Origin of the sequence: Mesorhizobium sp. M2E.F.Ca.ET.209.01.1.1, assembly GCF_004010375.2 — a bacterium.
GTDB lineage: Bacteria > Pseudomonadota > Alphaproteobacteria > Rhizobiales > Rhizobiaceae > Mesorhizobium.
Window position 1 is genome coordinate 1 of record NZ_SADP02000008.1, and the last position, 111787, is coordinate 111787.

113 protein-coding genes, 1 other RNA gene and 1 riboswitch (1 of these 115 cut by a window edge) are annotated in these 111787 nt (G+C 64.2%); of the genes, 38 read left to right on the forward strand and 76 right to left on the reverse strand.

The window, feature by feature from the left end; all coding sequences use genetic code 11:
* Window positions 1-336: 336 nt before the first annotated feature.
* The 4 genes from EN852_RS16230 to thiB form a co-directional block, all read right to left on the reverse strand.
* Complete coding sequence (locus EN852_RS16230; protein WP_127876121.1) at window positions 337-1803, reverse strand: M48 family metalloprotease; 1467 nt, start codon at window positions 1801-1803, stop codon at window positions 337-339.
* Between the two features lie 153 nt (window positions 1804-1956).
* The gene (gene thiQ, locus EN852_RS16235) at window positions 1957-2745 is read right to left on the reverse strand and encodes a thiamine ABC transporter ATP-binding protein (protein WP_127876122.1); all 789 of its coding nucleotides are present in this window, start codon (window positions 2743-2745) and stop codon (window positions 1957-1959) included.
* A complete protein-coding gene (thiP, locus tag EN852_RS16240; protein WP_127876123.1) occupies window positions 2742-4364 on the reverse strand; it encodes a thiamine/thiamine pyrophosphate ABC transporter permease in 1623 nt (540 codons plus the stop codon). The genes thiQ and thiP overlap by 4 nt, the downstream gene beginning before the upstream one ends.
* Window positions 4365-4590: 226 nt before the next feature.
* The gene (gene thiB, locus EN852_RS16250) at window positions 4591-5601 is read right to left on the reverse strand and encodes a thiamine ABC transporter substrate binding subunit (protein WP_127876125.1); all 1011 of its coding nucleotides are present in this window, start codon (window positions 5599-5601) and stop codon (window positions 4591-4593) included.
* Window positions 5602-5644: 43 nt separating this feature from the next.
* Window positions 5645-5750, reverse strand: a riboswitch (TPP riboswitch).
* Window positions 5751-5875: 125 nt separating this feature from the next.
* On the opposite strand from thiB, the gene EN852_RS16255 reads away from it, so the two are divergent.
* Genes EN852_RS16255 through EN852_RS16270 form a run of 4 tightly spaced genes read left to right on the forward strand, consistent with a single transcriptional unit; the run spans window position 5876 to window position 8942 of the window.
* Window positions 5876-6520, forward strand: coding sequence for a thiamine diphosphokinase (locus EN852_RS16255; protein ID WP_127876126.1), 645 nt, complete (start codon window positions 5876-5878; stop codon window positions 6518-6520).
* A gap of 10 nt (window positions 6521-6530) precedes the next feature.
* Window positions 6531-8345 carry an ABC-F family ATP-binding cassette domain-containing protein gene (locus EN852_RS16260; RefSeq protein WP_127876127.1) on the forward strand — a complete coding sequence of 605 codons (1815 nt, stop codon included), beginning with the start codon at window positions 6531-6533 and terminating at the stop codon, window positions 8343-8345.
* A gap of 55 nt (window positions 8346-8400) precedes the next feature.
* Window positions 8401-8643, forward strand: a complete 243-nt coding sequence (locus EN852_RS16265; RefSeq protein ID WP_112129671.1) for a type II toxin-antitoxin system CcdA family antitoxin — start codon at window positions 8401-8403, stop codon at window positions 8641-8643.
* Window positions 8643-8942 (forward strand): CcdB family protein, encoded by a 300-nt coding sequence (locus EN852_RS16270; protein ID WP_127876128.1) that lies wholly within the window; start codon window positions 8643-8645, stop codon window positions 8940-8942. The genes EN852_RS16265 and EN852_RS16270 overlap by 1 nt, the downstream gene beginning before the upstream one ends.
* Window positions 8943-8956: 14 nt before the next feature.
* On the opposite strand, the gene EN852_RS16275 is transcribed toward EN852_RS16270, so the two are convergent.
* Window positions 8957-10789: a hypothetical protein gene (locus EN852_RS16275; RefSeq protein WP_127876129.1), complete on the reverse strand. Its 1833-nt coding sequence runs from the start codon at window positions 10787-10789 to the stop codon at window positions 8957-8959.
* Between the two features lie 69 nt (window positions 10790-10858).
* A complete protein-coding gene (locus EN852_RS16280; protein WP_126080764.1) occupies window positions 10859-12157 on the reverse strand; it encodes an adenylosuccinate synthase in 1299 nt (432 codons plus the stop codon).
* A gap of 298 nt (window positions 12158-12455) precedes the next feature.
* Between EN852_RS16280 and EN852_RS16285 the strand changes: the two genes are divergently transcribed.
* The gene (locus EN852_RS16285) at window positions 12456-13355 is read left to right on the forward strand and encodes a DMT family transporter (RefSeq protein WP_127876130.1); all 900 of its coding nucleotides are present in this window, start codon (window positions 12456-12458) and stop codon (window positions 13353-13355) included.
* Between the two features lie 95 nt (window positions 13356-13450).
* Here EN852_RS16285 and serA read toward each other — a convergent pair whose 3' ends face one another.
* The 5 genes from serA to glmM form a co-directional block, all read right to left on the reverse strand.
* Window positions 13451-15052: a phosphoglycerate dehydrogenase gene (gene serA, locus EN852_RS16290; RefSeq protein ID WP_127865593.1), complete on the reverse strand. Its 1602-nt coding sequence runs from the start codon at window positions 15050-15052 to the stop codon at window positions 13451-13453.
* 66 nt (window positions 15053-15118) lie between these two features.
* Entirely contained in the window at window positions 15119-16294 is a 1176-nt protein-coding gene (locus EN852_RS16295; protein WP_127876131.1) for a phosphoserine transaminase, read from the reverse strand.
* Window positions 16295-16488: 194 nt separating this feature from the next.
* Window positions 16489-17268 carry an outer membrane protein gene (locus tag EN852_RS16300; protein WP_127876132.1) on the reverse strand — a complete coding sequence of 260 codons (780 nt, stop codon included), beginning with the start codon at window positions 17266-17268 and terminating at the stop codon, window positions 16489-16491.
* Window positions 17269-17472: 204 nt separating this feature from the next.
* Entirely contained in the window at window positions 17473-18285 is an 813-nt protein-coding gene (locus EN852_RS16305) for an outer membrane protein (RefSeq protein WP_127876133.1), read from the reverse strand.
* 218 nt (window positions 18286-18503) lie between these two features.
* The gene (gene glmM, locus EN852_RS16310) at window positions 18504-19856 is read right to left on the reverse strand and encodes a phosphoglucosamine mutase (RefSeq protein ID WP_127876134.1); all 1353 of its coding nucleotides are present in this window, start codon (window positions 19854-19856) and stop codon (window positions 18504-18506) included.
* A 367-nt stretch (window positions 19857-20223) separates the two neighbouring features.
* Between glmM and EN852_RS16315 the strand changes: the two genes are divergently transcribed.
* Both EN852_RS16315 and EN852_RS16320 read left to right on the forward strand, forming a co-directional pair.
* Entirely contained in the window at window positions 20224-21102 is an 879-nt protein-coding gene (locus EN852_RS16315) for a hypothetical protein (protein WP_127876135.1), read from the forward strand.
* 240 nt (window positions 21103-21342) lie between these two features.
* Window positions 21343-21801 carry a hypothetical protein gene (locus tag EN852_RS16320; protein WP_127876136.1) on the forward strand — a complete coding sequence of 153 codons (459 nt, stop codon included), beginning with the start codon at window positions 21343-21345 and terminating at the stop codon, window positions 21799-21801.
* Between the two features lie 161 nt (window positions 21802-21962).
* Here the strand turns inward: EN852_RS16320 and ftsH are convergent, their stop codons facing one another.
* The 9 genes from ftsH to ybgC all read right to left on the reverse strand — a co-directional run bounded on the left by ftsH (window position 21963) and on the right by ybgC (window position 32021).
* A complete protein-coding gene (gene ftsH, locus EN852_RS16325) occupies window positions 21963-23897 on the reverse strand; it encodes an ATP-dependent zinc metalloprotease FtsH (protein WP_127876137.1) in 1935 nt (644 codons plus the stop codon).
* Between the two features lie 103 nt (window positions 23898-24000).
* Window positions 24001-25389, reverse strand: a complete 1389-nt coding sequence (tilS, locus tag EN852_RS16330; RefSeq protein WP_127876138.1) for a tRNA lysidine(34) synthetase TilS — start codon at window positions 25387-25389, stop codon at window positions 24001-24003.
* Window positions 25383-26543 (reverse strand): tol-pal system protein YbgF, encoded by a 1161-nt coding sequence (ybgF, locus tag EN852_RS16335; protein ID WP_127876139.1) that lies wholly within the window; start codon window positions 26541-26543, stop codon window positions 25383-25385. Before ybgF ends, tilS begins: the two co-directional genes overlap by 7 nt.
* 216 nt (window positions 26544-26759) lie before the next feature.
* On the reverse strand, window positions 26760-27266 hold the full coding sequence (gene pal, locus EN852_RS16340; protein WP_042645746.1) for a peptidoglycan-associated lipoprotein Pal: 507 nt from the start codon (window positions 27264-27266) through the stop codon (window positions 26760-26762).
* Window positions 27267-27541: 275 nt separating this feature from the next.
* The gene (gene tolB, locus EN852_RS16345; protein ID WP_127876140.1) at window positions 27542-28855 is read right to left on the reverse strand and encodes a Tol-Pal system beta propeller repeat protein TolB; all 1314 of its coding nucleotides are present in this window, start codon (window positions 28853-28855) and stop codon (window positions 27542-27544) included.
* Window positions 28856-28896: 41 nt separating this feature from the next.
* On the reverse strand, window positions 28897-30048 hold the full coding sequence (locus tag EN852_RS16350) for a cell envelope integrity protein TolA (protein ID WP_127876141.1): 1152 nt from the start codon (window positions 30046-30048) through the stop codon (window positions 28897-28899).
* Window positions 30049-30055: 7 nt separating this feature from the next.
* Window positions 30056-30511, reverse strand: a complete 456-nt coding sequence (tolR, locus tag EN852_RS16355; protein WP_112101581.1) for a protein TolR — start codon at window positions 30509-30511, stop codon at window positions 30056-30058.
* 15 nt (window positions 30512-30526) lie between these two features.
* Window positions 30527-31237, reverse strand: a complete 711-nt coding sequence (gene tolQ, locus EN852_RS16360) for a protein TolQ (RefSeq protein WP_127865581.1) — start codon at window positions 31235-31237, stop codon at window positions 30527-30529.
* 310 nt (window positions 31238-31547) lie between these two features.
* Complete coding sequence (ybgC, locus tag EN852_RS16365) at window positions 31548-32021, reverse strand: tol-pal system-associated acyl-CoA thioesterase (RefSeq protein WP_127876142.1); 474 nt, start codon at window positions 32019-32021, stop codon at window positions 31548-31550.
* A gap of 53 nt (window positions 32022-32074) precedes the next feature.
* Here ybgC and EN852_RS16370 point away from each other — a divergent pair, with 53 nt between their 5' ends.
* Together EN852_RS16370 and EN852_RS16375 are read left to right on the forward strand one after the other, a co-directional pair.
* Entirely contained in the window at window positions 32075-33328 is a 1254-nt protein-coding gene (locus EN852_RS16370; RefSeq protein WP_127876143.1) for a cellulase family glycosylhydrolase, read from the forward strand.
* 46 nt (window positions 33329-33374) lie between these two features.
* A complete protein-coding gene (locus EN852_RS16375) occupies window positions 33375-34064 on the forward strand; it encodes a glutathione S-transferase family protein (protein WP_127876144.1) in 690 nt (229 codons plus the stop codon).
* An 8-nt stretch (window positions 34065-34072) separates the two neighbouring features.
* On the opposite strand, the gene EN852_RS16380 is transcribed toward EN852_RS16375, so the two are convergent.
* From EN852_RS16380 to EN852_RS16405, 6 genes are all read right to left on the reverse strand, one after another.
* A complete protein-coding gene (locus tag EN852_RS16380) occupies window positions 34073-34975 on the reverse strand; it encodes a metallophosphoesterase (protein WP_127876145.1) in 903 nt (300 codons plus the stop codon).
* Window positions 34976-35110: 135 nt separating this feature from the next.
* Window positions 35111-36148 carry a Holliday junction branch migration DNA helicase RuvB gene (gene ruvB, locus EN852_RS16385; protein WP_040991683.1) on the reverse strand — a complete coding sequence of 346 codons (1038 nt, stop codon included), beginning with the start codon at window positions 36146-36148 and terminating at the stop codon, window positions 35111-35113.
* A gap of 43 nt (window positions 36149-36191) precedes the next feature.
* The gene (gene ruvA, locus EN852_RS16390) at window positions 36192-36812 is read right to left on the reverse strand and encodes a Holliday junction branch migration protein RuvA (protein ID WP_127876146.1); all 621 of its coding nucleotides are present in this window, start codon (window positions 36810-36812) and stop codon (window positions 36192-36194) included.
* Between the two features lie 10 nt (window positions 36813-36822).
* Window positions 36823-37332: a crossover junction endodeoxyribonuclease RuvC gene (gene ruvC / locus EN852_RS16395; RefSeq protein WP_127865574.1), complete on the reverse strand. Its 510-nt coding sequence runs from the start codon at window positions 37330-37332 to the stop codon at window positions 36823-36825.
* Window positions 37333-37457: 125 nt separating this feature from the next.
* Window positions 37458-38522: a glycosyltransferase family 2 protein gene (locus EN852_RS16400; protein ID WP_127876147.1), complete on the reverse strand. Its 1065-nt coding sequence runs from the start codon at window positions 38520-38522 to the stop codon at window positions 37458-37460.
* Between the two features lie 299 nt (window positions 38523-38821).
* Complete coding sequence (locus EN852_RS16405) at window positions 38822-39352, reverse strand: DUF1465 family protein (RefSeq protein ID WP_042645727.1); 531 nt, start codon at window positions 39350-39352, stop codon at window positions 38822-38824.
* 557 nt (window positions 39353-39909) lie between these two features.
* Here EN852_RS16405 and EN852_RS16410 point away from each other — a divergent pair.
* Window positions 39910-40461 (forward strand): DUF2269 family protein, encoded by a 552-nt coding sequence (locus tag EN852_RS16410; protein ID WP_127876148.1) that lies wholly within the window; start codon window positions 39910-39912, stop codon window positions 40459-40461.
* Window positions 40462-40506: 45 nt separating this feature from the next.
* Here EN852_RS16410 and EN852_RS16415 read toward each other — a convergent pair whose 3' ends face one another.
* Window positions 40507-41268 (reverse strand): sulfite exporter TauE/SafE family protein, encoded by a 762-nt coding sequence (locus EN852_RS16415; protein WP_127876202.1) that lies wholly within the window; start codon window positions 41266-41268, stop codon window positions 40507-40509.
* A 160-nt stretch (window positions 41269-41428) separates the two neighbouring features.
* On the opposite strand from EN852_RS16415, the gene EN852_RS16420 reads away from it, so the two are divergent.
* Window positions 41429-41917: a GNAT family N-acetyltransferase gene (locus tag EN852_RS16420; RefSeq protein WP_127876149.1), complete on the forward strand. Its 489-nt coding sequence runs from the start codon at window positions 41429-41431 to the stop codon at window positions 41915-41917.
* A 125-nt stretch (window positions 41918-42042) separates the two neighbouring features.
* Here the strand turns inward: EN852_RS16420 and EN852_RS16425 are convergent, their stop codons facing one another.
* Complete coding sequence (locus EN852_RS16425; protein WP_127865570.1) at window positions 42043-42477, reverse strand: SRPBCC domain-containing protein; 435 nt, start codon at window positions 42475-42477, stop codon at window positions 42043-42045.
* 160 nt (window positions 42478-42637) lie between these two features.
* On the opposite strand from EN852_RS16425, the gene EN852_RS16430 reads away from it, so the two are divergent.
* From EN852_RS16430 to EN852_RS16475, 10 genes are all read left to right on the forward strand, one after another.
* On the forward strand, window positions 42638-43762 hold the full coding sequence (locus tag EN852_RS16430; RefSeq protein ID WP_127876203.1) for an adenylate/guanylate cyclase domain-containing protein: 1125 nt from the start codon (window positions 42638-42640) through the stop codon (window positions 43760-43762).
* 207 nt (window positions 43763-43969) lie between these two features.
* Entirely contained in the window at window positions 43970-44557 is a 588-nt protein-coding gene (locus tag EN852_RS16435; protein ID WP_127876150.1) for a PH domain-containing protein, read from the forward strand.
* Between the two features lie 109 nt (window positions 44558-44666).
* Entirely contained in the window at window positions 44667-45314 is a 648-nt protein-coding gene (locus tag EN852_RS16440) for a thiamine phosphate synthase (protein ID WP_127876151.1), read from the forward strand.
* A 1-nt stretch (window position 45315) separates the two neighbouring features.
* The gene (locus EN852_RS16445) at window positions 45316-46497 is read left to right on the forward strand and encodes a tetratricopeptide repeat protein (RefSeq protein ID WP_246694311.1); all 1182 of its coding nucleotides are present in this window, start codon (window positions 45316-45318) and stop codon (window positions 46495-46497) included.
* A gap of 118 nt (window positions 46498-46615) precedes the next feature.
* Window positions 46616-47182 (forward strand): elongation factor P, encoded by a 567-nt coding sequence (gene efp / locus EN852_RS16450; protein WP_042645720.1) that lies wholly within the window; start codon window positions 46616-46618, stop codon window positions 47180-47182.
* Window positions 47183-47219: 37 nt separating this feature from the next.
* A complete protein-coding gene (locus tag EN852_RS16455; RefSeq protein WP_127876152.1) occupies window positions 47220-48020 on the forward strand; it encodes an inositol monophosphatase family protein in 801 nt (266 codons plus the stop codon).
* A 178-nt stretch (window positions 48021-48198) separates the two neighbouring features.
* Complete coding sequence (locus tag EN852_RS16460; RefSeq protein ID WP_127876153.1) at window positions 48199-48891, forward strand: hemolysin III family protein; 693 nt, start codon at window positions 48199-48201, stop codon at window positions 48889-48891.
* A gap of 160 nt (window positions 48892-49051) precedes the next feature.
* Entirely contained in the window at window positions 49052-50071 is a 1020-nt protein-coding gene (locus tag EN852_RS16465) for a MotA/TolQ/ExbB proton channel family protein (protein WP_127865565.1), read from the forward strand.
* A 1-nt stretch (window position 50072) separates the two neighbouring features.
* Entirely contained in the window at window positions 50073-51101 is a 1029-nt protein-coding gene (locus EN852_RS16470) for a peptidoglycan -binding protein (RefSeq protein ID WP_127876154.1), read from the forward strand.
* Window positions 51102-51351: 250 nt separating this feature from the next.
* Window positions 51352-51777, forward strand: coding sequence for a hypothetical protein (locus tag EN852_RS16475; protein ID WP_127865563.1), 426 nt, complete (start codon window positions 51352-51354; stop codon window positions 51775-51777).
* Window positions 51778-51857: 80 nt separating this feature from the next.
* Here the strand turns inward: EN852_RS16475 and EN852_RS16480 are convergent, their stop codons facing one another.
* The gene (locus EN852_RS16480) at window positions 51858-52211 is read right to left on the reverse strand and encodes a DUF1304 domain-containing protein (RefSeq protein WP_127865562.1); all 354 of its coding nucleotides are present in this window, start codon (window positions 52209-52211) and stop codon (window positions 51858-51860) included.
* Window positions 52212-52358: 147 nt separating this feature from the next.
* On the opposite strand from EN852_RS16480, the gene EN852_RS16485 reads away from it, so the two are divergent.
* Window positions 52359-53843 carry a carboxypeptidase M32 gene (locus tag EN852_RS16485; RefSeq protein ID WP_127876155.1) on the forward strand — a complete coding sequence of 495 codons (1485 nt, stop codon included), beginning with the start codon at window positions 52359-52361 and terminating at the stop codon, window positions 53841-53843.
* A 36-nt stretch (window positions 53844-53879) separates the two neighbouring features.
* On the opposite strand, the gene EN852_RS16490 is transcribed toward EN852_RS16485, so the two are convergent.
* Window positions 53880-55682, reverse strand: coding sequence for an ABC transporter transmembrane domain-containing protein (locus tag EN852_RS16490; RefSeq protein WP_127876156.1), 1803 nt, complete (start codon window positions 55680-55682; stop codon window positions 53880-53882).
* A 206-nt stretch (window positions 55683-55888) separates the two neighbouring features.
* Between EN852_RS16490 and rpmE the strand changes: the two genes are divergently transcribed.
* Complete coding sequence (gene rpmE / locus EN852_RS16495; protein ID WP_095816661.1) at window positions 55889-56110, forward strand: 50S ribosomal protein L31; 222 nt, start codon at window positions 55889-55891, stop codon at window positions 56108-56110.
* A gap of 380 nt (window positions 56111-56490) precedes the next feature.
* On the opposite strand, the gene EN852_RS16500 is transcribed toward rpmE, so the two are convergent.
* On the reverse strand, window positions 56491-57132 hold the full coding sequence (locus EN852_RS16500) for a TetR/AcrR family transcriptional regulator (protein WP_127876157.1): 642 nt from the start codon (window positions 57130-57132) through the stop codon (window positions 56491-56493).
* 122 nt (window positions 57133-57254) lie between these two features.
* On the opposite strand from EN852_RS16500, the gene EN852_RS16505 reads away from it, so the two are divergent.
* A complete protein-coding gene (locus tag EN852_RS16505; protein WP_127876158.1) occupies window positions 57255-57731 on the forward strand; it encodes a DUF1772 domain-containing protein in 477 nt (158 codons plus the stop codon).
* 98 nt (window positions 57732-57829) lie between these two features.
* On the opposite strand, the gene EN852_RS16510 is transcribed toward EN852_RS16505, so the two are convergent.
* From EN852_RS16510 to EN852_RS16520, 3 genes are all read right to left on the reverse strand, one after another.
* The gene (locus EN852_RS16510; RefSeq protein ID WP_127876159.1) at window positions 57830-58141 is read right to left on the reverse strand and encodes a SelT/SelW/SelH family protein; all 312 of its coding nucleotides are present in this window, start codon (window positions 58139-58141) and stop codon (window positions 57830-57832) included.
* Window positions 58142-58159: 18 nt separating this feature from the next.
* Window positions 58160-58909: a YebC/PmpR family DNA-binding transcriptional regulator gene (locus tag EN852_RS16515; protein WP_042645708.1), complete on the reverse strand. Its 750-nt coding sequence runs from the start codon at window positions 58907-58909 to the stop codon at window positions 58160-58162.
* Between the two features lie 203 nt (window positions 58910-59112).
* Complete coding sequence (locus EN852_RS16520; protein ID WP_127876160.1) at window positions 59113-59436, reverse strand: helix-turn-helix domain-containing protein; 324 nt, start codon at window positions 59434-59436, stop codon at window positions 59113-59115.
* Window positions 59437-59487: 51 nt separating this feature from the next.
* Between EN852_RS16520 and EN852_RS16525 the strand changes: the two genes are divergently transcribed.
* Complete coding sequence (locus tag EN852_RS16525) at window positions 59488-59970, forward strand: SRPBCC domain-containing protein (RefSeq protein WP_127876161.1); 483 nt, start codon at window positions 59488-59490, stop codon at window positions 59968-59970.
* 48 nt (window positions 59971-60018) lie between these two features.
* Here EN852_RS16525 and EN852_RS16530 read toward each other — a convergent pair whose 3' ends face one another.
* From EN852_RS16530 to ssrS, 5 genes are all read right to left on the reverse strand, one after another.
* A complete protein-coding gene (locus EN852_RS16530; protein WP_127303065.1) occupies window positions 60019-60783 on the reverse strand; it encodes a TerC family protein in 765 nt (254 codons plus the stop codon).
* 70 nt (window positions 60784-60853) lie between these two features.
* Window positions 60854-61678 carry a YmdB family metallophosphoesterase gene (locus tag EN852_RS16535; RefSeq protein ID WP_112129722.1) on the reverse strand — a complete coding sequence of 275 codons (825 nt, stop codon included), beginning with the start codon at window positions 61676-61678 and terminating at the stop codon, window positions 60854-60856.
* 50 nt (window positions 61679-61728) lie between these two features.
* Window positions 61729-62247 (reverse strand): DUF3592 domain-containing protein, encoded by a 519-nt coding sequence (locus EN852_RS16540; RefSeq protein ID WP_127876162.1) that lies wholly within the window; start codon window positions 62245-62247, stop codon window positions 61729-61731.
* Window positions 62248-62328: 81 nt separating this feature from the next.
* Window positions 62329-62913, reverse strand: coding sequence for a 5-formyltetrahydrofolate cyclo-ligase (locus EN852_RS16545; protein ID WP_127876163.1), 585 nt, complete (start codon window positions 62911-62913; stop codon window positions 62329-62331).
* 82 nt (window positions 62914-62995) lie between these two features.
* Window positions 62996-63151, reverse strand: a non-coding RNA gene (ssrS, locus tag EN852_RS16550) — 6S RNA.
* A gap of 164 nt (window positions 63152-63315) precedes the next feature.
* Between ssrS and EN852_RS16555 the strand changes: the two genes are divergently transcribed.
* From EN852_RS16555 to msrB, 4 genes are all read left to right on the forward strand, one after another.
* Complete coding sequence (locus EN852_RS16555; RefSeq protein WP_127876164.1) at window positions 63316-64155, forward strand: MoxR family ATPase; 840 nt, start codon at window positions 63316-63318, stop codon at window positions 64153-64155.
* A gap of 89 nt (window positions 64156-64244) precedes the next feature.
* Window positions 64245-64691: a GNAT family N-acetyltransferase gene (locus EN852_RS16560; protein WP_127876165.1), complete on the forward strand. Its 447-nt coding sequence runs from the start codon at window positions 64245-64247 to the stop codon at window positions 64689-64691.
* A 7-nt stretch (window positions 64692-64698) separates the two neighbouring features.
* Window positions 64699-65889, forward strand: coding sequence for a VWA domain-containing protein (locus tag EN852_RS16565; protein ID WP_127876166.1), 1191 nt, complete (start codon window positions 64699-64701; stop codon window positions 65887-65889).
* Between the two features lie 93 nt (window positions 65890-65982).
* Complete coding sequence (msrB, locus tag EN852_RS16570) at window positions 65983-66387, forward strand: peptide-methionine (R)-S-oxide reductase MsrB (RefSeq protein ID WP_127876167.1); 405 nt, start codon at window positions 65983-65985, stop codon at window positions 66385-66387.
* A gap of 54 nt (window positions 66388-66441) precedes the next feature.
* Here msrB and EN852_RS16575 read toward each other — a convergent pair whose 3' ends face one another.
* From EN852_RS16575 to EN852_RS16635, 13 genes are all read right to left on the reverse strand, one after another.
* Window positions 66442-66738 (reverse strand): hypothetical protein, encoded by a 297-nt coding sequence (locus tag EN852_RS16575; RefSeq protein ID WP_127876168.1) that lies wholly within the window; start codon window positions 66736-66738, stop codon window positions 66442-66444.
* Window positions 66739-66747: 9 nt separating this feature from the next.
* Window positions 66748-67188, reverse strand: coding sequence for a hypothetical protein (locus EN852_RS16580; RefSeq protein WP_127876169.1), 441 nt, complete (start codon window positions 67186-67188; stop codon window positions 66748-66750).
* Window positions 67189-67354: 166 nt separating this feature from the next.
* A complete protein-coding gene (locus EN852_RS16585) occupies window positions 67355-68098 on the reverse strand; it encodes a haloacid dehalogenase type II (RefSeq protein ID WP_246694312.1) in 744 nt (247 codons plus the stop codon).
* Window positions 68099-68163: 65 nt separating this feature from the next.
* Window positions 68164-68916: an AraC family transcriptional regulator gene (locus EN852_RS16590; RefSeq protein WP_127876170.1), complete on the reverse strand. Its 753-nt coding sequence runs from the start codon at window positions 68914-68916 to the stop codon at window positions 68164-68166.
* Window positions 68917-68982: 66 nt separating this feature from the next.
* Window positions 68983-69243 carry a DUF2312 domain-containing protein gene (locus tag EN852_RS16595; protein ID WP_040991643.1) on the reverse strand — a complete coding sequence of 87 codons (261 nt, stop codon included), beginning with the start codon at window positions 69241-69243 and terminating at the stop codon, window positions 68983-68985.
* A gap of 152 nt (window positions 69244-69395) precedes the next feature.
* Window positions 69396-72854 (reverse strand): pyruvate carboxylase, encoded by a 3459-nt coding sequence (gene pyc, locus EN852_RS16600; protein WP_127876171.1) that lies wholly within the window; start codon window positions 72852-72854, stop codon window positions 69396-69398.
* A 270-nt stretch (window positions 72855-73124) separates the two neighbouring features.
* Entirely contained in the window at window positions 73125-74243 is a 1119-nt protein-coding gene (locus tag EN852_RS16605) for a branched-chain amino acid ABC transporter substrate-binding protein (RefSeq protein WP_127876172.1), read from the reverse strand.
* A gap of 136 nt (window positions 74244-74379) precedes the next feature.
* A complete protein-coding gene (locus EN852_RS16610) occupies window positions 74380-74724 on the reverse strand; it encodes a DUF6867 family protein (RefSeq protein ID WP_112129733.1) in 345 nt (114 codons plus the stop codon).
* A 14-nt stretch (window positions 74725-74738) separates the two neighbouring features.
* On the reverse strand, window positions 74739-75467 hold the full coding sequence (locus tag EN852_RS16615) for an ABC transporter ATP-binding protein (protein WP_127876173.1): 729 nt from the start codon (window positions 75465-75467) through the stop codon (window positions 74739-74741).
* The gene (locus tag EN852_RS16620; protein ID WP_127876174.1) at window positions 75467-76642 is read right to left on the reverse strand and encodes an ABC transporter ATP-binding protein; all 1176 of its coding nucleotides are present in this window, start codon (window positions 76640-76642) and stop codon (window positions 75467-75469) included. Before EN852_RS16620 ends, EN852_RS16615 begins: the two co-directional genes overlap by 1 nt.
* On the reverse strand, window positions 76642-78033 hold the full coding sequence (livM, locus tag EN852_RS16625) for a high-affinity branched-chain amino acid ABC transporter permease LivM (protein WP_127876175.1): 1392 nt from the start codon (window positions 78031-78033) through the stop codon (window positions 76642-76644). The genes EN852_RS16620 and livM overlap by 1 nt, the downstream gene beginning before the upstream one ends.
* A gap of 5 nt (window positions 78034-78038) precedes the next feature.
* Window positions 78039-78941, reverse strand: coding sequence for a branched-chain amino acid ABC transporter permease LivH (locus tag EN852_RS16630; protein ID WP_127876176.1), 903 nt, complete (start codon window positions 78939-78941; stop codon window positions 78039-78041).
* A 419-nt stretch (window positions 78942-79360) separates the two neighbouring features.
* The gene (locus tag EN852_RS16635) at window positions 79361-79747 is read right to left on the reverse strand and encodes an ectoine synthase (RefSeq protein WP_127876177.1); all 387 of its coding nucleotides are present in this window, start codon (window positions 79745-79747) and stop codon (window positions 79361-79363) included.
* Window positions 79748-79925: 178 nt separating this feature from the next.
* On the opposite strand from EN852_RS16635, the gene EN852_RS16640 reads away from it, so the two are divergent.
* Complete coding sequence (locus EN852_RS16640; protein WP_127876178.1) at window positions 79926-80807, forward strand: LysR substrate-binding domain-containing protein; 882 nt, start codon at window positions 79926-79928, stop codon at window positions 80805-80807.
* Between the two features lie 31 nt (window positions 80808-80838).
* Here EN852_RS16640 and EN852_RS16645 read toward each other — a convergent pair whose 3' ends face one another.
* From EN852_RS16645 to EN852_RS16655, 3 genes are read right to left on the reverse strand one after another with little or no spacing between them, the layout of a single operon-like run.
* The gene (locus EN852_RS16645) at window positions 80839-81840 is read right to left on the reverse strand and encodes a 4-hydroxyproline epimerase (protein WP_127876179.1); all 1002 of its coding nucleotides are present in this window, start codon (window positions 81838-81840) and stop codon (window positions 80839-80841) included.
* 16 nt (window positions 81841-81856) lie between these two features.
* Entirely contained in the window at window positions 81857-83164 is a 1308-nt protein-coding gene (locus EN852_RS16650) for an FAD-binding oxidoreductase (RefSeq protein ID WP_189546017.1), read from the reverse strand.
* Between the two features lie 14 nt (window positions 83165-83178).
* Window positions 83179-84114 (reverse strand): dihydrodipicolinate synthase family protein, encoded by a 936-nt coding sequence (locus EN852_RS16655; RefSeq protein WP_127876180.1) that lies wholly within the window; start codon window positions 84112-84114, stop codon window positions 83179-83181.
* 69 nt (window positions 84115-84183) lie between these two features.
* On the opposite strand from EN852_RS16655, the gene EN852_RS16660 reads away from it, so the two are divergent.
* Window positions 84184-84888: a GntR family transcriptional regulator gene (locus tag EN852_RS16660; protein WP_246694313.1), complete on the forward strand. Its 705-nt coding sequence runs from the start codon at window positions 84184-84186 to the stop codon at window positions 84886-84888.
* Window positions 84889-84910: 22 nt separating this feature from the next.
* On the opposite strand, the gene EN852_RS16665 is transcribed toward EN852_RS16660, so the two are convergent.
* A complete protein-coding gene (locus EN852_RS16665) occupies window positions 84911-85228 on the reverse strand; it encodes a hypothetical protein (RefSeq protein ID WP_127876181.1) in 318 nt (105 codons plus the stop codon).
* A 256-nt stretch (window positions 85229-85484) separates the two neighbouring features.
* Window positions 85485-85862, reverse strand: a complete 378-nt coding sequence (locus EN852_RS16670) for a winged helix-turn-helix transcriptional regulator (protein ID WP_127876182.1) — start codon at window positions 85860-85862, stop codon at window positions 85485-85487.
* Between the two features lie 80 nt (window positions 85863-85942).
* Between EN852_RS16670 and EN852_RS16675 the strand changes: the two genes are divergently transcribed.
* The gene (locus EN852_RS16675) at window positions 85943-86272 is read left to right on the forward strand and encodes a nuclear transport factor 2 family protein (protein ID WP_127865528.1); all 330 of its coding nucleotides are present in this window, start codon (window positions 85943-85945) and stop codon (window positions 86270-86272) included.
* The gene (locus EN852_RS16680; RefSeq protein ID WP_127876183.1) at window positions 86269-87063 is read left to right on the forward strand and encodes an SDR family oxidoreductase; all 795 of its coding nucleotides are present in this window, start codon (window positions 86269-86271) and stop codon (window positions 87061-87063) included. Before EN852_RS16675 ends, EN852_RS16680 begins: the two co-directional genes overlap by 4 nt.
* A 41-nt stretch (window positions 87064-87104) precedes the next feature.
* Here EN852_RS16680 and EN852_RS16685 read toward each other — a convergent pair whose 3' ends face one another.
* Together EN852_RS16685 and EN852_RS16690 are read right to left on the reverse strand one after the other, a co-directional pair.
* Window positions 87105-87407, reverse strand: a complete 303-nt coding sequence (locus EN852_RS16685) for a hypothetical protein (protein WP_095816627.1) — start codon at window positions 87405-87407, stop codon at window positions 87105-87107.
* A 399-nt stretch (window positions 87408-87806) separates the two neighbouring features.
* Complete coding sequence (locus tag EN852_RS16690; protein ID WP_127876184.1) at window positions 87807-89303, reverse strand: CoA-acylating methylmalonate-semialdehyde dehydrogenase; 1497 nt, start codon at window positions 89301-89303, stop codon at window positions 87807-87809.
* Window positions 89304-89680: 377 nt separating this feature from the next.
* Between EN852_RS16690 and EN852_RS16700 the strand changes: the two genes are divergently transcribed.
* A complete protein-coding gene (locus tag EN852_RS16700) occupies window positions 89681-90562 on the forward strand; it encodes a LysR family transcriptional regulator (RefSeq protein ID WP_127876185.1) in 882 nt (293 codons plus the stop codon).
* On the opposite strand, the gene EN852_RS16705 is transcribed toward EN852_RS16700, so the two are convergent.
* Entirely contained in the window at window positions 90559-91131 is a 573-nt protein-coding gene (locus EN852_RS16705) for a hypothetical protein (RefSeq protein WP_127876186.1), read from the reverse strand. The two genes, EN852_RS16700 and EN852_RS16705, sit on opposite strands and share 4 nt — an antisense overlap.
* Before the next feature lie 218 nt (window positions 91132-91349).
* On the opposite strand from EN852_RS16705, the gene EN852_RS16710 reads away from it, so the two are divergent.
* Both EN852_RS16710 and EN852_RS16715 read left to right on the forward strand, forming a co-directional pair.
* Window positions 91350-91790 (forward strand): hypothetical protein, encoded by a 441-nt coding sequence (locus EN852_RS16710; RefSeq protein WP_127865523.1) that lies wholly within the window; start codon window positions 91350-91352, stop codon window positions 91788-91790.
* Window positions 91787-93949, forward strand: coding sequence for a phosphatidylserine/phosphatidylglycerophosphate/cardiolipin synthase family protein (locus EN852_RS16715; protein ID WP_127876187.1), 2163 nt, complete (start codon window positions 91787-91789; stop codon window positions 93947-93949). Before EN852_RS16710 ends, EN852_RS16715 begins: the two co-directional genes overlap by 4 nt.
* A 65-nt stretch (window positions 93950-94014) precedes the next feature.
* Here EN852_RS16715 and EN852_RS16720 read toward each other — a convergent pair whose 3' ends face one another.
* The 8 genes from EN852_RS16720 to rsfS all read right to left on the reverse strand — a co-directional run bounded on the left by EN852_RS16720 (window position 94015) and on the right by rsfS (window position 102412).
* Complete coding sequence (locus EN852_RS16720; protein ID WP_127876188.1) at window positions 94015-95277, reverse strand: D-amino acid dehydrogenase; 1263 nt, start codon at window positions 95275-95277, stop codon at window positions 94015-94017.
* Window positions 95278-95365: 88 nt separating this feature from the next.
* On the reverse strand, window positions 95366-96511 hold the full coding sequence (alr, locus tag EN852_RS16725) for an alanine racemase (RefSeq protein ID WP_127876189.1): 1146 nt from the start codon (window positions 96509-96511) through the stop codon (window positions 95366-95368).
* A gap of 202 nt (window positions 96512-96713) precedes the next feature.
* On the reverse strand, window positions 96714-97229 hold the full coding sequence (locus EN852_RS16730; protein ID WP_127876190.1) for an RNA pyrophosphohydrolase: 516 nt from the start codon (window positions 97227-97229) through the stop codon (window positions 96714-96716).
* Window positions 97230-97280: 51 nt separating this feature from the next.
* Window positions 97281-98471 carry a divergent polysaccharide deacetylase family protein gene (locus EN852_RS16735; RefSeq protein WP_127876191.1) on the reverse strand — a complete coding sequence of 397 codons (1191 nt, stop codon included), beginning with the start codon at window positions 98469-98471 and terminating at the stop codon, window positions 97281-97283.
* A 206-nt stretch (window positions 98472-98677) separates the two neighbouring features.
* Window positions 98678-100009 (reverse strand): S41 family peptidase, encoded by a 1332-nt coding sequence (locus EN852_RS16740; RefSeq protein ID WP_189546019.1) that lies wholly within the window; start codon window positions 100007-100009, stop codon window positions 98678-98680.
* Between the two features lies 1 nt (window position 100010).
* On the reverse strand, window positions 100011-101345 hold the full coding sequence (locus tag EN852_RS16745; protein ID WP_127876192.1) for a murein hydrolase activator EnvC: 1335 nt from the start codon (window positions 101343-101345) through the stop codon (window positions 100011-100013).
* A 144-nt stretch (window positions 101346-101489) separates the two neighbouring features.
* Entirely contained in the window at window positions 101490-101972 is a 483-nt protein-coding gene (gene rlmH / locus EN852_RS16750; protein WP_127876193.1) for a 23S rRNA (pseudouridine(1915)-N(3))-methyltransferase RlmH, read from the reverse strand.
* A gap of 62 nt (window positions 101973-102034) precedes the next feature.
* On the reverse strand, window positions 102035-102412 hold the full coding sequence (gene rsfS, locus EN852_RS16755; protein WP_127865515.1) for a ribosome silencing factor: 378 nt from the start codon (window positions 102410-102412) through the stop codon (window positions 102035-102037).
* Window positions 102413-102656: 244 nt separating this feature from the next.
* Between rsfS and EN852_RS16760 the strand changes: the two genes are divergently transcribed.
* The gene (locus tag EN852_RS16760) at window positions 102657-103508 is read left to right on the forward strand and encodes a mechanosensitive ion channel family protein (protein ID WP_127876194.1); all 852 of its coding nucleotides are present in this window, start codon (window positions 102657-102659) and stop codon (window positions 103506-103508) included.
* Window positions 103509-103513: 5 nt separating this feature from the next.
* Here the strand turns inward: EN852_RS16760 and EN852_RS16765 are convergent, their stop codons facing one another.
* From EN852_RS16765 to obgE, 5 genes are all read right to left on the reverse strand, one after another.
* Window positions 103514-104800, reverse strand: a complete 1287-nt coding sequence (locus EN852_RS16765; protein WP_127876195.1) for an MFS transporter — start codon at window positions 104798-104800, stop codon at window positions 103514-103516.
* Between the two features lie 92 nt (window positions 104801-104892).
* On the reverse strand, window positions 104893-105480 hold the full coding sequence (locus EN852_RS16770) for a nicotinate-nucleotide adenylyltransferase (protein ID WP_127876209.1): 588 nt from the start codon (window positions 105478-105480) through the stop codon (window positions 104893-104895).
* A gap of 330 nt (window positions 105481-105810) precedes the next feature.
* Window positions 105811-107097, reverse strand: coding sequence for a glutamate-5-semialdehyde dehydrogenase (locus EN852_RS16775; protein ID WP_127876210.1), 1287 nt, complete (start codon window positions 107095-107097; stop codon window positions 105811-105813).
* A 31-nt stretch (window positions 107098-107128) separates the two neighbouring features.
* A complete protein-coding gene (gene proB / locus EN852_RS16780) occupies window positions 107129-108268 on the reverse strand; it encodes a glutamate 5-kinase (protein ID WP_127876196.1) in 1140 nt (379 codons plus the stop codon).
* 2 nt (window positions 108269-108270) lie between these two features.
* Entirely contained in the window at window positions 108271-109302 is a 1032-nt protein-coding gene (obgE, locus tag EN852_RS16785; RefSeq protein ID WP_127876197.1) for a GTPase ObgE, read from the reverse strand.
* Window positions 109303-109451: 149 nt separating this feature from the next.
* Here obgE and EN852_RS16790 point away from each other — a divergent pair, with 149 nt between their 5' ends.
* A complete protein-coding gene (locus EN852_RS16790; RefSeq protein ID WP_127876198.1) occupies window positions 109452-110315 on the forward strand; it encodes an endonuclease/exonuclease/phosphatase family protein in 864 nt (287 codons plus the stop codon).
* A 183-nt stretch (window positions 110316-110498) separates the two neighbouring features.
* Here EN852_RS16790 and EN852_RS16795 read toward each other — a convergent pair whose 3' ends face one another.
* From EN852_RS16795 to EN852_RS16805, 3 genes are all read right to left on the reverse strand, one after another.
* Window positions 110499-111086 (reverse strand): GNAT family protein, encoded by a 588-nt coding sequence (locus EN852_RS16795; protein WP_127876199.1) that lies wholly within the window; start codon window positions 111084-111086, stop codon window positions 110499-110501.
* Between the two features lie 126 nt (window positions 111087-111212).
* On the reverse strand, window positions 111213-111482 hold the full coding sequence (rpmA, locus tag EN852_RS16800; protein WP_040991608.1) for a 50S ribosomal protein L27: 270 nt from the start codon (window positions 111480-111482) through the stop codon (window positions 111213-111215).
* Window positions 111483-111581: 99 nt separating this feature from the next.
* Window positions 111582-111787, reverse strand: the 3' portion of a protein-coding gene (locus EN852_RS16805) for a 50S ribosomal protein L21 (RefSeq protein ID WP_127876200.1). The gene runs 490 nt beyond the window's last position; the window shows 206 of its 696 coding nt (coding positions 491-696); its start codon lies off the right edge, out of view; it ends in the stop codon at window positions 111582-111584.

A 111787-nucleotide genomic window follows, 5' to 3' on the forward strand; every position in this document is an offset into this window, starting at 1 on the left:
TGCCCGGATGGCTCGAAGCGGATGATCCGATGGAACCCGAGCCTCGCAGCTCACATAGGAAAAAAGCCCTTCCGTCCCATCATCTCCACCGCGCATCTCATCCTCCAATCTCTCCGGCGGAATCGAATCACGGACTGGCCCCAGACGAAAGAGTTTTTCCGCAGCCTGTTAAAGCATGTCTCGCGAAAGTGGTTACCGGTTTCGGGGTAAAGGCATGCGCAAAATCAAAAACCTAAAACGCATGGAGCGGATCTGAAAAATCGCGACGCGCTTTAGGGATCGCGCATCGCGGCAAGCTCTCAAAGCGCCGGGCCGGGCGAACGCGAATGCGGAGCCCTACTTGTCGGTGACGATCTTGACTTTGTCGCCGGCCGATACGCTGGCGCCCGGCGACATGGCGTTGAGCACCCTGAACAGATCGAGCTTGCGGTCGACGCCGACCATCTGCGCGGCGAGCGAGCCCATGGTCTGGCCGGCCTGAACGGTGACGACCCGGATATGCAGGGGCTTCAGCGCCGCCTTCTCGGCCGGGCTCAGCACGCGGAAGGAGCCGCTGACCGAGCGCGCTACCGGATCCAGCGACGCGCTGGCCGATGGCGCGGCCGTCAGCAGCCGGTAAACCTGCCCGCCGGCGCGGATCACCGCGATGTCGAACTGCCAGCCCTGCGCGGTGGCATGCGCCATCGCCGCCTCGTTGCCGTTGATCGTGTCCTGCCGCACGCTGGCGTCTTCGAGCCCCGCCACCCAGCCGCTGCGGATGTAATCCGTGAGCGACACCGACTTGTCGATCGCCACGCCGTCGAAACGGATGGCGATGTCGCCCGGCCCGGTCGCGGTGACGGCGGCCGCCGAATTGTCAATGACGAAACCGTCCGGCACGGTGAAGGAGACACCGAGATTAGGGTGCATGAAGGTCTGGCCGCGCACATAGCCCTCTTCCGGTGTGTCGCCGTAAAGCAGGCCGTCTATGCCGGCCAGAAATGCGTCGCGGTCGCGCGTGCCGACGCCGGGGGGGCCGAAATTGCGCGCAAGGCGCTGCGCCAGTTCAATGCGCTGCGGCGTGTTGGGGTGCGTCGCCAGGAAGTCGAGGCTGGCGTCGGTGGCGCCGCTGACCGAGCGGAAATCGGTATAGGCCGACATCGACTGCAGGAAGCGGCCTGCCGCGTAAGGATCGTAGCCCGCCTCGCCGATCGACTTGATGCCGATGGCGTCGGCCTGCAGTTCCTGGTTGCGCGAGAACTGCGCGAGCCTCAGCTTGCCGCGGATCAGTGCGGCCTTGGCGGTCGGGCTGTCGCCGAGCACATCGGAAACGACCTTGGTCGCCAACCCTTCCTCGGCCTCGAGCTGCTGCCGCTGCAGCCCGTGATTCGCCGTGACGTGGCCCATCTCATGGGCGATGACGGCGGCAAGCTCGGAGGAATCATTGGCCAGCGCCAGCAGCCCGCGCGTCACATAGAGATAGCCGCCCGGCAGCGCGAAGGCGTTGACGTTGGGCGAGTTGAGGATTGTGATGCGGTAGGTCTGGGTCGGGTTGGCCGACACCACCGTCAGATTGCCGACGACCTTGGCCACCATGCGTTCGAGCTTCGGGTCGGAATATTCACCGCCATAGGTGGCGAGAATGCGCGGATGCTGCGCCTTGGCCATCTCGGCGAGCTTGGCGTTGGCGACGACATTGTCGACGGTGATCGGCTTGTCGGAAGGCTGGAAGCCGCTCTCCTGCACGTCCGGCGGCGTGAACATCTGGCAACTTGCCAGCACGGCCACGCCTGCCAGCGCGAAAAATCGTGCAAGCGGCCTCATCCACACTTTCTCAGCGCCGGTCGACAGATCGGCTTCCTTTCGAAATCTTTCGGCAAATCACGGCCCCGCCGGACCAGCATGGCCGGACCTAGCCACACTCCCCCGGACAAGGCAAGCAAACGCCGGATCACCCGCTACCGGTTTGGCCGCAAATTATGTCCGCTTCCGGGCAATATGTTGTGATCCGGCAACGGTGCCGCCTCGATCGCCGATATAGCGCCTGAACGCATCCGGTCCAGGTCGATCGAAGAAATCGCCGGCCGCGCCAGTCGCCGCGATCGCGCCTTCATCGAGAAATGCGACGTCCTGGCCGATGCGCCGCGCATCCTCCGGCTGATGCGTGACGAAGAGCACCGTCATTTTGCGCTCGGCATGGATGCCGACGAGAAGGTCGAGCATGTCCTCGCGCAGCGCCGGGCCGAGCGACGCGAAAGGTTCGTCGAGCAGCAAGACGGGCCGGTCGCGCAGCAGCACCCGCGCCAGCGCCACGCGCTGCCGCTCCCCGCCGGAGAGCTCGCGCGGCAGCCGCTTTTCCTTGCCGGCAAGGCCGACACGCGCAAGCGCCCCGGCGACGGCGGCGCGATCGACAGCGCCGAGCTTCAGCGACGGCGAGCGACCGAGCCCGACATTGGCCTCGACCGTAAGATGCGCGAACAGGTTGTTTTCCTGGAACACCATCGACACCGGTCGCGCCGAGGGCGGCAGGTTGCCAAGATCGATGCCGCCGATCAGCACCTTGCCGGCAACGGGTGATTCGAAGCCGGCTATCAGATTGAGCAGTGTCGACTTGCCGGAACCGCTCGGCCCCATGATCGCGGTGATCCTGCCGGCCGCGAACTCGGCATTGAAGCGGAAGCAAGATTCGCCATAGCTGAACGACACGTCTTCGAGTGTGACGGTCAGCGCCTTCCCTGCTGCGATGCCGTTGTCCGTCGATATCATGCTTTTGCTTCCCGCCCCAGCCAATCGGCGACAACGACCAGCATCAGGCAAACGAAGCCGAGCAGCAAGGCAAGTCCCGCGGCGTCCGCCGTCCGGTAGCTGCCCATCCGCGCGAGCAGAAGATAGGGCAACGTCTGCACGGAATCGCTGCCGAAGAGCGCTATCACGCCGAGATCGCCGAGCGACAGCGCCATGGCGAAGGCGAAGCCGGTGGCGAGCGGCCGCCTGAGCGACGGCCAGTCGATCAGGCTGAGCCGGGTCCAGCCGGATATGCCGAGCGCCAGGCAAAGCCGTTCATGGCGTTCGCTTGCCGCGTCATAGGCCGGGCGAATGGCCCGGACGGCGAAGGGCATTGCCATCACCGCGTTGACGGCGACGACCATGACCGGCGCGACGGCAAAGACATCGGTGATTTTGCGCAGCGCCAGGAACCAGCCGGCGCCAAGCACGATCGGCGGCACGACGAGCACGAAGCCGGCGCCGGTGTCGGCGGCATGTTCGAGCAGCGACATGGCGCCGCCGGGACGCCGACGCAAAGCCAATGCCCGCCGCGCCGCGATCAATGCCAGCGACAGCGACACGCTGAGCAGTGCCGCAAGCAAGGCGAGGCCGGCGCTGGTGAGCGTCGCGCGGCGCACCGCTTCCTCGCCCGCCAATCGGCTGAGATCGACCTTCAGGCCTGAAAACACCGTCGCCACCATCGGCCCGGCGACGAACAGCAGGGCAAGCGCGATGAGGCCGGCATTCATAACGCTCTCCACCCGGCCCGCTGAAAGATAGCGGCGCGGCGCCACCGGCAGATTGGCATCGCCGACCGTGTTGGCGCCGAGCCGCGTGAGTGCTGCGACCACTACGAAGGTGAGCGCGATCTGCAGCAGCGTCAGCACGACAGCGCGCGCGGGATCGAAGTCGAAACGCAGCGCCTGATAGATGGCGACCTCGAGCGTCGTGGCGGCCGGACCGCCGCCCAGCGTCAGCACGATGGTGAAGGAGGTGATGCAGAGCATGAACACCAGTCCGGCGACGCCCGGCAAGGCCGCACGCAGCACCGGCCATTCGATCAGCCGGAAGGCTGGCCGGGCGCCCATGCCGAGCTGGCTCGCCAGCCGCCACTGGTCGGCGGGAATCGTGCCCAGTGCCTCGAGGAACAGGCGCGTCGCCAGAGGCAGGTTGAAGAAGACATGCGCGACGAGGATGCCGGAGAGGCCGTAGATGCCGGGCCACTCTCCGCTGCCAAGCCTGGCGACGACGCCGGCAAAGTAGCCGGCCCGGCCGTAGAGCGCCAATATGCCGAGCGCCGCGACGATGGCCGGCAATGCCAGCGGCACGGTGAACAGCTGCAGGATCAGGCGGCGACCGGGAAAGCTTGGGTGCCTAGAAAGCGCGCGTGCCACCAGAAGCGCTGGCGCGACTGACAAGAGCGTCGACAGCAGCGCCTGCCAGAGCGTGAAGCGGGCGACGCGGAAGAGGTAGCCGTCGAAGGCCGCGGCAGCGCCGGAGAGGTCGTGCGCCCCTTCGAAGGCGAGGCCGGCGAAGGCGCCGCCGATGAGCAGCGCGACGGCTGCGAGCGCGATGGCACCAGCGGTAATGCGAGGATCGCTAGGATGGGGTGCTGCCATTCCGCCTAGCCAAACACCTTGAATGGCTTGGGTAGGGCGGAAGCATTATCCGCGTCGAGTTCCCGCCCACCCCCCTCCCCCGCAAGGGGGGAGATTGGCAGCTTCGATCGCCGTGCCAGTCTTGCAACGTTGGCGATTGGCGAAAGTGGTCGAGCGCTTGATCTCCCCCCTTGCGGGGGAGATGGCCGGCAGGCCAGAGGGGGGTGTTCAAGCGCCATCCTGAAGCCTACTTGCTCATCACCGCCAGCCACTCGTCTACCCACGCCTTGCGGTTGGCCGCGACTTCCTCCGGGCTGAACAGCAAGGTCTTGGTCGGCTTCACCAGTTTGTCGAAGGCCGGGTTGAGCGGCTTGTCGGTCTTGCCGGCCGGGAACATCCAGTTGGTCTCCGGAATGACGTCCTGGAATTTCGGTCCGGTCATGAAGGCGATGAATTTCTGCGCCAGCGGGTTCTTCGCGCCGGTGGCGGTAACGCCGGCAACCTCGATCTGCAGGTATTCGCCTTCCTCGAAAGAGGCCGCCTGGTAGCGTTCGGTGTTCTCGGCCACCATGTGGTAGGCCGGCGAGGTGGTGTAGGAGAGCACCATCGGCGCCTCGCCCTTGGTGAACAGGCCATAGGCCTCGCTCCAGCCCGGCGTCACCGTCAGCACTTTCGCCTTGAGCTTGGCCCAGGCCTCCGGCGCCTTATCGCCATAGACCGACTTCACCCACAAGAGCAGGCCGAGGCCGGGCGTCGAGGTGCGCGGATCCTGGATGACGATCTTGTCGGTGCCGCTGCCTTCCACCAGGTCTTTCAGGCTCTTCGGCGGGACTTTAAGCTTCTGCGTGTCATAGACGACGGCGAAATAGCCATAGTCGAAGGGCACGAACGTGTCGTCGGTCCAGCCGCCTGGCACGTTGATGCCGGAGACTTCGCCATGCGGCGCGAACAGGCCGCTCGCCTTGGCGTCCGCGGTCAGATTGGTGTCGAGGCCGAGCACGATATCGGCCTTGGTGCCGGCGCCTTCGAGCTTGACGCGGTTGAGCAGGGCGACGCCGTCGGCCACCGAGACGAATTCGAGATCGCAACCGCATTCGGCTTCGAATTCTTTCTTCACCGCCGGCCCAGTCCCCCAATCGGCGGTGAAGCTTTCATAGGTGTAGACGGTGAGCTTGTCCTTCGCCTCGGCGGGCGCAACGCCGGCCAGAAGCGAGACAAGACCGGCTGCGAGAACAAGCTTGGACAACATCGCGCGCATCAGCGCCTCCTTCGTTCGAGTGACAAGGAATTGAGGCGCCGGATGGTCCGAAACGTCTAATCCCTCCGCCGGTACAAACCGGATCAGGTTCAGCGGGTTGGCTTGATCGCCTCTCAGCCGGATCGCGTCCGGCACCCCGTTAGAGCGCCTCGACAGATAGGCCCGGCCGAAGCGGCGCGCAAGCGGAAGTTTGCCGGGCAGCTAATGTTCGGGGCAACCGAAGCTCGGGCCGTGCGGCTTCCGTTTCGCTTGGAGGGCTGGTAAGGCGACGGCCATGGGCACATTCACCATCCTGCTTGGCGGCGAGCTTATCCGCACGCCCCGCCTTGAACGCCAGATCGAAGGCTCGCGCGTCATTGCCGCCGATGCCGGCATCGGTCATGCCCGCTTGCTCGGCCTGCTGCCGGAACTCTGGGTCGGCGATTTCGATTCGGTGCCGGCGAACCTGCCGAAAGACCTGGCCGCCGTGCCGCGTAAAGTATTTCCGGCCGAGAAGGACATGACCGATGGCGAGCTCGCCATCGCGGAAGCGCTCGCACTCGGCGCCACCAGCCTTGTGCTGGCCGGCGCCTTCGGCGGCAAGCGCGCCGACCACGCCATCCTGCATCTGGCCCTCGCCGTGCGGCTGGCCGAGGCAGGCACGACCGTGCTGCTGACGAGCGGCGCGCAGGAAGGCGTTCCCGTTTTGCCGGGCAGCGCCGCCTTCGACTATGCGGACGGCACCTTGTTTTCGGTGCTCGGCTTCTCCGATCTGTCGGGTCTGACGGTCACTGGCGCCAAATGGCCGCTCGACAGCGTCGAGGTGGCGTTCGGCTCCTCGCTCACTATATCAAACGAGGTCAAAGGGCGGCTCGGCATCGCGCTGGAGCGCGGCCGGGCGCTGCTTCTGGCCCACCCCTATCCTCTTCCCGAAAGCTGACATTCCAGACATGGCGCCGCCACTTCTCAACCTCGACGGCATTAAACTGACCTTCGGCGGCACCCCGCTGCTCGACGGCGCGGCGCTCAGCGCGTCCGCCGGCGAGAAGATCGCATTGGTCGGACGCAACGGCTCGGGCAAGTCGACCCTGCTCAAGATCGCCGCCGGCATGATCGAGCCGCAGGACGGCGAAGTGTTCCGCCAACCCTCGGCGACCGTGCGCTATCTGCCGCAGATGCCGGATATGGACGGCTTCGCCACCGTGCGCGCTTATGTCGAGGCCGGCCTCGGCCCGGCCGACGATCCGCATCGTGCCACCTGTCTGATGGAGCATCTCGGCCTCACCGGCGAGGAGCGGCCGAACGACCTTTCCGGCGGGGAGGCGCGGCGCGCCGCGCTTGCCCGCGTCATGGCGCCGGAGCCCGATATCCTTCTGCTCGACGAGCCGACCAACCATCTCGACCTTTCCGTGATCGAATGGCTGGAAGAAGAGCTTGCCCGCACCTCTTCCGCCGTGATCCTGATTTCCCACGACCGGCGCTTTCTCGAGCGCGTCACCCGCGCCACCGTCTGGCTCGATCGCGGCCAGACACGGCGGCTGGACAAGGGCTTTGCCCATTTCGAGGAATGGCGCGACCAGGTGCTGGAGGAGGAAGAGCGCGAGCAGCACAAGCTCGGCCGCCAGATCGTGCGCGAGGAGCATTGGCTGCGCTACGGCGTGACCGCCAGGCGCAAGCGCAACATGCGCCGCCTCGGCGAATTGCAGACGATGCGCCAGCGTTTCCGCAGCCACCGCGGCGCCGAAGGCACCGCCACCATGGTGGCGAGCGACGCCGCCGAATCCGGCAAGCTGGTGATCGAGGCCAAAGGCATCGACAAGAGTTTCGGCGACTTGACCGTGGTCAAGGGTTTCTCGACCCGCATCCAGCGCGGCGACCGCGTCGGCCTGGTCGGCCCGAACGGCGCCGGCAAGACGACATTGCTGAAGATGCTGACCGGGGAGCTGGCGCCGGATGCCGGAACCGTGCGTCTCGGCGTCAACCTGGAGATCGCGACGCTCGACCAGAAGCGCGAAGCGGTCGACCCCCTAGAGACGCTGGCCCATTACCTCACCGACGGGCGCGGCGAGAACCTGCTGGTCAATGGCGAGCAGCGCCACGTCGTCTCCTACATGAAGGATTTCCTGTTCAAGCCGGAGCAGGCGCGCACGCCGGTGCGCGAGCTTTCCGGCGGCGAGCGCGCGCGCCTGCTGCTGGCCCGCGTGCTGGCGCGGCCGGCGAACCTTCTGGTGCTCGACGAGCCGACCAACGATCTCGACATGGAGACGCTGGAGCTGCTGCAGGAACTGGTCGCGGGCTTTGCCGGAACGGTGATCCTGGTCAGCCACGACCGCGACTTCCTCGACCGCACCGTCACCAGCGTGATCGCGCCGGATGGCAACGGCCGCTGGGTCGAATATGCCGGCGGCTATTCCGACATGCTGGCGCAGCGTGGCGGCTCGAACCTGGAAGACCGCAAGACAAGGTCGAAAGCCGAGACCGCCGAAGCTTCGCCGAAAGCCGAACAGGCCGCGCCCAAGGGCCCGGCGAAAAAGCTCTCTTTCAAGCAGAAGTTCGCGCTGGATTCCCTGCCGAAGAAGATCGAAGCGGTGACAGCCTCGATCGCCCGGCTGGAGAACAACATCGCCGACCCCGCCTTCTATGAGCGCGATCCCGCCTCGTTCCAGAAGACCATCGCCGCGCTCGACAAGGAGCGCACGACGCTCGCCGCGCTCGAGGAAGAATGGCTGGAGCTGGAGATGCTGCGGGAGGAGATGGAGGGGTAGCTGGCTTGCTTGCACGCAGACATGCGCTTATTCTATGCGCATAAAGAGGTAGGCTATGCTTCAATCAACTGCAAAACCACAACGCAAGTCGGTCAACACTTCGATTGATTCCAGATTGATCGAGGAGGCCAAGGCGCTGGGCATCAACATGTCTCGTGCCGCCGAGCAAGGGATCGCCAAGGCAATTTCTGCCGAGAAGACGCGTCGCTGGCAAGAGGAGAACAAGGAAGCGCTCGAAAGCTCCAACGAATACGTCAGGCGCAACGGTTTGCCTTTAGCCAAGTACCGGCTGTTTTGATGGCCCGCTATGATTTCTATCGGAGCGCAGGAAGCGACGGCTATCTCCTTGATATCCAGTCCGACATACTGGAGCACCTCGATACCAACGTCGTCGTTCCGCTTCTGCCGCCCAATATCGCACCGTTGCCTGCACGAAGGCTGAACCCGATCTTCAGGATCGACGGCAAAGACCATGTGATGGTCACTCAGTTCATTTCCGCTGTAACGGCTTCGGAACTCCAGGCGGCAGAAGGAAACCTTGCAAGACACCACGACGAGATCGTCGCGGCGCTCGATATGCTCTTTCAAGGGTTTTAGGGCGCGCCTCTGGCTTAGCCCGACGTCTTCGCCGCCCAGGCCTTCAGCGCCTCGTCGAAGACCTTCTCGCCGGGGATGCCCTTTTCCATGGTCAGCAGCGCGCGGCGTCCGGTCTTGTAGACCACCGGCACGTCGATCCAGGACTGTCCCCGAAGCAGCGTCAGGTTGGCGTCCTCGTCGGCCTTGGTGTCGTTGAGCGCGACGAGGAAGAAACCGTCGGCGATCTTGGCCGGGATGCCGATCAGCGGGCTGCCGGCATCCTGCTCCGAGCTCTTCATGGCGATGCGCAGGATGTTGTCAACGCCGCCGCCGTCAAACCCTTCCGGCGTCAGGAAGATCATCTCGATGATGTGGCTGGCCGGCAGCGTCTGGTCGGTGTTGCGCCGGATCGTCATGCGCAACTGGATATTCTTGCCCGGGATCGTCGCCTCGGCACGGATCGCCGGTTCCGGCGGCAGGTCGCCGCCCGGCGATTCCTGCACCAGCGACCACACAATGCTGCCGGGCTCGGCCGTGCCCTGCTGGGTGCTGGTGCGCTCCTCGTAGAAGATTGCCTTCTGGCCGACCGGCACGGTCGCCTCGGCCGTCGCCGGCGGCGTCGTGCCCGCGGCCGGCGGCGTTGCGCCGGCGGCGGGCGGCGCGGCGCCGACCGCAGGGGGCGTCGTTGCCGCATCAGCGGTTGGCGGTGTGGTTCCAGCCGCCGGCGGCGTCGGATTGGCCGCGCTGGTCGCCGGCGCCGCCGGCGTTGTTCCCGCGGCAGGCGCCCCGGGCGGTTGCGTGGCCGCAGCAGGCGGGGTCGTCGCTGGCGCCGTTGCCGGCGTGGCTGGCGGGCGCGAGGTCAGCGCCGCGACGGATTCACCCTCGCCGATCGTGGCTTGTCCGCCGGCGGGGCCAGGATCGGTCTCCTTGCCCTCGGGCGTCAGGCGCTGCGTGAACTTGGTCGTGTCGGCGGACTCGCCGGTAGCGGCCGGGGCCGGGGCCGGCGCGGCCGCCGTCTCGGTCGCAGGCTTCGTTGGGGCGGGCTTGACCAGCGGTTCGGTCGAGACCGTCTTATTGCCGCTGCCGCCAAGGCCGAAGAGCGAGCTGAACGCGTTCTTGTTCAGCCAGACCCCATAGCCGCCGCCGGCCAGCACCAAAAGCGCGATGACGGCGGCGATCAGGCCGCCATAGCCGCGCTTGCGCTGCGGCTGAGGCCGCAGCCGTTGGAAAGTATCGGCCGCCGGCTGCTCGTCATTGGCAAAGACGTCGCTGCCGTCGTCGGCATCGGCGGCGCCCATGCCCGCGAGGCCGACATCGTCTTCGCGCGGCGACGGCATCGGTGGTGGCGGCGCTTTCTGCCAGGCAGGCTCCGCCTTTGGCGCGGCCTGCCAGCTCGGTTCCGTCCGTACTCCGCTCTGCCAGGACGGCTCGGCCTTGGCGGGGCTTTGCGGCGCCGGCTCGGCCTTAGGCGTGCTTTGCCAGCTCGGTTCAGTTCTGGCGGGCGTTGGCGCCGGCTTGAACGGCTCGGATCTGAACGGATCCGGCTTGGCAGGCGCGGGCGCCGCCGGCTGGCGGGCATGGCTCGGCTGGTTCTTGTTGCGGTCGATGGAGGAGAAAATATGCTCCAGCTCCGCCAGCGGATCCTCGGCTGAAGGGCGCTTGGCGTAATCGCGCTCGACGCTGGAAATGGCGTCTTCCAGCGAGCGCTTCTGCTTGCTGACGACATCGGGCGCAAGCGGCGGGGAATACTCGGCGAGCTTCTTCGCCAGCACCGCGCGGGCACCGTCGTATATCTGCTTGCGCACCTCGAACGAAGGATCCCCCTTCTTCTCGAGCTGCTTTTTCAGAACACTAACGAAATCTGCCATGCGTCAGGTGACCTGCATTCTTTTCCCGCCGGCCGCAAATCAGCCATAGCGCCGGGAAGGGCTGTGAAACTAGTCTTGAAACGGATCGGTCACAAGTATCGTGTCGTCCCGTTCCGGGCTGGTGGAAAGCAGCGCCACCGGAGCCCCGATCAGCTCCTCGATATAGCGGACATACTTGACGGCTTGCGCCGGCAAATCATTCCAGCTCCTGGCGCCGGCCGTGGTCCCCTTCCAGCCTTCGAGCGTCTCGTAGATGGGCTCGACTCGAGCCTGCGCGCCCTGGCTGGCCGGCAGGTAATCGATCGTCTCGCCGTCGAGGCGATAGCCGGTGCAGACCTTGATCTCGTCCAGCCCGTCGAGCACGTCGAGCTTGGTGAGCGCGATGCCCTTGATGCCGTTGACGGCCACGGCCTGGCGCACCAGCACGGCGTCGAACCAACCGCAGCGCCGCTTGCGTCCCGTGACAACACCGAACTCGTGGCCGCGCGTGCCGAGGAACTCGCCGATCTCGTTCTTCTGCTCGGTCGGGAACGGCCCTTCGCCGACGCGTGTCGTGTAGGCCTTGGTGATGCCGAGCACATAGCCGATCACGCCGGGACCGACGCCAGAACCGGCGGCTGCCTGCCCGGCCACGGTGTTGGACGAGGTGACGAAGGGATAGGTGCCGTGGTCGATGTCGAGCAGCGTGCCCTGCGCGCCCTCGAACAGGATGCGCTCGCCGGCGCGACGCTTGTCGTCGAGCACTTTCCAGACGCGGTCCATGTAAGGCAGTATCTCGCCGGCCACCGAGGTCAGCTCCTGCATGATCGCCTCATGCGTCGCTTCCGGATGGCCGAGCCCGCGGCGCAGCGCGTTGTGGTGCGTCAGCAGCCTGTCGACCTTCAAGGGGAGCGTTTCCAAATCCGCCAGGTCCATCACCCGCACCGCGCGTCGGCCCACCTTGTCCTCATAGGCGGGGCCGATGCCGCGGCGGGTCGTGCCAATCTTGGTTCCGGAATTCGAGGCGGCGTCTTCGCGGAATCCGTCCAGCTCCCGGTGCAGCGACAGGATAAGCGCGGTGTTTTCGGCTATTTTCAGGCGCTCCGGCGTGACCTCGACGCCCTGGTCCTTGAGCTTCTTCGCTTCGGCCACGAAGGCATGCGGATCGAACACCACCCCATTGCCGATGATCGAGAGCTTGCCCTGCCTGACCACGCCCGAGGGCAGCAGCGACAGCTTGTAGACCTTGCCGTCGACGACCAGCGTATGGCCGGCATTGTGGCCGCCCTGGAAGCGCACGACCACGTCGGCCCGTTCCGACAGCCAGTCGACGATCTTGCCCTTGCCTTCGTCGCCCCACTGCGAGCCGACGACCACCACATTGGCCATGTTCTTTTCCCTTGAAATGCCGCGCCGGCGGCCTGAAACGACAGGCCTCTATAGCGTCAAGCGCCGGCCCGCGCGACCCTTTCTTTGCCGCCGAAACCATCCCTGGAACATGATTTGAAAGCGGAAGCCGGCTTTCGGAACCCGATCGTGCTCCAGGAGTTGGATCGGGATGACGATGCCGGCGAAGCCTCGTCCCGATCAGGCATAACAAATTCCGGCTTTCGCATCATTTACTTGCCGCCGCCGCCACTCTAGGCCGGCCGGAACCCGCGAACATCCATGCAGGGTCGGATCCTCCATGCACAGAGCCGCCTATCTGTTCCTCCTGTCGACCATGCTGTTGTGGGGCGGCAATTCGGTGGCAGGCAAGCTTGCCGTCGGCCATGTCTCGCCGATGACCCTGGTGTTCCTGCGCTGGGTCATGGCTGTGCTCATCCTGCTGCCCGTCGGCTGGCGGACGCTGCGCGAGGACTGGCCGGAAGTGCGCAGCCACTGGAAACTGCTTGCCGGCCTCGCCGCGTGCGGCTTCACCATCTTCAACGTCATCTTCTACACGGCGCTCAACTACACGACCGCCATAAACGTCTCGATCGAGCAGGCCGCCATCCCGATCGTCATCATCCTTGCCAATTTCATGCTGTTCAGGCTGCGCGTGCAGCCCCTGCAGATCGTCGGGGTCGTGCTCACCATCGTCGGCGTCGCGCTGACCGCCAGCCATGGCGACCTCGGCCAGCTCTTGAAGCTAAACCTCAACTTCGGCGACGCCATCATGCTTGTCGCGGTGCTTTGCTACAGCCTCTATTCGGTGGGCCTGCGCCTCAAGCCTGCAATCCGCTGGCAGAGTTTCATGCTGGCGCTGTCGATCGCCGCGCTGTTGATCTCCCTGCCCTTCGTCACCTGGGAGATCGCGGCCGGCCGCGCCATCATGCCGGACGCGTATGGATGGGCGCTCACGCTCTACACGGCGCTTGGCGCCTCCGTCATCTCGCAGGTCCTCTACATCAAGGGCAACGAGCTGATCGGCGCCAACCGCGCCGGCCTGTTCATCAACCTTGTGCCGATCTTCGGCACGCTGCTTTCGGTGCTTATCGTCGGCGAGCAGTTTCAGCCCTATCAGGCCTTCGCACTCGCCTTGGTGCTGGGCGGCATTGCGCTCGCCGAATACAGCGGCACTAGAACAGCGCTGCAGGCGGGATGATTGTTCTCGATCACGCGCCGACCAGCCGTCCGTGACGGCTGTCTCATCCACGCCCCGACGGCTCGTGCCGGCGGGGCGTTTTTCATATCAGGCCTTCACTCGGCGCCGACGTCGAAATGCAGCGGCTTGGCCGAGTCGATCGATTGGTGCGCCCGCAGCTGATCGAGCACTTTTTCCGGGAACGGCGCGTCGAGATAAAGCAGCGCGATCGCGTCGCCGCCCGGCCGGTTGCGGCCGAGCTGGAAGTTGGCGATGTTGACGCCGTTCTCGCCGCACACCGTGCCGAGCAGGCCGATGATGCCGGGCGCATCCGCATTGGTCGTGTAGAGCATGTGCTGGCCGACCTCGGCGTCGAGATTGATGCCTTTGATCTGGATGAAGCGCGGCTTGCCGTCGGAGAAGCAGGTGCCGGCGATCGAACGCGTCATGTGCTCGGTCTTGACCGTCAGCTTGATATAGCCGTCGAACACGCCCGACTTGTCGCGCTTGACCTCGGCGACGATGATGCCGCGCTCCTTCACCATGATCGGCGCCGACACCATGTTCACGTCGGAGACCTGCGGCCGGATCAGGCCGGCAAGGGCGGCGCTGACCAGCGCGCGCGTGTTCATCGTCGCGGTCGAGCCGTCGAACAGGATCTCGACCTCCTTGATCGGATCCTCGGTGACCTGGCCGACGAAGGCGCCAAGCACCTCGGCGAGCTTGACGAAGGGCTTGAGCCTCGGCGCTTCCTCGGCAGTGATCGAAGGCATGTTGATGGCGTTGGAGACGGCGCCCTTGATGAGATAGTCGCTCATCTGCTCGGCGACCTGCAGCGCGACATTCTCCTGCGCTTCCGTGGTCGAGGCGCCGAGATGCGGTGTCGCCACGACATTGTCCATGCCGAACAGCGGGTTGTTTTCCGCCGGCTCGACCTCGAACACGTCGATGCCGGCGCCAGCCACCTTGCCGCTCTTCAGCGCCGCGACCAGGTCCGCCTCGACGACCAGGCCGCCACGCGCGCAATTGATGATGCGCACGCCGTCCTTCATCTTGGCGATCGCAGCCCCGTCGATGATGTTGCGCGTCTTCTCGGTCAGCGGTGTGTGCAGCGTGATGAAGTCGGCGCGGGCGAAGAGCTCGTCGAGCTCGACCTTCTGGACGCCGAGTTCCTCGGCGCGGCTGTCCGACAGAAACGGATCGAAGGCAATCACATGCATCTTCAATCCGACGCCGCGCGTGGCGACGATCGAGCCGATATTGCCGCAGCCGATCACGCCCAGCGTCTTGCTGGTGATCTCGATGCCCATGAAGCGGTTCTTTTCCCATTTTCCGGCATGGGTCGAGGCATTGGCTTCTGGGATCTGCCGCGCCAGCGCGAAGATCATCGCCACCGCATGCTCGGCCGTGGTGATCGAATTGCCGAAGGGCGTGTTCATCACGATAATGCCCTTGCGGCTGGCGGCCGGGATATCGACATTGTCGACGCCGATGCCGGCGCGGCCGACGACCTTGAGCCTGGTTGCCGCATTGATCAGCTTCTCGGTGACCTTGGTCGCCGAGCGGATGGCGAGGCCGTCATACTGATCGATGACTTCGAGCAGCTTTTCCTTGTCCTTGCCGAGATCCGGCAGGTAGTCGACCTCGATGCCGCGATCCTTGAAGATCTGCACGGCGGTGGTTGAAAGTTTATCCGAAACGAGAACGCGGGGCGCCATCACGGCCTCCTTGAAGGGAATTGGATGTGTCGGGAAATGGTGGCGGCCCGCAGGCCGCCACGGATTTCAGGCCGCAGCCTTGAGCGACGCCTTCTGCGCGGCGAAGGCCCAGTCGAGCCATGGCAGCAGCGCTTCGAGATCGGCGGTCTCGACGGTGGCGCCGCACCAGATGCGCAGCCCGGGCGGCGCGTCGCGATAGGAGCCGATGTCGTAGGCGACGCCTTCCTTGTCGAGCGCCGAGACGAGGCCCTTGGCGAAAGCCGCCTGACCGTCGGCATCGAGCGCCGCAACATCCGTATCGGTGAAGGACAGGCACACGGACGTGTTCGAGCGCGTTGCCGGATCGACGGCCAGATGGCCGAGCCACGCCGACCTGTCGACGAACCCGTCGAGCACCGCGGCATTGGCGTCGGCGCGGGCAATGAGCGCTTCCAGGCCGCCGATCGACTTCGCCCAGTGGAGCGCATCGAGATAATCCTCGACGCACAGCATCGACGGCGTGTTGATGGTCTCGCCCTTGAAGATGCCCTCGATCAGCTTGCCGCCCGAGGTCAGGCGGAAGATCTTCGGCAGCGGCCAGGCCGGCTTGTAGGTCTCCAGCCGCTCGACGGCGCGGGGCGACAGGATCAGCATGCCGTGCGCGCCTTCGCCGCCCAATACCTTCTGCCAGGAGAAGGTGACGACATCGAGTTTTTCAAAATCGAGCCTTTGCGCGAAGGCGGCCGAGGTCGCGTCGCAAATGGTCAAGCCCTTGCGGTTCGCGGGAATGAAATCGCCGTTCGGCACGCGCACGCCCGAGGTAGTGCCGTTCCAGGTGAAGACGACGTCGCGGTCGAAATCGACTTGCGCCAGGTCTGGCAGCTTGCCGTAGCCGGCCTCGAACCTGCGCACATCGGCGAGCTTGAGCTGCTTGACCACATCCGTCACCCAGCCGGAGCCGAAGCTCTCCCAGGCGACCATGTCGACGCCGCGCTCGCCGAGCAGCGACCACATCGCCATCTCGACCGCGCCGGTGTCCGACGCCGGCACGATGCCGATGCGATAGCTCGCGGGAACCTTGAGGATGTCGCGCGTCAGCTCGATCGCCTGTTCGAGCTTGCTCTTGCCGATCTTGGCGCGGTGGGAGCGCCCGAGCGCGGCCTTCGAGAGCGCCTCGACCGACCAGCCGGGGCGTTTTGCGCAGGGACCTGAGGAGAAATTGGGATTTGCCGGACGGAGTCCGGGCTTGGTAAGCGTCGTCATCGTGGTCTATCCTTCCAGATAGTGGCCCCTCGTTGGGGAGGGGTGGCCCACGGACGGCGATATGCTTTCAGGCTTTCGGCGTCAAGAGCAAAGTTTTTGTCGTTGTCGGGATATTCCCTATGACCAGGGTGCGTGGCCCGAAATGAAAACGGCGAGCCGTTGGCCCGCCGTGGCATTTCGTAACCCGCTTCGCTTTACCAGAGGTCGTAGCGCAGGCCGAGCTTGACCTGGTGATTGCTGATCCCCTTACGGGTGGGATAGGAGGTCAGGCTCTCGGCGGCCACATATTCCGCATTGGGGGCGGAGAAATACTGGTATCCGAGATCGACCAGGAGGTTCTTGCTCACCTGGTATGCGAGGCCCGCATTGAGCGTATAGGCGAGCGAGTATTGGGTCTTGTTGCTGCTCAGGACGAAATCGTTGGTGGAGTCGGCGCTGTCTGTGTATGAGGCCGAAAGCTTGCTCGTCGTGCGAACCAAACCAATGCCGGCGCCGACATAGGGCGTGACCCCGACATAGGTGCCCAGATCGACATAACCATTGAGGATACCGGAGAACGCGTAGTTCTTCACATTTCCCGAGCCAAGGATCGCCGTTCCCGCCGGTGCGACCCCTGAATCGTCATAGCTGTCGCTGACGTGATTGCCGGGCAGATAGCCCAGGTTGAGATCGGCACGAAGGTAGTCGTTGAAATGATAGCCGAAGCCGATGCTCGCGAAATACGCATCCTCGCCCTCGCTGAAGCTTTCGTTGTTGATCGTTGACGGGAAGGTGAAATCCCCGTTGTCGAAGGTCTTCTGCGGCAGATAGGCGACGTCCCCGCGCAGATACCAGCCCGAGCCGACCTCGACCGGCTGGTAGTCCGGCGCCTGGTCGACATAGATCGGCGGATCGTAGTCGGCCGCGACCGCCGGCGTCATCGGCAACATGATGGTTGCGGCAAGCGCTGACGCGATACGCGATCTGGATGTCATGGTCCCCGGCTCCCGAGATTGGCGCCAGCCGCGAACGCGGGCGCCGTTTCAAGTAGCCATTGTTAACCATAGTGGTTAAGTGCCGGTTAAGGATAACGCTCCGTTACCAAATTGATTTTGATCGCGTTTTAGCCATGGCGTACAAAGCGAAAGCCGCCCGGCTGATGCCGGGCGGCTTGGAGACTCCAGGATTTCAGGAAGCGATTATTTGGTGTAAATCGGTTCCGGCTCAGGCTGATAGGCGACCACCGGCGCGGCGCAGCCATTATTGCCGCCGAACTGATAGCGCAGACCGCCGCGCACTTCATGCGTGTTGATGCCGTGGTCGAAACCCGGTCCGGAGCTGGTCGTATCGAATTCGAACATGCGCCCACCCTCGATGTGAGTGAAGCGGTAGCCGGCATCGAGGATGACCTTGTCCGTGAGGCAGTAGGAAGCGCCGGCCATAAGCGCGTAGGCGAAGCGCCAGTTGGACGAACCGGGGTTGGTTTCGGTGGTGTTCGGGTCGTGGACCGTGTCCCACTTGACATGCGCACCACCGATGCCAGCGCCGACATAAGGGGTGACGCCGTTCCACGTGCCGATATCCACATAGGCATTGGCAAGCAGAAGCAGGGCGCTCATGCTCGACTCTTCCGTTGATGTCGTGGTCAGATCCGAGGTCTGGCCGTTGAAGTCCGACTTGAACCAGTAGTCGGCAGTCAGATCCGTGCGCAAGTAATCGTTGATTTTGTAGCCGACGCCGGCGCCGAGCGAGAACCCGCCCTTTAGGTCGCCGAAATCGAAATCGTTGGTGCCGGGCGGTGGGCCGTAGGTGATGTAATCGATGCTGTCCAAATTAGACCAGTGGTAGTCGATATCGCCACGGATGTACCAGCCGCCGAGATCGACCGGTTGAGCCTCGACGACCGGCGGCGGCGCCTCTTCGACCGGCTGCGGAAGATCGGCCGCCAGCGCCGGGCCAGCTAGCCCCGCGAACAGCGCGGCAAAAAATGCCATTCTTGCTGTCTTGAACATTCTGTCACCCCTAAGAAGCCTCGGGACGACACCCGCCCGAAGTGATTGACCTCGGGTGTGGATAATGAATTGCAAAGGTTAAAAGCCGTTTAACCGTACCGATTAACCACGAATCTATACAATTTTAGATGGTAGGCCGTTGTCCGGGGTCGCTGCGGGCGCACGAAAAAGCCCGCCGGGCGGCGGGCCTGCGAATTCTGAGGAACTGCGCGACCGGTTCAGGCGGCGCTGCGCGTTTCCTGAAGGATGCCGACGATGTCGTTGACGACCGCCTCGACCAGTTGCGGATCGTCGCCCTCGGCCATGACACGGATCAGCGGCTCGGTGCCGGATGGCCGGATGACAAGGCGGCCGGACTTGCCGAGCCGGTTGCGCCCGTCTTCGATCGCCGCCTTGACCGGCGCTTCCTCCAGTGGCTTGCCACCGGAGATGCGGACGTTCTTCAGAAGCTGCGGCACCGGCTCGAATTTCTTCGACAATTCGCTGACCGGGCGGTTCTGCCGCTTGATGCAGGCGAGCACCTGCAAGGCCGAAACCAGACCGTCGCCCGTGGTCGAGAAATCGGAAAGCACGATGTGGCCCGACTGCTCGCCGCCGACATTCAAGCCATGCGCGCGCATATGCTCGACCACATAACGGTCGCCGACCTTGGTGCGATGCAGCTGCAGCTTCATGTCGCCGAGGAAGCGCTCAAGGCCGAGATTGGACATCACCGTGGAAACGACGCCGCCGCCGGCCAGCCTTCCGCTCTGGTGCCAGGATTCGGCGATCAGCGCCATGATCTGGTCGCCGTCGACGATCGCTCCGTTCTCGTCGACGATGACGACGCGGTCGGCGTCGCCGTCGAGCGCGATGCCGATGTCGGCGCGCACCTCGTGCACCTTCTTCTGCAGGCCAGCCGGATGGGTCGAGCCGCACTCCTTGTTGATGTTGAAGCCGTTCGGCTCGACATTGATCGCCACCACCTCGGCGCCGAGCTCCCACAGCGCCTCGGGCGCCACCTTGTAGGAGGCGCCGTTCGCGCAATCGACGACGATCCTCAGGCCAGAGAGCGACATCGAGCGCGGCAGCGTGCGCTTGGCGAATTCGATATAGCGGTCATGCACGCCGTCGACGCGCTTGGCGCGGCCAAGCCCGTCCGAATCGGCGAGCGCCAGCTCGATGTCCTTGTCGAGCATGCCTTCGATGCGCTCCTCGATCTCGTCGGAGAGCTTGTAGCCGTCGGGCCCAAACAGCTTGATGCCGTTGTCGTAGTAGGGATTGTGCGAGGCCGAGATCATCACGCCGATATCGGCGCGCAGCGAGCGCACCAGCATGGCGACGGCGGGTGTCGGTATCGGGCCGAGCAGGAACACGTCCATGCCGGCGGCGCACAGGCCGGCCACCATGGCGTTCTCGATCATGTAGCCGGAAAGCCGCGTGTCCTTGCCGAGCACGACGCGGTGACGATGATTGCCGCGATGGAAGGAAAGGCCCGCGGCCATGCCGACGCGCATGGCGACCTCGGCCGTCATCGGAAATTTGTTGGCGCGTCCGCGAATACCGTCCGTGCCAAAATACTGACCTGCCATATCCTTACAGTCCCTGTCGGTTTTTCAGCGGACCCGTATTGCCACAATTGGGCCGCATCCGATCATCAAATTTCGTGATTGTATATTACCAATCCTTAGAAAAACATTGTCGCGGTCAGCGCAAGTGATTCGACAGCCTATCACCACCTTTGACTTGGCGGCGCTACGCCTGCTCACGCGAGCTTTTCGGCGCCCTATCCACCGGCAAACCTTGGCTGGCGGGGAACCCGCAAGCAATTCATCACCTTATCAGGAGCAACACACTTTGTGACGGGTACCGGGCCGGAAGCATCTGGCGCAACCGGACATTGAGAGCTATTGATTTGGCATAGGGACACTTATTGGCGGCATCAAGGGAGAAAACGCCATGCTGATTCATAGACTTGCAGCTTTGACGGGTATCGCCGTCGCGACCTTGTTCCTGGCTGCGCCGGCCAACGCGCTGACCATGGCCGAGTGCAGCACCAAGTATAACGCGGCCAAGGACGCGGGAACGCTCGCCGGCCAGACCTGGAACCAGTTCCGCAAGGCACAATGCGGCAGCGATGCTTCGGCCGCGACCGACGCCAAGCCGGCGACCGATACCAAGGCTGCGACCGATACGAAGGCCGCCGAGACCAAGTCTGCGAAGAAGACGAAGGCGGCCGCCGCCACTTCCGACGAAGCCGCCAAGGGGCTGAGCTCCAAGGAATGCAGCGCCAAGTACCAGGCTGCAAAATCCGCCGGCACGCTGAACGGCATGAAGTGGAACGATTTCCGCAAGGCCGAGTGCGGCCCTGGCGCAACCGCCGCGGCTGCCGCCGCGCCCGCTACTGAGACCAAGCCCGCCAAGACGACCAAGACCTCGACCGCAGCTGCCGACGGCGGTAAGGGCCTGACCATGGCGGAATGCAGCACCAAGTACCAGGCCGCGAAGACCGCCAACAAGCTGAACGGCATGAAGTGGAACGACTTCCGCAAGGCCGAATGCGGCGCCAGCGCTGCTGAAGACGACACCGTGCCGGCTCCGACGGAAGCCACCTACACCAGCGAGCCGGCGAAGCCGACGGTCGCCGCGCCGAAGGGCGTGAGCTTCCCGAAGGCCATCTCGCCTAAATTCGCCACCGAAAATCCGGGAAAGGGCCGCATGCATACCTGCCTCGAGCAGTACTATGCCAACAAGGACGCCAACACGCTCAACGGCCTGAAGTGGATCCAGAAGGGCGGCGGCTTCTACAGCCTGTGCAATGCCAAGCTGAAGAGCTGATCGCCTAATTATTCGAAGAGAAAAGGCCCGCGCATCGCAACATGCGCGGGCTTTTTATCGCGCGCGAAGACGCCCGCAGCCATGCTCGCATCTGCATATAGCAGGCCTGCCGGCATCATCGATTCGCCCGCACTGCCCACTGCCAGGCTTGTCCGTAGTTCGCAAAGATTCCGGTTGAACATATAGGGAACAAACAGTATACAAAAAGACGTCAACTCATTATCAATCAGGAGGGTCTCAATGTTCAGTTTGAAATTGGCGGCGTTGGCTATGACGGCACTGGTCGCTTGGGGTGCCTCGCCTGCGAGCGCACTGACGATGAAGGAATGCGGCGAGACTTATCGGGCAGCCAAGGAAGGCGGCACTCTGAACGGCATGGACTGGGCCGCTTTCCGCAAGGAGAAATGCGCGACGTCCGTCGCGGAGAGTGTCAGCGCGGATTCGGTCAAGACCGCGGAGCCAGCAGAAAAGGACACCAGCGCGGCGGTCGCCCCCACTGTAGCGCCGGCGGGCGTGACATTCCCGACCACCCTCGCCGCCGAGTTCAAGACCGAAAAGCCCGCGAAGGCCCGGATGAAGACCTGTCTGCAGGGTTACCACGACAACAAGGAGGCGGGTACGTTGAACGGCCTTCGCTGGATCCAGAAGGGCGGCGGCTACTACAGCCTCTGCAATGCGCGGCTGAAAGCTGAATCTTAAAAAAATCGAATCGGCGGATAAAGCGGCTCACCGTTTTTCCATCATACTCGGGCGTTGCCGAGGGCGCCCCGGCGAGGGAAGCCTTCTTGTCTCCAAATCCCAAACAAAAACGCCGCGGGCCAAGCCGCGGCGTTTCTCGATCGGTCTTTCGCGCACCAACCTCAGCTTGACGGCTGCGGTTCCATGCCGCCTTCGGGCTCGGGGCCCTTCTTGCGGCGGCCGCCGGTGCCGGCCTTCGGCACCGCCGAACCACGGCTGGGCGGAGTGTCGTCGCCGAGGTCGCGGGCCGGCTTGTTGCCTGCGATCAGCTGCTTGATCTCGTCCCCGGACAGCGTCTCGTATTCGAGCAGCCCCTCGGCGAGCGCGATCCATTCCTTCTTCTTCTTGGTCAGGATGGACTTGGCGGTCGAATAGGCGTCGTCGATCAGCCGCCGCACTTCGGCATCGATGATCTGCGCAGTCTCTTCGGAGATGTTTTGCGTGCGGGCCACCGAGTGTCCGAGGAAGACCTCTTCCTGGTTGTCGCCATAGGCGACATGGCCGAGCTTGTCGGAGAAGCCCCAGCGCGTCACCATGGCGCGCGCCAGCTTGGTCGCCTGTTCGATGTCGGAGGAGGCGCCGGAGGTGATGTTCTCCTTGCCGAACTTGAACTCCTCGGCGACGCGACCGCCCATCATGATCGCGAGCCGCGAGATCATGTACTTGTAGCTCATCGAATAGCGGTCGCCTTCCGGCAGCTGCATGACCATGCCGAGCGCGCGGCCGCGCGGGATGATTGTCGCCTTGTGCAGCGGATCAGCCGTCGGCACGTTGAGCGCCAGGATGGCGTGGCCCGCCTCGTGATAGGCGGTCAGCTCCTTCTCGGCCTGCGTCATCGCCGACGAGCGGCGCTCGGCGCCCATCATGATCTTGTCCTTGGCGTCCTCGAACTCGGCCATGGTGACGAGCCGCTTGTTGCGGCGCGCCGCCATCAGCGCGGATTCGTTGACGAGGTTCATCAGGTCGGCGCCGGAGAAGCCGGGCGTGCCGCGCGCGATGACCTTGAGGTCGACATTGGGCGCCAGCGGCACGTTGCGCACATGCACCTTGAGGATCTTCTCGCGGCCGACGATGTCTGGGTTCGGCACCACCACCTGGCGGTCGAAACGGCCGGGCCTCAGCAGCGCCGGATCGAGCACGTCGGGCCGGTTGGTGGCTGCGATCAGGATGATCGACTCGTTGGACTCGAAGCCGTCCATCTCGACGAGCAGCTGGTTCAGCGTCTGCTCTCGCTCATCATTGCCGCCGCCGAGGCCGGCGCCACGATGGCGGCCGACCGCGTCGATTTCGTCGATGAAGATGATGCAGGGCGCGTTCTTCTTGGCCTGGTCGAACATGTCGCGGACGCGGCTTGCGCCGACGCCGACGAACATCTCGACGAAGTCCGAGCCGGAAATGGTGAAGAACGGCACGTTGGCCTCGCCGGCGACCGAGCGGGCGAGCAGCGTCTTGCCGGTGCCGGGCGGGCCGACCAAGAGCACGCCGCGCGGGATCTTGCCGCCCAGGCGCTGGAACTTCTGCGGATCGCGCAGGAACTCGACGATCTCTTCGAGGTCTTCCTTGGCCTCGTCGACGCCAGCGACATCCTGGAAGGTGACGCGGCCATGCGCCTCGGTGAGCAGCTTGGCCTTCGACTTGCCGAAGCCCATCGCTCTTCCGGAGCCGGACTGCATCTGACGCATGAAGAATATCCACACGCCGAGGATCAGGATCATCGGCAGCCAGGAGATCAGGTAGCCGAACAGCGAATTGGAGCCGTCGGTCTCAGGCTTGGCGGTGATGGTGACGTTCTTGTCCTGCAGCCTGGAGACCAGCGACGGATCGCCGGGCGAATAGGTCTGGAAGCCGTTGGCGTTGTCCGTGTAGTTGCCGAAGACGCGGGCGCCGGCGATGGTCACGCTCTTGACCCGGCCGGAGGCGACGTCCTGCAGGAACTGTGAATAGGGGATATCCGTCGTCGCACCGCGCGTCTGGGGCGTCTGGAACAGATTGAACAGGGCGATGAGCAGGACCGCTATGATCGCCCAGAGCGCGAGGTTGCGATAATTCGGATTCATCTATTGTCCCGTTGGGGCCCGCCTGCGGGCCCGCGATGATTGAGAAGCTTGGCCTAACATAGGGAGAGCGTCACCCCTTGCCAAGCAGAACAGCATGTATCGGTTAAGCTTTCGCCCACCCTCTCCCACCATCATGGCCGCGAAATGGCGACGCCGGCAACGGCGGTGCGCAGACAAGCGCCGCGACGGCGGCAGCCGGCTCAAGGTCGAAGGACGGCAGGAAGCGTGCAAAAGGGGCAACCGCCGGAACGACAGACACCGGTTGCGGGCCGGCATTGCCGCCAGCAAAATCAAGCTGTTCGCCGCCGGACCACAGCGATGGCTCCGCGGCTAGTGCTGCGCGCGACAGGCTTGGTGGGATATCCTCGATCGGGGGCGCTCGCCCGGCAGCCGCAGCCCCAAGCGGCGCGATCACCAAACCGCCCGGTTGGTCTTTCAAAGTGATGCGCCCACCCAAGGTGACGCGGCGTCGGTTGTCCCAAAGCTGGTTGCCTACCGGCGGAGCGGGGGCGGGCAGGTTGCGGTTCTCGCGGCGGAGGAAGATGCCGGACCGGCGCGCGTCGACCACCGTCCGCGACAATGTGGCGCAAAGCGGCGCGGAGCGCAGGCGGGCAAGCAATGCGGCGCAACGCGCCTCGTCTACTAGGAACGACATGCCGCCAACCGTGGCCAGCAGGATGCGCAGCACGTAGATAGCCGCTCGGCCGTCCTCATGCCCGGCGAAATCGCGATCGAGGCGGATGAGGCCCGGAACCGGTCTGCTCGCGAATGCGTCGATGAGCCTGGCGGCGCGGCGACCGATGTCGTGGCGCTCACGAGCCGCCTGGGCCGACCGCGCCAGCGCTTCCGCGGTGCGCCCCTCGCCTTGCGCGAGCGCCGCGCGCATGCGCGGCCGCTCGAAGCGGACATCCACATTGGTCGGGTCCTCGATCCAGCCGATGTCGCGATGCCGCAGCATGTCGCGCAGCGCCGCGCGCCTTGTGCCGAGCAGCGGCCGGACGATCCAGGTCCGCCAGTCGTAGAGCGTTGCGGGCGCCATGCCGGCAAGGCCGCGGCCGTCATCCTCGCGCGCCTGCCGCATCAGCACCGTCTCGGCCTGATCGTCGGCGGTGTGGCCGGTCAGGATCAGCTTGATGCCTTCGGCATCGGCTGCTTCGGCAAGCAGCCTGTAGCGCGCCTCGCGCGCGGCCGCCGGCAGGCCGGTCGCGGGCTTGTCGCCGTGCCAGGCAAGAATGCGATGCGCGATGCCGCGCTGGGCGCAGAAGCTGGCGACGAGCCGCGCCTCGGCGGCCGAGTCCGGCCGCAAGCCGTGATCGATCGTCACCGCGAGCAGTTTGGCGCCCGATACGGTCCGGTCGAGGTGATCTTTGAGAAGGAGAAGAAGGGCAGTCGAGTCGCTGCCGCCGGACACGGCCGCAACGGCGCCGGTCGAAAAGTCCAGGTCGGTGAAAAGTCTGGTTGAAAGGTCAGGCTTGGTATCGGGCGTCAGCACGCCGCCAGCGCCTTTTCCTGCTTGATGCGCTCCTTGAGCGTGACGGAGACATCGGGATAGCGCTTGCCGATCTCGTTGAAGGTGGCGCAGGCGACGTCGTTCTGCTTCAGGCCGACCAGCGAAACGCCGAGCTTGAGCAGCATGTCGGGCGCCTTCTTGGCTTTCGGGTAGTCCTTGCTGGCGGCCAGGAAGATTTCCGCCGCGTCGCGGTATTTCTGCTGACCAAGCAGCGACTCGCCCAGCCAGTAATGCGCGTCCGCAGCCTTCGCGTCCTTGGGGAAGCGGGAGATATGGTCGCGAAAACCCTGTTCGGCCGTCGGATAGTCCCCCGACAGGATGAACTGGTAGGAATTGCGGTAGAGCTCGTCCGGATCGTTGGTCGACGGCAGGGCCGCGACTTGCGTGTCGCCGGCCTTGTTCTTCTTGGCAGGCGTTTCGGCGGAAGGAGCGCTTGCCGTAGCCGAGGGAGCCTGCGCCGGTGCGTTGGCCTGCGGGTCGGACTCGGCATTGACCACATTGCCGTTCTTGTCGACGGTGATGGTGCCGAAATTCTTCGGCGGCGCGCCGGTGATCAGCTTGCCGGGATCGCCGGTCTGCGATTCCACGATGACGTCGCCGACCGTCTTGCCGCCGCCATTTTGCCCGCCGGTGTCGGCCGGCGCCTGCGTCGCCGGAGCCTGGGCGACGCTGTTGTCGGTTCCGGCGTCGCCGGTGCCGGAATCCCCGGTGCCGGCATCGCCGAGATTGGTGTTGCCGCCGGTTCCGTCCTGAGGCGCGGCTTCCGATTTCTTCTGCCCGGTCGGCTTGGCGCCGCCTTGCGCACCGCCCTCGAGCTGCTGGAAGCGGAACTCATTGTCTTCCTGCTGCTTTCGGATCTGCTCCTGCATTTGCAGGATCTGGAAATTCATCTCCTCGATCTTGCCGTTCAGCTGGCGCAGCTGGTCTTCCAGACCGGTCACGCCGCCGCCGCTATCCTGCGCGATCTGCGCCTGTTCAGGCTTCTTCTTGTCGCCGAAGATGCCGAGCGTCGGCAGATGGAAGGTAAAGCCGCTGTCGGAGGCTTGCGCGGCGCTGTCGGCGGAGGCGGCAAGGCTTGGGAGGCTTGATACGAGCAGCAGCGCAAGCGTGCCGCTCAGGACCGTTCTAAAATGCATTCTGTCTCTCGCGGTGGGTGTTGGCCTGATGCGCCTTTCCAAATCAGAACAGGGGGAGGAGCGCCCTCGCGCTCATAGCAGGACGCGAGACTTCGGCCAAATTTTGTTTCGGGGTGTTGCAAATGAAAAAGGCGGCCCTGAGGCCGCCTTTCATGTCCGGGATGTTGTATTTTTGCCGCCCTCGGTGCGCCGGACCGACGTCGCGGCGATAAGCCCTTAGGAACCGGCGCCCGACAGCGTGGTGACGGCGCGGCGGTTCTGCGACCAGCAGGAGATGTCGTCGCAGACCGCGACCGGACGCTCCTTGCCGTAGGAGATGGTCTTCAGGCGGCTGGCGGAGACGCCCTTGGAGACCAGGAAGTCGCGGGTGGCGGCGGCGCGGCGGGCGCCCAGTGCCAGATTGTACTCACGCGTGCCGCGCTCGTCGGCATGGCCTTCAATGACGATGGCGTACTGGCGATACTGGTTGAGCCACTGCGCCTGGCGCGCCAGCGTGGTCTGCGCGTCGGCGCGGATCGACGAGGAGTCGGTGTCGAAGAAGATGCGGTCGCCGATGTTGACGGTGAAGTCTTGCGCCGAACCCGGCGTGGCGGCGCCGGCGCCGTTGAGGCCGAGATCGGCCGCGCTGTTCGGAGTCTTCTTCGAGGCGCAACCGGTGATGGCGAGAGCCGCCACCAGCGCGATCATGGCCGGGTTTCGGGTAAGTGCTGCGATACGGCCCATGCCGCCTCTCCTTCGCATTCGAGTGATTTCGTTGATCACCCAGTAACCACGTTTGGGTTAACCGGCATTCAAGAAACACGGTTAATTTTTGGTTTCGAGCCGCCGTCCTCGGCCGTTACGCATCCACGCATTTACCAAGATCGACAATGGGCGCGGACCGTAGGCGGAAATGCGGCCAAAACGCGACCAAGACATGAAAAGCGGGGATTTGAGCCGTTCTCCGCTTCTTCATTTCCTAAATTCTTCAGTTCTTCAATTCCTCAGTTCCCCGCCCCTCACTCCAACAACGGCGACCAAGCCGGATCCGAAGCATAGTTCGCCGTCGGGATCGGCTGCTCGTTGCGGCCGGTAAGATCGACCGACACCAGCTTGGGCCCGCCGCCCGAGTCGCGGAAGAACATCAAGACGCGGCCGTTCGGCGCCCAGGTCGGGCCCTCCTGCTGGAAGCCTGAGGACAGGATGCGCTCACCCGAGCCGTCGGTCTTCATGACGCCGATCTGGAATTCGCCGCCGCTCTGCTTGGTGAAGGCGATGAGATCGCCGCGCGGCGACCAGACCGGCGTCGAATAGACGCCGTCGCCGAAGGAGATGCGGTGCGGGTTCGAGCCGTCGCCGCCCATGACGTAAATCTGCGAGCGGCCGCTGCCGCCGCCGCGGTCGGAGGTGAAGACGACCTGCGAACCGTCCGGTGAATAGGACGGCGAGGTGTCGATCGCGGTCGAATCGGTGAGCCGCGTGGTCGAGCGGCTCCTCAGATCCATGGCGAAGATGTTGGAATTGCCGTCGTCGCGCAGCAGGCTCATGATCACCTTCTGGCCGTCGGGCGAGAAGCGCGGCGCAAATGTCATGCCCGGGAAATTGCCGACCAGCTCGCGCTGCCCGGTTTCGATTTGCAAGAGATAGACCTTCGGCTGCCCGCTTTCATAGGACATGTAGGTGATTTCCTGCCGGTTCGGCGAGAAGCGCGGCGTCAGCACGATCGCGCGGCCGTCCGACAGGTAGCGCACATTGGCGCCGTCCTGGTCCATGATGGCGAGCCGCTTCTTGCGCGCGTTCTTGGCGCCGGATTCGTCGACGAAGACAACGCGTGTATCGAAATAGCCCTTTTCGCCGGTGATCTTCTCATAGATCGCATCGGCGATGATATGCGCGACACGGCGCTGATTGGCGTCGTTGGCGAAGAACTGCTCACCGGCCATCTGCTGATTGCCGAAGATATCCCACAGACGGTACTGCGCCCGGATGCGGCCATCCGCCTCCTTGCTCACGCTGCCGGTCACCAGAGCCTGCGCGTTGATGACCTTCCAGTCGTCGAAGCGCGGCGAGGCATCCGGGTTGGTGATCTTTTCGACAAAGGCGGCCTTGTCGATCGGCGCGAACAGCCCCGACCGTTTCAAGTCGGCCGTTACGATCTCCGATATCTGCGGGCCAAGCCCCCCCTGGAAGTCGGGGATGGCGATGGGCATCGGCTCGACATTGCCTTTGTTGACGTTCAGCTCAAGAGTTGCCCAGGCGGGCAAGGTGGCGACCGAACTTATGCCCAGCGCCATTGCGGCGACCATCAGGAGCGGCTTGAGGATGGATTTCATGTCTTCTCGCTTCTCTTGCTGATTTCTTTTGGATGCTCCGGCTACAGGCCAAGCATCGCTCTCGGATCGAAGTTGACGCGAATGTCAGACCAGATGTCCTGCTTTCCGGCGGGAACCTGCAGACCCGCGACATCGCATTTCTGCACGGCGCGAACCGCGCTGGCGTCGAACTGGGGGTTGCCGCTGGACTTCTCGACGGTCGGGCGGCCCTCGAGCTTGCCGGAGGCATTCAGGTTGAAACGGATGACAACGGTGAAGTTTTCGGAACCCTCGAGGCCAACCGGAAGGGTCCAGCAACTCCCGAGCTGATCCTCCAGCGCCCCTTGCTCCGACTTGGAGAGCTTCTGGCCCTGATCCTTCTCGCCACCCAGTGAAGCCTGCTGCGTCGAGCGCTTGGCGCCGCCGCCGGACGGCTTCTGCTTATCGAGCAGAGCGGTTATCTCGTCGGCGTTGAACTGCTTCTCGTCCGACTTCTTCTTGGAAGACGCTTCCTTCACCGGCTTTTCGGCGTCCTTGCGATCCGGTGCCTTGGCGCTCTCGGCCTGGGCCGGCTGCGGCTGCGGCTTCGGTCGGGCTTCCGGCGCGGGCGCTGAATTCGGCAGCTTCGCCTCATCCGTCGGCTGATCCTGCGAGATCGCCTCGGCCACCGCGTCCGGCTTGACCTCTTCCTTCTGGATGGCGGCGGTCTTGTCGGGCGTCGGCGTCGCTTCCTTCGCCGGCGGCTTGGGCTCCGTCTGCTTAACCGGCTCGGGCTTGACCTCTTCCTTCGGCGTCGGTGTCGGCGCGACTTCCGTTGCAGGCGTCGGCTTCGGCTTCTCCTGCGGCTTCGGCACGTCCTCGACGGCAGGCTTCTCGGTCGGCGTCGGCGCGGGCGGCGGCGCCGAGGTCTTCTCGACCGGCTTCGGCTTGGCTTCGTCCGTCACCGGCTTGTCGGTGTCGACGGTGTTCTCGCCGACCTTCTGGGCATCAGGAACGACATCCGGCCGCTTCGTCGGAACCGGCGCCGGCTTGTCATGCATGACCGACTTCTTGTCGCCCTGCAGCGTCTGCGCGATGGCTTCCATCGGCACGATGTCCACCGCCACCGACTCCACGTCGGAGGTCGGCATGGCCGGCGGCGACGACAGCGTGAACAGCCCGAATGCCAGCGCTACCGCATGCAAGATGACCGATGAGGTGAGGCCGGTCCGCATCGTCGTGTTACTGGTCCTGTTCCTGCAATGAGACCAGGCCGATATTCTTGTAGCCGGCCGCTGAGATGCGAGCCATGACCTTCATCGCCGTTCCGTAGTCGGTCGACTTGTCGCCGCGGATGAAGATGCGCTCGTCATAGCCGGTCTTCGAAATCGCCTGCAGCTTGGCCACAAGTTCCTCGATCGGGATCTCGGTTTCCTGCAGGAAAATCTTGCCGGTGGCGTCGATCGAGACGGTGATCGGCTGCGTATCGACATTCATCGCCTTGGCCTGCGTGTCCGGCAGATCGATCGGAACCCCGACAGTGAGCAGCGGCGCCGCGACCATGAAGATGATCAACAGCACCAGCATCACGTCGACCATCGGCGTGACGTTGATTTCCGACATAAGCGCGTGGTGGCGGCCGCGCCGCCTGTGGCCGCGTCCGCCTCGCCCTGAACCGCTTGCCCCTGCAGCAGACATCCCCATGGTCGTTCCTCAGGCTTTCTGCGCTACTTTTTCATCGATTTGGCGCGAGAGTATGGCGGAGAACTCGTCCGCGAACCCTTCCATGCGCATGCCGATCTTGTTCGCGTCCGATGACAGCTTGTTGTAAGCGATGACAGCCGGGATGGCCGCGAGCAGGCCGATGGCGGTGGCGAGCAGCGCCTCGGCGATACCGGGCGCCACCACCGACAGGCTGGTGTTCTTCGAGGCGGCGATCGCCTGGAACGACGTCATGATGCCGATGACCGTGCCAAACAGGCCGATGAAGGGCGCCGCCGAGCCGGTGGTGGCGAGGAAGCCCAGGCGTCCCTCCAATTTCTCCATCTCGCGCGTCAGCGCCAGATCCATCGCCTTGTCGATACGGGTCTGCAGCGCCAGCGCCGATTTCGCGCCCTTCTCGAAACTCTTTTTCCACTCGCGCATGGCGGCGACGAAGATCGCGCCCATGCCGGTGGTCTTGCGATCGGCGAGCGTGCGGTAGAGGTCTTCCAGCGACTGCCCCGACCAGAACACCTGCTCGAAGCGGTTGAGCGCCATACGCATGCGGCCGTAGGCGACCAGCTTGTCGATGATGATCGCCCAGGTCCAGATCGAGGCGCAGAGCAGGCCGATCATGACCAGCTTGACCACCCAGCCGGCCTGCATGAACAGAGCCCAGATCGATAAATGCGCTGCCGGATCGGCGAGTGCGATATTTTCCATCACTTAAGTCCTTAAGATTTTCCGGGCATCGCTGGCGGCTGGCCCATGGGCATCCCTTTGGTCCGATCGCGCGAAGCGTGAAGCTTGCGGGACACGCCCCGAATGCACCGTTTCGCGGCCTTTTCGAGGCAAATATTGGTGAAAGGAAGGCGCACGAATTGCGCCAATCTTCGCCGATTCCTTCATGAACCGTTATGGTTAAGGATGGGTTAGGATGTCAGGCGCGGCGCATTGCCGCGCTTGGCCATCGGCAGAGCTCGTCGAGAAGCGTCTGGAAAATACGCCTGCTGAATTCGGCAAGCGCCGCGGATTAGCCCGTCGTTTTCTGCATGAAGGCCGCAATCCATTCCTTGGGAAACCGCTTCGGGCGGCCGCTTTCGCCGACGATCGCTGCCTCGACTTTCGCCTCGACCAGCACATCGCCGCCGCGCTTCAGCTGCTGCCCCATGAAGATGCGGGCGCCGGAAATGTCGTCGGTGCGCGTATCGATGGTGAGGATATCGTCCATGCGGGCCGGCGAGCGGAAGTCGATCTCCATGCGCCGCACCACCCAGACGATGCGTTCGCCATGCTTGCCATCCAGAAGTTCGGTGTGATGGACGCCGGTCAGTCTCAGATAGTCGGAGCGGCCGCGTTCGAGGAACTCGAGATAGCGCGCGTGATAGACGACGCCGGAGAAATCGGTGTCGGCATAGTAGACCCTGGCCATCAGCCGGTGGCCGAAATCCGTCAGCGCGCCGGAAAGCCCGGCGCTCAGCGCCGCCGATTCACCATGATCGTCCATCGCGCTTTCCTTTTCTGGCGCAGAGAGGCAGGTGTTTGTCGCGCGGGAACGGGATGGCACTGTTGGGCACGATGATCAAGACCTTGATGGCGGCGCTTTGTGCGCTCGCCGTGCTTGCGCTTCCAGCCGGCGCGGCGACGTTCTCGATGAAACGCGGCCTCAATCTCGACCAGTGGGTCACCTGGCCCACCGAGGACAAATGGGGCGACCGCCAGGCGATCCTGCCCTATCCGGAGTGGCGCAGATTTCTCAAGGAGGACGACCTCAAGGCGCTCAAGGATGCCGGTCTCGATTTCCTGCGCATGCCGGTCGATCCAGCGCCCTTTCTTTCGGACCGGACCGCGGCCCTTCGCGACGACCTCTATGCCAGCGTGCTCGACTCGGCGCGCATGATCAACCGTGCCGGCCTGAAGGTGATCGTCGATCTGCATCTGATCCCCGCAGGCGGCAACCGCAAGATCGGCATGAGCGAGGTCATGCGCGATCCGGCGGTCTTCGATGCCTATGCCGAGTTGGTGCGAAAGATGGCGCGGACGCTGGCCAAGGAGGACCCCGGCCAGGTCGCGCTCGAATTGATGAACGAGCCGATCGTCGATTGCGACGCGAACGGCACCAACCTTTGGCCCGACCGCCAGAAAGAGCTGTTCGCGGCCGCGCGAGCTTCCGCCACCAGGCTCACGCTGATCCTGACCGGCGGCTGCTATTCGAATGCGGCCTCCCTGGCAAAAGTCGACCCGAAAGCGATCCCGGACGACAACATCCTCTGGACCTTCCATTCCTACGATCCGTTCCTTCTGACACACCAGGGCGCGACCTGGGCCGGCGATTTCATCCAATACGTCACCGGCCTGCCCTATCCGCTGACAGCCGTTCCGAAGGCGCAATTGGACATGACGCTGGACACGATCCGCGACCGGATAAGGGCCGAGGCGCCCTGGGCGCGGCGGAGCGGGATGCTCGCCTATCTCGACGAACAGCTGGCAGCGATGGACAGTCCCGAAAAGCTGGCCGTCGTCATGGATGCGCCGTTCAGGACGGTCGACGCCTGGGCGAAGGCCAACGGCATCAAGCCGCAGGATATCACGCTTGGTGAGTTCGGCATGATCCGCAAGGAATACGGCAACGGCTTCGTCATGCCGGCCGCATACCGTGCCGCCTATGTGCGCGACATGATCGCCCGCGCCGAGGCGCATGGCTTTTCCTGGTCGGTGTGGAGCTATGGCGGCGCCTTCGGCATCGTCGATGCCTTCGACGGCGAGAAGGCGGAGCCCGACGTGATGGATGTAATCCGCCAACTTCCGCGTTAGTACCAGCGATGCTACCAGTTCCGCGCTGGCATCGGGGGATTGGGCTATGCGCTCGCTGCTTTACACGACCGGATCACCTTTCGCGCGCGGCGTTCGCGTCGTGCTCGACGAAATCGGCCTCGACTACGAGCGGCGGGAGGAAACCACAACGCCATCCGCCGCGTCCCGCGCCGAATGGACGCCGGCGCTTCAAGTTCCGACGTTGCGTGATGGCGACCTGACGCTGTGGGAAAGCGGCGTGATCGCCGAGTATCTGCTTGCCACCTATCCGCAGCGAGCCGGGGATGATCCGGCTCTGGCGCCATCGATGTGGCGGGCGGGATCGGAATGGCAGGACCGGCTGCTCTTTGCCTCGATCCAGACGCTCGGCACCGCCGCGACGACGATCAGCCAGATGCGATGGTCCGGAGTGAGGCATCACGGCAATTCGCATCTGACGCGCTGCGCCGAACGCATTGCCCATCTGATCGGGTGGCTGGAAGGACGGATCGACCGCGACGGCGAGGGATTTTTCGGCAAGGTCGTGTCGGTCCAGGACATTTTTCTCACCTTTCACCTTCGCTTCATCGCCAACCGGCCCCTGGACCTGGATACCCGGCTCGCCGCGCATCCGAAAATCGGCGCGCTTGTGAACAGGATGGAAGATCGCGCCAGCTTCCGAAACAATCCGGTGCTGTGGTGGGAGCCCGGCATCACCGGGTACGAAGCCGACGGCACCCCCATCCGCGCCAGCTGATGGAAGGTTCAGCCTAAATCGATCTGCAATATCTCCGGCCGCACCCCGAAACGGATCGGGGCGATGCTGAAGCCGAGACCGCCCGACACGATCAGGTTGCGGTCGTTCTCGACGACATGGCCATAGGCGTAGCGGTTGCCATAGGCGGAAGGCACGACCGGTGAATAGCCGAACAGCCGCACCTGGCCGCCATGAGTGTGCCCGGACAGCGTCAGCGAGACTCGCCGCGGCACCTTTGGAAAAATGTCCGGCTCATGCGCAAGCAGGATGATGGGCGCAGTGTCGCCGACCTTGGTCAGCGTGCCGGGAAGATCGTCGAGACCGGTGAGCCCCCTGCGGCCCTTGGCCTTGTTCGGCAAAAGCGCAATCTGGTCGGCCAGCCCGGCGATCCAAAAACCCTGCCCGTCCTTTTCCAGGCGCACGACGTCGTTTTCCAGCACCGGAATGCCAACGGCCTCCAGCGCCTTGCGTGAAATGGTCGGGCCTGCCCCGGCGGCTTGAGCGGAGCGATCCTCCCACCAGTCGTGATTGCCGAGGATCGAGAACACGCCGAGCGGCGCCTTGAGCCCGGAGAGCGCCGGCGCCCACTCCGATGCCTTCACCCAGCCGGTAACCATCCGGGTTCCTGCGGGGTAGTCGCCAAGCATGACGATGACGTCCGGCTGCAGTGCTTTGGTCTGCTCGGCGAGCGCTGCGATCCGCTCCGGCGTCATCCATGGCCGGCAGGCATGGATGTCGGCCAGCGCCACGACCCGCAGCTTGAGGCCGGTCGGCCAATGCGGCGGTGTCAGCGCATAGCGCTTCACATGCGTCAGCAGCATCGGCTCGATGCCGACCGCATAGGCGCCGAGCGACACCATGGCGAAGGCCGAGCCGCCGACAAGGCGCAGGAAACCGCGTCTGGTGATCATGGAATGACCCAAAGCCCCTCGGTTTTTTACCAGGAAGCTGCCTTAAAGGCGGCAATTGCGCCCTGAGCTGGGCCAAGCCGCGCAGATTCTGCGCAGATCGGCCCCTTGCCTGGCCGAGCGGCGAACAAATCTGCGTTACTCTTCCTGGAACAGGCTGATCTGCTGCTGCGCAATATCCTTTGGCGGGTCGAGACCGAGATGGCGCCAGGCATTGGCGGTCAACACCCGTCCGCGCGGCGTGCGCTGGATAAAACCCTGCTGGATGAGATAGGGCTCGATGATGTCCTCGATCGCGTCGCGCGGCTCGGAGAGCCCGGCCGCGATCGTCTCGATGCCGACCGGCCCGCCGCCGAAATTACGCGCGATCATCGACAAATAGCGGCGGTCGAGCGCGTCGAGGCCGAGCGCGTCGACTTCCAGCCTGGTGAGCGCCTCGTCGGCGATCTTCCTGTCGACATGCGCGGCGCCCGCGACGCTGGCGAAGTCGCGCACGCGGCGCAACAGTCGGCCGGCGATGCGCGGCGTGCCGCGCGCGCGGCGCGCGATCTCGACCGCGCCGTCGTCGCCGAGCGGCATCGAGAGAATGCGGGCGCCGCGGCGCACGATCTGTTCCAGCTCCTCGACCGTGTAGAAATTGAGCCGCACCGGAATGCCGAAGCGGTCGCGCAGCGGATTGGTGAGAAGCCCGAGCCTTGTCGTCGCCGCGACCAGGGTGAAGCGGGCGAGGTCGATCTTGACCGAGCGCGCCGCCGGTCCCTCGCCGATGATCAGGTCGAGCTGGAAATCCTCCATCGCCGGATAGAGGATTTCCTCGACCGCCGGATTGAGGCGGTGGATCTCGTCGATGAAGAGGACGTCGCGCTCCTCGAGATTGGTGAGCAGCGCCGCTAGATCGCCGGCCTTGGCGATGACCGGACCGGAGGTCGAACGGAAATTGACGCCGAGCTCGCGCGCCATGATCTGCGCCAGCGTCGTCTTGCCCAGCCCCGGAGGGCCGACGAACAGCACATGGTCGAGCGCCTCGCCGCGGCTCTTGGCGGCATCGACGAAGACCTTGAGATTGGCGCGCACCGCCGCCTGGCCGACAAACTCGTCGAGCGACTGCGGCCGCAGCGTCTGGTCGGCATCCTCGCCGCGCTTGTCGGGGGCAATGAGGCGGGGCGAAAGACTCATGCCGCCTTCCTTGCATAGGACCGATGGCGGAACAAGCGCTGCCTCACCGCGCCAGTTCCTTCAGGCCGAAGCGAATCAACTTCGAGGCATCCGCTCCCTCGCCGGCCGATTTCAGCGCAGCCGCAACCGCGTTCGCCGCGATGTCGCGCGAATAGCCGAGATTGACCAGCGCCGAGACCGCATCCGTGATCGGTGCTGCGGCCACCCCTTCGCCGAGCTCCTGCTTGAGGCCGACCGTGCCGGTGGCCGCGCCCGCATAGGCCGGCGCCTTGGTGCGCAATTCGGTGACGATGCGCTCAGCCACCTTCTTGCCGACGCCAGGGGCACGGGAAACCATGGCGATGTCGCGCAGCGCGATCGCGTTGGCGAGGTCGGCCGGCGCCAGCGTCGACAGCACCGCCAACGCCACCTTGGCGCCGACGCCCTGCACATTGTTCATCAAGAGACGGAACCACTCGCGCTCCAGCCCTGTCTGGAAGCCGTAGAGCCGGATCATGTCCTCGCGCACATAGGTCTCGATGAAAAGCACCACTGCCTCCCCGGGTGATGGCAGTGATGCCAGCGTGCGGGCCGAGCAATGGGCGACATAGCCGACGCCATGCACGTCGATGACGCAGCTATCCTCGTCGATCTCGTCCACCGTGCCCTTCAGCTTGCCGATCATGATTTTCCCCTCACCCCGCAATCGCCATCCGATAGGCGACGCTCGGGCGGTGATGCGCATGGCAGATGGCGATGGCCAAAGCGTCGGCGGCGTCGTCGGTATCGAAGACCGCCTTCGGCATCAGCACCTTGACCATCATATGGATCTGCTTCTTCTCGCCGTGGCCGACGCCGATCACCGCCTTCTTGACCGCATTGGGTGCGTATTCGGCGACGACCAGCCCGGCGCGCGCCGGCACCAGCATGGCGATGCCGCGCGCCTGGCCCAGCTTCAACGTCGCCGTCGCATCCTTGTTGACGAAGGTCTGCTCGACCGCCGCCTCATGCGGCATGGCCTGATGCAGCACCTCGGCCAGCCCGTCATGCAGTTGGCAGAGCCGCGTCGCTAGCGGCGCCTTGTCATCCGAGCGCACGGTGCCGGACGCGACGAAGCGCAGCGAATTGCCGAGGCTATCGATGATGCCCCATCCGGTGCGCCTCAGGCCCGGATCGATGCCGATGATGCGAATCGCTTCCCCCATGCGCCAAGTTTAACCTCGGCGGCAAGCGATGCCAGCGAAATGTGAACAAACCAGAAACGATCGCGATCCTGGGATCGCATCCAGAATCCCATTGAGCCGGCGCTCGCGGCCGGCATGCCCAGAACCTAATTCGTCACGCGACGGATGGTTTTCGACAGCCGCGTGAGAACTGCCGGCCTGGACGACGCGACCAGCTTCCATGCCAAGACAGCATTGCCCATGCGCCGCGGCAGGATTCCGATGCAAAGGAACCAGGCCGCAAGGGCAGCCCGCCGCCGCCAGGATGCGTTCATTTCCAGGCTGGCGGCGGCGCCCGCTCTTGCCAGCCCCAGCCGGGAGTCGGTCGCAACCGGATGCTGGGGCTCGTCGACGCAGAGCGAAGCCAGCCGCTCTTCCAGATGAACCGGATCGCGAAGGCCTGCATCCGGCGGTACGGTCAAGCCGATCTCGGCCGCCCGGTCGGACAAGGCTTCGAGGCGCCGGAAGTCATGCTGCATGCGCCAGCGCGCCCGCTCGGCAAGCTTCTCGTCGAAGACCGAATGGTTGGAACCGTGGATGCGGTAGGCGCCAAGGCAGGTGTCGATGGATTTTACCTCTCCGTGAAGCGGCGCGAGCGTCGCGAGATAGCCATCGGCGCCTTGCCGGAAATCGCTTTCAGGCATGGGCATTATCGGTTCCAGCGCCTCGCGGTCGAACGCCAACCCGCTTGTCACCGTCGTATGGTAGCGCCCCTTGCGCAACAATTCCGGCACGACGTCGCCCGAATCGAACGGCTGTTCCGGAGGGGGAAAGACATCCTTGATCTGCTGGTCCTCATCAACGAGATGCAGTCGGAATTGCGCCTGGACGACATCCGCGTCCCACTCGTCCAGGACCTCGGAGACGGCGTTCGGATAGAGATAATCGTCGGCGTCGAGGAAAAGAATGATCTCTCCGGTGCTCTCCTCGAACCCGGTGTTGAACGCAGCCGCATGCCCGCCATTCCTGCGCCTGAGGCACGGACGGATCTTGTCGCCGTAGGATTCGATGACGGCCACCGACGCGTCGGTCGAAGCGTCGTCGACGACCACGACCTCGACATTGCGGTGGTCCTGTTCGAGGGCGCTGTCGATGGCGCGTCCGAGAAACTGTTCGTAGTTGTAGTTGGGGATGATGATCGATACCGGAATGCGGTCCAATGGCGAATGCACGGGATCAAGCCTCGCAATCTGCTTTGGTCACAGTGACGGTGATTTTTTGCAAATCCGGCTCGGGTCGACCCGGCTGCGGCGAACGGCTGCAACTAGGGTCCCGTCGCTTCCAGGCAAGGGTGATCGTTTTCGGGAAGGCCGGCATGGCCTTCAAATACGATAACGGCCGCCGCAATATTGAAGAGCGCTCGGAATCGCAGACGTTCGACTTGCGGCCAAAACGGCTCACCAAATCGCGATCCGATCAAGAATATGCCGGTGCCCGTTCGCGCGTCGCTACCGCCGCGTTTGTTGCGGTGTCAGCCGCGCGCGAACGCCGTGTTCAAAAGGCTGATCTGGTCGGAAACCGGATTGGCCCGCCGGCTGGGGGCGTGCGTCTCGGCGACCACGCCGCCATAGATTTCCTCGTCCATGCGCCGCACCAGCGCCTGCAGGCGCAGCGAGCGCGTCACCAGATCGAGGAATTCCTTCGGCAGCTCGTTCCAGCCGAGCGCCTCGTCATGCGCCGACGCGGTATCGAGCCGCACCTTGGATTTCTCCGAGGCGACCTGGTCGCGCGTCATCTCGCCGGAATTCGCCGCGCGCTGCAGCAGAAGCCAGGAAGCGACCTGCATCAGCCTTGTGGTCAGCCGCATCGACTCGGCCGCATAGAGGGTCGCGGCCGTGCGCGACAATTTCTTGGCCTCGAGCCTGCCCTTGCCATCGAGATATTCGGCGGCCTGTTCGACCAGCCCCATGCCTTCCTGGTAGAGCGGCTTGAAGGATTGGGAGAAAACCCGGCGCTCCGCCAGTTTGATGGTTTTCGCGCTGCCCTTCGAAGGCTCGTTCATCGATACGCCCCTGCACTGCCGCCAGCCGATTCGACTATCCTTGCCGACGTGGCCAGCACCCTAAATGACTGAGGCTTGAAAATGCGCTTCGACGCCCATGAAGGCAAGCGCATGTTTAACAAACGGTTAACGCGGGCCGAGTTCCAGCCATCCGCCGGCGGAAGGCAACGGCCCGTCATGCGCGGACAAAAAAAGAGCCGCGGATAAGGCGGCTCTCAGGAGTTTAACAGGGAGGCGTCAAACAAAGTGGCTCCAACCACTCGGTAAGAATCCAGCAAAACTGGATGCGCATAGTAAACGCCTGTAAAGCTTAACGAAGCCTTAACGCGCCGGCGATTTTTTAAGCGAAAGCGCTTTCCTGTGCCGGAACAGGACAGCGGCCTCCCTGTCGAGATCGACCAAAAGCCGGATTTTCCGAACACCTCTCGCGGCTTCGAAACATGGCGGCCGCTGCCGCGGCATCGTTCCGAAACACGCGCCACGCAAAAGGCCGCTCCTCTCAAGCGCTACGCAAACCCGCGTCGGCGCAAATCAACAAGCACATCCGGGAGCAAACCATGGATTGGTATTCGATCGTCAAATTCCTTCACGTCGTTTCGGCTATTTTGTGGGTCGGCGGCGGCTTCGTGCTGTTCCTGCTCGGCGTGCTGGCCGAGCGCGCCGGCAACATCGAGGACAAGCTGCAGGCGATGCGCGCCACCGGCCAGCTCGGCAGCAAGTTCTTCGCGCCGATGTCGATGCTCACGCTGGTCTTCGGTCTCGTAATGTGCGGCTTCTGGGTCGGCTTCACCGAACTGTGGATTGTCATCGGCCTCGTCGGCTATGCCACGACCTTCTCGATCGGCATGCTGGTCTTCAAGCCGACCGGCGAGCGCATGGGCGCCATGGTCGCCGAGCAGGGCATCACTCCCGCCGTCCTTGCCATCGGCCAGCGCATGATGAAATGGGCGCGTCTCGATTATGCGGTGATGCTGGTGATCATCGCCGACATGGTGCTGAAGCCGACTCTGCACGACATCGGCATTCTGGCCGGCATGGCGATGGTGGTTGCACTAGGCGCCGCGCTCGGCTTCGGCGGCGGTCGCCAGATGGCGCCGAGCGCCGCCTGAGCGTCGCGATTTTTGGAGCGAGGCGGCCGAATGGCCGCTTCGCTTCTACATCAAGCCGTCCCACAGCAGCTTGACGGCGACCACTGCGACGGTGGCGTAGGTGAACGGATAGAAGATTTCCGGCCGCATGCGGCGCACCAGCCAGGCGCCGGCGATGGTGGAGAGCGGCGCCAAGGGCATCAGCACCGCCGAGGCCGTGAGGTTGGTGGTGTCGAACTGGCCGAGCGCGAAATAGGGGATGAGCTTCAGCGCATTGGTGGCGGCAAAGAAGATCGCCGCCGTCCCCGACAGCACTTTCGGATCGAGCCGGATCGGCAGCGCATAGACCTGGAAGGGCGGACCGCCGACATGGGCGACGAAGCTGGTGAAGCCGGCGACGGTGGCCCAGAAAGCGGCGGCAATGCGGTTCGGCTCAGCCGCATGACCGGCGCCGTGGCGGAACTGCAGGTAGATCCAGCGCAGCACGAAGACCAGCGCGACGGCGCCGACGATCAGCCGCACCATCTCCTCGGTCACCAGGGCCGCGGTCAGCCAACCGAGACCGATGCCGATGACGGCGCCGGGCATCATATCGACCAGCATCTTGCGGTCATAGACGCCCCACCATGTCCACACCGAAACGATGTCCATCAGGCACAGGATCGGCAGCAGGATGGCCGCCGCCTGAACCGGCGGGACGGTCAGCGCCATCAACGGCACGCCGACGAAGCCGACGGCGCCGCCGAAGCCGCCTTTCGACAGGCCGACTAGGATCACCGCCGGAATGGCGGCGGCATAAAACCACGGATCGTCGAGCAGGCCTGACATCGGCAAGAGAAGGTTGGAGAAGGCGGGAAACTCAGCCATAGCGCACAACAGCGCCGCCCGGATAGTCATTAATGCCGGCATCCGCTATTGCGGCCAATATAGGCGACCGGCCGCTCCGCCAGGGTCTGCAGTCGGTCGGCCGCCATCTCGGAGTGTGGAAATGAACGTCATCAGCATTCGCCGGGCGATCGAAGCGGACGTTGCGGCCATCGTCGCAATGCTTGCGGACGATGCGCTGGGCCGGGCCCGCGAAGACGCGACCCTGCCATTGTTGCAAGCCTATTTGGACGCCTTCGCGGCGATAGACGGCGATCCGAACCAGTTGCTCGCGGTGATGACCGATGGCGATGACGTCGTCGGCACGCTCCAGATCACCTTTCTCGCCGGCCTATCGCAGCGCGGCGCGTGGCGCGGCCAGATCGAGGCCGTGCGCGTCGCGTCGAGCCGGCGCGGCGAGGGGCTGGGACAGCGCCTGTTGGAATGGGCGATCGACAAATGCCGCGAGCGCGGCTGCCGGATGGTCCAGCTAACGACCAACAAGAGCCGGCTGGACGCGCACCGCTTCTATGAGCGGCTTGGTTTCAAGGCCAGCCATATCGGCTACAAGCTCGAACTCCAGAGCAATTCCAGGAAAAGTGTGAGCGGTTAGGCTCGGCGCCTTCGCCGTAGCCTTCCGTCCGGAATTGCGTAAAAACAACGAGATAGCGCGTTTCGCCGTTTCCGTGAAACGCACTAGCGATCGGCCGTTAGCTGTCGGCAATCGCGGCCGCTGCCCTACATCTTGTCCGGTCCCGGGTCGCCACCGGCGGCGGTGATTGCAAGCCGGCCCAGGTAGTGAGTCCAGCCCTTCTCGTGGCTGTCGCAAATCTCTCGGTCGGCAAGGCCGCTATGGGTGAGCTTGACCCGCGTCCCACCCGGCTCTTCGACCAGATCGATTTCGACAAGGCTCGAACCGGGCGGCGTCCGGTCGTTGCCCTCCCAGCCGAAGCTGTAGGCAAGGCGGTGGACGGGTATGACCTCGGTGAATTGGCCGCGAGCCGTGGCTCTTCCTCCCAAATTCAGCAAATAGAGACCGCCGGGGTTGGGTTCTGCCGTTGCCTCCGTCCCCATCCAGCGCACAATCTTGTCCGGATCTGTCAGGAAGGCGAAGACCGTCGCCGGCGGCGCCGCGATCTGTACCTCGCGACGAACGATCAAGGGTTCAGCCATCGAAACCTCCCGGGTTTGCGCGCCAACACGCCTCGCCTGACAGGTCGTGCCGGGTCAGCGCTCTCGATTCGAAGCCAAATCGCCCTGCCGTTCAACTAAAATCTCGTTGGGTCGATTCGCGCTGGTGACAACGACGGAACGCCGAAGCATGATTGTATCGATGCGGCTTTCTTCAACTCTCGCCTGGCTGGTCGACAGCGCCGGCGGCGCCGTCCAGCTGGATGATTTTCTAGCCACGCTCGGCGCGCGGCTAGTCGACGACGGGTTGCCGCTCGCCGGTGGAGCCCTGACGCTCGCCGCGCCGCATCCGATCATAACGCGCCGCGCCTGGCTGTGGCGGGCCGAGACAGGCGTCGTCATGGAGGCGCTGGGTTTTGGCGCCGGCATGATGCCTGGAACCGGAGAGGGCGATCTCGGACGCGAATGGCTGGCAGGACTGGGAACCGGTGTCGTGCACGATTACACGGTTGGCCCCGAGCGCGAGGATGCGCAATCGGGGAATCCAAAACTGAACTGGGCCGCGGCACGCCCCCTCGCGGAGCACGAATCGAAAACACTGGACCAGGTGGCGCGCTTCGCCGTCGCGCCGCTTGCCGCTCTCGCCGCCAGGTCGACGCTGTCGGCCCTGCTTCAGGCCTATCTCGGGCAACGCAGCGCGGCGCAGGTGTTGGCCGGCCGTTCGCGGCGCGAGGTTGGCGAGACAATCCGCGCGGTCCTGTTCTACAGCGATTTGCGCGACTTTACCGCCCTGTCGGAAGAGACGGACGCCGAGCAGGTCGTGGCGGCGCTCAACGCCAGCTTCGACCGCATCGCCGGCGCCGTTCACGCCTTTGGCGGCGAGGTGCTGAAATTCATCGGTGACGGCGTGCTGGCGATCTTTCCTGTCGGCGAGCGCTCGGCTTCAGAGGCTTGCGAGGCAGCGTTGCGCGCGATCGGTGCGGCGCGGGCGGGAATGGCGCAGCTCAATCAGGTCCGCGCCGGACAGGGCATGCCCGAACTGCAGTTCGGCATGGCGCTCCACATCGGCGACATGGTGTGGGGCAATGTCGGCACGGCCGACCGTCTGGATTTCACCGCGATCGGCCCGGCCGTGAACCTTGTCAGCAGGCTCGAAGGCCTGTGCCGGCCGCTTGGACGGAGCGTCCTGATCTCCGGCGCTGTCGCGGCGGAAACCTCGACGCCCCTGGTCCCGCTGGGCGAACACCAATTGCGCGGAATTGTCAGACCGTGCGCCGTCTTCAGCCTGCCGGACGGGTCAATTTGGAGCGATTCCAGGAAAGTGTGAGCGATTTTCCGACCGGAATTGCGTAAAGACAAAGGGATAGAGCGGTTCACCATCGGCACCCCTCGCCGATCTATCCCAGCGTCCCGCCGATCTGGCTGGCACCCTCCGGGCGACCGAGGCGAACTATCGCCTTCGAAGAAATCCCGCCGGTCGCAAATGTTCTGCGCCATGTCCGCCCTTCTCTGTCCGCATCACTTATGCGATGAAATGAGCCGTGCAAAGTGGTGGGGCGGCGTGGAAAATCAGCTTCTTCAAGGTCGGCTGTTGCCGCATGAGCGCATTTTGTGGAGCGGAATCCCCGCACAAGGTCTGCTTTTCTCAGGTCGCGATATCTTCCTGATACCATTCAGCCTGCTTTGGTGCGGCTTCGCGATTTTCTGGACCTATATGGCGACAAAACAGGGCGCGCCGTTGTTCTTCGACGCCTGGGGCGCGATGTTCGTCTGTATCGGGCTGTTTTTCGTTTTCGGCAGGTTTATATTCGATGCATGGTTGAGGCGGCGGATACATTACGCCGTCACGAACCAGCGCATCCTCATAATGCGCCGGGCTCCATCCGCCAATTTCACGTCGATCGACCTCGACCGCATTCCCGATGTTCAACTGACGGGGGAAACCGCGACGAGAGGCACTTTGCGTTTCGGAGCGGCTGCGTCGGGCTATCCGCTCTCCGGCTATCCAAGGATGACCGGATGGTTTCCGGCTCTTGACCCGGTCCCGCAATTTATCGGGATCCAGGATCCGCGGCGCGTGTTTGACCTTGTCATGAAGACGAGACACGACAGCAGGCGTTGAACCCAATCCGCGCCGCTGCGCGGCCCAGCCTGTTCAAACCCTGCGCTTTGCTCTATGCCGCAATGCAACCATCTTCGCCCGGCATAGGCGAAACCGGGATCGAAGGCCAATGAACGATTTAACCCCGCCCAATCGCTGCCGCATCGTGCTGATCGCGCCGCCGCTCGTACCGGCCGAGCATATCTGCGCGGCCTTCGAGGGCGGCGACATCGCGTCGCTGATCCTGCCCGACAACGGCATGGACGACGCCTCCTTCCAGGCCTTCGCCGAACGGATCGTGCCGATCGCTCAAGGCGCCGGCATCGCCGTGATCATCGCCGGCGACAGCCGCATCGCGGGCCGCGTCCAGGCCGACGGCATCCATGTCGAGGCAAAGCCGCGGGAGCTTGCCGAGACGATCGAGCGCCTGGCCGGCAAGATGATGGTCGGCGCCGGCGGCGCCAAGACGCGCGACGAAGCGCTGGAGCTCGGCGAAGAGCGGCCCGACTACATGTTCTTCGGCCGCTTCGGCTACGATAACAAGCCGGAGCCACATCACCGCAACCTCGCCCTCGGCGAATGGTGGGCGGAGATGATCTCGATCCCCTGCATCGTCATGGGCGGCTCCGAGCTTGCTTCCGTCGAGACGGTGGCCGCGACCGGCGCCGAGTTCGTGGCCCTGTCCAGTGCCGTCTTCGCCGATGGGCGCGATCCCGCGGCGGCGATCGCCGCCGCCAACGCGCTGCTCGATGAAACCGCGCCGCGTTTCGAGGACTGACATGCGCCTGCGTGTGGTTCCTCTGGCCGTCCTGGCCGGGTTGCTGGCTCCGGCTTGCTGGCCGGGCGAAACGGCGAGCGCGGCCCAAACCGTGCCTCTGCCCCAGCCCCGGCCGGAGACGAGTGCGCCGGACAAGGGCGCGCCCGACGCAGCCAAGCCGGATGCGACCAAGCCGGACGCGGGCACGACGGGCACGGGTAAACCGGACACAGCCACGCCGGACACCGGCGCCCCGGATGCGAGCAGGTTCGGCGGCGATCCGCATATCGACAAGCCGATCCAGAACACCTTGCCGCAGCCTGCCACCATGACGCCGCCATCGGCCGACACCGTCAATCCCGACCGTTTTGGAGCCAAGCAGCCGGACGCCGCCTATGGCGCGTTCCAGCGCGGCCTTTACAAGACGGCCTACAATCTTGCCGTGGAGCGCGCCAAGAACGGCGATCCGGCGGCCGAGACGCTGGTGGCCGAAATCCTGTCGCGCGGCCTGGGCGTGCCGCTCAATCCGGCCGAGGCCGCAAAATGGTATGGGCTGGCCGCCGAACAGGGCGTGCCGGAGGCACAGTTTCAATATGCGCTGATGCTGCTCGACGGCCGCTATGTGAAGAAGGACGAAAAGGGCGCCTTCGCGCTGATGCAGGCCTCGGCCGAGGCTGGCAACCGGCTTGCGCAATTCAACTTCGCCCAGTTGCTTGTCCAGCAGGATCCCGGCGATGCCGGGCTAGCCAAAGCGGCTGTCTACTATGAACGCGCGGCCGCCACCGGCCTTGCCGACGCGCAATATGCGATGGCGCAGCTCTATGCCAATGGCGCCGGCGGCAAGCCCCATGACGACGCCCAGGCGCGCATGCTGCTGGCGCAGGCCGCGCGGCAGAACTACGACACGGCGCAGATCGATCTCGCCGCCTGGATGATCGAGGGGCGCGGTGGCGAGCGCGACCTGAAATCCGGCTTCGCCTGGATGAGGCGGGCGGCGCAAGGCGGCAATGTCGCCGCGCAGAACCGCCTCGCCAAGCTCTATATGGGCGGCATCGGCACGGACCCCGACCTGATCCTCGCCGGCGCCTGGTACATCGTCGCCCGCCGCGCCGGCCTGATCGACCCGCAGATGGACGATTTCCTGCAGGGCCTCGACGACGACCAGACCAAGCAGGCGCTGCAAAAGGCAAATCGCCTGCCTTGAAGCGCGTCGCCGCGGCGACCGCTTGGGCCCCCCGCCCTTGCCACTATGTGCAATTTGTGGTCTTGGAGGCGCCGAAGCGCGACCCGCGCCAGAAAATCTCATTCCGGATCAGTTTAACATGGCCAAGATCAGTGGCAATGAAATCCGTCCCGGCTATGTCATCGAGCACGATGGCGGGCTGTGGGTGGCGGTCAAGACCAACACCGTCAAGCCCGGCAAGGGCGGCGCCTACAACCAGGTCGAGTTGAAGAACCTGATCAACGGCACCAAGCTCAACGAGCGCTTCCGCTCGGCCGAAACCGTCGAGCAAATAAGGCTCGACCTCAAGGACTTCTCCTTCCTTTACGAGCAGGGCGACGCGCTGGTCTTCATGGACACCGAAAGCTACGAGCAGCTCGAACTGGCCAAGGACTTCGTCGGCGAGCGCGCCGCTTTCCTGCAGGACGGCATGATGGTTACGGTGCAGCTCTATGAAGAGCGGCCGATCGGCATCTCGCTGCCCGACCAGGTGACGCTGACCGTCACCGAGGCCGATCCGGTGGTGCGCGGCCAGACGGCCGCTTCCTCCTACAAGCCGGCCGTTCTGGAAAACGGCATCCGCGTTCTGGTGCCGCCCTTCATCTCGGCCGGGGAGCGCATCATCGTCGACACCAACGAAATCACCTATATGCGCCGCGCGGACTAAGCGCCGGCCCGTAGGAAGAAAAAGCCAGGAAGAAAAAATGGCGCGTTCCGCTCTCCTCAACGTCATGGTCCAGGCCGCGATGAAGGCCGGCCGCTCGCTGTCGCGCGACTTCGGCGAGGTGCAGAACCTGCAGGTCTCGATGAAGGGACCGGGCGACTATGTCAGCCAGGCTGACCGCAAGGCCGAAGAGATCGTCTTTGCTGAGCTCTCCAAGGCGCGGCCGGGCTATGCCTTCCTGATGGAGGAGCGCGGCGCCGTCGAAGGCGAGGACGCCCAGCACCGCTGGCTCGTCGATCCGCTCGACGGCACCACCAACTTCCTGCATGGCATCCCGCTGTTCTCGGTGTCGATCGCGCTCGAGCGCCAGGGCCAGGTCGTTGCCGGCGTCGTCTACAATCCGGCGATGGACGAGCTCTACACCGCCGAGCGCGGCGGCGGCGCCTTCATGAACGACCGCCGGCTGCGCGTTGCCGGGCGCTCCAAGCTTACCGACGCGGTAATCGGCTGCGGCGTGCCGCATCTCGGCCGCGGCCAGCACGGCAATTTCCTGATCGAACTTCGCAACGTCATGGCCGAAGTCTCCGGCGTTCGTCGCCTGGGCTCCGCCGCGCTCGATCTCGCCTATGTCGCGGCCGGACGCATGGACGGTTTCTGGGAAACCGGCCTGTCGTCCTGGGATATCGCCGCCGGCATCCTTCTGGTGCGCGAAGCCGGCGGCTTCGTCTCCGACATGGATGGCGCGCAGGATATGCTGGACAATGGCGAGGTCGTTGCCGGCAACGAGCTCATCCAGCGCGCGCTGCTCAAGACCGTGAAGAAGCCGCTGTCACCTCGTTGACCGGCAAGTCGCGCTGACGCCCTTAGTCCGAAAGTCGGAATCGATTCTCGGAAAGGCTAGTGCGCAAATTAAAGTGCTGCAGCGTCGAAAGGACGCGCGGCGGCGCAGTCGCAAAACCGCAACGGAAGCTTGAAATACTGGTCCGCGACCGCCCAGATTAGGGTCTGCAGGATCATTCATGAACGACGCGCGCGCAGATACGAGGCTTGAGATCCCCTTTGTGGGGCGCTGGCACTATTCGCGCGCCGAGATGATCGCCGATGGCATCGTCCACGCTGTCGGCATCGTGCTTGCGATCGCCGCCGGTTCGGCCTTCCTGGCGCTGGCCGCTTTCCATTCCGGCCCGGGCGAATATGTCGCCGCCGTCTTCTATGTCGTGTCGCTGCTCACCGTGCTCTCGGTATCGCTGGCCTACAACCTGTGGCCGGTCTCGTGGCCGGCGAAATGGATCCTGCGCCGCTTCGATCACGCCGCGATCTATCTGCTGATCGCCGCCACCTACACGCCCTTCCTCGCGCAGCTTCACACATCGGCACTCACCGTGCCCATGATCATCGTCGTGTGGGGCGCCGCGTTGGCAGGCATCGCCATCAAGATGTTCCTGCCCGGCCGCTACGACCGGCTGGCCATCGTCTTCTACCTGGCCATCGGCTGGAGCGGCGTCGTGCTGGCCGGACCGCTGGTCGAGACGCTGCCGACCGCCTCGATCGCGCTGCTTGTCGCCGGCGGCATCGTTTATTCCTGCGGCGTCATCTTCTTCGCCTGGAAGGGCCTGCGCTTCCACAATGCGGTCTGGCACGGCTTCGTCGTCACCGGCGCCGGCCTGCATCTCGCGGCCATGGTCGACTGCCTGGTCGTCAACCGGTTCTAAGCCCTGGAGCAATTCCAGGAAAAGTGTGTAGCGGTTTTCGTTCGGAATTGCGCCAGAACAGGCAAGCATAGGCGATATTGCAAAGCGCCATTCAATTTGGTCACAATTCCGTTTAGAGTCGCGGCAATTCTGCGGCGGTGGCATCGGAAACGGGGCACGGATGGCTTTTCTAAGATCCTTCGGCAGGCGATCGGACGTCCTGATCTACGATCCGCACAAGCTGTCGAGCCCGCAGGTGTTCCTGCTCACCATGATGATCTTCCTGATCATCGTCGCTTTCATCGCCGCCATCCTCACCCGCCAGATCTCCACCGCCTTCTCCAGCAATCCCGGCCTCAACGGATTGATCGTCGGCGTGCTGGCGGTCGGCATCCTGCTTGCCTTCACGCAGGTCGGGCGGCTGTTTCGCGAGGTGCGCTGGGTCAATTCCTTCCGCGCCGGCTCCGAAACCACCGAGCCGGTTCTTTTGGCGCCGATGAAGGCGATGATCGGCCGTTCGTCCTCGATGGCGTTCTCGACCTCCTCGATGCGCACGATGCTCGATTCCATCGCCACCCGCCTCGACGAGAGCCGCGACACCTCGCGCTATCTGGTCGGCCTGCTTGTGTTCCTCGGCCTGCTCGGCACCTTCTGGGGCCTGCTCAACACCATCGCCTCGATCCGTGAGACGATCGAGGCGCTGGACCCCGGCACCGGCGATGCCGCGGCTGTCTTGGATGCGCTGAAGCAAGGCCTGTCGGCGCCGCTCGCCGGCATGGGTACCGCGTTTTCGTCCTCGCTGTTCGGCCTTTCCGGCTCGCTGGTGCTCGGCTTCCTCGACCTGCAGGCCGGCCGCGCCCAGACCCGTTTCTACACCGAGCTCGAGAACTGGCTGTCCTCGGTCACCGACCTGTCGTCGGACATCGTGGTCTCCGACACGGCCAAGACAGAATCCTCCGAGGACATCCGACTTCTGTCGGAGCGGCTGCGCAGCCTGCAGGAGAATGGCGGCGGCTCCAATCCGCGCGTCGCCACCGCCATGGCCAATCTTGCCGACGGCATCTCGGGGTTGGTGAAGAACATGCGCTCCGAGCAGCAGATCATGCGCGACTGGGTCGAGGCCCAGTCCGACGAGCAGAAAGCCATGCGCAACACGCTGGAAAAGATCGCCGACGCGCTGAAGAAGCAAGGGGTCCACTGACGTGGCGCTGGCAAGACGGCGCGCCGACCGCCGCATCGACTACTGGCCGGGCTTCGTCGACGCGCTGTCGACGCTGCTTCTGGCGATCATGTTCCTGCTGACGGTGTTCGTGCTGGCGCAGTTCCTGCTCAGCCGGGAGATTTCCGGCAAGGACACCGTGCTCAACCGCCTCAACTCGCAGATCAACGAGCTGACCCAACTGCTCGCGCTGGAGCGCTCGAACAGCCAGGACAAGGAAGATACGCTCGCCAACCTGCAGGCTTCGCTGTCGGCGGCGGAAACGGAAAAGAGTCGTCTGCAGCAATTGCTGGACCAAGGCGCCGGCGCCGGCGATGCGGCCAACAAGCGGGCCGACCAGCTTTCCGGCGAGCTCAGCAACCAGCGCCAGATCAGCCAGCAGGCGCTGAGCCAGGTCGAGATCCTCAACCAGCAGATCGCGGCGCTTCGCAAGCAGATCGGCGCGCTGGAAGACGCGCTCAACGTTTCCGAGCAGCGCGACCGCGACTCCAACACCAAGATCGCTGATCTCGGCCGCCGCCTGAATGTAGCACTTGCGCAGCGCGTCCAGGAACTCAACCGCTACCGTTCCGACTTCTTTGGCCGGTTGCGCGAGATCCTCGCCGATCGCGAGAACATCCGTATCGTCGGCGACCGTTTCGTCTTCCAGTCGGAAGTGCTGTTCCCGACCGGTTCCGACGAGATCAACGACGCCGGCAAGGTCGAGATGAAGAAGCTCGCCGACGCCATCATCGAATTGCAGAAGGAAATTCCGCCGGAGATCAGCTGGGTGCTGCGCGTCGACGGCCATACCGACAACAAGCCGCTGTCGGGCACCGGCCGCTACCGCGACAATTGGGAATTGTCGACCGCGCGCGCCACCTCGGTGGTGAAGTTCCTGATCGAGAACGGCGTGCCGGCCAACCGCTTGGTCGCCGCCGGTTTCGGCGAGTTCCAGCCGCTCGACCCGGCCGATACCGACGAGGCGCGCAGCAAGAACCGCCGCATTGAACTGAAGCTCACCGAACGGTGAACTATCATCACGCCAAGTCACGGGAAGTTGTTCGCCGGCTGAATACTTAGAGCACCAAGTCCCGGCGGCAAGGCCTGAAAAGATTATCTTTTTTTAATTACACATCGGCAATCGACGCACCTAGTTTGCCGCGTAGGGCCGGGAACCGCCGGCGATGCCTCCCATCGCGACGCGACGGAACCGGACGGCCTGGAACGTCGGAAGGCTGGCGGCACGACCGCGGCCTTCCGTGGCAGGAGGATGCGCCGCCATGCGCGCTTCAACATCACTCAAGACTGCAACCCTCGCCGCGACTCTGATCGCCGCCCCGCTCGCCGGCGCCCACGCGGCCGGGCATCACAAGGGGGCGCTCGACGCGAGCGATCCAACCGATTTCACCGGCCCGCGCGTGACCAGCCTGATCGAGCAAATCCAGGGTGTGAACCAGGGCATCACGGACGCCCGCGAAGCAAACAACATCTCGGCCGCGGAAGCGCGGCAACTGCATATGCGCGCCGCGCGCATCAGCCAGGCCGCCGAGCATGTCGCGGCTTCGGATCACGGCCGCATCCCCGCCGCGCAATATCATGAGCTGCTGCGCCGCCTCGACAATGTCGACCAGAGACTGATGAACGACACCGGCAGCGGTTTCATGATGGGCGACGGCTCGGACGGCGGAAACTATCCGAACGGCTGACGTCTTCGGAGGAACGAATGGGACCACCTGGCGCTCGCGGGACCTGGCCCCGAGGGCGTCCTTTTTCGATCGGTGTCCGATTACAGGCCGAACCAGAGAGCGAGGATGGCAAGCACCGCCGGCACCGTCTGGATGTAGAGGATCTTGCGGCCGACGGTCGCCGCGCCGTAAAGGCCGGCTATCGCGACGCAGAGCAGGAAGAACATCTTCACCTGGAAGCCGGCGCCGCCGAGATAGAGGCCCCAGAACAGCCCGGCGGCGAGGAAGCCGTTATAAAGCCCTTGATTGGCGGCAAGCACCTTCGAAGCGCTGGCGAATTCCGGTGTCAGGCCGAACGCCTTGCGGCCGCGCGGCGTGTCCCAAAGCACCATCTCCAGATAGACGATATAGCAATGGATCAGCGCCACCAGCCCGACCAGTATATTGCCGATCATCGTCCCCTCCAGCGATTTGTTCCCGGCATTGATCACGCAGTCATGTCACAAGGCAAGATGGCTGATCCCATCCCAACCGGGCAGGGTTGCCAAGCGCGATGCCTTGGTATCTTTTCGCGCCAGCCAAATTGAAGCTGGGATCCATCCATGTCCTTCCAGAAACTCGACGAACTCGGCCACAAGCTCGAAGCGCTGGAACACGCGCTCGCCATCCTCGGTGCCGATGAGGCAACGCATATGGCCGTCGGCGGCGGCGAAAAGCGCGCCGAGGCGATGTCCTCGCTTGCCGGGATGCTGCATCGTCAGGCGACAGCACCCGAGATCGGCGACTGGATCGCCGCCGCCGAAGCCGAGCCGCTCGGCGAAGAGCAGCAGGCGGCCGTCAGGGAACTGCGCCGGCAATACACCAACCTCACCTGCCTGCCGGCCGAATTCGTCGAGCGCCAGACGGTGGCGCGCATGCGCTCCGAGCAGCTCTGGCGGAGCTTGCGCGCCAAGAACGACTGGGCGGGCTTCCTGCCGGCGCTGGAAGGCGTCGTGGCCCTGGTGCGCGAGGAAGCGGCGCTGCGTGCCGAGGCGCTCGGCCTCGCTCCCTATGACGCGCTGATGGAGCAGTATGATCCCGGCAACCGCGCCGCCGACATCACGCCGGTGTTTGCCGAGCTGAAGGCCTTCCTGAAGGATTTCCTGCCGCATGCGCTAGCCGTGCAGGATGCACGGCTGGCGAAGCACCCATTGAAGCCGTTGTCGGGCAGCTACGCCATCGACAAGCAGCGCGAGCTCGGCCTTGCCATGATGGCGGCGGTCGGCTTCGACCTCACCCATGGCTCGCTGTCGGTGTCGCACCATCCCTTCTGCGGCGGCGTGCCGACCGACGTGCGCATCACCACCCGCTACAAGACCACCGATTTCCTGCCGGCGCTGATGGGCGTGCTGCATGAGACCGGCCATGCGCTCTACGAGCAGAACCTGCCCAAAACCTGGTCGCACTGGCCGCTCGGCAAGGCGCGCGGCATGGCCGTGCATGAGAGCCAGAGCCTGTTCGTCGAAAAGCAGATCGGCCGCAACCCGGCCTTCTGGCGCTGGGCGCTACCGGTGGTCGAAAAACATCTCGGCGAAGCCTGGTCGCTCGACGCCATCCTGCCGCATGTCCACCATGTCGAGCGCGGCCTGATCCGTGTCGATGCCGACGAGGTCACCTACCCGCTGCACGTCATCCTGCGCTACGAGCTCGAGCAGGAGCTCGTGTCCGGCCGGCTGGAGGTCGCCGACCTGCCCGAGGCATGGGACGCCAAGATGCGCGACTATCTCGGGCTCTCGACCATCGACAACCCGGCCGACGGGCCGATGCAGGACGTGCATTGGCCGGGCGCCGCCTTCGGCTATTTCCCCTCCTACACGCTGGGCGCCATGATGGCGGCGCAGCAATGGGCGGCTTTGACCAGGGAGCATCCTTCCGCCGACGAGGATCTCGCCAAGGGCGATTTCAGCGCCATCAACGAGTGGCGTCGCGCAAAGATCTGGTCGCAGGGCTCGCGCTGGTCGACGCCGGAGCTGCTCGATCGCGCCACCGCAGAGAAGCTGAACGCAGCCTACTTCACGGAGCATCTGCGCAAGCGCTACGGGAACTGACGCGCAGCGGTTAAAGACCAACAGGATGCGGCGGGGCTACTCCGCCGCGCCCTTGAAGGCGCTGGCGCCCGTCTCGAACTGCAGCTTGGCGAGCCTCGCGTAAATGCCGCCCTTGGCGACCAGGCTCTGATGCGTGCCTTCCTCGACGATGCGTCCGCCTTCCATGACGAGGATGCGGTCGGCCTTGAGCACGGTTGCCAGACGGTGGGCGATGACGATGGTGGTGCGGCCGCGCATCAGCCGCTCCAGCGCCCTTTGCACCAGCGTCTCGCTTTCGGCATCGAGCGCCGAGGTCGCTTCGTCGAGCAGAAGGATCGGCGCGTCGCGCAGGATGGCGCGGGCGATCGCGATGCGCTGGCGCTGGCCGCCCGACAGCGTCACGCCGCGTTCGCCGACCTGGCTGTCATAGCCCTTGTCGAGCCTGGCGATGAATTCGTCGGCAAGGGCTGCCTTTGCCGCCGCTTCGATCTCGGCCTCGCCGGCGCCCTGCCGGCCGAAGCCGATATTGTCGCGCACGCTAGCGGCGAAGATGGTGACGTCCTGCGGCACGATGGCGATGCGCTCACGGATGGCGGCCGGATCGGCCTCGCGCAGGTCGACCCCGTCGATGACGATGCGCCCGGTCTCGGGATCGTAGAAGCGCAGGATCAGCGAGAAGACGGTGCTTTTGCCGGCGCCCGAAGGCCCGACGATCGCCACCGTCTCGCCGGGCTTCACCTGGAAGCTCAGCCCATGCACGGCGGCGCGGTCCGGCCGCGCCGGATAGGAGAAGGAGACGTCGTCGAAGCTGATCGCGCCCTTGGCCGTGGCCGGCAGCGGCTGAGGATCGACCGGCCGCTGGATCGTCGGCGTCTCGGCCAGGATCTCCGTCAGCCGCTCGGCGGCGCCCGCCGCCTGTGACAACTCGCTCCACACCTCCGACAAGGCGCCGAGCGCGCCAGCGGCGAACACCGAATAGAGCAGGAACTGGCTGAGCGTGCCCGGCGACAGCGTGCCGGCCAGCACGTCGCGCGAGCCGAACCACAGCACCGCCACCACCGAGGAAAAGATCATGAAGATGGCGAAGAAGGTGAGGAAGGAACGCGCGAACACCGAGGCCCGCGCCGCCTCGAAGGCGGCGTCGACGGCGCTTGAGAACCGGCCGGTTACCAGCTTCTCGTTGGTGAAGGCCTGCAGCGTGCGCACCGCGCCGATCTGCTCGCTGGCATAGGCGGTGGCTTCGGCGAGCGTATCCTGCGCCTGCCTAGACTTGCGCCGCACGGAGCGGCCGAAAGCGACCAGCGGCAGCACGATCAACGGAATGGCCGCGATCACCAGGGCGGAAAGTTTCGGGCTGGTGACGACCATCATCGCCACAGCGCCGAGGCCGAGGATGAGGTTGCGCAGCGCGACCGAGGCGGTGGCGCCGACCGCCGACTTCACCTGCGTCGTGTCGGCGGCGAGCCGCGACACGATCTCGCCCGAATGCGCGCGATCGAAGAATGCCGGCGACAGTGTCGTGACATGGGAAAAAACGTCGCGGCGGATGTCGGCTACGACCCGCTCGCCGAGCGTGATGACGAAATAGTAGCGGCTGGCCGAAGCTGCCGCGAGCAGCGCTGCCATCGCGACCAGCGCCGCGAAATACTCAGCGATGAAGGTGGAGCCCGAGGCCTGGAAGCCGTGATCGATCATGCGCCGCACGGCCATCGGCAACGCAAGCGTGGTCACCGCGGCCACGATCAGCGATAGGATCGCGCCGACCGCCAGTTTCCGGTAGCGCGTGATATAGGGGAAAAGGTTCCTCAGCGGCCGGACCGAGCGCCTGCGCTGGTCTCCACTGGCACCGATATCCGCCATGAGCGTTTCCTCTGGCCGCTTGCCAATACCGCGCTTCAATATGCGCTTGCCGCGGCCTTGTGATTCAATTCCGGCTGATGTATAGGCTCGCCGACCGTTTTAGAAGCCGTGGCTTTTCATTAGCTGCGGCTTCGAGTTTTAAAAAGGGGCGCATCGACGCAGGCCTTTGGCCCGTCACCGGCGCCGGCAAGCCAGGACATAAGACAATGAAGGCCTCTATCCATCCCGACTACCACACCATCAAGGTCGTCATGACCGACGGCACCGAGTACCTGACCCGTTCGACCTGGGGCAAGGAAGGCGACACGATGAACCTCGACATCGACCCGACCACGCACCCGGCCTGGACCGGTGGCCAGCAGACCCTGCTCGACCGCGGTGGCCGCCTGTCGAAGTTCAAGAAGCGCTTCGAGGGTTTCGGCCTCTAAGCCGGATACATCAGCAGGATTCGAAAAACCCGCCTTCGAGGCGGGTTTTTTTGTGGCCAAGTTTCTTCCTTCTCCCCGTTCAACGGGGGTGAGGAGTGGTCCGCGCAGCGGACGAAAAGCCAATTGCTTGGCTTTTCGAACGACGAACGCCCGAAGCGACAGCGAAGGGCCGGTGCCCGAAGGGCGGATGAGGGGCAGCGCCAGCGCTTGAAAGTTCAAGGTTCCTCGCCCCACGAAGTGGGGAGAGGTGGCTCGGCGAAGCCGAGACGGAGAGGGGAGCGCCCTACGAAGGCCCCCGCTCCGTCCGCTTCGCGGACACCTCTCCCCCGCCCTTGGCGGGGGCGAGGAACCCAAGCCTTGCGACGCTGCGGAAATCGTTCCTACCCGCCGACCAATTCCCTCAGCACCATGCGCTTGTAGGCCTCAACCAGCCTGTCGCCCTCTTCGCGATCGACCGAGATCGCCAGCCGCACGGCCGCCTCGCCCATCTGCCAGACGAGGAAGGCCGTCGTCTCCAGCTCGACCGGATCGGCATCGGGCCTCAGCCGCTTCAGCACCGCGACCAAAAATTCCGCATTGGCGCGGCTGTCGGCGAGCTCCAGCTCGCGCAGCGCCTTGTCCGCCTGCGTGCCCGACCAGACGTCGCGTATCACCGGCTCGGCCAGGAACAGCTGGTAATAGATGTCGACCAGCTCTGAAAACGCACTTTTGAAGCCTTCGACGTCGCCGACGTCCTTCAGCGCCGCCGAAATACAGGCCTGGCTTTCCGCCGTGTAGCGCTCGGCCAGCGCCCAGACGATCGCCCGCTTGTCCGGAAAGAACTGGTAGAGCGAGCCGATCGAAACCCCTGCGCGCTCCGCCACCTCACCCATGCGCATGGCATCGCTGCCCTGCTCGGCAATCAGCGCCGAGGCGGCGGCGAGCATCCGCTCGACCCGCTCGCGGCTGCGCTGCTGGCTCGGCGACCGGCGCGGCGAAGCGATAGCGGCCTGGCCCGGCTTGGCGGTGACTTTTTCATCCATGGCTCTCTCCGGACGGTTTTTCGAAAACCGGCTTGACTCACAAAATACGAGGGTTTATCACATTTTGCAAATGTGAGGATTACTCATATTTTGATCGAAACCCGGCCTCTGGAGCAACTGAGATGATGAAACTTCTTCCGACCCTCACCTTCATCGCCGCGATCGGCTCCGGCGTGGTCGGCGGCGTGTTCTTCGCCTTTTCCAATTTCGTCATGGCAGCACTTGCCCGGCTGCCTGTCCCAAGCGGCATCGCGGCGATGAATTCGATCAACGTCACGGTGATCACGCCGACCTTCATGACGGCGCTGTTCGGCACCGGCCTCATCTGCCTGGTGTTGATTGCCGCCGTTTTCTTCGGCTGGAGCCAGTCCGGCTCGTACTGGCTGCTTGCCGGCGCCGTGATCTATTTCGTCGGCAATCCGCTCGTGACCATGGTTTTCAACGTTCCGCTCAACGACGCTTTAGCCGCCGTCGATCCGCAGAGCGCCAACGGCGCCGCAGTGTGGGCGAACCATCTCAGCCAATGGGTGATGTGGAACCACGTCCGCACCGTCACCGCCATTGTGTCGATGGCCTGTTTCATCATGGCACTGATCTGAAGCACGCTTGGCAAGCTGTGCCGAGATTCAGGTCAGGCCGAGACGGAAGCGCAGAAGCCTCCATTTGCAGGCCGGCCTCACCTGAATGTCGGTGCAGCTTAGGCGGAGTCTTTCGCCTTATAACCTTTGCGGTCGGAGTGGCCGAGATCCCGATCCGGATCGATGACGTCGCGGACCAGCTGCTTCAGCTTCGCCGCATCCGGGAAGCCGCCGTCACGTTTACGATCCCACACAAGCACCTCGTTGCAGGAGATCGTAAAAATGCCGCCGGTGCCCGGCACCAGCGTGACTTCACCGAGCTCGGCGCCAAAGGTCGAAAGCAGTTCCTGCGCCATCCAGCCGGCACGCAGCAGCCAATGGCACTGCGTGCAGTAGGTGATGCGGATGATGGGCAGCGGCTTCTGGCTCATATCGGACCGCGAGGCGGGTCAGGCCGCGCTGAGCTTGGCCATCGTTTCGTCGTCGACCTCGAAATTGGCGTAGACGCTCTGCACGTCGTCATCGTCCTCGAGGGTCGCGACCAGCTTCATCAGCGACTGCGCCCGCTCTTCGTCGACCGGGACATTGTTCTGCGGCTGCCAGATCGGCTTCACCGATTCCGCCTCGCCGAGCGCGGCTTCGAGCGACTTCGACACTTCGCCCATATTTTCGAAGCTGCAATAGATGGTGTGGCCTTCCTCGTCCGACTCGACGTCGTCGGCGCCCGCCTCGATCGCCGCTTCCATGACCTTGTCGGCGCTGCCGGCCGAGGCCGGGTAGTAGATCTCGCCGACGCGGTTCCACATGAAGGACACCGAGCCGGTTTCGCCGAGCGCCCCGCCGGCCTTGGTGAAGGCGGCGCGCACATTGGAGGCGGAGCGGTTGCGGTTGTCGGTCAGCGCCTCGACGATCAGCGCCACGCCGCCCGGGCCATAACCCTCGTAACGCACGGCTTCGTAGTTTTCGCCGTCGCCGGCGGAAGCCTTGTTGATGGCGCGCTGGATGTTGTCCTTCGGCATCGACACGGCCTTGGCGTTTTGCACCGCAAGGCGAAGCCTCGGGTTCATCGCCGGGTCCGGCGTGCCGGTCTTGGCGGCGACGGTGATTTCGCGCGCCAGCTTGGAAAACATTTTCGACCGCACCGCGTCCTGGCGGCCCTTGCGGTGCATGATGTTCTTAAATTGCGAATGGCCAGCCATGGCACCCCTGTCGTGTTCGGCTAGAGCATTGCGGAGCGAAATGAGATCACCTCGCCATCCGCAAATTGCTCGAATTCAAATTTTCAGAACGCCCCAGGCATGCCTGCGAAGGCACACGGCGCTCTCTGTCGGAATGGCCGGCTTATAGATAAATCGGCTCAATTCGTCCAGACGCGCCGTAACTCCGGCGCCGGAGAGGCCGCTCAGCTCTCGAGATCGGACTTCAGCCGGTCGAGAATGCTGATCGCATGGCCTGCATACTGGCTGATCCAGCGGTCGTGGATCTGCTTGATCGGCAAGGCATTGAGATGGTTCCAGCGCTCGCGCCCCTCGCGCTTCGCCACCACCAGATCGGCCTCCTCCAGCACTTTCAGATGCATCATCACCGTGCAGCGGTCCATGTCCGGGAAAGCCTCGCACAGCATGCCGGTGGTCTGCGGCCGATCCTTCAGACGATCCAGCAATTCGCGACGGCGCGGATGCGCCAAGGCCTTGAAAACATGGTCGTCTGCGGTTTGGCTTGACATGTTATCTTTCTATAACATATTGTTTTAGGCAGCAAGGAAGGAGCTGTGGATATGTCCCTTGGATTCAGGATTTCCGGACGCATCGGCAAACCGGTCGCCGAGGTCTTCGACGCCGTCGTCAACCCGGCGAAGCTCAGCGGCTACTTCACCACCATCGGCGGCGCCTCGGCTCCGCTTGTGGCGGGCACCACCGTCACTTGGTGGAAGTCCGTGCCCGTCGAGGTCGATGAAGTGGTGCCCAACGAGCGTATCGTGCTGCGCTGGGATGGCAGCGGCCCCGGCGTTGTACCGGCTTACAAGACCACGATCGAAATGAGCTTCGAAGCCTTGGATGACGGCGGCACCTTCGTCACCATTGCCGAAAGCGGATGGCGCGAGGACGAGGCCGGCCGCAAATCATCCTACGGCAATTGCGAGGGCTGGTCGCAGATGCTGTCTTGCATGAAGGCCTACGTCGAATACGGCATCAATCTGCGCGAAGGGTTCTACCCCAGCGAAATGCGCGGTGAACTGCCGACGTCGGAAAGCAAATGATCCTGCGGCGGGAGCGACAGCCGCACGCTGCCGCCCTCGTTGCCACCATCAATGCCCGCCGCCCGACCCCTGCTTCTTGCGATTCCGTGCCAGCATATTGAGGCCTTCGACCAACGCCGAAAAGCCCATGGCCGCGTAGATGTAGCCCTTGGGCACATGGTAGCCCATGCCGTCGGCGATCAGCGTCATGCCGATCATCAACAGGAAGCCCAGCGCCAGCATGACGATGGAGGGATTCCTGGCGATGAAATTGGCGAGCGGCGTCGCTGCCAGCATCATGACGCTCACCGCCACGATCACCGCGATATACATGATGGCGATCTCGTCGGTCATGCCGACGGCGGTGATGATGGAATCGATCGAGAAGACGAGGTCGAGCAGCAGGATTTGGAAGATGGCGCCGGCAAGGCTCAGCTGCAGCGTACCCACCATCGTGTCCTGATGATCCTGCGGGTCGACCGTGTGATGGATTTCCTTGGTCGCCTTCCAGACTAGGAACAGGCCGCCGGCGATCAGGATCAGGTCGCGCCAGGAAAAGCCGTGGCCGAAGGCGGTGAACACCGGCGTCGTCAGTTGCACGATGATCGAGATCGTGGCGAGCAGGATGAGGCGCATGACCAGCGCCGCCGAGATGCCCAGCCGGCGCGCGCGGGCGCGCTGCGCTTCCGGCAGCTTGTTGGTCAGGATCGAGATGAAGATCAGATTGTCGATGCCGAGCACGATCTCGAGCACCACAAGTGTCAAAAGCGCAACCCAGGCGGTCGGGTCGGAAACAAAGGCAAAGTGCGGCGCCAGGAATTCGACAAGCTGCATGGAGGTCGTCCCCTCTACGATCTAGAGCAGTTTCGTCGCCAGTTAGGCACTGACCTCGCCTATATCAATGTCAGGACCAGAAAGACGGCGCCGTTTCTTCCAGCCGCGGCCCGCGACGAAACGGCGCGATTTTTTCGGCAAGTCCGGTGCGGTCGGAAATATCGACGCCGACCCCGCACAATGTCGCCGGTCCGGTCGCCGCCTCGAAGCGGCCTTTCGGCACTTTCGACAGGAAGCGGTTGAGCGGCTCTTCCTTGTCCATGCCGAGCGAGGAATCGTAATCGCCACACATGCCGGCATCCGAAATATAGGCGGTGCCGCCATTGAGGATCTGATGGTCGGCGGTCGGCTGATGCGTATGCGTGCCCACCACCAGGCTGGCTCGGCCGTCGACGAAATGCGCGAAGCACATTTTCTCCGAGGTTGCCTCGGCATGGAAATCGACGATCGCCGCATCGGCCTGCTCGCCGAGCGGGCAGGCCGCCAGCTCGCGCTCGCCGGCCTGGAACGGGTCGTCGAGCTCGGGGTGCATGAAGACGCGCCCCATGATGTTGGCGACCAGCACGCGCGCGCCGTTCCTGGCGATGTAGACGCCCGAGCCGCGCCCCGGCGTGCCCTTGGGAAAATTGGACGGCCGCAGGAAGCGCTCCTCGCGCGGCGCGAAGATAAGCGCGTCGCGCTGGTCCCAGACATGGTTGCCCGTGGTGACGACATCCGCGCCCGCCGCGAGCGTCTCGCGAAAGATCTCCTCGGTGATGCCGAAGCCGCCGGCGGCGTTCTCGCCATTGACGATGACGAAGTCGAGCCTGAAGTCGGAAATCAGCCCTGGTAGCTGTTCCCAGACTGCCGTGCGCCCTGTTTTGCCAACCATGTCGCCGAGAAAGAGGAGTCTCATAGCCACTTCTATCCAGAGCTGTGGATGCTAGGCAAGCGGCACCGAGGTCCTTAACGCCGGCCGAAAGGGCCGCGTTGCTGATCGGCTGGCCCCGTGCCAGCGGCGACAACGCGAACGGTCGATGGCGCCATGGGCGGTGTTTTGCGTCCTCGCAGCCAGAAGAACCAGACGTAGAACAAGGTGAACCCGCCGGTGACAGCAAGCAGCAGCAGCCCGCCGCGCCAACCTTTCATCGCGGCCGTATCGAGGTTCGATGGATCGGCAGGGTCGTAGTAGAACTCTACCCTGTCGCCCTTGGCCGCCTTGTAGAGACCGATGTCCTTGTCCTTGCCGGACCATGTCATCGGCGCGTCGTTGGCGACATAGCTGACAGCGACATTGATGCCCTCCGTGGTGAGACCGTTCGCCCGCGTTTCGCTGTAGGGGCTGACATCCGTCACGGTGGCGACCGTCCGCTGCCAGGCGGCCTGGTGATGCAAGCTTGTGCCGATGATGTGCGCTCCCATCGCAAACAGCGCCGCGGCGATCAGGGCGAAAGGCATCAGCAAGTAACGTGCGAAGATAAACACCACGACCCCCGTCGGCTCGGACTATATTGCAGGAATATCACCCGACGGTTCTTTGAAACGCGTTAAGCAGGTCGTGAGAGTTTAAGCGATGTCGAAGCGCCGCAGCCCGCTTTCGGTCAGTATTTCCGGAATGATGACGTCATGGTTCTCTTCCGGCACCCGCTCGACTTCCTGGCAATCGAAGGCGATGCCGATCAGCCTTGGCGTGATGCCCTTTTCGGCCAGCCTGGCGATCGCCCGGTCATAATAGCCGGCGCCGTAGCCGATGCGGTGGCCGCGGCCGTCGAAGGCGGCGAGCGGCACCAGCATCAGCGTCGGGTCGAGCACTTCCGCCTCTTCATGCGGGCCGACCGTGCCGAAGCCCATCTCGACCATCGGCGCGCCGCGCACCAGCTCGCGGAAGACGATCGTGGTCTTGTCGAGGATCGCCGGCAGGCAAAGCCTGGCGCCCTTCTCGCGCAGCGCGAACATCAGCGGCCGCACATCGACCTCCGAGCGCATCGGCCAGAAGCCGGAGACGATCCGGCCGGGCTCGAAGTCGATTTTCTCCTTCGCCGTCTCGGCCATTTCGAGAGCGATTTCGACGCGCCAGAATTCGTCCAGCGCATCGCGGCGCGCCAGCGCTTCCTTGCGAAGCTGTTTTTTCAGGTCTTTGGAAGGTGACATGTGCGGACGCTAGAAAAGGCCGGGATTGGACGGCGTTACAGGAACGACGTTTTCTAGCGCATGTCTCCCAAAATCGGGAGAGCGACGATCCACACAACCGGTGGAGAGGTCGATCCCGGGTGCCTACAAAGTAGGTGGGCGCCGTGTGAGAAAACCCACGGGTCTTCCCAGGGACAGCTCCCTAAGGATCGATAAGGCCCCGGGGATAAGTTTCTCCTGCCGGGAAGCGCAGACCGCCGAGGGCGAATATAGGCCGGTGGGTGGCCGAGCGCCAGAGAAACGGATGGGCGTTTGAGCGTTATTTGCTTGGTCGGCTATCGCCAAGGCGGACCACTTTGGCTTCGAAGCTTGCGCGCATGCGCATGGCTCCTTACGGTCGCCGCAAAATAGCCAGGAGAAGAAATGCGTTTCGAAGGCACAGCGGCTTATGTCGCCGACAAGGATCTGATGGTCGCGGTCAACGCCGCGATCGCGCTGGAGCGGCCCTTGCTTGTCAAGGGCGAGCCCGGCACTGGCAAGACCGAGCTCGCCCGCCAGGTGGCGTCGGCGCTCGGGCTGGACTTCATCGAGTGGAACGTCAAGTCGACCACCAAGGCGCAGCAGGGCCTCTACGAATATGACGCCGTCTCGAGGCTGCGCGACAGCCAGCTCGGCGACGAGCGCTTCAACGACATCGCCAACTACATCAGGCGCGGCAAGCTGTGGGACGCCTTCGCGGCGCAAAAGAAGGTCGTGCTTTTGATCGACGAGATCGACAAGGCCGACATCGAGTTCCCCAACGACCTCCTGCAGGAGCTCGACCGGATGGAGTTCTTCGTCTACGAGACCGGCGAAACGATCCGCGCTGAATTTCGGCCGATCGTCGTCATCACCTCGAACAACGAGAAGGAACTGCCGGACGCCTTCCTGCGCCGCTGCTTCTTCCACTATATCCGCTTCCCCGACATAGACACGCTGCACCGGATCGTCGAGGTGCATTACCCCGGCATCAAACAGAATCTGGTGCGGGCGGCGCTCACCCAGTTCTACGAGGTCCGCGAGGTGCCGGGGCTGAAAAAGAAGCCCTCGACCTCCGAGGCGCTCGACTGGATCCGCCTGCTGGTCGCCGATGACATCGCACCGGAAGACCTGCGCGCCGACCCGAAGAACATGCTGCCGAAACTGCACGGTGCGCTCTTGAAGAACGAGCAGGACGTGCATCTGTTTGAGCGCTTGGCATTCATGGCCAGGCGGCAGGGTTAAGCCGGCAGCAATAGCGCTTTCCCCTTCTGTGGACCGTTGCCGGGGAACAGCTGCTGCCGCAGCTTCGGCCCAAAATGTTGGAGGAGAAAATGTCCGAAATAAAAATCCGTCCGCTCGCGCAGTCCGATCACGCCGAATGGCGCCGGCTTTGGACCGACTATCTGACTTTCTACGAGACGAAGCTCCCGGAAGAGGTCTACGCGATCACCTGGAAGCGCCTGTTCACGGATGGCGAGTTCGAGCCGAAGGGTTTCATCGCAACGCTCGACGGCAAGGCGGTCGGCCTCACCCACTACCTCTACCACCGCTCCGGCTGGTCGGAGAAAAACAACTGCTACCTGCAGGACCTGTTCGCCGACCCGCAGGTGCGCGGAAAGGGCGTGGGCGCGGCGTTGATCAAAGCGGTCCAGGACGAAGCCGGCAAGATCGGCGTCAAGAACGTCTACTGGATGACGCACGAAACCAACACCACCGCGCGCCGGCTTTACGATCATGTCGCGCGCCGCACGGGCTTCATCGAATACGATCTGCTATAAGGGACTGATGTTCATCCCCTTCTTCCTCGAACTGAAGGCCGCGCGGGTTCCCGTTTCGCTCAGGGAATATCTGTCGCTGCTGGAGGGGCTGGAAGCCGGGCTCGTCGACTATGACGTCGAGGCTTTCTACTATCTGGCCCGCTCGGCCCTGGTGAAGGACGAGCGCCATATCGACCGTTTCGACCAGGTGTTTGCGCATGTCTTCAAGGGCGTCGAGGCGCTTGGCGGTCCCGACGCCGTCGATGTCGCCAACATCCCGGAGGAATGGCTGCGCCGTTTGGCCGAAAAGCACCTGACCGACGAGGAGAAAAAACTGGTCGAGGCTTTGGGCGGCTTCGACAAGCTGATGGGAACCTTGAAGCAGCGGCTCGATGAACAGAAAGGCCGCCACCAGGGCGGCTCGAAATGGATCGGCACCGGCGGCACCTCGCCCTTCGGCGCCTATGGTTACAACCCCGAAGGCGTGCGCATCGGCCAGCACGAGAGCCGGCATCGCCGCGCGGTGAAGGTTTGGGAAAAGCGCGAATTCAGGAATTTCGACGATACCGTCGAGCTCGGCACCCGCAACATCAAGGTGGCGCTGAAGCGGTTGCGCCGCTGGGTGCGCGAGGGCGCCGAGGAGGAGTTCGACCTGCCCGGCACCATCCACGCCACCGCCGAGCACGGCTATCTCGACGTCAAGACCAGGCCCGAGCGGCGCAACGCCGTGAAGCTCCTGATGTTTTTCGATGTTGGCGGCTCGATGGACGACCACATCCGCGGCGTCGAGGAATTGTTTTCCGCCGCGCGCGCCGAGTTCCGCCAGCTCGAATATTTCTACTTCCACAACTGCCTCTACGAGCGCGTCTGGAAGGACAATCGCCGCCGACTGGCCGAGACGATCCCGACCTTCGACCTCATCCACAAATACGGGCCGGACTATAAGGTGATCGTCGTCGGCGACGCCTCGATGAGCCCTTACGAGATTGCGCATCCGGGTGGCTCGGTCGAGCATTGGAATCCGGAGGCCGGCAGCGTGTGGCTCACGCGGCTCTTGCAGCAATGGCCGAATGCGATTTGGCTCAATCCGGAAGCCGAGAAGAACTGGCGCTACACGCATTCGATCGCCATGATCGGCGAGATCTTCGGTGGTCGCATGTTCCCGCTGACATTGGCCGGGCTGGAGGCAGCGACAAGGCAGTTGTCGCGCAAGCATTAGCTCGCTTTCGCTGGCAGCGCTTGTAACAAAGGCCTATGTTTCGGCGAATACCCGTTGCAAGCAACAACGAGCCGCCAAGGCCGAGGAGATTTCATGGACACCCACGCCTATCCCGTCACCCGCACCGATGCCGAGTGGCGCGCCCGCCTGACGCCGGAGCAATATGCCGTCATGCGCAACCACGGCACCGAGCGCCCCGGCAGCTGCGCCTTGCTCTATGAGAAGCGCGCCGGCACCTTCCATTGCGTCGGCTGCGACCAGCCGCTGTTCGAATCCAAGCTCAAATTCGAGAGCGGCACCGGCTGGCCGAGCTTCAACGATCCCGTTCCGGGATCGATCGAGAACACCGTCGACCGAAGCTACGGCATGGTCCGCACCGAATGCCACTGCTCGCGCTGCGGCAGCCATCTCGGCCATGTCTTCGAGGACGGCCCGCCGCCGACCGGCCTGCGCTATTGCATCAACGGCGTGGCGCTGCGCTTCGAGCCGTCGGCCTGACGTCTCTAAAATGACTTCGCAAAGGGCGGCTTCGGCCGCCCTTTTTCGTTTAGCTCATGCCACGACCGTCGCGATCAGCCAGAGCGCCGAACCAAGCATCACCAGTTGCGCCTTGAACCCGCCGCTCATCTCCGCCGTCCGCCAGACGGCAATGGTAAGGAAGATGTTGTAGGGAACAGGGAGGAAATGCACCGCCAGCACCAGCCAGAGCGGCAGCTTCAATCCAAGCAGGACCAGCGCCAGTGCCGATGAAGCGATGCTCAAGATCGTCCCGACCAGCAGCATGTCGCGCCAGAACAGCCGTTCGAGCGGCGCTTCACCCCTCCAGCGCCTACGAAAAAAGTCCGTCATCGCCGGCGCCTATCTCCGCCCCAGGACTTCGGTCAGGGCTTCTTCGAAGCGTGAGCATTCCCTCACCAGCCAGTCGGCCATGGCCGGCCAGTTGTCCTCGGCATAGCAGTTCACATGCCAAAGTGAATTGATGCCGAGACCTTGCGCGCTCTGCTCGGGCCTGAGCTTCAGCCTGGCCTCGATCGCCGGCTGGAACGGCTTCAGGCGAGACCATGAGTCCGTTGCGCCGAACTTTTCATTGCGGCCGAAGAACACGCCGACATGGTTCTGCGCCGGCGCGACATACATCGAAAGCACCAAGGCGAAATCCGGCAGCCCACGCTGCCAGAACCAAGGCCCGCGCCTCGCCATCCTTGGCCGTTCCTCCGGATGCCGTTCGGCGAACAGCGCCCAGAAACCGCGATGGCGGAACTCCGAGGCGCGGCGGCCGCCGAAGTCGAACTCGTTCATGGCCGGCTGCCCCGCTGCCCGAGACTGTTTCGAAATTCGTTCTGGCGAGTCATATGATGGTGTTTTGAGAACCGTAAGCGTAGAGGACATTTGGGTCCGCGCGCAACGGGAGCACAGAAAACGCAATCAGACGCTCAATGCGGCGACCTGTATCTGACGAACGGGGTCAGTGCTTCTCATTCGCTGCGCGATGGACAGCGGCAAATTCCGCCAAGGTCGGAAAATGACCTCCGACCTTTGGCTGGGCAAGCGGACGCTTCGTTGCACCTTGCCCCGCCATCCCAAACCGGCGGTCAATCCAGACGCTGGCGAGCCCGATGCTCTCTGCCGGCGCATGATCGTGAAACAGACTTTGAGCCACATGGAGGACTTCGTCTTGCTGAATGCCCAGATCCTGCTTCAGCCTGTCGAACAGGAAACGAAAATTGCGCAGATCCGGCTTGTAGCTGCCAATGTCTTCCGCCGTATAGACGGCATCGAAGCTGACACCGAGCTTACGGGTCGAAGCCGCAAAACTCTGGCCGTCGACATTGGATAGTACGACCAAGCGGAAGTGCTGTTTCAGATAGGCCAGCGCCTCCCTGGAATCCGGAAAGGCAGGCCAATCGGGCACCGAGGTGCCGAAACGTTCATGCAGGTCAGCCTGCGCGGCGATTCCCCAATGTCGAGCAAGCCTCGCGTGCACCACCGCCAACAGTGTTCTGTAGTGCAAGGAAGGCGTCTCGGCTTCCTGCAGCGTCTCTATATCGCCATAGGCTTCCAACGCTTCGTCCCGGCTGATTTCGCGATTTGCGATACTCAAGAGCGGCTGAAGCGCGTTCCAGATGCCGGTTTCCCAGTCGATCAGCGTGCCATAGACGTCGAATGTCAACGCTTTGAAACGAGTGAAATCCATATCGGTGATCCTCATGCACGCAAAATTTCCGCATACGTAGCGCCGCGCGAGGCCGATATCTCTGCAAAACTATCCGGATTTTAGGCTTTTCGTCCCGTTCTTCCGAGCAGATTTCGGCGAAGTTCGGCCGGGGTTGAGTTTCGCTCTCTGCGCATTGCGCGCGTCAAGGCGCTTTGGTCGGAGTGGCCACTGAAAATCGCGATATCCGCGATGGAAAGGCGCGGATCGGCAAGCATCCGCTCAGCCGCATCGAGGCGCATCGCAACCAAATGAGCGTGCGGCGTGGTCGCGCGCCGCCTGACGAAGGCTTCATGCAGACGGGTCGGGCTCATCCCTGCCGCTTCCGCGATGTCGGCAATGCGGATTGGCTCGGCGAGTTTTCGTTCCATGAACGCCGTCGCTCTTCTGACGGCAAGCTCCGCGCGATCCGCACGATCCTTGGGAGGAGCGATGCGATCCAGCAGCAATGTGGACCAGGCGCGTCGAAGCGAGGCGGAAAGCGCCTGCGATGCCGCCAGCACCGCCATGTAGTCGATCAGGCCGTGAACCTCCCGGCCGATCCCAAAGAATGCGGGTATGTCTTCATCCGGCTCCCGGACGCCGAGGCGGGACGGCAGGTCGAGGACAACGAAAGAGTCCGTTTGTTTGGCGTAGAACGCGTGCCGGCAACCGGCGGAAACGAAAGCGCCAGTGCTGCCCGAAACCCGTCCCGAACGGTGCCCCAGCTCGATTTCGAGCGCTCCGGAAATGGGCAGGATCAGCTGGGAATAATCGTGCTGATGCCTCTCGATCTCCCCGGAGTATCTTCGGATTTCAACAACGGTCTCGTTCATCGATAAGTCCTGCGCAAGCGCGGGGTATCGCTCTCGTGATGAGAAGCCGCCGGCCTCCGGCGCGCCTCAGACCATGCCCAGAGCGGCCTTGTAGAGGTCGAGGATGGACTCCTCTTCCTGACGCTCCGCCTGGTCCTTCTTGCGCAGCCGCACGATGGTGCGGATCGCCTTGGTGTCGAAGCCGGTGCCCTTGGCTTCGGCATAGACATCCTTGATATCGTCGGAGATCGTCTTCTTCTCTTCCTCGAGCCGTTCGATGCGCTCGATGATGGTGCGCAGCTGGCCGGCGGCTACAGTCTGGCTGGTCTCGGTGATTTCGTCGGCCATTTTTCTCTCCGCGTCTTCTGGAGCCGAGGCGATTCCCGCCACGGCGAATTGGAGCGGGTTCCCTGCCCGAGCGGGCGCGGCGGGTCAAGACACTTGTCGAGCGGCTGTGGACGGCTGCTGTCAGCCGCCCATGAGGGATCACGAGCCGATCGTCATTTAAATGCGATCAACAGATCCTTCGCGTCGATCTGGTCGCCGGCCTTGACCAGCACCTCGGCGATCTCGCCGTCGCGTTCGGCGTGCAGCGCGGTTTCCATCTTCATCGCTTCGATCGACAAGAGCACATCGCCCGCCTTGACCGCCTGTCCAGGCGCGACGGCAAGCGCCGACACCACGCCGGGCATCGGCGCGCCGACATGCCCCTCATTGCCGGGCTCGGCCTTGCGGCGCGCCTTGGCGGCGGAAGCGCCATGCGCCCGGTCCGGCACCTTGATGCGGCGCGGCTGCCCGTTGAGCTCGAAGAAGACTGTGACCATGCCTTTGTCGTCGACGTCGCCGAAAGCCTGGCAGCGAACCACCAGGGTCTTGCCCTTCTCGATGTCGAGGAAGATCTCGTCTTCCGACTTCATGCCGTAGAAATAGGTCGGCGTCGGCAGCACGCTCACCGGCCCATAGGTTTCCTGCGCGGCGGCGAAATCTGTGAACACCTTCGGATACATCAGCCAGGAAGCGAACTCATACTCCGAGAGCTTGCGCTCGAGTTTCGTCTCGATGTCCTTGCGGCTGGCCTTGAGGTCGGCGGGCTTCAACAGCGAGCCGGGCCTGACCGTGATCGGCTTCTCGCCTTTCAGCGCCTTCTTCTGCAGCGCCGCCGGCCAGCCGCCGGGCGACTGGCCGAGGTCGCCGCGCAGCATCGACACGACCGAATCCGGGAAGGCGATGTCCTTGGCCGGGTTCTCGACATCGGCGACGGTGAGGTCCTGGCTGACCATCATCAGCGCCATGTCGCCGACCACCTTGGACGACGGCGTCACCTTGACGATGTCGCCGAACATCAGATTGACGTCGTGATAGGCCTGCGCAACCTCATGCCAGCGCGTCTCGAGGCCAAGCGAACGCGCCTGTTCCTTGAGGTTGGTGAACTGGCCGCCCGGCATCTCGTGCAGATAGACTTCCGAGGCCGGTCCCTTCAGATCGCTCTCGAAGGCGGCGTACTGGTTGCGCACCGCCTCCCAGTAGAAGGAGATGTGGCGGATCCATTGCGGATCGAGGCCCGGGTCGCGCTCGGTACCCTTCAGCGCCTCGACGATGGAGCCGAGACAGGGCTGCGAGGTGTTGCCTGAGAAGGAGTCCATTGCCGCGTCGATGGCATCCGCGCCGCTCTCGACCGCAGCAAGCACCGTCGCCGCCGAGAGGCCCGACGTGTCATGCGTGTGGAAATGGATCGGCAGGTCGGTCGCTTCGCGCAGCGCCTTGAAAAGTGCGCGGGCAGCACTCGGCTTGAGCAAACCCGCCATGTCCTTGACGGCGATGATGTGGGCGCCGGCCGCTTCCAGTTCCTTGGCCAGCCCGACATAATATTTGAGGTCGTATTTGGCGCGCGCCGGATCGAGGATGTCGCCGGTGTAGCATATCGCCGCTTCGACCAGCTTGCCCTCGGCGCCGACCGCGTCCATGGCGACGCGCATGTTCTCGACCCAGTTCAGGCAGTCGAAGACCCGGAACAGGTCGACGCCGCCGCTGGCTGCCTGCTTGACGAAATGCTGCACGACATTGTCGGGATAGTTGGTGTAGCCGACGCCGTTGGCGCCGCGCAAAAGCATCTGCAGCAGAAGGTTGGGCGCGGCCTCGCGCACTTTGCTCAGCCGCTCCCACGGATCCTCGGTGAGGAAGCGCATGGCGACGTCGAAGGTCGCGCCGCCCCAGCATTCCAGCGACAACAGCTGCGGCAGGGCCCGCGCATAAGTGCCGGCGATGCCGACGATGTCATAGGTGCGCATGCGCGTGGCGAGCAGCGACTGGTGGCCGTCGCGCATCGTTGTGTCGGTGACCAGCACCTGGCGCTGCTCCCGCATCCAGGCCGCGAATTTCTCCGGGCCGAGCGCATCGAGCCTCTGCTTGCTGCCGTCCGGGATATGACCGTTGAGATAGGGCACGACGGGCGCGGCCGCATTCGCCTTCGGCACCGGCCGGCCGCGGGTCTCGGGATGGCCGTTGACGCTGACATCGGCGAGATAGGTGAGCAGCTTGGTGGCGCGGTCCTGCCGCTTCACCTGCTCGAACAGTTCCGGCGTCGTGTCAATGAACTTGGTCGTGTAGGAATTGTCGGCGAAGCGCGGGTGGTTGATGATCGCTTCGAGGAAGGTGAGGTTGGTGGCCACACCCCGGATGCGGAACTCGCGCAGCGCCCGGTTCATGCGCGAGATCGCCTCGCCTGGCGTCGGCGCCCAGGCAGTCACCTTTTCGAGCAGCGGATCGTAGAAGCGGGTGATGACCGCGCCCGAATAAGCGGTGCCGCCGTCGAGCCGGATGCCGAAGCCGGCCGCCTCGCGATAGGCGGTGATGCGGCCGTAGTCCGGGATGAAATTGTGCTCCGGATCCTCGGTGGTGATGCGGCATTGCAGCGCGTGGCCGTTGAGCCTGATGTCCTTCTGCGCCGGCACGCCGGATTGCTTGGTGCCGATGGCAAAGCCGTCGAGGATGTGGATCTGCGCCTTGACGATGTCGATGCCGGTCACCTGCTCGGTGACTGTATGCTCGACCTGGATGCGCGGATTGACCTCGATGAAATAGAACTTGCCGGTGTCGGCGTCCTGCAGGAACTCGACCGTGCCGGCGCCGATATAGCTGGTCTCGCGCGCGATCTTCAGCGCATAGCCGCAAAGCTCCTGGCGCAGCTCTTCGCTGAGATAGGGCGCCGGCGCGCGCTCCACGACCTTCTGGTTGCGGCGCTGGATCGAGCAGTCGCGCTCGAACAGATGCACCGCATTGCCGTGGGTGTCGCCCAGCACCTGGACCTCGACATGGCGGGCGCGTTCGATCAGCTTTTCGAGATAGACCTCGTCCTTGCCGAAGGCGGCCTTGGCCTCGCGCTTGCCTTCCATCACCTCGCGCGCGAGGTCGGTCTCTGAACGGATAGCGCGCATGCCGCGGCCGCCGCCGCCCCATGAGGCCTTCAGCATCACCGGATAGCCGATCTGGGAGGCGAGCTTCTTGACCTCGTCCATGTCGTCCGGCAGCGGATCGGTTGCCGGCACGACCGGCACGCCGACCTCGATCGCGAGGTTGCGCGCGGCGACCTTGTTGCCCAGCCGGCGCATCGTTTCCGGCTTCGGCCCGATGAAGGTGATGCCGGCCTCGGCGCAGGCCTCGGCGAATTCCGGGCTTTCCGACAGCAGACCGTAGCCCGGATGGATGGCGTCGGCGCCCGACAGCCTAGCGACCCGGATTACCTCCTCGATCGACAGGTAGCTCTCGATCGGGCCCATGTCCTTGGCAAGATGCGGCCCGCGCCCGACCTGGTAGCTTTCATCGGCCTTGAAGCGGTGCAGCGAATATTTGTCCTCCTCCGCCCAGATCGCCACGGTTTTGAGGCCGAGCTCATTGGCCGCGCGGAACACCCGGATGGCGATTTCGGACCGGTTGGCGACGAGGATCTTCGTGATTGCCAAGGACAGGGCTCCAGCAGCGTAAAGGAGGTGAACGGCGCAATGATTAGCGTGAAAATGCTGCAGCGCAAACAAATTTGCGCGACAGCTAAAACGATTTAACTCGCTTGTTTGCGGCAGACGCGTCGTTGCCGCCCCTCCGCCGGTCCGCCGTGGGCGGCCAGAGCACGTTCCGAGCCGCCGGGCGGAACTTCCGGCGGCCGCGGCCGCGCAAACGAAAATGCCCGGCGCAAGCGCCGGGCATCCATTGCAAGTCGGCTTGAATTTGCCGGCTTATTTCTCGAAGTAGCTGTACTTGCCGTCGTCACCCTTCTTCCATTCGTAGATGACGTAGTCGGGACGGGTGATGTCGCCCTTGGAGTCGTAGCCGATCTCGCCAATAACCGTCTTCCACGGACCGCCGGACTTGATGATCTCCGCAACCTTCTGTGCATCGTCGGCCGAACCGGCCTTGGCGATAGCCTGCGAGATGATCTGCACGGCGGCATAGGAGTAGAGCGTATAGGCTTCCGGCTCGAAGCCGGCGGCGCGGAACTTCTCCACGACTTCCTTGGCGTCCGGGTTCTTGCGCGGATCCGGCGCGAAGGTGTTGAGCGTGCCGGCAACCGCGTCGCCCGCGATCGAGGCCAGTTCGTTGGAGACGATGCCATCGCCTGAGAACATCGGCGCCTTCAGGCCCTGGTCGGCCGTCTGACGGATGATCAGGCCGGCTTCGGTGTGCAGGCCACCCCAGTAGATCAGGTTGACGTTGTTTTCCTTCATCTTGGCGATGAGGGCCGAGAAGTCCTTGTCGCCGACATTGATGCCTTCATACATCACTTCCTTGATGCCGTTGGCATTGAGGTTCTTCTTGGTCTCGTCGGCAAGGCCCTGCCCGTAAGGCGTCTTGTCGTGGACGATGGCGATCTTGGCGTCCTTGAAGTTCTTGGCGATGTAGTCGCCGGCCACCTTGCCCTGCTGGTCGTCGCGACCGCAGGTGCGGAAGGTGTTCCACAGGCCGCGCTCGGTAAGCTTCGGATTGGTTGCCGACGGCGTCATGACCAGGATGCCGTTTTCGGCATAGACTTCCGAAGCCGGAATGGTCACGCCCGAATTGAAGTGGCCGTCGACGAACTTGACGCCGTCGGCGACGAACTTGTTGGCAACCGAGATGCCCTGCTTGGGATCGGAGACGTCGTCACCGATCTCGATCTTGAGCTGCTGGCCAAGGACGCCGCCCGCAGCGTTGATGTCGGCGACAGCCTGTTCCGCGCCCTTCTGCAGCTGTGCGCCGAAGGCGGCGTTCGGGCCGGTGATCGGGCCGGCGACGCCGATCAGGATGTCGGCCCACGCGCTGCCGCTGAACGCGATGAACGCGGTCAGCGCAACGGCGGACAAGAGTGATTTTTTCATTGAAACGCTCCCATTTACGGAGTGGGCGTGGATGATACTTTCATGCGATGCCCACCCTTATCGCAGAAAGCATAGAATGCCGATTTTCAGGCACTTGTCACGCCGATTCGTCCCCGAGACGGCGTAATGGTGAACGTCAACCTTTCGGCTTCCAGCTTAACAAGGAAGCTCTTTCATAGAGCCAGTTATACTGTGTGACCATTTGGTTGGTGCGCGTGTATTGATAGCCCAGGAAGCCAAGGATCATCAGCACGATGGTGTCGACGATATAGTAATGCAGTGAGAACATCGTGCCGTCGAACAGCGCGTGATGGATGAACCGGATGCCGATGCCGAGGCCGAGCATATAGAAGAACAGCTGAACGTGGCTGCTCCAGGTCTGAGCGGCGGCCTTGCCGGTCATCCACGCCGCCCAGCCGCCAAGCAGGCAGGTGACGAACAGGAACTGCCAGATCGAGGCTTCTTCGTAGATAATGCCCATGGTGAAGACTCCTCTTAGTGATGTCCGCCTTCGAGATAGGCGGCGCGCACTTCCGGATTGGCGAGCAGGTCCTTGCCGGTGCCGCTCATCGTCACATTGCCGTTGACCATGACATAGCCGCGCGTGGCGAGCTTGAGCGCGCCGAAGGCGTTCTGCTCGACCAGGAACACGGTCAACCCTTGCGACTTGTTCAATTCGCGGATGGCGTCGAAGATCTGCTTGACGATCAGCGGTGCGAGACCCAGCGACGGCTCGTCGAGCAATAGAAGCTTCGGCCGCGCCATCAGCGCGCGGCCGATCGACAGCATCTGCTGTTCGCCGCCCGATAGCGTGCCGCCGCGCTGGCCGATGCGTTCCTTCAGTCGCGGGAACAGTGCGAACACCTTCTCGACGTCCTCGTCGTAATGCTTGAGGTTGTCGAGGCTGGCGCCCATCTGGAGGTTTTCCATCACCGTCATGCGCGGGAAGATGCGGCGTCCTTCCGGCGACTGGGCAACGCGCAGGCGGGCGATCTCATGCGTCGGCATCTGGGTGATGTCGGTGCCGGCGAAGGTGATGGTGCCCGCGCTAGCGCGCGGAGCTCCAAAAATGGTCATCATCAATGTCGACTTGCCGGCGCCGTTGGCGCCGATCAGCGCCACGATCTCACCCTGGTTGACCTGCACGTTGACGCCATTGAGCGCCCGGATGTTGCCGTAATAGGTCTCGACGCCCTTGATATCGAGCAGCGTTGTGCCGGCCATTATTTATCCCCTCCGCGCTTGCCCGATGCGGGCTTGGCCGCTGCTTGAGTGCCTTTCGAAGCGCTGTCGGCTTTTGCGGCCGGCTTCTTCGGCGCCGCTTTCGCAGCGCTGGATTTCGCGGCCGGCTTGGCTGCCGGTTGGCGGTTGCTGGCGATTGACGCGGCGCGCGCGTCGACCTGCGCCGCTTTCGAAGCGCCCTTCGACACCGTGACCCGTTCGCCCTCGTCAGCGTGTTCGACGGAGTCGGAAACCGGCCCCGCCATCATCGAAGCGGAATTGCCAGGGCCATGCGCGGAGTCGGGGCCCGTATCGAGCTGCTCGATGACATCCTCGTCGCCGACTTCGACGAGCACTTCCTGCACTTCCTCGTCGTCGACGCCGAGATAGGCGGCGATGACGCGCGGGTCGGTGCGGACCGTCTGCGGACTGCCGTCGGAGATCTTGCGGCCATATTCGAGCACGACGACATGATCGGAGATCTGCATGACCACCGACATGTCGTGCTCGATCAGCAGGATCGACGTGCTGTTCTTGATGTCCATCAAGAGTTCGTTGAGCGCCGCCGACTCTCTCGGATTGAGACCGGCCGCCGGCTCGTCGAGGCACAGAAGCTCGGGACCCGTGCACATGGCGCGCGCGATCTCCAGCCGTCGCTGCGCGCCGTAGGGCAGGTCGCCCGCCGGGTCGTCGGCGCGGTCGACGAGACCGGCCTTTTCCAGCCAATGCCTGGCCAGCTCGATCGATTCGGCCGAGGCCTGGCGATAGCTCGGAAAGCCGAACAGGCCAAGGAAGGTGTAGCCCGAGGCCTTCATCAGCTTGTTGTGCTGGGCCACCAGCAGGTTTTCGAGGAGCGTCATGCCCGAGAACAGGCGGATGTTCTGGAAGGTGCGAGCGACGTTGGCGCGTGCCGGGATCTCGTGATTGGGCAGGCGCTCCAAGAGGTAGGTCGAGCCATCACGTTTGTTGAGCGTGATCATGCCCTCGGTAGGCTTGTAGAAGCCGGTGATGCAGTTGAACACCGTTGTCTTGCCGGCGCCGTTCGGGCCGATCAGCGCGGTGATCTCGCCGCGCCTGGCCTGGAACGACAGGTCGCCGATGGCGACCAGGCCGCCGAACTTCATCGACAGATGCTCGACCTGCAGGATGAAGTCGCTCGAAGAAGGGGTCGCGTTCATCAGCCGTGGCCCTCCTTGGTGAAGGACCCTGAGACCGCTCTTCGCTCCTTGAGAAAGGCTGTCGGCTCTCGACTGCCGACGAAGCCGCGCGGCTTCCACAGCATGACGATGACCATGGCCATGCCGAACAAAAGCATGCGGTAAAGCTCCGGCGTGAAGTCGGGGCCGAACACGACCTTGAGGAAGCCGAGCTCGCGCAGGATCTCGGTGCCGCCGATCATCACCAGTGCCGCTACCGCGATGCCGCCCAGCGAACCCATACCGCCGAGCACGACGATGGCGAGGATGATCGCCGATTCCAGGAAGACGAAGGATTCAGGACTGACGAAGCCTTGCCGGGCGGCAAAGAACGAGCCGGCAAAGCCGCCGAACATGGCGCCGGTGGCAAAGGCCGTCAGCTTTGTGGTGGTGGTGTTGATGCCGAGCGAGCGGCAGGCGATTTCATCCTCGCGCAGCGCCTCCCAAGCGCGGCCCACCGGCAGGCGGCGAAGCCTGATGGTGACGAAGGCGGTGAGGAAGCAAAGCGCCAGGATCAGATAATAGAGGAAGATCTTGTAGTAGGCGCCCGACTGGGCGATGTGCAGCACCTTTGCGATGTAATTCGGGTCAGACACGTTGAACGACATCAGCCCGAAGAATGAGACTTTCGGAATGCCGGAAATGCCGGCCGAGCCGTTGGTCACTTCGCGCCAGTTGATGATCACCAGCCTTATGATCTCCCCGAACGCCAAAGTCACGATCGCCAGATAGTCGCCGCGCAACCTGAGCACCGGGAAACCGAGCATGACGCCCCAGAAGGCGGCCATGCAGCCGGCGGCCGGCAGCAGGATCCAGAATGACAGCCCGAAATGCGTGCCGAGCAGCGCATAGGCATAGGCGCCGACGGCATAGAAGGCGACGTAGCCGAGATCGAGCAGGCCGGCGAGGCCGACAACAATGTTCAAGCCCCAGGCCAGCATCACATAGATCAGGATCTGGATGCCGAAATTGTCGACCCATTTAAGCGAACCCTGGAAGCCGAAAGCGAGCACCATCGCGATCGGATAAAGCAGCAACACGACGATGCCGATCTTGTTGAAGTTCCGGCGCACGAAACCAGGTTCCGCCACGACCGCGGGCGCCTTGGCCTTTTCGGCCTTGGCCCGCTCCATCGCCGGCTGCGCGTAGCCGACATAGAGGAAGCGGCCGACGGCGGTGGCGATAACCACCAGGGCAAGCAGCAGCCAGCGCTGCACCAGGATCAGTTCGTTGCTGATGTTCTGGTCGGTCCTGAGGCCGATAAACAGAACGAACAGGCCAAGCGCGATGGCGCCAGCATAGAGCCCTTCGCGAAAAGCGCGCTGGGTGGGAGGGGCGACGACGTCGCGCTCCGGGGACACGGTAGCGGCCATGAGGATCAGACCTTTTCGACTTCAGGCCGGCCCAGGATGCCGGAGGGCAGGAAGATGAGCACGATCGCCAGGATCGAGAAGGCGGCGACGTCCTTGTAGTCGATCGAGAAATAGGCCGACCACATGCTCTCGATGAAGCCGATCAACAGCCCGCCGAGCACCGCGCCGGGCAGCGAGCCGATGCCGCCGAGCACGGCCGCCGTAAAGGCTTTCACGCCCGGCACGAAGCCGTCCGAGAACACCACGACGCCGTAATACATCAGGAACAGCGTGCCGGCGACGGCGGCAAGGGCCGCGCCCATGATGAAGGTGATGGAGATGGTACGGTCGACATCGATGCCGAGCAGCGCCGCCATTTTGCGATCCTGTTCGCAGGCGCGCTGCGCCCGGCCGAGCGCCGTTCTGTTGACGAGGTACCAGAAGATCGCCAGCAGCACCGCCGTGACGATCACGATGATGATCTGCTTCAGCGAGATGCTGATGCCGTCGATCGTGTAAACCTGGCTGACCAGCGGCGGGATCGGCTTGTTGCGCGGACCCTGGGTGACCTGCACGAAGTTGGACAGCGCGATCGACATGCCGATGGCGGTGATCAGCGGCGCCAGTCGGAATGAACCACGCAGCGGCCGGTAGGCCACCTTCTCGATCGTCCAGTTGTAGAGGCTGGTCAGAAGCATCGCCACGATCATCATGATCAGAAGCGCCACCACGATCGGCACCGAATAGAACAGCGCGCCGAGGATCAGAAAGACGATGAGGGCGGTGAAGGCGCCGACCATGAAAATGTCGCCATGGGCGAAATTGATCATGCCGATGATGCCGTAGACCATCGTATAGCCGATCGCGATCAGCCCATAGATAGATCCCAGCGTCAGCCCATTGATAAGCTGCTGGACGAAGTACTGCATATTTATGCGGCTCCCCTGGAATGTCGCCCGTTTCCGGATCGCACTCCTTTTCGTATTTCCCCTAGTCGTAAAGTTTCGAGCCCGGATTGCAACGTGATTTTTCAACCGCTCTGCGTGGTTTGGAAGCACGCCGTCCGATTGCCCGTTTTTTCGCACCCGACCCCTGGACTATCGCGGACCCTAGCATTGGCACAACGCAATGTCTTTGACGATTCAACCCTATGATGGGCCTCCCGTCGAAGAAATCAGCGTCAAAATAAGTTGAAGAGAAGAATCCTTGCACCAGCCGAAGCGTCCGGTTTCCCACAACCACACCTTCCGCTAGGTCAGGATTCCGTCATCTGTGACGGGCATGTGACGGTGCGGCGCCCTTCGGCCGAGGGCGCCGCGCCGCAACGGAAAGACCTTGAAGCGAAGTGTCAGTAAGCAGAGCCCCCTTCTCCATTGAGACTGTGCTTCTCGGTGCCTTTGAGCGGCGGATTGAAGACACTCACCAGCACCATGTCGCCGGCGCTGTCGGCGCGCAGGAAATGGTCGTCATGGGCATCGAGCACGTAGACCGTGCCCGGCACGACACGATGGACGGTGCCGGCCATGTCCTCGACCTCGCCGCTGCCGGAGATGCAGTAGCAGGCCTCCAGGTGCCGCCGGTACTGCAGTCGCGATTCGCTGCCGGCGCGCACCACCGTGTGACATATGGTGAAGCCCATGCCGTCTTGGCTCGTCAGCAGCCGATGGCTGGTGCCGTTGCCCCAATCGACAAAGAAGTCAGTTTTTTCTACATCTGCCAATTGTCTGGTGAACATTGTTATCTTTCCACGAAATCAGGTTTGAGAAGCGGCGGCGCGCATCGAATTCGGCGGCAGGCATCGACTTTTTGGTCTCGCCCAGTTAGATTTTGTGCCGCCGCCCCAGATCAATGACTCAAGTCGAATCGTGCTTCAAATGACGGATTTTGGCCTTTTCTGTTAGAGAATTTTACAGATGGACTATCTGCCTCTGAATGCGATCAGGGCCTTTGAGGCGACCGCTCGCCATCTCAGTTTCTCCGCGGCCGGCGAGGAACTGCATGTCACCCACCCTGCCATCAGCCACCAGATCAGACGCTTGGAGGAATGGCTGGGCGTCGCATTGTTTCATCGCGACGCCCGCAAGGTGCGCCTGACGGAGGCCGGACTGATCCTGCAGGCGTCCGCCAGCGCGGCGCTGACGGAGCTGGGCGCGACCTGCCGCCGCATTCGCAGAAACGCCGCCCAGGCATCGCTGTCGGTGGGTTGCATTCCCTCCATCGCCAGCCGCTGGCTGGTGCCGCGCCTGTCGGATTTCACGGCGCGCCATCCCGAGATCGCGATCCGTGTAGCCTACGCCAAGGCCGAAGACCGGCTCGAAGACGACAACGACATCCTAATCACGCTCGGCGCCGATCCCTCGCCGCATGTCACGAGCCTCAAGCTGTTTTCCCGCATAAGCCGGCCTGCCTGTAGTCCGCACTACCTCGCGCGCAAGGGGCCGCTGGAAACGGCGGCGGCCATCGCGGCGGCGGACCTGTTGCACGACGAGACGCGCCAGGGCTGGCAGGAATGGTTTTCCAAGGCCAGGGTCGAAGAGCGCGATGTCGGCAGCGGCCCGGTTTTTGCCGATTTCAACATACTGGCGACGGCGGTCATTGCCGGCCACGGCGTGGCGTTGTGCCCGGTCGAGGTTTTTCGCGAAGAGCTCAGGCGCGGCGACCTCGTCGTCCTCTCCGATATTTCGACCGACGACGACAAGGGTTATTTCCTGACGATGTCGGCGCAACCCTCGTCTGCCGAGTCCAAGTTCGCCGAATGGTTCCGCGATCAGGTTTCGGTCAAAACCGAGGCCTGACCGCGAGGCGGCCGGATATTCCGGCTGACGATCACGTCACGATAAAGCCGTGCGCGAACGGATCGCGGTCGTCGATGAAGATGGTGTTGAGCCCGGTCATCCGTGCCCAGCCGCCGATCGAGGGAATGATCGCCGGCTTGCCGGCAACGGAAATCTCTTTTTCGACCCTGCCCTTGAACAGCGAGCCGATGATCGATTCGTGGATAAAACTGTCACCTTCCTTGAGCTTGCCCTTGGCATGAAGCTGCGCCATCCGCGCCGAGGTGCCGGTGCCGCAGGGCGAGCGATCGATCGCCTTGTCGCCGTAGAACACCGCGTTGCGCGCATCGGCCTCCGCGTTCCTCGGCTTGCCCGTCCACAGCATGTGCGAGAGCCGGTTGATGCCGGGATTCGCCGGATGCACGAAGGAATATTTCTCGTTGAGGCGCTGCCGCACGACGGGGCTCCAGGCGATGAGGTCGCCGGCCGTGTAATCGGCCATGTCCCGGTAGTTCTTCTGCGGTTCGACGATGGCATAGAAATTGCCGCCATAGGCGACGTCGACGCTGATCTCGCCGAGCACCGGGCATTCGACGGTCAGGCCTTCGGCATAGAGGAAGGAGGGCACGTTGGTGATGCGCACCTCCTCGACATATTCGCCGACCTGTCTGTATTCGGCGATGACGAGGCCGGCCGGTGTGTCGAGCCTGAGCACGCCCGGCGTCTTCGGCTTCACCAGCCCATGCTCGATGGCAAAAGTGACCGTGCCGATCGTGCCGTGGCCGCACATCGGCAGGCAGCCCGACGTCTCGATGAACAGGATGGCGATGTCGCAGTCCTCGCGTGTCGGCGGATAGAGGATCGAGCCCGACATCACGTCATGGCCGCGCGGCTCGAACATCAGCCCGGTGCGGATCCAGTCATATTCGGCCAAAAAATGCGCCCGCCGCTCCATCATAGTCGAGCCCTCGAGCAACGGCCCGCCGCCGGCGACAAGACGCACCGGATTGCCGCAGGTGTGGCCGTCGATGCAGAAGAAGGATTTCTTGGCCATTGTTGCTCTCTTGCTATCAGAACCGCTGCGGGCGGAAAGGGATGAGATCGAGCGGCGGAGTCTGCCCGAGAACGAGATCGCGGATCAAGCTGCCGGTCGCCGCCGACTGGGTCAGGCCGAGATGGCCGTGGCCGAAGGCATAATAGACGTTCGGCGCGCGCGCCGCGCCGATCACCGGCAGCGAGTCCGGCAGCGACGGGCGGTAACCCATCCACTCGCGGCCGCCCGACGGATCGAGCCCGGGGAGGAAACGTTTTGCTTTCTCCAGCATCGCTTTGGAACGGGCGAAATTGGGCGGCCGCTCGATACCGCCGAGCTCGACGGCGCCGCCGACGCGCAGGCCTGTTTGCAGCGGCGTGATGACGAAGCCGTGTCCGGAAAAGATCAGCTGCCGCTTCACATCGAAGGCCGACGCCGGCAGCGTCGTGTTGTAGCCGCGCTCGGTTTCGAGCGGGATGCGGTCGCCGAGATTCTTTGCCAGGAGATGCGACCAGGCGCCGCCGGCAATCACAAGCTTGCTTGCCTTTCGCCTGGTGCCGTCTGCCAGCACGATCGTGGCGCCGTTCGCACCTGCCTCTACGCGTTCGACCCGCGCATGCTCGAAACCGGCACCAAGCTTTTCGGCATAGGCCCATACCGCCTTGCCGAGCAGCTTCGGATCGGCGACCGTCTTCCAGCCCGGCACGAAGGTGCCCTTGACGAAGCGCGGCGAAAGACCTGGCTGGAGCGCGGCCATCTCTTCGCCTTCGACATGGCGGAAGCCGATGCCGAAACGCTGGCGCTCGGCCCAGCCGGGCAGCGAGGCGCGGAACTCCGCCTCGCTCTCATAGAATTCCAGCGAGCCGTCCTCGCGCAGCATCGGCCGCGTGCCGGAGCGGTCGAGCAGGCGCATCCATTCGGCTTCGGCGAGCTTCATCATGCCGGCCTGCGTAGCGAGGCTCGCCTGGTAGTGCTTCGGCGCACCGGCCCGCCAGAAACGGATCAGCCAGGGCAGGAGTTTGGGCAGATAGGCCGGCGGAATGGCCAACGGCCCGAGCGGATCGGCGAGCCATTTCGGCAATTGCCGGATCATCCCCTTATGCGCCAGCGGCAGCACGTCGGAGAAGGCGAAGGCGGCGGCATTGCCGGAGCTCGTCTCCTCACAGATGCCGGTACGGTCGAAGACGGTGACGCTGCGCCCCGCCTCGGACAGGAGGGCCGCGGCGCAGATGCCGATGATGCCGCCACCGATAATGGCGATGTCTTCTCCCTCTCCCCGTTCACGGCGAGAAGGGGCCCGAAGGGCGGATGAGGGGCGGCGCCCGTCCTCGGAATTTTCGTGCACGTGAAGGCTGTCCCTTATTCGGCCGCCACCAGGCTGTCCGTCGATCGAGGAGACGTCTGGAGCGACGGCAGCGTCGGCCGCACCGCCAGCGCATCCAGCACGACCTTCTCGACCGCCTTGCGGCGTTCACCCGACAGCGGCTGGCGCGGCATGCGCACGCGGTCATTGGTACCAATCGCCAGCACTTCGGCAAGCTTGATGTTTTGGACCAGATAGGTCGAGACATCGAGGTCGAGCAAGGGCCGGAACCAGCGGTAGATCGCCAGCGCTTCTTCGCGACGGCCCTCTCTCATCAGCTGGTAGATCGCGACGGTCTCGCGCGGGAAAGCGGTGACCAGGCCGGCGACCCAGCCGATGGCGCCCACCGACAGCGCCTCGAAGGCGAGATTGTCGACGCCGGTGAAGAGGCCATAGCGGTCGCCGAGCCGGTTGATGATCTCGGTCGAGCGGCGGATGTCGTCGGAGGATTCCTTGATGGCGACGAAGCGCTTGTCCGACGCCAGCTCCTCCATCAGGTCGACGGTGACGTCGACGCGATAGGCGAGCCGGTTGGAGTAGATCATCACCGGCAGGTCGCCCGCCTCGGCCACCGCGCGAAGGGCGGCGACCGTCTCTTGCCGGTCGGTGTGGTAGATCGGGCTCGGCACCACCATCAGGCCATCGGCGCCTTCCCTGGCGGCGCGGCGCGCGATGCTCGCCGCCTCGCGGGTGCCGGGCTCGTTGACGGTCAAAAGCACCGGCTTCTTGCCAGCCACTTTCCGCGCCGTCTTCAGCACCTCTATCTTCTCGTCAGGCGACAACATGGGGCCTTCGCCCAGCGAACCGCAGACGATGATGCCGTCGCAGCCGGCGTCCATCTGCAGCCCGTAGCAGCGCTCCATCTCGGCATGGTCGAGGCCGTCGGCGGCGGTGAATTTGGTCGTGACGGCTGGGAAAACTCCGGTCCACATGATCTGTTTCTCCTCTGATATATCAGTCGTATATCTATTAAGAATTGGCGTGTCAACGCTGAATCCGTTATGATATACGAAAAATATATCAGGAGCCTGCCATTGATCTCCCCACTGATATCCGTTGACACGAACGCTGCCTTCGAGCCGGCCGCGACCAAGGCCTATCGCGCGCTGGAGCACATGATCGTCACGCTCGAGCTGGCGCCGTCGAGCTTCGTCACGGAAGGTGCGCTGATCGAGCGGCTGGGCCTCGGACGCACCCCCGTGCGCGAGGCGATCCAGCGGCTGGCCTGGGAAGGGCTTCTTGACATAAGGCCCCGCGCCGGCATCGCGGTCGCGCCGCTTCACGCCGGCGACTGGCTGCGGGTGCTGGATGCGCGGCGCGGCATCGAGGTCGTGCTCGCCCGCTCGGCCGCCCGCTTCGTCACACGCGAGGCCGCAGACCTGTTTCACGAGGCGGCTCTGGCGATGCAGAAGGCGGTGATCTCGGGCAACGTGCTTGCCTTCATCCAGGCCGACAAGGCGCTCGACGAAGCGCTGGCCATCGCCGCCGACAACCCCTTCGCTGCGCGTGTGGCCGCCCCCTTGCAGAGCCACAGCCGCCGCTTCTGGTTCCGCTACAAGGCCGACACCGGCCTCGCCGAATCGGCCGAGCACCATGTCGCGCTGATCCGCTCGATCCTCGACGGCGACGAGGAAGGCGCCGCCAAGGACGCCAAGAAACTGATGGCGCTGCTGCGCTCCCACGCCGAGGTGGCCGCCACGCGTTGAGCAGGGCAGTACCTGCTCGAGGTCAGCCGCCCGGCTGCCCGACCGCGGTCGCCAGCGTATCCTCCCACCCCTCGCCGGCGGCCAGGATGCAGCTCTGGCCTTTGACGTCGGTCATCAGGATGGTCCAGGTTCCGCTTGCCGAGACGAACACCTCGAAGATGGCGGCTTGGCCGGCCACGCCATAGCCCAGCCGCTTCTCCTCGAATGCTTCCGCCAGCCTCGCGACCAGATAGTCATGGTGGCCGCAGATGACTTGCGCCCGCACCGGAACAGCCGGCAGCGCCATCAGGGCGCCAACGGCTGCAAGCTTGACCCATCGAAACGAAAATTCGCGTGCCATGGGGCACCTCCTTCGCCTTCGCATTCCGGCAAGGGAGGCACATACGGCCGCCTCAGTGTGCCGGAAGGCTCCAGGCCGGATTCGACGTCTTCATCACGTCACTCCTTCTGGTTTCCGGTCTGTCCTGGGGAGATCATCACTCCCTGGATTCGATATGGTGAAGCTCCGCTTCGTAAACAAGGCGCTCCATGAAGCGCTGGCCATCACCGCCGACAGACCCTTCGTGTCAACGCGGCCGAGTCGCGGAGGCGATCGGTCAGCCGTCGGCAGGCTCCTTCCGAGCCGCCCACTTCAACAGGGCATCGAGAGCCGGGCACAGCGCCTGACCCCAGTCGGTCAGACAGTATTCGACCTTCGGCGGCACCTGGTGATGGACGATGCGGCGGACGATGCCGTCGGCTTCCATCTGCCTGAGTTGCTGGATCAGCATCTTTTGCGAGATCGCGGGAATGGCCCGCTCGAGGTCGGAGAAGCGCAGCACCTTGCCGCCGAACAGATGAAACAGGATCACCAGATTCCACCGACCTTCAAGAATGCGCAGCACGTTCTCGACGCCGATCGCCGCGGATGAAGGCGTCAGAGCCTCAGGCTTACTTTCGGGTAAGTACCTTACTTTTTCGTCGGTTCTTGCCATTTCCACAGCATACCTCATCTTAGCGGCCGACAACAGCCGCCCCCCTCCCACGGACGGCCGCATCCAATCGGAGACAAACCGTGACTGTGACCCTTCCTCCGCCGCTGGCAGATTACTTCGTCGCTAGCAACCGCCACGACATCGGCGCGATGCTCGCGCCTTTCACGCTGGACGCCATCGTCAAGGACGAAGGCGAGACCCATCGCGGAACCGAAGCGATCCGTCTTTGGATGCAAAGCACGACCGACAAATATCACGCGAAAGTCGAGGTGAAGGAGGCCAGTGTCACAGCCAACGCATGGCGGATCGCCGGTATCGTCTCCGGAGATTTCCCCGGCAGTCCGATAACGCTCCACTACAATTTCACGCTGGGCGGCGACCGGATCGCGAAACTGGAGATTGGCCTATGACCATCCGGCAGACACTCGCCACCGATGACCTCCGGGGCAAGCGCGTGCTGGTGACCGGCGGCACCAAGGGCGCAGGCGAAGCTATCGTTCGCCGGCTTGCCGCGGCAGGTGCAAGGGTCGCGACGACCGCCCGTTCGCCGGACGCCGGATCACCGGCGGAACTCTTCGTGCAAGCTGACGTCGCCACTCTCGACGGCGCGGCAAAGGTCGCCGCCGCCACTATCGACGGACTTGGCGGCATCGACATCGTCATTCACAGCGTCGGCGGTTCGAAAAGCCCGGGCGGCGGATTTGCGGCGCTGTCCGACCGGATCTGGCAGGATGAACTCAACCTCAATCTGCTTGCGGCGGTGAGGCTCGACCGATTGCTTGTTCCCGAGATGATCACGCAGGGATCGGGCGCGATCGTTCACATTTCGTCGATCCAGCGCCGCCTGCCCTTGCACGAATCCACCATCGCCTATGCGGCGGCAAAGGCTGCGCTCTCGACCTACAGCAAGGCACTATCCAAGGAACTCGGGCCCAAAGGCATCCGCGTCAACGCCGTAGCGCCAGGCTGGATTCACACCACCGCATCGGAAGCCATGGTCAAGCGGCTGGCCGCCCATGCAGGATCCGACGAGGAAACAGCGCGTCAGGGCATCATGGATGCGCTGGGCGGCATCCCGATCGGACGGCCGGCCTGGCCGCAAGAGGTCGCGGAACTGGTAGCTTTCCTGGCTTCAGATCGCGCATCGGCGATCCATGGCGCCGAATACGTCATCGACGGCGGCACGATCCCGACGGTCTGAACGGCGTCTTGCCATCAGACCTCGCTGCGGGGGAGCCTTCGCTAGGTCCCCGGCAGCGACGCGGTGATCGTCGGGCTGTCCCATCCCTCGCCGACGGAGAGCACGCAGCTCTGGCCCTTGGTATCGGAGGCGAGCACAGTCCAACTGCCCTGATCCGAGACGAAGATCTCAAGCACGACGTTCGGATTGATCAGCCCGCGCCCGGCCTCGGTTTCGTGGAACTTGTCGCCCAGCGCCTTGATGATGTCGGCGCGCGCCGCGCATTGCGCCGCCGCGCTTGCCGGGGCGGCTCCAAGGGTGATCGCCGCCGTCGCTAACATTGCCGCCACAACAAATCGTGTCACCTGACACCTCCTCGCGCCAGACGAGAACCCCGGCTGCCACCGGCGCTGTTTGATTGCCTGCACGCATGGCAGGAATACAGGCTAAGACGGATACCGGTCTGTTGGTTCCATCACACGGCGATGGAATTTTAGGAGGTGCGGATGCTCTGTGGACGCGCTGTGCCGCAGATCATGTATCCGAGTAGAGCCGCCAACCCTTGAAAGCGGCGGTCCGATCGCCACATCCCGAACGCGGATCACTCCAAAAAAGAAGCGCGGTTTGCACCGCGCTTCCTCAATCTCAACTTAGACGACCGTCCGGCTAGTTCATCGTCGGGATGACGAATTCCGCGCTGTCCTTGATGCCTGCCCGCGCGCCCACAGCCGAAGGCGAGAACGCGCAAACAGGGAAACGTCCGGCTAGTTCATCGTCGGGATGACGAACTCGGCGCCGTCCTTGATGCCGGACGGCCAGCGCGAGGTAACCGTCTTGGTCTTGGTGTAGAAGCGGAACGCGTCCGGGCCGTGCTGGTTGAGGTCGCCGAAGGACGACGCCTTCCAGCCGCCGAACGTGTAGTAGGCGATCGGAACCGGGATCGGCACGTTGACGCCGACCATGCCGACCTGGACTCTGGATGCAAAGTCACGCGCAGCATCGCCGTCGCGGGTGAAGATGGCGACGCCGTTGCCCATCTCGTGGTCGTTGGCGAGCTTGATGGCATCCTCGTAGCGCGGCGCGCGCACCACCGAGAGCACCGGCCCGAAGATTTCTTCCTTGTAGATGCGCATGTCGGCAGTGACATTGTCGAACAGGCAGCCGCCCATATAGTAGCCGTTCTCATAGCCCTGCATCTTGAAGCCGCGGCCGTCGACAACGAGCTTGGCGCCTTCCTTGACGCCGATATCGACATAACCCTTCACGCGCTCCAGCGCCTGTGCCGTCACCAGCGGGCCGAAATCGGCGGAAGAATCCGTCGACGGACCAACCTTCAGGCTTTCCACGCGAGGCACCAGCTTTTCCATCAGCCGGTTGGCAGTGTCATTGCCGACCGGGACCGCCACCGAGATCGCCATGCAGCGCTCGCCGGCCGAGCCGTAGCCAGCGCCGATCAGCGCATCGACCGTCTGGTCCATGTCGGCGTCGGGCATGATGATCATGTGGTTCTTGGCGCCGCCGAAGCACTGCACGCGCTTGCCCGAGGCGGTGCCGCGCGAATAGATGTAGTGGGCGATCGGCGTCGAGCCGACGAAGCCGATGGCCTTGATGTCCGGATCGTCGAGCATGGCGTCGACCACTTCCTTGTCGCCGTTGACGACGTTGAGGATGCCCTCGGGCAGGCCGGCCTCGATGAAGAGCTCGGCGATACGCAGCGGCACGCCCGGGTCGCGCTCGGACGGCTTCAGGATGAAGGCGTTGCCGCAGGCGATGGCCGGGGCGATCTTCCACAGCGGGATCATGGCCGGGAAGTTGAACGGGGTGATGCCGGCGACGACGCCGAGCGGCTGGCGCATCGAATAGACGTCGATGCCGGGGCCTGCGCCGTCGGTGAACTCGCCCTTCATCATATGTGGCGCGCCGATGCAGACCTCGACCACTTCGAGGCCGCGCTGGATGTCGCCCTTGGCATCGGCGATGGTCTTGCCATGCTCGCGCGCCAGGATGTCGGCCAGTTCGTCATAGTCGCGCTGGGCCAGTTCGAGAAACTTCATCAGCACGCGCACGCGGCGCTGCGGGTTGGTGGCGGCCCATTTCGGCTGCGCCGCCTTGGCGTTCTCGACCGCGGCGCGCAGTTCCGCCTGCGAGGCGAGCGCCACCGTGCCGCGCACGGAGCCGTCCATCGGCTGCATCACATCCTGCTTGCGGCCGCTGGTGCCGGCGACACGCTTGCCGCCGATGAAATGACCGTATTCGATCATCGTTTCTCTCCCTTGTTTGGTAATGGCGCATTGTCCGCCTTTGCGGCGGCGATGGCAACGCGAGGAAGATCGCAACCGTTGTGCGGAAAATAGACAGCGACGGCGGAGTGTGCATTAATTGTCGCAAATGTCTCGTTTCGGTTGGGATACACAAAGGATTAGAGGCTTGCGTTCCTTCACACCCCCCTCTGTCCTGCCGGACATCTCCCCCGCAAGGGGGGAGATCAGCCGCCACGTCCACTTTCGCCAATTACCAACGCTTGAGGAGAGGCGCCGTCAACGAAGCTGCCAATCTCCCCCCTTGCGGGGGAGATGGCCGGCAGGCCAGAGGGGGGTTGGCGGGAACGCGGCACTGGCGAGTAAGACGGACCACCCTCATGAACTGGGATGACGTCCGCATCTTCCTCGCCGTGGCGCGCGCCGGCCAGATCCTGGGTGCCGCCAAACGTCTGGGGCTCAACCACGCTACCGTTTCGCGCCGCATCGCCGCGCTCGAGGAGGCGTTGCGCACAAAGCTCTTCCGCCGCCTGACCACCGGCAGCGAGCTGACGCCGGCTGGCGAGCGCTTCCTCGACATAGCCGAGCGCATGGAAGGCGACATGATCGCCGCGCGTTCGACCATTGCCGGCGAAGGCGACGACGTGTCCGGCACGGTGCGCATCGGCGCGCCCGACGGCTTCGGCGTCGCTTTCCTGGCAAAGCGGTTGGGCGAACTGACCGCTTTGCACCGCGAGCTCACCATACAGCTGGTGCCGGTGCCGCGCTCCTTCTCGCTGTCGCGCCGCGAGGCCGATATCGCGATCACCGTCGAGCGGCCGACCGAAGGTCGGCTGGTGGCGGGCAAGCTGGTCGACTACACGCTGGGGCTGTTCGCGTCGCGCGCCTATGCCGAGGCCAACGGCCTGCCCCAAACGCCAGCGGAACTCGCCCGGCATACGCTGATCGGCTACGTGCCGGACCTCATCGTCAGCCCCTCGCTCGACTATGCCGCCGAGTTCAGCCCCGAATGGCGCACCAGCTTCGCCATCTCCTCGGCGCTCGGCCAGGCCGAAGCGGTGCGTTCCGGCGCCGGCATCGGCATCCTGCACACTTTCGTCGCCCGTTCGATGCCGGAGCTGGTGCCCGTCGACATCGTCGCGCCGATCCGCCGCGCCTACTGGCTGGTCTATCATGAATCGGTGCGGCCGCTGCGCCGAGTCCAGCTCGTCGCCAATTTCATCACCAAGGCGGTGGAGCGGGAGAAGGGCTTGTTCGTTTAATCCGCGTCGAGCACGAACGAGCTCACGATCTTGTCGGCCTGATCCGCAAACGGCGCCCATTTGCGCGCCGCCTCGTCGGCGCTGTCGGCCGAGACCCCGCAATCGATAAAGCCGTAATGCGAGCTGCGCAGCGTCAGCGCGATGCGGGAATGGCCGTAGAAGCTGACGTTCTCATCGGCATAGTGGAAATCCATGTCGGCGATCCGCACCGGATAGCCGTCCGGGAAATGCGCCAGCCTGTCCTGGCTGAAGCTGGCCGATCGATAAGCGACGCCGACCGTGGTCTGCCAGTTGCTCATCTGCCAGTCTTTCTCCATGAACGCCCTGACATCAGGCGGATTGTCCGGAGCGGTCGGATCGTAGGCATTTTGCGACACCCCGCAGGTCAGGCCTTTTTCGCCGGATTTGACCTTGAGCCGGATGGTATTGTCAAAGGCGGTTTCGCTCGCCCATTCCTCGGGATAGGTAAGCGAAAAGCCGTGCTCCCTATCGTGAACGGTCTTGTCCGCGGCAAGTGCAGCCGAGGCGCAGGTGAGATACGCGGCCGCCGCCAAAAGAAAAAGACGCATTCCAAAGTCCCCTCGCTGCCGCCGACCTTATCACAGGCAGTTGGTCCTTGCCGCCTTGCCTCCGCCACAAATTCAGCCACTGTGGCACCAGCGCGCCTGGCCATGTCATGATGGGGCGCCAGAGCAATCTAGGAATTGCGTCAGAACAAGAGATAGAGCGGTTCGCCGTGAAACGGTGAAACGCTCTGGGGGACAATCTTCGGAACGCCGGCGGGAAAATGCGAGCCGTTCTTGCCATTCTGCCGCTGCTTTTTCTGTCGGACTGCGCCAATCCCTGGGCGAAGGTTCCAGAGGCGGAGCTGCCGAAGCCGGTACTCTACGCCATGTCGCGGCCCTCGCCTTTCGTCATCGGCAATTATTGCGGCCCGGGCACGCGCACCGGCGATCTGTCGGCAAAGCCGGTCGACCGCCTCGACGCCGCCTGCCGGGTCCATGATGCCTGCTACATTGCAAGGCACAATCATTGCGACTGCGACGGCGCGCTCGTGGCCTCCGCCAGGAAGATTCGCGACGACAGGACAGCACCGCGCAAGATGCGCAACGAGGCGGAATTGCTGATCGCCACCTTCGCTTTTCCCGTCTGCCGGATCTTTCCGCAAGGCTTCCTGCCGCCGCGCGACCCCGCCCAGCTCAAAGCCATGAACGGGGCAACGGGATGAGCGTCAAGCCTGCCGTCGCCAAGGCATTGCTTGGACTGGCGCTGACGGCGCTGGCCGGCTGCGCCGGCATGCCTGGGCATTCGGCCTGCGCCTTCTTTCCGCGCGACGACGCCTGCGGCCGCCTGCCCATCTCGGCGGACAGCACTGGCGCGGAGATCGGCACGGCCCACTACTTCGCAGGCGACGGCGACAGCGCCTACGAGAAACAGTTCCAGGCGCTGCTTGCCCAGAGCCGCTTCGATGCGCTCGACCGCGCCAATGGCACAGGCCGCTTCGGCCGAGACTGGCGCGATGTCCAGAACAGCGCCTTCCATGCGACCTATCCGGCGCTGCGACGGTTGGCCAAACCGCTCGACGACACGGAACTTGCGCCGACGCCAGGCAAGCCAGGCGAAGGCCGGTTCACCGGCCGCTGGCGCATGTCGCGGCAGACGCTTTATCTCGATTCCGCCGCGCGACCCTCGGCGCCCAAGACCTTCAGCTTCTCCGGCCTGCAGGCGCGTTCGGTCGAGATCGTGCTGCGCCAGGCTGGCCAACAGCCTGTTGACATCGGCGGCAGCTGCAACGGCCCGCTCGCGATCCGCGCGTCGGGCCGATCCACCACCGTCGCCGCGGCCTCGCCATTCCATTTGCGCTTGCCGGTCGCCGAAACCTCCGTCAGCCTGTTTCCGGATCAGGCGCTGACCCGCTGCGATCTGCGCGTCGGCTCCACCCTGGCGCCGGCCGGCGCGCCGTTGACCTTGCTGCGCGAGGAGACCGCCGATCCCTGGATCGCGGCGCTCGACAGCCGTTACGACCGCTGCCCGGTGCCCGATCCGGCGGGGATGGAGGAACTCGACCGCGTCTTTTATGCGAGCCGCTGGCTGTCGCAGACCTGCGCGCTGCCGCTCAGGAGCGCGACCCTGCTGCGCAAGTCGCGCGACGGCTTCAACGCCAAGGTCGAGGCCCTGCTCGGCAGGAGGCTGCCGGACAGCGCCCTCGACAAAGCCGACCCCGAGCTGCCGCTCGATTTCTCCAACGCGCCGAAACTCAGGCTGATCTGCCTGTCGTCACTGGAATTCAAGGCGGATTTCTCCGGCCGCGTGATGGAGCGGCTGATCCGCCATCACGCCGCACTTGGCACCAAGGTGCGCATCCTGGTGACCGACGTGCTGGAGCGCGAGAAGGACGACGCCATGCTGCACCGGCTGGCCTCGGAATTCCCCAATGTCGAATTGCAGGAATATCGCTGGCAGGCCGATCACGGCGCGCCGTTCGACGAGCAGATATCGCAGCTGCACAAGACCCATCACGTCAAGATGCTGGCGACACTGGCCGAAGAGCCTGGACGCTCGCGCGTCATCATCGGCGGCCGCAACATCCATGACGGCTTTCTGTTCCACCGACCGGTCGACCTGACCCGCTATCCGGACCTCGAGCAATACGGCAAGACCGACGGCTTCTCGCTAAACTACTATTCCAACTGGAGCGACTTCGACATCGAGATTGCCGACCAGGCGACCGTCGAGACGCTGGCCGCGCATCTGTCGACCATCTGGCTGCGCGACGCCGACACCAATCTGTCGCGGCCGTTTTCCATTCCGGTTCGTTCCGTAGCTGCCCCGCACGGCGTGGCGCGGCATTTCATTTCCGTACCCTATGAGGACGGGCACGCGCTGGAAGCCTATTTCGTTGAACTGATCGACACCGCCGAGCATCGCATCGAGATCGTCAATCCCTATCTCAACCTGACGCCCGCTATCGCCCGCGCATTCGACCGGGCGCTGGCCAGGGGCGTGAAGATCGACGTGGTCGGCCGTATCGACCTCAAGGGCGACATCGGCGGCCGGTTCCTCACCGCGCTCAACAAGCTGTTCGTCGAGAAATATGGCGACCGCATCAACATCCGCGAGTTCAAGGCGCCGGACGTCGTGCTGCATTCCAAGATCATGATGATCGACGAGAGGCTGGTCGCCATCTCATCGGTCAACCTCAACAACCGCAGCTTCTTCCATGACTCGGAAAACGGCATGGTGGTGCTCGATCCGGCTTTCTACCGCCGCATGAAGCCGGTCTATGACGATTACCTCGCCCATTCGCGCCCGGTCGCCACCAATGTCACGATCGGCTGGGCCTACCGGCTGCTGTTCAGCGACAGCTGGGTCCGGCAGGCGTTTTGAACGCCACCGCTCGACTTGAGCAGGATCGCCATTCGCAGCTCGGCCTCACCTGAATATCAGCGCACTTAGATCGGCTTCAGATAGCGCTCCGGGCTGAGGTCGCGCGCATTCACGTCGGGCACCCGGTTGGACATGATGTCGGCCAGCACCTTCGCCGAGCCGCAGGCCATGGTCCAGCCGAGCGTGCCATGGCCGGTGTTGAGGTAGAGATTGGTAACCTCGCTTTGCCCGATCAGGGGCGGTCCGTCCGGCGTCATCGGCCGCAGGCCGCACCAAAAGCTCGCCGCCTTGAGATCGCCGCTTCCCGGGAAAAGATCGCCGACCGAGTGTTCGAGCGTGCGGCGGCGCGATTCATGCAGGCGAAGATCATAGCCTGAAATCTCCGCCGTGCCGCCGACGCGGATGCGGTCGCCAAGCCTGGTGATCGCCACCTTGTAGGTCTCGTCCATGACGGTCGACATCGGCGCGGCCCCGGCGTCGCTGATCGGCACGGTGATCGAATAGCCTTTCACCGGATAGACCGGAATCGGCCGTCCCAGCTCGCGCATGAATTGCGCCGAATAGCTGCCCATCGCCATCACGAAGGCGTCCGCGGATTTCCATCCGCTATCGGTGAGGATATTGGTGAGGCGATTGCGGTTCCTCACGACGCGCCGAACGGTCGAGCCGTATTCGAAGGTGACGCCGCGCGCCACGCAGAGCTCGGCGAGCCTGTCGGTGAACATCTTGCAGTCGCCGGTCTCGTCGCCCGGAAGCCTGAGGCCGCCGACGAACTTTTCACGCACCGCCGCCAGCGCCGGCTCGGCCGCGATACAGCCGTCCCGGTCGAGGATCTCATAGGGCACGGCGTATTTCTTCAACACCTCGACGTCGCCGCCGGTACCGTCGAGCTGCTTCTGCTTGCGGAAGAGCTGCAGCGTGCCTTTGGTCCGTTCGTCATAGGTGATGCCGGTCGCTTCGCGCAGCGCCTTCAGCGTGTCGCGGCTGTATTCGGCCAGCGGCACCATGCGCGACTTGTTGAGCGCATAGCGCTCGGCCGTGCAGTTGCGCAGCATCTTGAGGAGCCAGGTCCACATATTCGGGTCGAAAGCCGGCCGCACCACCAGCGGGCCGTATTTCATCAACAGCCATTTGACGGCTTTGATCGGAACGCCTGGCCCGGCCCAGGGCGAGGCATAGCCCGGCGACACTTCGCCGGCATTGGCAAAGCTGGTTTCGAGCGCCGGCCCCGGCTGGCGGTCGTAAACGGTCACCTCATGACCAGCCTCGGTGAGGAAGTAGGCGGTGGTGACCCCGATCACGCCGCCGCCCAGCACGATGACTTTCATTCTATCTCCCTCAAAGGCCGGGCACGCCGAGGCGCTTTGGCTGTATCATCTGTGTGCCGGATTTTGCGGCGCGCGCCAAGAGGCGTGGTCAGGCGCCGACGTAGCGGCGGTGAAAGCGCGCGCCGAGGCTGGTCAATATCTCGTAGCCGATGGTGCCGGCGTGGCCGGCCGCGTCGTCGACGCTTTGCGAGGGACCGATCAGTTCGACGAGATCGCCTTCACCGAGCCGCCCTGCCGGAAGCGCCGAAATGTCGATGATGATCGAATCCATCGAAACGCGCCCAACAAAGGGCAAACGCACGCCCTCGAACCAGGCGGCCGAAGCGGCGCGCCGGTGCCAGCCGTCGGCATAGCCCAGCGAGATGGTCGCGAGATCGAGCGTCCCGTCCGCTTGGTGGGTGTGGCCATAGCCGATGCCTGTGCCGGCGCCGACCCGCCGAGTCTGCGCCACCTTGGCCTGCAGCGCTACGACCGGCAGCATCGGATTGGGTTCGCGGGGCGTCGGGTTGATGCCATAAAGCGCGGCTCCGGGACGGGCGAGATCGTAGTGGTAGGCCGGCCCGAGAAAGATGCCGGACGAATTGGCCAAGGAGGCGGGTGCCGCGGGCAGCATCTTGCGCAGCCGTTCGAATTCGCGCCGCTGCTTCTCGTTTGCCGGCTGAAGCGGCTCGTCGGCGCGGGCGAGATGGCTCATCACGAACCGGATGTCGATGCCATCGAAGGCGCCGGCCTCGCCCGCTACCGCCTCGACGTCCGCGGGCGCCATGCCGAGCCGGGCCATGCCGCTGTCGACCTGGATGGCGGCAGGCAGGCTCCGGCCTGCGCCCTGCGCGGCCTGGCGCCAGGCCTTCAGCTGCATGACGCTGTTGATGACCGGGCAAAGTCCGGCCGCCAGAGCTTCCGGCTCCGAACCCGGCGGCAGTCCGTTCAGCACGAAGATGTCAGGTCCGGGCCCGATCGCCTTGCGCAGCGCGATGCCCTCGCCGAGCAGCGCGATGAAGAAGATGTCGCAGTCCTCTTTCGCCAGCGCCGAGGCCACTTGGACGGCGCCAAGCCCATAGCCGTCGGCCTTGAGCACGCCGGCGCAGCGCACGCCGCCCAGCCGCGCCTTCAGCCGGCGATAGTTTTCCCGGATGGCACCGAGATCGATGGTCAGGATAGCGCCGGCGGCCGCCTCGCTCACCGGCTGGCTGCCGGTGGCGGATCCGATCAAAGCGCGGCTGGTGTCGTCCATGGCGACCCCCATCATTACATCAACAATCAATAGAATTCTGTCGTCGATGCAGCAACTGCCCTGAGTCTGTCGAGATTCAGGTCAGGCCGAGTCGAAAATGACGGGTTCCGAGAACCGGAGCGGAGCGTACTTTTCGTACGTGAGCACCGGAAGCGCAGGAAACCGCCATTTGCAGGCCGGCCTCACCTGAATCTCGACAGACTCATCTCGCTAGGTGCTGGAATGCCGCGACCACCTGCTCATAGACCTTGCGCTTGAACGGCACGATCAGCTCGGGCAGTTCCCGCATCGGCCGCCAGGCCCATTCGTCAAATTCGGCCGTGTGGCCGCCGGGCGGCGGGTTGATCGCAATCTCGCTTTCGTCGCCCTCGAAACGGTAGGCGAACCATTTCTGCGTCTGGCCGCGATAGCGGCCCTTGAAGGCGACGCCGACCAGATGCGGCGGCAGATCGTAGTTGATCCAATGCGGCGCCTCGGCAAGCAGCGACACGCTGCGCATGCCGGTTTCCTCGTAGAGCTCGCGGCCCGCGGCCTCGACCGGCTCCTCGCCCTTGTCGATGCCGCCCTGCGGCATCTGCCAAAGCTGCGTGGTGCCGGCAAACTCGCTGTCCGGCTCGGCGAGGCGGTGCCCGACCCAGACCAGGCCGGCTCTGTTGAGGATCATCAGCCCGACGCAGGGACGGTAAGGCAGCGTTTCGGGATCGATCGTCTTGGCCATGGGTCAGCGTTCCAGCGGTCTCGAGGATTGACTGCGGCGAGAAGAGCAGCGTTAGCCCTTTTGCGGATCGATGGCCACCGCCGAGATCGGCACGATCTCGATGCCGCGCTTCTTCGCCTCGGCGATCCAGGACGTCACCGTGTCGACGGTGATGTCGAAGGCCGAACCGATGCCGACCGCTGAGCCCTTGGCCCGCGCCGTCGCTTCCAGGCTGTCCAGCTTCTTCAGGATCTCGCCGCGGTCCTGCACCGCGTCGATCGCTGTGTCGCCGGCGACGAACGGCACGCCGTCCTTCAGCGCCAGGTCAGGCGCCACGCTGCGCGAGGATGAGCCGTCATCGACATAGGCAAGCCCGCGCTTGCCTAGCTCGGCCATGAGCGGTTCCATCGCCGTCGCATCGGCCGAGAAGCGCGCGCCCATATAGTTCATGACCCCGGTATAGTTGGTCGTGCGCGACAGCGCCCAGTGCAGGCTTTTCAGGTTCTCGTCCGGGCTGGCCGACACCGTCAGCGTGTTGCGGCCGGGATTGACGTTCGGATAATCGAACGGCTCGAGCGGCACCTGCATGACGATCTCATGCCCGCTCTGCCGTGCCGCCTGCATCCAGCGGCCGATGCTGTTGCCCTGCGGCGCGAACCCCAGCGTCACTTCGGCCGGCAGCTTGGCGATCGCGGCCTGCGTGCCGGTCTGCGAGACGGCGAGCCCGCCGATGACGATTGCCACCCGTGCGCCGCGCGCGCCCGACCACGGCCGCGCATAGACGTCGAAGGGCCGCCTGCCATCGGCCGAGCGCATCGGCAGCGGGCCGGTCTCGCTGCCCTCGATCAGCGCCCTGTCCGGGATGTGCGCGACCTTGAGGTTCTGGCCGAGCGTCGACGGATCGCGGATGACGATCGCTGCCTTCGGCGGGCCGTTGCCCTCCTCGGTCTGGACATGGATGATCTGCGGCCCGCCGCTCTTCATCGGCGTGCTGGCCTGCGGCGTCGCGGCCGCAACCGGGGCAGGTGCTGGCGCCGGCGCGGGTGTGGCGGGAGCAGCGACGACCTTCGGCGTCGAAACCGCCACCTCTTGCGGTTTACGGAACGGCTTCTCGCGCAGCGCGATCGCGCCGGAAACGCCGATCACACCGAGCACGGCGGCTATCGCGGCAAGTGCACCGCCGCTAATGCCGCGCGAGGCTTTGCGCTGAGGCCGAAGCGTCTGTCCGAGCGGGCGTTCGATGTCCTTGCCGATGTCTGCCAAGTTAAGTTCCCCGGAAGCACGCCCACCTGGGTGAATGTCACGTTCTCGTGACATCTCGCGTAAACTTCACAATCGCAGGCGCTATACCCCAGACGCGTGGCGCCCCAACCGCAGTCCCCGAATCAAACTGCCGGAACCTCGCGGTCCCGGCAGCATTGCATTGCTTCGGTCAGCCGGCCAGAGCCTTGCCTCCGGCCGCGACGGCCTTACTGGTTCAGCACGGCCTTGTCCGGGTTCGGCGGGAAGGCCGGGTCGGTCTTCTGGCCGCGCAGCAGCTGCTCGGCATAGATCAGCTGCAAATCGTCCTTCGGATCCGGCGGGACATAGGCGGCCGAACCCGAGCCAGTGGAGCTCTCGTCGGCGCCCTTGATGTGGCCCTTGAGGTCGGATTCGCCGCGGGTCAGGTCGCGGCCCTGCAGATCCGGCGGCAGCGGCTGGTCGACCTTGATGTCGGGCGTGATGCCCTTGCCCTGGATCGACTTGCCCGACGGCGTGTAATAGAGCGCGGTCGTCAGCCTGAGAGCGCCATTCTCGCCGAGCGGGATGATGGTCTGCACCGAGCCCTTGCCGAAGGACTGCGTGCCGACCACCGTGACGCGGCGCAGATCCTGCAGCGCGCCGGCGACGATTTCCGAGGCGCTCGCCGAACCGCCATTGACCAGCACGATCATCGGCTTGCCGTTGATGTCGTCGACCTGCTTCGGCTTGGCGTCGAAGCGGGTGACGTCCTTCGGATCGCGACCGCGCGTCGAAACGATCTCGCCACGCTTGAGGAAGGCGTCCGAGACGCTGACCGCCTGGTCGAGCAGGCCGCCCGGATTGAGGCGCAGATCGAGCACATAGCCCTTCAGCTTGTCGTTCGGCACCTGCTTCTTGATGTTCTCGATGGCGTTCTCGAGATCGTCATAGGTCTTTTCGGTGAAGGAAGTGATCTTCATATAGCCGATGTCGTTCTCGACCCGGTACTTCACCGCCTTGACCTTGATGATGTCGCGCACCACCGTCAGCTCGATCGGCTTGTCGGCGCCCTGGCGCAGGATGGTGAGCTTGATCGGCGTGTTGACCGGGCCGCGCATCTTCTCGACCGCGTCGTTGAGGGTGAGGCCGCGAACCTCCTCGCCGTCGATCTTGGCGATGTAGTCGCCGGCGAGCACGCCCGCCTTGGCGGCCGGCGTGTCGTCGATCGGCGTGATCACCTTGACGAGGTCGTTTTCCATGGTGACCTCGATGCCGAGGCCGCCGAACTCGCCCTTGGTCTGCACGCGCATGTCCTGCGCCTGCTCGGCATTCATGTAGGAGGAATGCGGGTCAAGCGAGGCCAGCATGCCGTTGATGGCGTTCTCGACCAGCGACTTGTCGTCCGGCGGCGTCACATAGTTCGCGCGCACGCGCTCGAAGATGTCGCCGAAGATCGCCAGCTGCTTGTAGGTTTCCGAACCCGCAGCGTTCGCCGCCGAGCCCGGTGTGCCATAGACCAGGCTCATTGCCGATGCGCCCATCAGCGCGCCGGCAAACAGAAGCGACAGTTTCCGCATCATTTCACGTCCTTCCAGAGAATCGGTCCGCCCACCATGGGGCAGGATCGACGGGTTTTCCATCCTTGCGGAACTCGACATAGAGTTCCGACGTCGAATTTTCATTCCGCGAGGCCGAGGTGCTTGCCTCCCGGGCCTCTCCCATCGCGCCGATCGGCTCTCCCGCGAGCACCGACTGTCCCGTCGCGACGCTGATTCTGCTCATCCCCGCCAGGACGACATGATACCCATCGCCCGCATTGAGGATCAAGAGTTGACCATAGGAGCGAAACGGCCCCGCATAAAGCACGTTTCCATCCACCGGCGCGGTGACGATGGCCCCCGATTGTGTCGCAACCATGTCGCCCTGCATCGCCTGGCCATTGCCGTCGTCGGTGCCGAAACGCCGCTTGATCTTGCCGATGACCGGCAGCGCGATCTGGCCTTGCAGTGCCGAAAACGGCGCCGACCCGGTGAGGCGGTTGGCCTCCGGCACCGGCAACGCGGCGAGCTCGGTCGTCGAGGCCGTCGTGTCGCTGTCGGTCGCCTTCCGCTCGCCTGCCTTGACCTGGTCCTGCGCCTTGCGCGCCTTGTCGGCTTCGAGCGAGGCGATCAGGTCCTTGAGGCTGCTCGCTTTCGCCGCCAATTCCTGCGAGTGCCGCTGCTCGGCCGCGATCGCTGTCTGGGTGTCGGCCTGCAGCTTTTTCTTGGCCTCGAGCAGCATTGTGAGCCGCTTCTTCTCCGCCGTCTGGTCGGTGACGGCGGTGGTGAGTCGCGCCCGTTCGGCCTCGATCGAGGCCGTCACGCGGGTCTGCTCCTTGAGATCGGCCATCAGCCGGTCGGTCTGCTGGCGCAGTTCCGGCACCACGGCGCCGAGCAGGATGGCGCTGCGCACCGACGACAGCGCGTCTTCCGGCTTGACCAGGATCGCCGGCGGCGGATTGAGCCCCATGCGCTGCAGCGCCCCCAACACTTCGGCCAGCACGTCGCGCCGCGCCATGAGCGAGGCGCGCAGCTTCTGTTCCTCGTCCTTCAGCCCTTCGAGCTTGGCGCCGATATCCTCGATGTCTTGGCCGAGCTTCTGCTCAGTCATCGCCGATTGGATCAGCGCCGCGGTGATCGAAGCGTAATCCTTGCGGACCGAGGCGATATCGGCGGCAAGCTTGGCCAGCCTCTCCGACGACAGCGTGATTTCCTTGGAAACCTGCTCGTATTCGGCCCGGCTCTGATCCGGATCGGGCGCGAGGTCGAGCGAATTTTCGGCCGCCCGGACCGGACCGAGCGCGACCACGGCGGCGACAAGCGTCAAACTGCAGCGGCTGCGCCAGGTGCGCATGATCGGGTACCAGCCTTCAGACATCAGGCCTCTAACCTATCCGCCGCTTCGTTAACGAACCATCAACCATGTTAGAAACGCCCAACTCCAGCAGTGATGTTCAGCCTTTGAGGCGAAAATCCGAGCCGGGATAAGCAATCCCCAGCTTTCGGAGATGGCAAGCGCCATTCACGAGCGATGATAGGGGTGCCCGGAGAGAATGGTCGCGATCCGGTAGAGCTGCTCGCCCAGCATCACGCGCACCAGTTGGTGCGGCCAAGTCAGCGCGCCGAGGGACAGCACCAGGTCAGCCTGCTCGCGCAAGGCCTTGTCATGGCCGTCGGCGCCGCCGATGGCGACGACCAGCGCCTTGCGGCCGCTGTCGCGCAACTGACCAATACGCGCGGCAAGGTCTTCCGACGAAAGCGATTTGCCGCGTTCGTCGAGCAGGATGAGAACGGTTCCGGCCTGCAACTGGACCTGCAGCTTCTGGGCTTCCTCGCGGCGGCGCTCGTCGGCGCTTTGTCCGCGACTTTCGGGGGCCTCGACAATGCCGGCAAACTCCAGCCCGACCGCGGGCCCGCTCTTGGCGAAGCGCTCGAAATAGCGGTCGGCGAGTTCTCTCTCGGGGCCGGTCTTCATCCGGCCCACGGCATGAACGGTGATCTTCATCCTCGCCCCGGCGAGCTCGTTTCAGCGCATACCGTGATGGTTCACGGCACGCGGATCAAGGCTCAGTGCAAGGTCTCTTCCTCGAGGTCCGGCGCCTGCCACATCTTTTCGAGATTGTAGAATTCGCGGACTTCGGGGCGGAAGACATGGACGATGATGTCGCCCGAATCGATCAGGACCCAGTCGGCGCTGGCCAGCCCCTCGACTCGCGCATTGCCGAGACCGGCATCTTTCAGCGCCTTGAGGAGATGATCGGCGACAGCCGAGACATGACGGTGCGATCGGCCCGAGGCGATGACCATATAGTCGCCGAGGCTCGATTTTCCCTGGATGTCGATTGAGACGATGTTTTCGGCCTTGGAGTCTTCCAGACTGGCAAGGACTGTGTCGAAGGCGAGGGTCGCGGCGGCGTTGCCGCTGATCCCGGCCGGCGAAGGCATGATATCAGCCTTCTTCCGTAGTGCTGTTCTCAGTGTGTTTCCTTTCCCAACAAGAACAACCAAATCACCCTGCAAATCAGGTGACACCACTTAGATAGGCAGAGTTCCGTTGCAGTTTCAAGACGACGGCCTCTTTTGCCTGGGCCGCGCCTCGGTCCGGATTGCTGTTTTAGGAGTGTCTGAAAAGGGGGAACTGATCCCGGACGCATGGGTTATCGGCGCACCGACCAACGGGATCCCCGCCATGCCCACCGATCCGCAAAGCGCCCTCATCACCATCCAGGCCGGGCTCGCCCAGCTCAGCACCTTGATCGTTTCCTATTCCTTCTCGGCCATCGGCGCCGTGATCCTTTTGGTTGTCGGCTATCTGGTCGCCGGGCTTGCCGAACGCTCCATCTACGCCGGCCTTGGCCATATCCACGGCTTCGACGAGACCTTGCGGCATTTCTTCTCGCAGGTCGTGCGCTACGCCATCCTGATCCTCGTCACCATCATGGTGCTTGGCCAGTTCGGCGTGCAGACGGCCTCCATCATCGCCGCGATCGGCGCTGCCGGCCTCGCCATCGGACTGGCATTGCAGGGCACGCTGCAGAACATCGCCGCCGGCATCATGCTTCTGGCGCTGAGGCCCTTCCGCATCGGCGAGAACGTCGAGGTCGGCGCGATTGCGGGCACCGTCGAGGAGATCGGCCTCTTCGCCACCAAGCTGCGCACCGCCGAAGGCGTCTACATATTGGCGCCCAACTCGACGCTGTGGAACCAGCCGGTGCGCAATTTCACCCGCAACGGCGTGCGCCGCACCGACGTGACCTTGAGCATCGGCTCCTGGAACGATATCGACCGCGGGCAGAAGACGCTGCTTGCCATCGCCGGCGCCGAAAGGCGCATCCGGCGCGAACCGCCTCCGATCGCCTTCATCGCGAGTCTCGGCGACGCGACCGTTTCGCTCACCTTGCGCTACTGGACATCGGCCGCCGACTATTTCTCGACCCAGATCGACATGACCAAGCGCGCCAAGCAGGCCTTCGACAGCGAAGGCATCTCAATCCCGCTGCCGCCGCCGGAAGTGCCGGCGCCGGAAGCGCGCAAGCAGTAGCCCCCTCAATCCTGCCGGGGCTTCTCGTCCGGGGCGAAGGCAAGCTCAACCGGCAGCGGCGTCTGCGCCGACATCGGCGCGAAACTGCCGTTCGTGGCCGCCGGTGTCGGCCGGCCCGCCGTCACGCGCCACAGCACGAACAGGCAGAAGGCCGATGCGATCGCGATGCCGACATAGATGAAGGTGGCGGTGCCGAAGACGGCGGAAAGCGCCGTGACGATGCCGGGCACGATGAAGCCGGCCAGCGACCAGGCAAAGAGCATCGAGCTCGACAGCGCCAGAAGCTCGTCCTTGGCGGCGCGGTCGGCGGCATGCGCGCTGGAGAGCGCGTAAATCGATTCCGACGCTCCGTCCCAGATCAGATAGATCACCACCAGCGCCATCAGCGCGCCGCCGTCGAAGACGATGGCAAGCACGCTGGCGACGGTCGCCAGCGCCGCCGCGCCAGCAAGCACGTAGCGCCGGTCGGTGCGGTCGGAAATCCAGCCGAGCGGGATCTGCAGGATCAGCGTACCGACCGGCATCGCCGACAACAGCAGCGCCACATCGGCCTGGCTGTAGCCCTTGGCGGTGGCGTGGATCGGCGCGAAGCCAGAAACGATCATCGACAGGCCGCCGACGGCGAGCATCCCGGCGACGCCGACCGGCGAGATGCGCCAGGCGCTGCGCAGCGCCACCGATGCCGCCTGTGGCGCCGGCGGTTGCGCAAGCCTGGTCATGCCGACCGGCAGGATGGAGAGCGCGGTGAAGGTGATGCCGATCAGCGACGCGGCGGCCGTGTGGATGTCGACCGCGGCGAGCGTCGCGTAACCCACGCCCAGCCCAGCGATATAGGCGACGTAGAACACCGCCATCACCCGGCCGCGGATCGAATTGGGCAGGGCATCGTTCAGCCAGCTCTGCGCGACGATGAACAGCCCGCAGATGGCAAAGCCGTAAAGCGCCCGCGCGGCGATCCACAGAAGCGGGATCGGCCCGGCGCCAATCGCCGCGTTGGAAAGCGCGATCAGCGCTGAGAGCACCATGAAGGCGCGGGCGTGGCCGACGCGCCGGACCAGCGGCCCGGTCAGGATGCAGCCGGCCAGTCCGCCGGCCGAAAGCCCGGTGACGATCAGACCGGCCCAGGTCGGGTCGAACCCGTCGGCGCCGAGCCGCACCGGGATATAGGCGAACATCAGCCCATTGCCGATCGCGATCAGCGCCATCGACACGATAACGCTGGCAATGGCGATCAGCGGCGCCGGTTGTTCGGCGCGGACGGCGTCGGTCGTGGTGGGGGTTGTCTCCAGCATCGCTTGTCAACATCGCTTACCGGAGAGCAAAAGGCCGCCGCAAAAGCGACATCACAGGCCTTCCCTTCCCCCCTTGTGGGGAAGGAGGGCGCTCAGCCCCTCGCAGCCTTGCGGATCGCGGTGGACGACAGCGACGAACGCGGCCCGTGGATGAAGGTCCAGGCCGGCGCCTGCATGCGGGCGAGCAGCGGCGCGTCGCCCTCGTCGATACGGGCATAGTCGAAGGTCTTGGCGACCACCGACGACAGGAAGGAGAGCGTCGCGCCCGGACGGTCGATGACCGCGATCGGGAAGGTCAGCACGATCTCGCGCCAGCGCTGCCAGCGGTGGAAGTCGCGCAAGGAGTCCGCGCCCATGATCCAGACGAAATCGACGCCCGGATTGCGCGCCTTGACCAGGGCCAGGGTGTCGGCGGTATAGCGCACATGCTGCGCCGCTTCGAAGGCCGTGACCTTGATCCTGGGATTCCTGGCGATCTTTTCGGACAGCTCGATGCGCTCGGCGAGCGGCGCGAGTTCGCGCGCGCTTTTCAGCGGATTGCCGGGCGTCACCATCCACCACAGCTGGTCGAGCGCCAGGCGCCGCAGCGCGATCTCGGCAACCAGCGCATGTCCGGCATGCGGCGGATTGAACGAGCCGCCGAAGAGACCGACGGTCAGGCCCCTGGCGGCGTGGGGCATGCGGAAATAGCGGGGGGAGACGGGGGGTTCGGACGGGGAAAGCATGGTGCTAGGCCCCCCTCTCTGCCCTGCCGGGCATCTCCCCCTCAAGGGGGGAGATTGGCAGCTCAGGCGCCTCGCCTCTCCTTGCAACCTTGGCGATTGGCGAAAGCCAAGGCGACATCCAATCTCTCCCCTTGAGGGGGGTGAGGAGTGGTCCGCGAAGCGGACGGGAAGCCAATTGCTTGGCTTTCCGAACGACGAACGCCCGGAGCGATAGCGAAGGGCCGCACCCGGCAAGCCAGAGAGGGGGGCCTGGGCGCAAGCTTCAGCCCCTTAAGGCAAGCGACATCAAGGCCTCACCTGCCCCGAGCCGCGCACGCGGTATTTGAACGAAGTGAGCTGCTCGACGCCGACCGGCCCGCGCGCATGCATCTTGCCGGTGGCGATGCCGATCTCGGCGCCCATGCCGAACTCGCCACCATCGGCGAACTGTGTCGAGGCGTTGTGCAGCAGGATCGCCGAGTCGATCTCGTTGAAGAATTTTTCCACCGCTTGCGCGTTCTCGGCGATGATCGCCTCGGTGTGGTGCGACGAGAAGGTCTCGATATGCTCGATCGCGCCGGCGACGCCGTCGACCAGTTTCACCGCGATGATGGCATCGAGATATTCCGTCACCCAGTCGGCGTCGGTCGCCGGGCTGGCTTCGGAGAAAGCCTTAAGCACCTCTTGGTCGGCATGGATCTCGCAGCCGCCGGCGCGCAGCGCTTCCAGGATCGGCACCAGATGCGTGGCGGCCACAGCGCGGTCGACCAGCAGCGTCTCGGCGGCGCCGCAAACGCCGGTGCGCCGCATCTTGGCGTTGACCGCGATCTTCACCGCCATGTCGAGATCGGCTGAACGGTCGATATAGAGATGGCAGATGCCTTCGAGATGCGCGAAGACCGGCACCCGCGCCTCGGTCTGCACGCGCCCGACCAGGCTTTTGCCGCCGCGCGGGATGATGACATCGAGATTGCCGCTTAAGCCTTTGAGCATCTCCCCGACGGCGGCGCGATCGGTGGTCGGCACCAATTGAATGGCATCCTGCGGCAGGCCGGCAGCCTTCAGCCCTTCGACCATGCAGGCATGGATCGCCGAGGAAGAATTGAGCGAATCCGAGCCACCGCGCAGGATTACCGGATTGCCCGCCTTGAGGCAGAGCGCGCCGGCATCCGCCGTTACATTCGGCCGGCTTTCATAGATGACGCCGATGACGCCGAGCGGCGTGCGCACGCGCTCGATATGCAGCCCGTTCGGCCGGTCCCATTGGGCGATGACGTCGCCGACCGGATCCTTGAGCGCGGCGATCTCGCGAATGCCGTCGGCCATGGCCTTGATTCGCCAGGTGTCAAGCTTCAGCCGGTCCATGAAGGAACCGGACAGCCCGGCCTCCTCGCCGTTCGACATGTCGATGGCGTTGGCCTCGAGGATCGCCTGCTCGTTGCGCAGGATCGCGTCGGCCATGGCGACAAGCGCGGCATTCTTGGCCTTGGTGGAGGCGATAGCCAACGGTCGGGCGGAGGCGCGTGCGCGGCGGCCGATATCGGCCATCAGCGCCACCGTGTCTTCGCTGGATTTTTCATGCAGCTTCAGCATGGTCATCCTCCGCCTCGTCGTCGGTCAATCCTTAGTCGTCGGCCAATACGTGGTCGCCGGCGACGCTTACCACAAGGTCGTCGCGATGGATCATCGCGGAACGCGCCTCGTAGCCGAGCACATTTTCGATCTCGGCCGTCTTCAATCCCGCGATCCTTACGGCATCGGCGGCATCATAGGCAACAAGGCCGCGCGCGATCTCACGGCCTTCGGGCGACAGGATCGCCACCGTGTCGCCGCGCGAGAAATTGCCGCTGACCAGTTTTACCCCGGCCGGCAGCAAAGACTTGCCCGATTTCAGCGCGCCGATGGCGCCGGCATCGACGGTGAGCCGGCCGGCCGGCTCGAGCTGCCCGGCGATCCAGGTCTTGTAGCCCTTCACCGGATTGGCGCTCGGCTTGAAGAAGGTCGCGCGCTCGCCGCGCTCGATCGCCATCAGCGGCGACAGCCTGGTGCCGGAGGTGATGATCATCGCCGTGCCGGCGGCATTGGCGATCTTGCCGGCATCGAGCTTGGTCCGCATGCCGCCGCGCGACAGCTCGGACGCGGCGGCGCCCGCCATCGCCTCGATGTCGGGCGTGATCCGATCGACCATCGGAATGAACTTCGCCTGCGGATCCTTGGCCGGCGGCGCCGTGTAGAGCCCGTCAATGTCGGAAAGCAGCACCAGCAGATCAGCGCCCATCATCGTCGCCACCCGCGCCGCCAGCCGGTCATTGTCGCCATAGCGGATTTCCGAGGTCGCCACCGTGTCGTTCTCGTTGATGACCGGCACCGCCTTCATCTTGAGCAGCGTCGAGATCGTCGCGCGCGCGTTTAGGTAGCGGCGGCGCTCCTCGGTGTCGCCGAGCGTCAGGAGGATCTGGCCGGATTTCAGCCCATCCTTGCCAAGCGCGTCCGACCACGCGCCGGCGAGCGCGATCTGGCCGACGGCCGCCGCCGCCTGGCTCTCCTCGAGCTTCAGCGCGCGCTTGCCCAGCCCGAGAATGGTGCGGCCAAGCGCAATTGCGCCGGACGAAACGACCAGCACCTCCGCGCCGGCATTGGCCAGCACCGTGATGTCGTCTGCAAGCGAGGTCAGCCAGTCGCGCTTCAAGCCCGTCGCGCGGTCGACGAGCAGCGCCGAGCCGATCTTAACCGTGATGCGTTTGTAGGATTTGAGCGACTTCATCGTCATTGCTGCCAGCGCGTCTCGACAGGAGCGGGCACGGCGTCGCGCGCCTCGGCGACCACCGCCATCAGCGCCCGCAGCACGGCCTCGACGCCCTCGCCGGTGACGGCCGAGACAAGCATCGGCGCGCGACCGGCGGCACGCTTCAGCGAGGCCGCCTTCTTCTTGCGGGCCTCCGCGTCGAGAATATCGACCTGGGAAAGCGCGACGATCTCGACCTTGTCGGTCAACCCATGACCATAGGCTTCGAGCTCGGCGCGCACCGTCTTGTAGGCCTTGCCGGGATTTTCCTCCTGCGCCGAGACCAGATGCAGCAGCACGCGCGTGCGCTCGACATGGCCAAGGAAGCGGTCGCCGATGCCGACGCCCTCATGCGCGCCCTCGATCAGGCCTGGAATGTCGGCGAGCACGAATTCGCGGCCGTCGATGCGGGCGACGCCAAGGCCGGGATAGAGCGTGGTGAACGGATAGTCGGCGATCTTCGGCTTGGCCGCGGTAACGGCGGCCAGGAAAGTCGATTTGCCGGCATTGGGCAGCCCGACCAGGCCGGCATCGGCGATCAGCTTGAGCCGGAGCCAGATGCTGAGCTCCTCGCCAGGCAGGCCGGGATTGGCGCGGCGCGGCGCCTGGTTGGTCGAAGTCTTGAAATGCTGGTTGCCGAAGCCGCCATTGCCGCCTTTGGCCAGCAGGAAGCGCTGGCCGACCACGGTCAGGTCGCAGATCAGCGTCTCATTGTCCTCGGCGAAGATCTGCGTGCCGGCGGGCACTTTCAGCGTAATGTCGGCGCCTTTCGCTCCGGTCATGTTGCGGCCCATGCCATGCATGCCGGTCTTGGCCTTGAAATGCTGCTGGTAGCGATAGTCGATCAGCGTGTTCAGTCCGTCGACCGCTTCCGCCCAGACATCGCCGCCGCGGCCGCCGTCGCCGCCGTCCGGGCCGCCGAACTCGATGAATTTCTCACGCCGGAACGACACCGATCCGGCGCCGCCGTCGCCGGAGCGGATATAAACTTTGGCCTGGTCGAGGAATTTCATCGTTTCGAGTTTCTGCTATTGCGCTTGCGGGATTGCTCTAAACCAAGGTGCGGCACAGCGCGAGGCCGATTTGCGACTAAAGCGCCGGATGCCCTTTAGCCGGGGACGCGGTAGCACTGTTGCGGGGACGTGATTGGAGGGGCGCGGAAATGAAGATCGTCACCTACAACATCCAATACGGCATCGGCCTCGACGGCAAATACGATGTCGGCCGTATCGCCGACGCGGTACGCGGCGCCGATGTCGTCGCGCTGCAGGAAGTGACCCGCAACAATCCGCGCAACGGCGGTCGCGACATGGTGGCCGAGATCGGCGAGGCGCTGCCCGACTATTTTGCCGCCTATGGCAGCAATTTCGAGGTCAATATCGGCTCGCGGCTGGAGAACGGCCGCGCCGTCTCGACCTCTTTCCAGCTCGGCAACATGGTGCTGTCGAAGACGCCCATCCATCTGTCGCGCAATCTCCTTCTGCCGCGCAGCCGCAGCCTCGAGACCATGAACTTCCAGCGCGGCGCCCTCGAAGCGCTGATCGAGACGCCGCTCGGCTTCATCCGCTTCTATTCCACCCATCTCGACCACCGCAGCCCGGTCGAGCGCCAGGGTCAGATCCGTTTCCTGCGCCAGCGCCTCTTGAACTACGCGCTGGAAGGCGGCGGCCTGTCGGGCATTCCCGAGATCGGCCTGCCGGACCTGCCCTACCCGGAAGCCTTCATCGTCATGGGCGACTTCAACATGCTGCCGGGGTCGCCCGAATATGTCGAGCTCGCCGGCCGCCCGGATCATGAGTTCGGCATGCCGCTGACCGCCGATCTCGCCGTCGACGTCGCCCAGCGTCTGACGGTCGCCGACCTCATCACCTGGGTGGATCCTGAGCGGCCCGCCGACAAAAGCCGCCACAAATGCATCGACTACATCTTCACCAGCGCCTCGCTCGCCAGATCGCTGAAGCGCCTGTGGTCCGACCGGGACGCCGTCGGCTCCGACCATTTGCCGCTCTGGGCCGAGCTGAGTTGAGCTCCGGCCTCCCCCTCATCCGGCCGCTTCGCGGCCACTTTCTCCCCTCGGGGAGAAGGGCTTGGCGCCGGCGCTTACCTGCTCCTCTCCCCTTGGGGAGAGGTCGGATTGCCCCGAATTGCTCTTCGCAATTCGGCTGGCAATCCGGGTGAGGGCGCGCCGCTCAACCTTCCGAAGCACCGATCAATAGTGGATCCAGTTGCGAAGACTGTTCCACGTCTTGCGATCCAAGCGGTAACGCTCGACAGGCACCTGGCCGGCGACGATCGAGTTCAGCATGCCCTGGCCGGCATACTGGAAGCCGCATTTGTGGATGACCCGCCGCGACGCCGGATTGATCACCCGGGTCGAGGCATGCAGCACCTGGATCGGGGTCCGCTGGAAGGCGAGGTCGACCAGCGCATGCGCGGCCTCCGTCGCGTAGCCGCGCTTCCAATGGGGCTCGCCGATCCAGTAGCCGAGCTCCAGCCCGCGATCGGTGGTGTTCAAGCCCGCGCAGCCGACGAAGGTGCCGCTGTCCTTGAGCGTCAGGGCATAGACGATGCCGGCGCGCCGCGACGCCGCCATGGCAAGGAAGGTGCGGCCCTCGGCTTCGCCATAGGGATGCGGCATGCGGGCCAGCATTTCGGCGACATGTCGGTTGTCGGCAAGCGTGACGAGTTGCTCGAGATCGCTCTCGCGCGGGGCGCGCATGACCAGCCGCTCGGTGGCCAGCGCCGGGCAATCGATCGCGTAACTTTCGTCTTCGGTATCTTCCGCTTCGGCAACCATTTTAGTCCTCCAGGGCAAGAAAAAATGAAAAAGGAGAGAGGGCGAGCCCATCTCTCCTGATCCTTTTCCTGGCCTGGCCAGACACCGGTTCCCGAGATGGGCGCCGGTGTTATGGTGCGGAACCGGCTACTCCGCTGCTTTGGTAATCGGGTTCACCGATACGTAGGTTCGGCCGTTGGCTTTCTTGTTGAAGGTGACTGCGCCGGCTTCGAGCGCAAAAAGGGTGTGGTCCGTGCCCATGCCAACATTGGTGCCCGGATGCCATTGCGTGCCGCGCTGACGAATGATGATGTTGCCGGCGACGACGGCTTCGCCGCCGAACTTCTTCACGCCCAGACGCTTGGAGTGCGAATCGCGACCATTGCGCGACGAACCGCCAGCTTTCTTGTGTGCCATTTGACTAACTCCGATGCGCCCTGAGGCGCTTGAATGGTCTTATGAACGCGTTCGCGTTCCGTTTCAAGTCCGTACCGGCGACGATCGTCGCCGGAAAAATTACTTCTTCGCCAGTTCCTTGGCCTGCTCGCGCCAGTCCTTGATCTGGTCGGCGCTGAACGGCATGTGCTCGTCGATCTTGGCGACGTCCTTGTCGCTGAGCTTGGCGAGCTGCGCGAAGGTGATGATGCCCTGCTCGGCGAGGTCCTTCGCCGCGACCGGGCCGATGCCCTTGATCACGGTCAGGTCGTCCGGCTCGCCCTTTG

Excerpts from the sequence above, each read along its gene's own strand:
- pal (WP_042645746.1), bottom strand. The coding sequence starts at position 27,266 with ATGGGCCGTATCGCAGCACTTACCCGAAACCCGGCCATGATCGCGCTG.
- EN852_RS16715 (WP_127876187.1), top strand. The coding sequence starts at position 91,787 with ATGAGCGTCAAGCCTGCCGTCGCCAAGGCATTGCTTGGACTGGCGCTG.
- EN852_RS16305 (WP_127876133.1), bottom strand. The coding sequence starts at position 18,285 with ATGTTCAAGACAGCAAGAATGGCATTTTTTGCCGCGCTGTTCGCGGGG.
- EN852_RS16465 (WP_127865565.1), top strand. The coding sequence starts at position 49,052 with ATGGCTTTTCTAAGATCCTTCGGCAGGCGATCGGACGTCCTGATCTAC.
- rpmA (WP_040991608.1), bottom strand. The coding sequence starts at position 111,482 with ATGGCACACAAGAAAGCTGGCGGTTCGTCGCGCAATGGTCGCGATTCG.
- EN852_RS16270 (WP_127876128.1), top strand. The coding sequence starts at position 8,643 with ATGGCCCGCTATGATTTCTATCGGAGCGCAGGAAGCGACGGCTATCTC.
- EN852_RS16265 (WP_112129671.1), top strand. The coding sequence starts at position 8,401 with ATGCTTCAATCAACTGCAAAACCACAACGCAAGTCGGTCAACACTTCG.
- livM (WP_127876175.1), bottom strand. The coding sequence starts at position 78,033 with ATGGCCGCTACCGTGTCCCCGGAGCGCGACGTCGTCGCCCCTCCCACC.
- EN852_RS16665 (WP_127876181.1), bottom strand. The coding sequence starts at position 85,228 with ATGGCACGCGAATTTTCGTTTCGATGGGTCAAGCTTGCAGCCGTTGGC.
- EN852_RS16405 (WP_042645727.1), bottom strand. The coding sequence starts at position 39,352 with ATGAACGAGCCTTCGAAGGGCAGCGCGAAAACCATCAAACTGGCGGAG.
- serA (WP_127865593.1), bottom strand. The coding sequence starts at position 15,052 with ATGGCGCCCCGCGTTCTCGTTTCGGATAAACTTTCAACCACCGCCGTG.
- ybgC (WP_127876142.1), bottom strand. The coding sequence starts at position 32,021 with ATGGACGATCATGGTGAATCGGCGGCGCTGAGCGCCGGGCTTTCCGGC.
- EN852_RS16745 (WP_127876192.1), bottom strand. The coding sequence starts at position 101,345 with ATGTCTGAAGGCTGGTACCCGATCATGCGCACCTGGCGCAGCCGCTGC.
- ruvB (WP_040991683.1), bottom strand. The coding sequence starts at position 36,148 with ATGAGTCTTTCGCCCCGCCTCATTGCCCCCGACAAGCGCGGCGAGGAT.
- EN852_RS16375 (WP_127876144.1), top strand. The coding sequence starts at position 33,375 with ATGCGCTCGCTGCTTTACACGACCGGATCACCTTTCGCGCGCGGCGTT.
- EN852_RS16370 (WP_127876143.1), top strand. The coding sequence starts at position 32,075 with ATGGCACTGTTGGGCACGATGATCAAGACCTTGATGGCGGCGCTTTGT.
- EN852_RS16515 (WP_042645708.1), bottom strand. The coding sequence starts at position 58,909 with ATGGCTGGCCATTCGCAATTTAAGAACATCATGCACCGCAAGGGCCGC.
- EN852_RS16610 (WP_112129733.1), bottom strand. The coding sequence starts at position 74,724 with ATGGGCATTATCTACGAAGAAGCCTCGATCTGGCAGTTCCTGTTCGTC.
- EN852_RS16705 (WP_127876186.1), bottom strand. The coding sequence starts at position 91,131 with ATGCGTCTTTTTCTTTTGGCGGCGGCCGCGTATCTCACCTGCGCCTCG.
- EN852_RS16580 (WP_127876169.1), bottom strand. The coding sequence starts at position 67,188 with ATGAACGAGTTCGACTTCGGCGGCCGCCGCGCCTCGGAGTTCCGCCAT.
- EN852_RS16720 (WP_127876188.1), bottom strand. The coding sequence starts at position 95,277 with ATGAAAGTCATCGTGCTGGGCGGCGGCGTGATCGGGGTCACCACCGCC.
- EN852_RS16455 (WP_127876152.1), top strand. The coding sequence starts at position 47,220 with ATGGCGCGTTCCGCTCTCCTCAACGTCATGGTCCAGGCCGCGATGAAG.
- EN852_RS16790 (WP_127876198.1), top strand. The coding sequence starts at position 109,452 with ATGAAGATCGTCACCTACAACATCCAATACGGCATCGGCCTCGACGGC.
- EN852_RS16285 (WP_127876130.1), top strand. The coding sequence starts at position 12,456 with ATGCACAGAGCCGCCTATCTGTTCCTCCTGTCGACCATGCTGTTGTGG.
- EN852_RS16765 (WP_127876195.1), bottom strand. The coding sequence starts at position 104,800 with ATGCTGGAGACAACCCCCACCACGACCGACGCCGTCCGCGCCGAACAA.
- EN852_RS16760 (WP_127876194.1), top strand. The coding sequence starts at position 102,657 with ATGCCCACCGATCCGCAAAGCGCCCTCATCACCATCCAGGCCGGGCTC.
- glmM (WP_127876134.1), bottom strand. The coding sequence starts at position 19,856 with ATGGCAGGTCAGTATTTTGGCACGGACGGTATTCGCGGACGCGCCAAC.
- EN852_RS16410 (WP_127876148.1), top strand. The coding sequence starts at position 39,910 with ATGGATTGGTATTCGATCGTCAAATTCCTTCACGTCGTTTCGGCTATT.
- EN852_RS16430 (WP_127876203.1), top strand. The coding sequence starts at position 42,638 with ATGCGGCTTTCTTCAACTCTCGCCTGGCTGGTCGACAGCGCCGGCGGC.
- EN852_RS16660 (WP_246694313.1), top strand. The coding sequence starts at position 84,184 with ATGATATACGAAAAATATATCAGGAGCCTGCCATTGATCTCCCCACTG.
- EN852_RS16775 (WP_127876210.1), bottom strand. The coding sequence starts at position 107,097 with ATGCTGAAGCTGCATGAAAAATCCAGCGAAGACACGGTGGCGCTGATG.
- rlmH (WP_127876193.1), bottom strand. The coding sequence starts at position 101,972 with ATGAAGATCACCGTTCATGCCGTGGGCCGGATGAAGACCGGCCCCGAG.
- EN852_RS16275 (WP_127876129.1), bottom strand. The coding sequence starts at position 10,789 with ATGGCAGATTTCGTTAGTGTTCTGAAAAAGCAGCTCGAGAAGAAGGGG.
- EN852_RS16475 (WP_127865563.1), top strand. The coding sequence starts at position 51,352 with ATGCGCGCTTCAACATCACTCAAGACTGCAACCCTCGCCGCGACTCTG.
- tolR (WP_112101581.1), bottom strand. The coding sequence starts at position 30,511 with ATGTCTGCTGCAGGGGCAAGCGGTTCAGGGCGAGGCGGACGCGGCCAC.
- EN852_RS16740 (WP_189546019.1), bottom strand. The coding sequence starts at position 100,009 with ATGATGCGGAAACTGTCGCTTCTGTTTGCCGGCGCGCTGATGGGCGCA.
- thiB (WP_127876125.1), bottom strand. The coding sequence starts at position 5,601 with ATGCGCGCGATGTTGTCCAAGCTTGTTCTCGCAGCCGGTCTTGTCTCG.
- EN852_RS16380 (WP_127876145.1), bottom strand. The coding sequence starts at position 34,975 with ATGATCACCAGACGCGGTTTCCTGCGCCTTGTCGGCGGCTCGGCCTTC.
- EN852_RS16255 (WP_127876126.1), top strand. The coding sequence starts at position 5,876 with ATGGGCACATTCACCATCCTGCTTGGCGGCGAGCTTATCCGCACGCCC.
- rsfS (WP_127865515.1), bottom strand. The coding sequence starts at position 102,412 with ATGCCTTCGCCGGCCGGGATCAGCGGCAACGCCGCCGCGACCCTCGCC.
- EN852_RS16295 (WP_127876131.1), bottom strand. The coding sequence starts at position 16,294 with ATGACGACGCTTACCAAGCCCGGACTCCGTCCGGCAAATCCCAATTTC.
- EN852_RS16615 (WP_127876173.1), bottom strand. The coding sequence starts at position 75,467 with ATGGCCGGCACAACGCTGCTCGATATCAAGGGCGTCGAGACCTATTAC.
- EN852_RS16415 (WP_127876202.1), bottom strand. The coding sequence starts at position 41,268 with ATGTCAGGCCTGCTCGACGATCCGTGGTTTTATGCCGCCGCCATTCCG.
- EN852_RS16590 (WP_127876170.1), bottom strand. The coding sequence starts at position 68,916 with ATGAACGAGACCGTTGTTGAAATCCGAAGATACTCCGGGGAGATCGAG.
- EN852_RS16480 (WP_127865562.1), bottom strand. The coding sequence starts at position 52,211 with ATGATCGGCAATATACTGGTCGGGCTGGTGGCGCTGATCCATTGCTAT.
- EN852_RS16630 (WP_127876176.1), bottom strand. The coding sequence starts at position 78,941 with ATGCAGTACTTCGTCCAGCAGCTTATCAATGGGCTGACGCTGGGATCT.
- EN852_RS16320 (WP_127876136.1), top strand. The coding sequence starts at position 21,343 with ATGTTCAGTTTGAAATTGGCGGCGTTGGCTATGACGGCACTGGTCGCT.
- EN852_RS16655 (WP_127876180.1), bottom strand. The coding sequence starts at position 84,114 with ATGTGGACCGGAGTTTTCCCAGCCGTCACGACCAAATTCACCGCCGCC.
- EN852_RS16510 (WP_127876159.1), bottom strand. The coding sequence starts at position 58,141 with ATGAGCCAGAAGCCGCTGCCCATCATCCGCATCACCTACTGCACGCAG.
- EN852_RS16420 (WP_127876149.1), top strand. The coding sequence starts at position 41,429 with ATGAACGTCATCAGCATTCGCCGGGCGATCGAAGCGGACGTTGCGGCC.
- EN852_RS16545 (WP_127876163.1), bottom strand. The coding sequence starts at position 62,913 with ATGTCACCTTCCAAAGACCTGAAAAAACAGCTTCGCAAGGAAGCGCTG.
- alr (WP_127876189.1), bottom strand. The coding sequence starts at position 96,511 with ATGGACGACACCAGCCGCGCTTTGATCGGATCCGCCACCGGCAGCCAG.
- EN852_RS16680 (WP_127876183.1), top strand. The coding sequence starts at position 86,269 with ATGACCATCCGGCAGACACTCGCCACCGATGACCTCCGGGGCAAGCGC.
- EN852_RS16700 (WP_127876185.1), top strand. The coding sequence starts at position 89,681 with ATGAACTGGGATGACGTCCGCATCTTCCTCGCCGTGGCGCGCGCCGGC.
- EN852_RS16670 (WP_127876182.1), bottom strand. The coding sequence starts at position 85,862 with ATGGCAAGAACCGACGAAAAAGTAAGGTACTTACCCGAAAGTAAGCCT.
- efp (WP_042645720.1), top strand. The coding sequence starts at position 46,616 with ATGGCCAAGATCAGTGGCAATGAAATCCGTCCCGGCTATGTCATCGAG.
- EN852_RS16460 (WP_127876153.1), top strand. The coding sequence starts at position 48,199 with ATGAACGACGCGCGCGCAGATACGAGGCTTGAGATCCCCTTTGTGGGG.
- EN852_RS16645 (WP_127876179.1), bottom strand. The coding sequence starts at position 81,840 with ATGGCCAAGAAATCCTTCTTCTGCATCGACGGCCACACCTGCGGCAAT.
- EN852_RS16260 (WP_127876127.1), top strand. The coding sequence starts at position 6,531 with ATGGCGCCGCCACTTCTCAACCTCGACGGCATTAAACTGACCTTCGGC.
- EN852_RS16710 (WP_127865523.1), top strand. The coding sequence starts at position 91,350 with ATGCGAGCCGTTCTTGCCATTCTGCCGCTGCTTTTTCTGTCGGACTGC.
- msrB (WP_127876167.1), top strand. The coding sequence starts at position 65,983 with ATGGACACCCACGCCTATCCCGTCACCCGCACCGATGCCGAGTGGCGC.
- EN852_RS16595 (WP_040991643.1), bottom strand. The coding sequence starts at position 69,243 with ATGGCCGACGAAATCACCGAGACCAGCCAGACTGTAGCCGCCGGCCAG.
- thiQ (WP_127876122.1), bottom strand. The coding sequence starts at position 2,745 with ATGATATCGACGGACAACGGCATCGCAGCAGGGAAGGCGCTGACCGTC.
- EN852_RS16280 (WP_126080764.1), bottom strand. The coding sequence starts at position 12,157 with ATGGCCAATGTGGTGGTCGTCGGCTCGCAGTGGGGCGACGAAGGCAAG.
- EN852_RS16350 (WP_127876141.1), bottom strand. The coding sequence starts at position 30,048 with ATGCGGACCGGCCTCACCTCATCGGTCATCTTGCATGCGGTAGCGCTG.
- EN852_RS16230 (WP_127876121.1), bottom strand. The coding sequence starts at position 1,803 with ATGAGGCCGCTTGCACGATTTTTCGCGCTGGCAGGCGTGGCCGTGCTG.
- rpmE (WP_095816661.1), top strand. The coding sequence starts at position 55,889 with ATGAAGGCCTCTATCCATCCCGACTACCACACCATCAAGGTCGTCATG.
- EN852_RS16575 (WP_127876168.1), bottom strand. The coding sequence starts at position 66,738 with ATGACGGACTTTTTTCGTAGGCGCTGGAGGGGTGAAGCGCCGCTCGAA.
- thiP (WP_127876123.1), bottom strand. The coding sequence starts at position 4,364 with ATGGCAGCACCCCATCCTAGCGATCCTCGCATTACCGCTGGTGCCATC.
- EN852_RS16505 (WP_127876158.1), top strand. The coding sequence starts at position 57,255 with ATGATGAAACTTCTTCCGACCCTCACCTTCATCGCCGCGATCGGCTCC.
- EN852_RS16535 (WP_112129722.1), bottom strand. The coding sequence starts at position 61,678 with ATGAGACTCCTCTTTCTCGGCGACATGGTTGGCAAAACAGGGCGCACG.
- EN852_RS16565 (WP_127876166.1), top strand. The coding sequence starts at position 64,699 with ATGTTCATCCCCTTCTTCCTCGAACTGAAGGCCGCGCGGGTTCCCGTT.
- EN852_RS16690 (WP_127876184.1), bottom strand. The coding sequence starts at position 89,303 with ATGATCGAATACGGTCATTTCATCGGCGGCAAGCGTGTCGCCGGCACC.
- tolQ (WP_127865581.1), bottom strand. The coding sequence starts at position 31,237 with ATGGAAAATATCGCACTCGCCGATCCGGCAGCGCATTTATCGATCTGG.
- EN852_RS16520 (WP_127876160.1), bottom strand. The coding sequence starts at position 59,436 with ATGTCAAGCCAAACCGCAGACGACCATGTTTTCAAGGCCTTGGCGCAT.
- ftsH (WP_127876137.1), bottom strand. The coding sequence starts at position 23,897 with ATGAATCCGAATTATCGCAACCTCGCGCTCTGGGCGATCATAGCGGTC.
- EN852_RS16640 (WP_127876178.1), top strand. The coding sequence starts at position 79,926 with ATGGACTATCTGCCTCTGAATGCGATCAGGGCCTTTGAGGCGACCGCT.
- ruvC (WP_127865574.1), bottom strand. The coding sequence starts at position 37,332 with ATGGGGGAAGCGATTCGCATCATCGGCATCGATCCGGGCCTGAGGCGC.
- EN852_RS16445 (WP_246694311.1), top strand. The coding sequence starts at position 45,316 with ATGCGCCTGCGTGTGGTTCCTCTGGCCGTCCTGGCCGGGTTGCTGGCT.
- EN852_RS16435 (WP_127876150.1), top strand. The coding sequence starts at position 43,970 with ATGAGCCGTGCAAAGTGGTGGGGCGGCGTGGAAAATCAGCTTCTTCAA.
- ybgF (WP_127876139.1), bottom strand. The coding sequence starts at position 26,543 with ATGCATTTTAGAACGGTCCTGAGCGGCACGCTTGCGCTGCTGCTCGTA.
- EN852_RS16315 (WP_127876135.1), top strand. The coding sequence starts at position 20,224 with ATGCTGATTCATAGACTTGCAGCTTTGACGGGTATCGCCGTCGCGACC.
- obgE (WP_127876197.1), bottom strand. The coding sequence starts at position 109,302 with ATGAAATTCCTCGACCAGGCCAAAGTTTATATCCGCTCCGGCGACGGC.
- EN852_RS16620 (WP_127876174.1), bottom strand. The coding sequence starts at position 76,642 with ATGAACGCGACCCCTTCTTCGAGCGACTTCATCCTGCAGGTCGAGCAT.
- EN852_RS16585 (WP_246694312.1), bottom strand. The coding sequence starts at position 68,098 with ATGAGGATCACCGATATGGATTTCACTCGTTTCAAAGCGTTGACATTC.
- EN852_RS16555 (WP_127876164.1), top strand. The coding sequence starts at position 63,316 with ATGCGTTTCGAAGGCACAGCGGCTTATGTCGCCGACAAGGATCTGATG.
- proB (WP_127876196.1), bottom strand. The coding sequence starts at position 108,268 with ATGAAGTCGCTCAAATCCTACAAACGCATCACGGTTAAGATCGGCTCG.
- EN852_RS16730 (WP_127876190.1), bottom strand. The coding sequence starts at position 97,229 with ATGGCCAAGACGATCGATCCCGAAACGCTGCCTTACCGTCCCTGCGTC.
- EN852_RS16485 (WP_127876155.1), top strand. The coding sequence starts at position 52,359 with ATGTCCTTCCAGAAACTCGACGAACTCGGCCACAAGCTCGAAGCGCTG.
- EN852_RS16500 (WP_127876157.1), bottom strand. The coding sequence starts at position 57,132 with ATGGATGAAAAAGTCACCGCCAAGCCGGGCCAGGCCGCTATCGCTTCG.
- EN852_RS16425 (WP_127865570.1), bottom strand. The coding sequence starts at position 42,477 with ATGGCTGAACCCTTGATCGTTCGTCGCGAGGTACAGATCGCGGCGCCG.
- EN852_RS16560 (WP_127876165.1), top strand. The coding sequence starts at position 64,245 with ATGTCCGAAATAAAAATCCGTCCGCTCGCGCAGTCCGATCACGCCGAA.
- ruvA (WP_127876146.1), bottom strand. The coding sequence starts at position 36,812 with ATGATCGGCAAGCTGAAGGGCACGGTGGACGAGATCGACGAGGATAGC.
- tolB (WP_127876140.1), bottom strand. The coding sequence starts at position 28,855 with ATGAAATCCATCCTCAAGCCGCTCCTGATGGTCGCCGCAATGGCGCTG.
- EN852_RS16770 (WP_127876209.1), bottom strand. The coding sequence starts at position 105,480 with ATGCCCCACGCCGCCAGGGGCCTGACCGTCGGTCTCTTCGGCGGCTCG.
- EN852_RS16490 (WP_127876156.1), bottom strand. The coding sequence starts at position 55,682 with ATGGCGGATATCGGTGCCAGTGGAGACCAGCGCAGGCGCTCGGTCCGG.
- EN852_RS16605 (WP_127876172.1), bottom strand. The coding sequence starts at position 74,243 with ATGAAAAAATCACTCTTGTCCGCCGTTGCGCTGACCGCGTTCATCGCG.
- EN852_RS16530 (WP_127303065.1), bottom strand. The coding sequence starts at position 60,783 with ATGCAGCTTGTCGAATTCCTGGCGCCGCACTTTGCCTTTGTTTCCGAC.
- EN852_RS16525 (WP_127876161.1), top strand. The coding sequence starts at position 59,488 with ATGTCCCTTGGATTCAGGATTTCCGGACGCATCGGCAAACCGGTCGCC.
- EN852_RS16795 (WP_127876199.1), bottom strand. The coding sequence starts at position 111,086 with ATGGTTGCCGAAGCGGAAGATACCGAAGACGAAAGTTACGCGATCGAT.
- EN852_RS16635 (WP_127876177.1), bottom strand. The coding sequence starts at position 79,747 with ATGTTCACCAGACAATTGGCAGATGTAGAAAAAACTGACTTCTTTGTC.
- EN852_RS16440 (WP_127876151.1), top strand. The coding sequence starts at position 44,667 with ATGAACGATTTAACCCCGCCCAATCGCTGCCGCATCGTGCTGATCGCG.
- EN852_RS16300 (WP_127876132.1), bottom strand. The coding sequence starts at position 17,268 with ATGACATCCAGATCGCGTATCGCGTCAGCGCTTGCCGCAACCATCATG.